General features: G+C 65.6%; 103 protein-coding genes, 2 tRNA genes and 3 pseudogenes (2 of these 108 cut by a window edge). 58 read left to right on the top strand and 50 right to left on the bottom strand.

Going from position 1 to position 115,343, the window contains the following annotated elements; genetic code table 11:
- A protein-coding gene (locus C1A30_RS33100) for a response regulator (protein ID WP_200828494.1) crosses the window boundary here: on the top strand, positions 1–370 show its 3' portion. The gene continues 320 nt to the left of window position 1, outside the view; only the last 370 of its 690 coding nucleotides appear in the window; its start codon lies beyond the left edge, outside the window; it ends in the stop codon at positions 368–370.
- 105 nt (positions 371–475) lie between these two features.
- On the opposite strand, the gene C1A30_RS33095 is transcribed toward C1A30_RS33100, so the two are convergent.
- Positions 476–1,519 carry a YncE family protein gene (locus C1A30_RS33095; protein ID WP_101952415.1) on the bottom strand — a complete coding sequence of 348 codons (1,044 nt, stop codon included), beginning with the start codon at positions 1,517–1,519 and terminating at the stop codon, positions 476–478.
- A gap of 594 nt (positions 1,520–2,113) precedes the next feature.
- Here C1A30_RS33095 and C1A30_RS33090 point away from each other — a divergent pair.
- Genes C1A30_RS33090 through C1A30_RS33080 form a run of 3 tightly spaced genes read left to right on the top strand, consistent with a single transcriptional unit; the run spans position 2,114 to position 5,904 of the window.
- Positions 2,114–4,108: an acetate--CoA ligase family protein gene (locus C1A30_RS33090; protein ID WP_235010315.1), complete on the top strand. Its 1,995-nt coding sequence runs from the start codon at positions 2,114–2,116 to the stop codon at positions 4,106–4,108.
- Complete coding sequence (locus tag C1A30_RS33085; protein ID WP_101952413.1) at positions 4,105–5,274, top strand: acyl-CoA dehydrogenase family protein; 1,170 nt, start codon at positions 4,105–4,107, stop codon at positions 5,272–5,274. Before C1A30_RS33090 ends, C1A30_RS33085 begins: the two co-directional genes overlap by 4 nt.
- Before the next feature lie 33 nt (positions 5,275–5,307).
- Positions 5,308–5,904, top strand: a complete 597-nt coding sequence (locus C1A30_RS33080; RefSeq protein ID WP_101952412.1) for a TetR/AcrR family transcriptional regulator — start codon at positions 5,308–5,310, stop codon at positions 5,902–5,904.
- On the opposite strand, the gene C1A30_RS33075 is transcribed toward C1A30_RS33080, so the two are convergent.
- Complete coding sequence (locus C1A30_RS33075) at positions 5,876–6,778, bottom strand: TetR/AcrR family transcriptional regulator (RefSeq protein ID WP_235010418.1); 903 nt, start codon at positions 6,776–6,778, stop codon at positions 5,876–5,878. The two genes, C1A30_RS33080 and C1A30_RS33075, sit on opposite strands and share 29 nt — an antisense overlap.
- 2 nt (positions 6,779–6,780) lie before the next feature.
- Positions 6,781–8,166 (bottom strand): NAD(P)/FAD-dependent oxidoreductase, encoded by a 1,386-nt coding sequence (locus C1A30_RS33070; RefSeq protein WP_101952410.1) that lies wholly within the window; start codon positions 8,164–8,166, stop codon positions 6,781–6,783.
- A 146-nt stretch (positions 8,167–8,312) separates the two neighbouring features.
- On the opposite strand from C1A30_RS33070, the gene C1A30_RS33065 reads away from it, so the two are divergent.
- Positions 8,313–9,815: an APC family permease gene (locus tag C1A30_RS33065; protein WP_101952409.1), complete on the top strand. Its 1,503-nt coding sequence runs from the start codon at positions 8,313–8,315 to the stop codon at positions 9,813–9,815.
- On the opposite strand, the gene C1A30_RS33060 is transcribed toward C1A30_RS33065, so the two are convergent.
- The 5 genes from C1A30_RS33060 to C1A30_RS33040 form a co-directional block, all read right to left on the bottom strand.
- Complete coding sequence (locus tag C1A30_RS33060) at positions 9,802–10,959, bottom strand: M20 family metallopeptidase (RefSeq protein ID WP_101952408.1); 1,158 nt, start codon at positions 10,957–10,959, stop codon at positions 9,802–9,804. The genes C1A30_RS33065 and C1A30_RS33060 overlap by 14 nt on opposite strands.
- Positions 10,956–11,624 (bottom strand): DUF1028 domain-containing protein, encoded by a 669-nt coding sequence (locus C1A30_RS33055; RefSeq protein ID WP_101952407.1) that lies wholly within the window; start codon positions 11,622–11,624, stop codon positions 10,956–10,958. The genes C1A30_RS33060 and C1A30_RS33055 overlap by 4 nt, the downstream gene beginning before the upstream one ends.
- The gene (locus tag C1A30_RS33050) at positions 11,621–12,049 is read right to left on the bottom strand and encodes a RidA family protein (RefSeq protein WP_101952406.1); all 429 of its coding nucleotides are present in this window, start codon (positions 12,047–12,049) and stop codon (positions 11,621–11,623) included. Before C1A30_RS33050 ends, C1A30_RS33055 begins: the two co-directional genes overlap by 4 nt.
- Positions 12,046–13,320, bottom strand: coding sequence for an NAD(P)/FAD-dependent oxidoreductase (locus tag C1A30_RS33045; protein WP_101952405.1), 1,275 nt, complete (start codon positions 13,318–13,320; stop codon positions 12,046–12,048). Before C1A30_RS33045 ends, C1A30_RS33050 begins: the two co-directional genes overlap by 4 nt.
- Before the next feature lie 72 nt (positions 13,321–13,392).
- On the bottom strand, positions 13,393–14,334 hold the full coding sequence (locus tag C1A30_RS33040) for a LysR family transcriptional regulator (protein WP_101952404.1): 942 nt from the start codon (positions 14,332–14,334) through the stop codon (positions 13,393–13,395).
- Between the two features lie 133 nt (positions 14,335–14,467).
- Here C1A30_RS33040 and C1A30_RS33035 point away from each other — a divergent pair, with 133 nt between their 5' ends.
- Positions 14,468–15,919, top strand: a complete 1,452-nt coding sequence (locus tag C1A30_RS33035) for a cytosine permease (RefSeq protein WP_160112819.1) — start codon at positions 14,468–14,470, stop codon at positions 15,917–15,919.
- Positions 15,920–15,992: 73 nt separating this feature from the next.
- On the opposite strand, the gene C1A30_RS33030 is transcribed toward C1A30_RS33035, so the two are convergent.
- From C1A30_RS33030 to C1A30_RS33015, 4 genes are all read right to left on the bottom strand, one after another.
- On the bottom strand, positions 15,993–16,685 hold the full coding sequence (locus C1A30_RS33030; protein WP_101952402.1) for an MIP/aquaporin family protein: 693 nt from the start codon (positions 16,683–16,685) through the stop codon (positions 15,993–15,995).
- A gap of 92 nt (positions 16,686–16,777) precedes the next feature.
- The gene (locus C1A30_RS33025) at positions 16,778–17,422 is read right to left on the bottom strand and encodes a response regulator (protein ID WP_101952401.1); all 645 of its coding nucleotides are present in this window, start codon (positions 17,420–17,422) and stop codon (positions 16,778–16,780) included.
- Positions 17,419–18,681 (bottom strand): ATP-binding protein, encoded by a 1,263-nt coding sequence (locus C1A30_RS33020; protein ID WP_142392700.1) that lies wholly within the window; start codon positions 18,679–18,681, stop codon positions 17,419–17,421. Before C1A30_RS33020 ends, C1A30_RS33025 begins: the two co-directional genes overlap by 4 nt.
- Before the next feature lie 48 nt (positions 18,682–18,729).
- The gene (locus C1A30_RS33015; RefSeq protein ID WP_101952399.1) at positions 18,730–18,915 is read right to left on the bottom strand and encodes a hypothetical protein; all 186 of its coding nucleotides are present in this window, start codon (positions 18,913–18,915) and stop codon (positions 18,730–18,732) included.
- A gap of 109 nt (positions 18,916–19,024) precedes the next feature.
- Here C1A30_RS33015 and C1A30_RS33010 point away from each other — a divergent pair, with 109 nt between their 5' ends.
- Positions 19,025–19,765, top strand: coding sequence for a DUF427 domain-containing protein (locus tag C1A30_RS33010; protein WP_101953062.1), 741 nt, complete (start codon positions 19,025–19,027; stop codon positions 19,763–19,765).
- Here the strand turns inward: C1A30_RS33010 and C1A30_RS33005 are convergent.
- Together C1A30_RS33005 and C1A30_RS33000 are read right to left on the bottom strand one after the other, a co-directional pair.
- Positions 19,762–20,775, bottom strand: a complete 1,014-nt coding sequence (locus tag C1A30_RS33005; protein WP_369974224.1) for an esterase family protein — start codon at positions 20,773–20,775, stop codon at positions 19,762–19,764. The genes C1A30_RS33010 and C1A30_RS33005 overlap by 4 nt on opposite strands.
- An 87-nt stretch (positions 20,776–20,862) precedes the next feature.
- On the bottom strand, positions 20,863–22,821 hold the full coding sequence (locus C1A30_RS33000; protein ID WP_235010314.1) for a DUF4185 domain-containing protein: 1,959 nt from the start codon (positions 22,819–22,821) through the stop codon (positions 20,863–20,865).
- 276 nt (positions 22,822–23,097) lie between these two features.
- On the opposite strand from C1A30_RS33000, the gene C1A30_RS32995 reads away from it, so the two are divergent.
- Both C1A30_RS32995 and C1A30_RS32990 read left to right on the top strand, forming a co-directional pair.
- Positions 23,098–23,430: a hypothetical protein gene (locus C1A30_RS32995; RefSeq protein ID WP_101952396.1), complete on the top strand. Its 333-nt coding sequence runs from the start codon at positions 23,098–23,100 to the stop codon at positions 23,428–23,430.
- A 123-nt stretch (positions 23,431–23,553) separates the two neighbouring features.
- Positions 23,554–24,075 carry an HPP family protein gene (locus C1A30_RS32990; RefSeq protein ID WP_235010313.1) on the top strand — a complete coding sequence of 174 codons (522 nt, stop codon included), beginning with the start codon at positions 23,554–23,556 and terminating at the stop codon, positions 24,073–24,075.
- A 1-nt stretch (position 24,076) separates the two neighbouring features.
- Here the strand turns inward: C1A30_RS32990 and C1A30_RS32985 are convergent, their stop codons facing one another.
- Entirely contained in the window at positions 24,077–24,943 is an 867-nt protein-coding gene (locus C1A30_RS32985; RefSeq protein WP_101953061.1) for an N-acetylmuramoyl-L-alanine amidase, read from the bottom strand.
- Between the two features lie 394 nt (positions 24,944–25,337).
- Between C1A30_RS32985 and C1A30_RS32980 the strand changes: the two genes are divergently transcribed.
- Both C1A30_RS32980 and C1A30_RS32975 read left to right on the top strand, forming a co-directional pair.
- The gene (locus C1A30_RS32980) at positions 25,338–26,714 is read left to right on the top strand and encodes an alpha/beta hydrolase-fold protein (RefSeq protein WP_101952394.1); all 1,377 of its coding nucleotides are present in this window, start codon (positions 25,338–25,340) and stop codon (positions 26,712–26,714) included.
- A gap of 82 nt (positions 26,715–26,796) precedes the next feature.
- Positions 26,797–27,462 carry a hypothetical protein gene (locus tag C1A30_RS32975; protein ID WP_235010311.1) on the top strand — a complete coding sequence of 222 codons (666 nt, stop codon included), beginning with the start codon at positions 26,797–26,799 and terminating at the stop codon, positions 27,460–27,462.
- A 70-nt stretch (positions 27,463–27,532) separates the two neighbouring features.
- Here the strand turns inward: C1A30_RS32975 and C1A30_RS32970 are convergent, their stop codons facing one another.
- Positions 27,533–27,958, bottom strand: a complete 426-nt coding sequence (locus C1A30_RS32970; RefSeq protein ID WP_101952393.1) for a helix-turn-helix transcriptional regulator — start codon at positions 27,956–27,958, stop codon at positions 27,533–27,535.
- Positions 27,959–28,040: 82 nt separating this feature from the next.
- Positions 28,041–28,493, bottom strand: coding sequence for a hypothetical protein (locus C1A30_RS32965; protein WP_101952392.1), 453 nt, complete (start codon positions 28,491–28,493; stop codon positions 28,041–28,043).
- A gap of 428 nt (positions 28,494–28,921) precedes the next feature.
- On the opposite strand from C1A30_RS32965, the gene C1A30_RS32960 reads away from it, so the two are divergent.
- The 5 genes and pseudogenes from C1A30_RS32960 to C1A30_RS32940 all read left to right on the top strand — a co-directional run bounded on the left by C1A30_RS32960 (position 28,922) and on the right by C1A30_RS32940 (position 32,865).
- A complete protein-coding gene (locus tag C1A30_RS32960) occupies positions 28,922–29,473 on the top strand; it encodes a hypothetical protein (protein WP_101952391.1) in 552 nt (183 codons plus the stop codon).
- Between the two features lie 143 nt (positions 29,474–29,616).
- Positions 29,617–30,117 (top strand): DUF732 domain-containing protein, encoded by a 501-nt coding sequence (locus C1A30_RS32955; protein WP_101952390.1) that lies wholly within the window; start codon positions 29,617–29,619, stop codon positions 30,115–30,117.
- Between the two features lie 69 nt (positions 30,118–30,186).
- A pseudogene (locus C1A30_RS36300) lies at positions 30,187–30,357 on the top strand (5,10-methylene tetrahydromethanopterin reductase); the annotation flags it as partial.
- A gap of 695 nt (positions 30,358–31,052) precedes the next feature.
- The gene (locus C1A30_RS32945; RefSeq protein ID WP_101952389.1) at positions 31,053–31,589 is read left to right on the top strand and encodes a carboxymuconolactone decarboxylase family protein; all 537 of its coding nucleotides are present in this window, start codon (positions 31,053–31,055) and stop codon (positions 31,587–31,589) included.
- A gap of 454 nt (positions 31,590–32,043) precedes the next feature.
- Positions 32,044–32,865: an isocitrate lyase/phosphoenolpyruvate mutase family protein gene (locus C1A30_RS32940; RefSeq protein WP_101952388.1), complete on the top strand. Its 822-nt coding sequence runs from the start codon at positions 32,044–32,046 to the stop codon at positions 32,863–32,865.
- Positions 32,866–32,991: 126 nt separating this feature from the next.
- Here C1A30_RS32940 and C1A30_RS32935 read toward each other — a convergent pair whose 3' ends face one another.
- Positions 32,992–33,603 carry a peptide deformylase gene (locus C1A30_RS32935; protein ID WP_101952387.1) on the bottom strand — a complete coding sequence of 204 codons (612 nt, stop codon included), beginning with the start codon at positions 33,601–33,603 and terminating at the stop codon, positions 32,992–32,994.
- 287 nt (positions 33,604–33,890) lie between these two features.
- Here C1A30_RS32935 and C1A30_RS32930 point away from each other — a divergent pair, with 287 nt between their 5' ends.
- The gene (locus tag C1A30_RS32930) at positions 33,891–34,538 is read left to right on the top strand and encodes a nitroreductase family protein (protein ID WP_101952386.1); all 648 of its coding nucleotides are present in this window, start codon (positions 33,891–33,893) and stop codon (positions 34,536–34,538) included.
- Positions 34,539–34,600: 62 nt separating this feature from the next.
- The gene (locus tag C1A30_RS32925) at positions 34,601–35,005 is read left to right on the top strand and encodes an MmcQ/YjbR family DNA-binding protein (protein ID WP_101952385.1); all 405 of its coding nucleotides are present in this window, start codon (positions 34,601–34,603) and stop codon (positions 35,003–35,005) included.
- Positions 35,006–35,186: 181 nt separating this feature from the next.
- On the opposite strand, the gene C1A30_RS32920 is transcribed toward C1A30_RS32925, so the two are convergent.
- The 3 genes from C1A30_RS32920 to C1A30_RS32910 are packed head-to-tail and all read right to left on the bottom strand — an operon-like array spanning position 35,187 to position 38,672.
- A complete protein-coding gene (locus C1A30_RS32920) occupies positions 35,187–36,161 on the bottom strand; it encodes an SIS domain-containing protein (protein ID WP_101952384.1) in 975 nt (324 codons plus the stop codon).
- The gene (locus tag C1A30_RS32915; RefSeq protein ID WP_235010309.1) at positions 36,158–37,345 is read right to left on the bottom strand and encodes a glucosamine kinase; all 1,188 of its coding nucleotides are present in this window, start codon (positions 37,343–37,345) and stop codon (positions 36,158–36,160) included. Before C1A30_RS32915 ends, C1A30_RS32920 begins: the two co-directional genes overlap by 4 nt.
- Positions 37,338–38,672, bottom strand: coding sequence for a glycosyltransferase (locus C1A30_RS32910; protein ID WP_101952383.1), 1,335 nt, complete (start codon positions 38,670–38,672; stop codon positions 37,338–37,340). Before C1A30_RS32910 ends, C1A30_RS32915 begins: the two co-directional genes overlap by 8 nt.
- Before the next feature lie 374 nt (positions 38,673–39,046).
- On the opposite strand from C1A30_RS32910, the gene C1A30_RS32905 reads away from it, so the two are divergent.
- From C1A30_RS32905 to C1A30_RS32895, 3 genes are read left to right on the top strand one after another with little or no spacing between them, the layout of a single operon-like run.
- Complete coding sequence (locus C1A30_RS32905; protein ID WP_160112818.1) at positions 39,047–41,290, top strand: MMPL family transporter; 2,244 nt, start codon at positions 39,047–39,049, stop codon at positions 41,288–41,290.
- A 31-nt stretch (positions 41,291–41,321) separates the two neighbouring features.
- Entirely contained in the window at positions 41,322–42,317 is a 996-nt protein-coding gene (locus C1A30_RS32900; RefSeq protein WP_160112817.1) for a polyprenyl synthetase family protein, read from the top strand.
- 11 nt (positions 42,318–42,328) lie between these two features.
- Positions 42,329–42,721: a nuclear transport factor 2 family protein gene (locus tag C1A30_RS32895; RefSeq protein WP_101952380.1), complete on the top strand. Its 393-nt coding sequence runs from the start codon at positions 42,329–42,331 to the stop codon at positions 42,719–42,721.
- Here the strand turns inward: C1A30_RS32895 and C1A30_RS32890 are convergent.
- The 5 genes from C1A30_RS32890 to C1A30_RS32870 all read right to left on the bottom strand — a co-directional run bounded on the left by C1A30_RS32890 (position 42,718) and on the right by C1A30_RS32870 (position 48,881).
- Positions 42,718–43,542 carry a hypothetical protein gene (locus tag C1A30_RS32890; protein ID WP_160112816.1) on the bottom strand — a complete coding sequence of 275 codons (825 nt, stop codon included), beginning with the start codon at positions 43,540–43,542 and terminating at the stop codon, positions 42,718–42,720. The genes C1A30_RS32895 and C1A30_RS32890 overlap by 4 nt on opposite strands.
- 65 nt (positions 43,543–43,607) lie before the next feature.
- Positions 43,608–44,792, bottom strand: a complete 1,185-nt coding sequence (locus C1A30_RS32885) for a cytochrome P450 (protein ID WP_101952378.1) — start codon at positions 44,790–44,792, stop codon at positions 43,608–43,610.
- A gap of 4 nt (positions 44,793–44,796) precedes the next feature.
- Positions 44,797–47,457 (bottom strand): PEP/pyruvate-binding domain-containing protein, encoded by a 2,661-nt coding sequence (locus tag C1A30_RS32880; protein ID WP_160112815.1) that lies wholly within the window; start codon positions 47,455–47,457, stop codon positions 44,797–44,799.
- Entirely contained in the window at positions 47,457–48,080 is a 624-nt protein-coding gene (locus C1A30_RS32875) for an isoprenylcysteine carboxylmethyltransferase family protein (protein ID WP_101952376.1), read from the bottom strand. The genes C1A30_RS32880 and C1A30_RS32875 overlap by 1 nt, the downstream gene beginning before the upstream one ends.
- Before the next feature lie 18 nt (positions 48,081–48,098).
- Positions 48,099–48,881 (bottom strand): AfsA-related hotdog domain-containing protein, encoded by a 783-nt coding sequence (locus C1A30_RS32870; RefSeq protein ID WP_160112814.1) that lies wholly within the window; start codon positions 48,879–48,881, stop codon positions 48,099–48,101.
- Positions 48,882–49,236: 355 nt separating this feature from the next.
- Between C1A30_RS32870 and C1A30_RS32865 the strand changes: the two genes are divergently transcribed.
- Both C1A30_RS32865 and C1A30_RS32860 read left to right on the top strand, forming a co-directional pair.
- Positions 49,237–50,259 (top strand): polyprenyl synthetase family protein, encoded by a 1,023-nt coding sequence (locus C1A30_RS32865; RefSeq protein WP_101952374.1) that lies wholly within the window; start codon positions 49,237–49,239, stop codon positions 50,257–50,259.
- Complete coding sequence (locus C1A30_RS32860) at positions 50,256–51,374, top strand: hypothetical protein (protein WP_200828493.1); 1,119 nt, start codon at positions 50,256–50,258, stop codon at positions 51,372–51,374. Before C1A30_RS32865 ends, C1A30_RS32860 begins: the two co-directional genes overlap by 4 nt.
- Positions 51,375–51,880: 506 nt before the next feature.
- On the opposite strand, the gene C1A30_RS32850 is transcribed toward C1A30_RS32860, so the two are convergent.
- From C1A30_RS32850 to C1A30_RS32840, 3 genes are all read right to left on the bottom strand, one after another.
- A complete protein-coding gene (locus C1A30_RS32850) occupies positions 51,881–53,209 on the bottom strand; it encodes an MFS transporter (protein ID WP_101952373.1) in 1,329 nt (442 codons plus the stop codon).
- Positions 53,210–53,224: 15 nt separating this feature from the next.
- Positions 53,225–54,436 (bottom strand): pyridoxal phosphate-dependent aminotransferase, encoded by a 1,212-nt coding sequence (locus C1A30_RS32845; RefSeq protein WP_235010306.1) that lies wholly within the window; start codon positions 54,434–54,436, stop codon positions 53,225–53,227.
- A gap of 554 nt (positions 54,437–54,990) precedes the next feature.
- Positions 54,991–55,063: transfer RNA gene (locus C1A30_RS32840), tRNA-Leu, on the bottom strand.
- A gap of 946 nt (positions 55,064–56,009) precedes the next feature.
- Here C1A30_RS32840 and C1A30_RS32830 point away from each other — a divergent pair.
- Positions 56,010–57,470, top strand: a complete 1,461-nt coding sequence (locus tag C1A30_RS32830) for a nitrous oxide reductase family maturation protein NosD (RefSeq protein WP_101952371.1) — start codon at positions 56,010–56,012, stop codon at positions 57,468–57,470.
- 93 nt (positions 57,471–57,563) lie between these two features.
- On the opposite strand, the gene C1A30_RS32825 is transcribed toward C1A30_RS32830, so the two are convergent.
- From C1A30_RS32825 to C1A30_RS32815, 3 genes are all read right to left on the bottom strand, one after another.
- Positions 57,564–58,415 (bottom strand): alpha/beta fold hydrolase, encoded by an 852-nt coding sequence (locus C1A30_RS32825; RefSeq protein ID WP_255413291.1) that lies wholly within the window; start codon positions 58,413–58,415, stop codon positions 57,564–57,566.
- A 37-nt stretch (positions 58,416–58,452) separates the two neighbouring features.
- Positions 58,453–59,331, bottom strand: coding sequence for an aldo/keto reductase (locus tag C1A30_RS32820; protein WP_255413279.1), 879 nt, complete (start codon positions 59,329–59,331; stop codon positions 58,453–58,455).
- A gap of 140 nt (positions 59,332–59,471) precedes the next feature.
- On the bottom strand, positions 59,472–60,233 hold the full coding sequence (locus C1A30_RS32815) for a LysA protein (RefSeq protein ID WP_160112813.1): 762 nt from the start codon (positions 60,231–60,233) through the stop codon (positions 59,472–59,474).
- 200 nt (positions 60,234–60,433) lie between these two features.
- Between C1A30_RS32815 and C1A30_RS36295 the strand changes: the two genes are divergently transcribed.
- The 8 genes from C1A30_RS36295 (at position 60,434) to C1A30_RS32775 (ending at position 69,928) form a co-directional block, all read left to right on the top strand.
- Positions 60,434–60,532 carry a potassium-transporting ATPase gene (locus C1A30_RS36295; protein ID WP_101952368.1) on the top strand — a complete coding sequence of 33 codons (99 nt, stop codon included), beginning with the start codon at positions 60,434–60,436 and terminating at the stop codon, positions 60,530–60,532.
- The gene (gene kdpF, locus C1A30_RS36290) at positions 60,529–60,615 is read left to right on the top strand and encodes a K(+)-transporting ATPase subunit F (RefSeq protein ID WP_101952367.1); all 87 of its coding nucleotides are present in this window, start codon (positions 60,529–60,531) and stop codon (positions 60,613–60,615) included. Before C1A30_RS36295 ends, kdpF begins: the two co-directional genes overlap by 4 nt.
- Entirely contained in the window at positions 60,615–62,285 is a 1,671-nt protein-coding gene (kdpA, locus tag C1A30_RS32800; protein WP_101952366.1) for a potassium-transporting ATPase subunit KdpA, read from the top strand. The genes kdpF and kdpA overlap by 1 nt, the downstream gene beginning before the upstream one ends.
- Entirely contained in the window at positions 62,285–64,423 is a 2,139-nt protein-coding gene (kdpB, locus tag C1A30_RS32795; protein WP_101952365.1) for a potassium-transporting ATPase subunit KdpB, read from the top strand. Before kdpA ends, kdpB begins: the two co-directional genes overlap by 1 nt.
- Positions 64,424–64,425: 2 nt before the next feature.
- Positions 64,426–65,328, top strand: a complete 903-nt coding sequence (locus C1A30_RS32790; RefSeq protein ID WP_101952364.1) for a potassium-transporting ATPase subunit C — start codon at positions 64,426–64,428, stop codon at positions 65,326–65,328.
- The gene (locus C1A30_RS32785) at positions 65,325–67,874 is read left to right on the top strand and encodes a sensor histidine kinase KdpD (protein WP_235010413.1); all 2,550 of its coding nucleotides are present in this window, start codon (positions 65,325–65,327) and stop codon (positions 67,872–67,874) included. Before C1A30_RS32790 ends, C1A30_RS32785 begins: the two co-directional genes overlap by 4 nt.
- Complete coding sequence (locus C1A30_RS32780; RefSeq protein ID WP_101952362.1) at positions 67,871–68,563, top strand: response regulator; 693 nt, start codon at positions 67,871–67,873, stop codon at positions 68,561–68,563. Before C1A30_RS32785 ends, C1A30_RS32780 begins: the two co-directional genes overlap by 4 nt.
- Positions 68,564–68,731: 168 nt before the next feature.
- On the top strand, positions 68,732–69,928 hold the full coding sequence (locus C1A30_RS32775; protein WP_101952361.1) for a hypothetical protein: 1,197 nt from the start codon (positions 68,732–68,734) through the stop codon (positions 69,926–69,928).
- Here the strand turns inward: C1A30_RS32775 and C1A30_RS32770 are convergent.
- Entirely contained in the window at positions 69,925–70,209 is a 285-nt protein-coding gene (locus C1A30_RS32770) for a DUF732 domain-containing protein (protein WP_142392697.1), read from the bottom strand. The two genes, C1A30_RS32775 and C1A30_RS32770, sit on opposite strands and share 4 nt — an antisense overlap.
- A 202-nt stretch (positions 70,210–70,411) precedes the next feature.
- Between C1A30_RS32770 and C1A30_RS32765 the strand changes: the two genes are divergently transcribed.
- A complete protein-coding gene (locus C1A30_RS32765; protein WP_101952359.1) occupies positions 70,412–70,906 on the top strand; it encodes a MarR family winged helix-turn-helix transcriptional regulator in 495 nt (164 codons plus the stop codon).
- Positions 70,903–71,292: a DUF5313 family protein gene (locus C1A30_RS32760; protein ID WP_101952358.1), complete on the top strand. Its 390-nt coding sequence runs from the start codon at positions 70,903–70,905 to the stop codon at positions 71,290–71,292. Before C1A30_RS32765 ends, C1A30_RS32760 begins: the two co-directional genes overlap by 4 nt.
- An 83-nt stretch (positions 71,293–71,375) precedes the next feature.
- On the opposite strand, the gene C1A30_RS32755 is transcribed toward C1A30_RS32760, so the two are convergent.
- From C1A30_RS32755 to C1A30_RS32740, 4 genes are read right to left on the bottom strand one after another with little or no spacing between them, the layout of a single operon-like run.
- A complete protein-coding gene (locus C1A30_RS32755; protein ID WP_101952357.1) occupies positions 71,376–73,001 on the bottom strand; it encodes an NAD(P)/FAD-dependent oxidoreductase in 1,626 nt (541 codons plus the stop codon).
- Complete coding sequence (locus tag C1A30_RS32750) at positions 72,998–73,468, bottom strand: SRPBCC family protein (protein ID WP_101952356.1); 471 nt, start codon at positions 73,466–73,468, stop codon at positions 72,998–73,000. Before C1A30_RS32750 ends, C1A30_RS32755 begins: the two co-directional genes overlap by 4 nt.
- Positions 73,465–74,259, bottom strand: coding sequence for an SDR family oxidoreductase (locus C1A30_RS32745; RefSeq protein WP_101952355.1), 795 nt, complete (start codon positions 74,257–74,259; stop codon positions 73,465–73,467). The genes C1A30_RS32750 and C1A30_RS32745 overlap by 4 nt, the downstream gene beginning before the upstream one ends.
- A 42-nt stretch (positions 74,260–74,301) precedes the next feature.
- Positions 74,302–75,165, bottom strand: a complete 864-nt coding sequence (locus C1A30_RS32740; RefSeq protein WP_101952354.1) for an alpha/beta fold hydrolase — start codon at positions 75,163–75,165, stop codon at positions 74,302–74,304.
- Positions 75,166–75,207: 42 nt separating this feature from the next.
- On the opposite strand from C1A30_RS32740, the gene C1A30_RS32735 reads away from it, so the two are divergent.
- From C1A30_RS32735 to C1A30_RS32725, 3 genes are all read left to right on the top strand, one after another.
- Positions 75,208–77,079 (top strand): propionyl-CoA synthetase, encoded by a 1,872-nt coding sequence (locus C1A30_RS32735; protein WP_101952353.1) that lies wholly within the window; start codon positions 75,208–75,210, stop codon positions 77,077–77,079.
- A gap of 160 nt (positions 77,080–77,239) precedes the next feature.
- Positions 77,240–78,550, top strand: a complete 1,311-nt coding sequence (locus C1A30_RS32730) for a hemolysin family protein (protein WP_101952352.1) — start codon at positions 77,240–77,242, stop codon at positions 78,548–78,550.
- The gene (locus C1A30_RS32725; RefSeq protein ID WP_101952351.1) at positions 78,543–79,550 is read left to right on the top strand and encodes a hemolysin family protein; all 1,008 of its coding nucleotides are present in this window, start codon (positions 78,543–78,545) and stop codon (positions 79,548–79,550) included. Before C1A30_RS32730 ends, C1A30_RS32725 begins: the two co-directional genes overlap by 8 nt.
- 76 nt (positions 79,551–79,626) lie before the next feature.
- Here C1A30_RS32725 and C1A30_RS32720 read toward each other — a convergent pair whose 3' ends face one another.
- From C1A30_RS32720 to gnd, 3 genes are read right to left on the bottom strand one after another with little or no spacing between them, the layout of a single operon-like run.
- On the bottom strand, positions 79,627–80,421 hold the full coding sequence (locus tag C1A30_RS32720) for a PaaX family transcriptional regulator C-terminal domain-containing protein (RefSeq protein WP_101952350.1): 795 nt from the start codon (positions 80,419–80,421) through the stop codon (positions 79,627–79,629).
- A complete protein-coding gene (zwf, locus tag C1A30_RS32715) occupies positions 80,422–81,813 on the bottom strand; it encodes a glucose-6-phosphate dehydrogenase (protein WP_101952349.1) in 1,392 nt (463 codons plus the stop codon). It abuts the gene before it with no gap.
- Positions 81,810–82,823, bottom strand: coding sequence for a phosphogluconate dehydrogenase (NAD(+)-dependent, decarboxylating) (gene gnd, locus C1A30_RS32710; RefSeq protein WP_200828582.1), 1,014 nt, complete (start codon positions 82,821–82,823; stop codon positions 81,810–81,812). The genes zwf and gnd overlap by 4 nt, the downstream gene beginning before the upstream one ends.
- Positions 82,824–82,932: 109 nt before the next feature.
- Between gnd and C1A30_RS32705 the strand changes: the two genes are divergently transcribed.
- From C1A30_RS32705 to C1A30_RS32655, 10 genes and pseudogenes are all read left to right on the top strand, one after another.
- Entirely contained in the window at positions 82,933–84,096 is a 1,164-nt protein-coding gene (locus tag C1A30_RS32705) for an SRPBCC family protein (RefSeq protein WP_101952347.1), read from the top strand.
- A complete protein-coding gene (locus C1A30_RS32700; RefSeq protein WP_101952346.1) occupies positions 84,093–84,878 on the top strand; it encodes an enoyl-CoA hydratase/isomerase family protein in 786 nt (261 codons plus the stop codon). The genes C1A30_RS32705 and C1A30_RS32700 overlap by 4 nt, the downstream gene beginning before the upstream one ends.
- Positions 84,879–85,184: 306 nt before the next feature.
- Positions 85,185–85,607 (top strand): DUF4383 domain-containing protein, encoded by a 423-nt coding sequence (locus C1A30_RS32690; protein WP_101952344.1) that lies wholly within the window; start codon positions 85,185–85,187, stop codon positions 85,605–85,607.
- Between the two features lie 80 nt (positions 85,608–85,687).
- A complete protein-coding gene (locus tag C1A30_RS32685; protein ID WP_101952343.1) occupies positions 85,688–86,914 on the top strand; it encodes a NarK/NasA family nitrate transporter in 1,227 nt (408 codons plus the stop codon).
- Positions 86,911–90,594 carry a nitrate reductase subunit alpha gene (locus tag C1A30_RS32680; protein WP_101952342.1) on the top strand — a complete coding sequence of 1,228 codons (3,684 nt, stop codon included), beginning with the start codon at positions 86,911–86,913 and terminating at the stop codon, positions 90,592–90,594. The genes C1A30_RS32685 and C1A30_RS32680 overlap by 4 nt, the downstream gene beginning before the upstream one ends.
- Positions 90,594–92,246, top strand: coding sequence for a nitrate reductase subunit beta (gene narH, locus C1A30_RS32675; RefSeq protein WP_101952341.1), 1,653 nt, complete (start codon positions 90,594–90,596; stop codon positions 92,244–92,246). Before C1A30_RS32680 ends, narH begins: the two co-directional genes overlap by 1 nt.
- The gene (gene narJ, locus C1A30_RS32670; RefSeq protein ID WP_101952340.1) at positions 92,243–92,872 is read left to right on the top strand and encodes a nitrate reductase molybdenum cofactor assembly chaperone; all 630 of its coding nucleotides are present in this window, start codon (positions 92,243–92,245) and stop codon (positions 92,870–92,872) included. Before narH ends, narJ begins: the two co-directional genes overlap by 4 nt.
- A 17-nt stretch (positions 92,873–92,889) precedes the next feature.
- A pseudogene (narI, locus tag C1A30_RS32665) lies at positions 92,890–93,591 on the top strand (respiratory nitrate reductase subunit gamma); the annotation flags it as partial.
- 75 nt (positions 93,592–93,666) lie between these two features.
- Positions 93,667–95,019, top strand: coding sequence for a wax ester/triacylglycerol synthase family O-acyltransferase (locus tag C1A30_RS32660; RefSeq protein WP_101952339.1), 1,353 nt, complete (start codon positions 93,667–93,669; stop codon positions 95,017–95,019).
- A gap of 5 nt (positions 95,020–95,024) precedes the next feature.
- Positions 95,025–95,465 carry a pyridoxamine 5'-phosphate oxidase family protein gene (locus C1A30_RS32655; RefSeq protein WP_101952338.1) on the top strand — a complete coding sequence of 147 codons (441 nt, stop codon included), beginning with the start codon at positions 95,025–95,027 and terminating at the stop codon, positions 95,463–95,465.
- Here the strand turns inward: C1A30_RS32655 and C1A30_RS32650 are convergent.
- From C1A30_RS32650 to C1A30_RS32635, 5 genes and pseudogenes are all read right to left on the bottom strand, one after another.
- Positions 95,462–96,403, bottom strand: coding sequence for a Ppx/GppA phosphatase family protein (locus C1A30_RS32650; protein WP_200828489.1), 942 nt, complete (start codon positions 96,401–96,403; stop codon positions 95,462–95,464). The two genes, C1A30_RS32655 and C1A30_RS32650, sit on opposite strands and share 4 nt — an antisense overlap.
- Positions 96,400–96,924 carry a DUF501 domain-containing protein gene (locus C1A30_RS36285; RefSeq protein WP_369974223.1) on the bottom strand — a complete coding sequence of 175 codons (525 nt, stop codon included), beginning with the start codon at positions 96,922–96,924 and terminating at the stop codon, positions 96,400–96,402. The genes C1A30_RS32650 and C1A30_RS36285 overlap by 4 nt, the downstream gene beginning before the upstream one ends.
- Before the next feature lie 111 nt (positions 96,925–97,035).
- Positions 97,036–97,242: pseudogene (locus tag C1A30_RS36555) on the bottom strand (septum formation initiator family protein); the annotation flags it as partial.
- Between the two features lie 228 nt (positions 97,243–97,470).
- Complete coding sequence (gene eno, locus C1A30_RS32640) at positions 97,471–98,766, bottom strand: phosphopyruvate hydratase (protein ID WP_101952336.1); 1,296 nt, start codon at positions 98,764–98,766, stop codon at positions 97,471–97,473.
- Between the two features lie 67 nt (positions 98,767–98,833).
- The gene (locus C1A30_RS32635; RefSeq protein WP_101952334.1) at positions 98,834–99,565 is read right to left on the bottom strand and encodes a lytic transglycosylase domain-containing protein; all 732 of its coding nucleotides are present in this window, start codon (positions 99,563–99,565) and stop codon (positions 98,834–98,836) included.
- Between the two features lie 172 nt (positions 99,566–99,737).
- Between C1A30_RS32635 and efeU the strand changes: the two genes are divergently transcribed.
- The 3 genes from efeU to efeB are packed head-to-tail and all read left to right on the top strand — an operon-like array spanning position 99,738 to position 103,079.
- On the top strand, positions 99,738–100,652 hold the full coding sequence (gene efeU / locus C1A30_RS32630) for an iron uptake transporter permease EfeU (protein WP_101952332.1): 915 nt from the start codon (positions 99,738–99,740) through the stop codon (positions 100,650–100,652).
- Positions 100,649–101,806, top strand: coding sequence for an iron uptake system protein EfeO (gene efeO, locus C1A30_RS32625; RefSeq protein WP_101952331.1), 1,158 nt, complete (start codon positions 100,649–100,651; stop codon positions 101,804–101,806). Before efeU ends, efeO begins: the two co-directional genes overlap by 4 nt.
- Positions 101,787–103,079: an iron uptake transporter deferrochelatase/peroxidase subunit gene (gene efeB, locus C1A30_RS32620; RefSeq protein WP_101952330.1), complete on the top strand. Its 1,293-nt coding sequence runs from the start codon at positions 101,787–101,789 to the stop codon at positions 103,077–103,079. The genes efeO and efeB overlap by 20 nt, the downstream gene beginning before the upstream one ends.
- Positions 103,080–103,149: 70 nt before the next feature.
- On the opposite strand, the gene C1A30_RS32615 is transcribed toward efeB, so the two are convergent.
- The 3 genes from C1A30_RS32615 to C1A30_RS32605 all read right to left on the bottom strand — a co-directional run bounded on the left by C1A30_RS32615 (position 103,150) and on the right by C1A30_RS32605 (position 108,486).
- Positions 103,150–104,124: a nucleoside triphosphate pyrophosphohydrolase gene (locus tag C1A30_RS32615; protein WP_101952329.1), complete on the bottom strand. Its 975-nt coding sequence runs from the start codon at positions 104,122–104,124 to the stop codon at positions 103,150–103,152.
- Positions 104,121–107,786 (bottom strand): transcription-repair coupling factor, encoded by a 3,666-nt coding sequence (gene mfd, locus C1A30_RS32610; protein ID WP_101952328.1) that lies wholly within the window; start codon positions 107,784–107,786, stop codon positions 104,121–104,123. The genes C1A30_RS32615 and mfd overlap by 4 nt, the downstream gene beginning before the upstream one ends.
- Positions 107,787–107,883: 97 nt before the next feature.
- Positions 107,884–108,486 (bottom strand): TetR/AcrR family transcriptional regulator, encoded by a 603-nt coding sequence (locus C1A30_RS32605; protein ID WP_067811775.1) that lies wholly within the window; start codon positions 108,484–108,486, stop codon positions 107,884–107,886.
- An 86-nt stretch (positions 108,487–108,572) separates the two neighbouring features.
- Here C1A30_RS32605 and C1A30_RS32600 point away from each other — a divergent pair.
- The 8 genes from C1A30_RS32600 to pth all read left to right on the top strand — a co-directional run bounded on the left by C1A30_RS32600 (position 108,573) and on the right by pth (position 114,527).
- A tRNA-Gln gene (locus tag C1A30_RS32600) sits at positions 108,573–108,644 on the top strand.
- Between the two features lie 4 nt (positions 108,645–108,648).
- Complete coding sequence (gene glmU, locus C1A30_RS32595; protein WP_101952327.1) at positions 108,649–110,124, top strand: bifunctional UDP-N-acetylglucosamine diphosphorylase/glucosamine-1-phosphate N-acetyltransferase GlmU; 1,476 nt, start codon at positions 108,649–108,651, stop codon at positions 110,122–110,124.
- Positions 110,125–110,206: 82 nt separating this feature from the next.
- Positions 110,207–111,187 carry a ribose-phosphate diphosphokinase gene (locus tag C1A30_RS32590; RefSeq protein WP_101952326.1) on the top strand — a complete coding sequence of 327 codons (981 nt, stop codon included), beginning with the start codon at positions 110,207–110,209 and terminating at the stop codon, positions 111,185–111,187.
- A complete protein-coding gene (gene arsC, locus C1A30_RS32585; protein ID WP_101952325.1) occupies positions 111,187–111,531 on the top strand; it encodes an arsenate reductase (glutaredoxin) in 345 nt (114 codons plus the stop codon). Before C1A30_RS32590 ends, arsC begins: the two co-directional genes overlap by 1 nt.
- Positions 111,532–111,560: 29 nt before the next feature.
- Positions 111,561–112,178: an LpqN/LpqT family lipoprotein gene (locus C1A30_RS32580; protein ID WP_235010303.1), complete on the top strand. Its 618-nt coding sequence runs from the start codon at positions 111,561–111,563 to the stop codon at positions 112,176–112,178.
- A gap of 83 nt (positions 112,179–112,261) precedes the next feature.
- Complete coding sequence (locus tag C1A30_RS32575) at positions 112,262–113,131, top strand: oxidoreductase (protein WP_101952323.1); 870 nt, start codon at positions 112,262–112,264, stop codon at positions 113,129–113,131.
- A 136-nt stretch (positions 113,132–113,267) separates the two neighbouring features.
- On the top strand, positions 113,268–113,936 hold the full coding sequence (locus tag C1A30_RS32570; RefSeq protein ID WP_101952322.1) for a 50S ribosomal protein L25/general stress protein Ctc: 669 nt from the start codon (positions 113,268–113,270) through the stop codon (positions 113,934–113,936).
- Between the two features lie 12 nt (positions 113,937–113,948).
- Positions 113,949–114,527 (top strand): aminoacyl-tRNA hydrolase, encoded by a 579-nt coding sequence (gene pth, locus C1A30_RS32565; RefSeq protein ID WP_101952321.1) that lies wholly within the window; start codon positions 113,949–113,951, stop codon positions 114,525–114,527.
- Here pth and C1A30_RS32560 read toward each other — a convergent pair whose 3' ends face one another.
- Together C1A30_RS32560 and C1A30_RS32555 are read right to left on the bottom strand one after the other, a co-directional pair.
- On the bottom strand, positions 114,528–115,274 hold the full coding sequence (locus C1A30_RS32560) for a cutinase family protein (RefSeq protein WP_101952320.1): 747 nt from the start codon (positions 115,272–115,274) through the stop codon (positions 114,528–114,530).
- 64 nt (positions 115,275–115,338) lie between these two features.
- A protein-coding gene (locus C1A30_RS32555) for a 4Fe-4S binding protein (RefSeq protein ID WP_101952318.1) crosses the window boundary here: on the bottom strand, positions 115,339–115,343 show its 3' portion. The gene runs 1,030 nt beyond the window's last position; the window shows 5 of its 1,035 coding nt (coding positions 1,031–1,035); the start codon falls outside the window, past its right edge; its stop codon occupies positions 115,339–115,341.

The raw sequence follows: 115,343 nt of genomic DNA, 5'->3' as shown, positions 1-115,343 counted from the left end.
GCTGAAGCCGTTCACCTTCGCGGCCTTCCGCGACCGGTTGGAGCGCTACCGGCGCTACCGCGAGGCCCTGCCCGCAGGCACCGACGCGGCCAGCCAGGCCGAGGTCGACCGGGCGCTGGCCGAATTGCGGGTCAGCTCCGACAAATCCGCCGTCCCGAAGGGCGCGGCATCGGGAACGAACGACGAGATCGCCCGCGCTGTGCGGGATTCCGCCGAGGGCATCACCGCGGACGCGGTGGCCAAACAGGTCGGTGTGTCGCGGGTGACCGCGTGGCGTTACCTGGAGCGGCTCGCCGACGAGGGCACCGTCACCCGGCAGACCGACTACGGCAAGGCCGGGCGGCCGAAAACCCGCTACACCTGGCGCTGAGCCTCCGGTTTCGCCGCGACCTTTGCCGCGAGCGACCGTGTCTGCACATCGACACGCCGCATTTCACTGTGCAAATGCGGTCGCTCGCGAAGAAGGTCGCTAGGGCTAGACGGCGGCGGGCAACAGTTGCGCGATCGGCTCGGTGGCCACCAACTGCGAATACAGCTGCGGCAGCGTGGATGCGACGGCGAACACGCTGACGTTGCCCGCGTAGTCGGCGATCACCAGCCGGTCACCGTCGGAATCGACTGCCACACAAGCGGGCCGGGCTCCGACGGTGATGTCGGTGACGATGTCGTGCGACAGCGTGCAGACCACCGCGACGCGGTCGTAGTCGACCACGTAGGCACGAGTCTTGTCCGGTCCCAGCACCATCTGGGTCGGCGCGCCGATGCCCAGTTCGATGGTGTCGGTGACGCGGCTGCTGGTCATGTCGATGACGCTGATCGCACCGCCGCGGGTGCGGTCGGAGGTCAGGACGTACACACTGCCGTCGGCGAACGCGATGTCGCGGATCGGGGCGCCCACCCACACCTTGCGGTCGACGCGGGTGGTCTCGGCGTCGATGACCACCAGTTGGCTGCCGCGGACGTCGGTGGTGGCGACATACAGTCGCTTACCGGTCGGGTCGACCATGACAGCGTCGATACCGATGCCCGCGCCCGTCGCGACGTCGATGGTGCCCACCCGCTCGGCGGTGGTGTCGATGACCGCGACGTCGACGTGGTCATCGGCGGTCCGGCCGGCATACACCCGCTTACCGTCCGGGCTGATGGCCAGCGCCGTGATGCCGAACGCCAACGGGTACGTCGCGATGACCGTCCTGGCGGTCGTGTCGATCACCGAGACGATGTCGTGGTTCTCAGACGAGGCGCTGACGTAGGCGCGGTCATTCGAGACGACGACGCCGAACGGCTCACCGGGGACGCCGATGGTCTGCTCGACGGCCATGGTGTGCGGGTTGAGGAACGAGACGCTGTCGTCGCCGTAGTTGGTGACGACGACGGCGTCGCCCGTCGCGATGCCGCCGATCGGGCCGCGCTGGACCGCGACAGTACCGACAAGTGCGGCGTGCGGATCCTCGGTCGACTCAATATTCACATGCGACTCGCTGATGCCCTTGGGCAACAAAAAGTTAGCCATCTTCATCGGTACCTCCGCCGGTATGGCGTGCACCGGCCCTAGATTTCACGTCTATCAGCGCCTGTTCGGCGCGATCTGAAACGAGTCTAGCGACGAAAATGCGTGTTACGGCCGCGTGACTTCGTCGAGCCGCAGAATCACCGCCGATCCTCTCAGACGGCGCTTAGGAAACTCTTCGTTATGCAGTCGTTATGTTTGACTGGCAACGCAATTTAGCGCGTCAACAAGCTTATTCAGCTTCCTGGCAACCGATTAGAGATCAATTGCCGACAACGTTTCGGTAACGCTTTCTTATGTTTGCGGGCGAAAGTGAGCCCTAGATCACACCCGACACACCAGCAAACTCCTCGCCAACGCTGACCCGGTCCCCACCTACGCATGACCGCTCGACGGTTGACGCCGTGGTAAACAGACCGCGGCCTTCGCGGTGTTAGCTGGATCACAAGCGTTCACATTTCGTTCAGCCGCCACAGTCTGGTCTTGACCTGCCGACCGCGCTCGGCCTATAAATAACTGATCAATCAGTTATTTACCTGTCCCGCTCGAGGAGTCGAAATTTCAGACCTCACGGCCTTCAGGGACCCGGCGTCGGTCGCAGTCGTGGGCGCCAGCGCCGACCCGGCCAAGTGGGGGCACTGGGTGGCGCGCGGCGCGCTGGCCGGACGCCACCGCCGCACCGTGTCCCTCATAAATCGAAGCGGCGCACGCATTCTCGACGCGGGCAGCCACGCCCAACTCGGTGACCTCGACTCTGTTCCCGAGTTGGTCGCCCTGTGCGTACCGCCCCGGCACATCCCCTCGGTCGTCGAAGACGCGCTGGCCCTGGGTGTGCGAGCCTTCCTGGGCATCACCTCCGGCGTAGCAGACGAGCAGGCTCTCGCCACTCGCATCCGCGCCGGCGGAGCACGACTGATCGGCATGAACAGCCTTGGCCTCTACGACGCCTCGACCGACCTGCAGTTGGCATGGGGTTCGTTCACGCCCGGCGCCATCGCGGTCGTCTCGCAAAGTGGTCAACTGGGTTCGGAGATCGCCAATCTGGCCGCCCGCAGCGGACTCGGGATCTCGCGATTCGTCTCGATCGGCAACCAGTCCGACGTCACCGCCGCCGAAACCCTCCTCGACCTCGTCGACCACGGCGCCACCAAAGTCGTCGCCCTGTACCTGGAAAGCTTCACAGATGGCCGGGCGATCGTCGACGCCATTGACATGTTGCGGGCGGCGGGCAAATACACGCTGGCGCTTACTGTGGGAGCGAGCGAAGCCAGCACCCGGTTGGCGCGCTCCCACACAGGCTCGCTAACGTCGTCCACCGACATCGTCGACGCCGCGGTGCGCGCGGCGGGCGCCATCCGGGTGGCAACGCCGACCCAGTTGGTTCACCTTGCGAATCTGATACTGACGACACGTATGCCGTCGGGCAATCGTGTGGCGATTGTCGGCGACAGCGGCGGACAGACCGGTATCGCCGCCGATGTCGCCGACCGTGCCGGGTTGCAGGTGCCTCGGTTCTCCGAAGCGCTGCAATCGGCACTGCGCCGTCATCTGCCAAGCGCCGCGGCGACCAATAACCCCGTCGACCTGGCAGGCGCGGGCGAGGAGGACCTGACCAACTACGCCCGTATCGTCGAAACCCTCGCCGCCTCAACCGAAGTCGACGCGGTCCTGCTGACCGGCTACTTCGGCAGCTACGGCGACGACATACCGTCACTGGCCGCAGCCGAACTCGACGTCGTCAACACGCTGGGAGATGTCCCCGCGATCACCGGCACACCGCTGCTGGTGCACTCGATGGCCGAACCCAATGCCGCCTCGACAGCGATGCGGTCGCGGGGCGTCCCGGTCTACGGCTGCGTCGAGGCGGCGCTGCAGGCACTGGCCGACACCCATCGACTGGTCCGATCCGGTCGCGCACTGCCCTACTGTGACCCGCGCACCGAGCCCATCGAACCCGGTTACCTTGGCGCACAACGAATGCTGGCACAATCCGGCATCGGATTTCCGCGAAACGTTCGAGTGTGCAGCGACAACGACCTGGCCGCGGTGGCCGATCTGATGCCGCCCTACGTCCTGAAGGCCGACTGGATCGAGCACAAGAGCGAAGCGCGTGCGGTACAACTCGGCATCCCGGATGTCGCGCAACTCGCCGCGGCATACGCCGACATGGTGGCCCGCCTCGGCCGTGGCGACTACGTCGTCGAAGAGCAGCACCGCCGACCCCACACCGTCGAGATGATCATCGGCGGCCGACGAGACCCCAGTCTGGGCCCGGTGGTGATGGTCGGAGCCGGCGGCACCGAGGCCGAGTTGCACCGCGACGTCGCAACCGAATTGGCGCCGGTCGACCGCACCACCGCCCACGCCATGCTCGACCGACTGATGTGCGCGCCGCTGCTGCACGGGTGGCGTGGCCGGCCGCCCGTCGACATCGAAGCCGTCACGACGGCGATCGTCGCCGTCTCCGAACTCGTCGCTGCTCTGCAGAACGTCTCGGAGGTCGAAGTCAACCCGGTGCTTGCCGGCCCCGACGGCCTCGTGGCCGTCGACGCGCTGATCATCGCGTCCGACAACACATCAAGAAAGGCACAACCGTGACCACCACCCGCACTGAGCCATGGCCGCTGACCGATGAGCAGCGCGAAATCGTGAAAGTGTGTCGCGATTTCGCGGAGAAGGAGATTCGGCCGCGCGGCCGCGAGATCGACGAAGCAGACGTGCACACCCCGGTGGACATCTTCCACAAGGCCGCCGAGGTGGGGATCACCGATTTCATGATCGACGAGGCCTACGGCGGGGGCGGCATGACCGACGTGTTCACTCAGTGTCTGGTTCAAGAGGAGTTGTGCTTCGGTGATCCGGGTATCGGAAACCTGGTGTGTTCCAACGGGTTTTTCAGCGATCCGTTGATGGCGCTCGGCAGCGACGAGCAGAAGCACAAGTGGCTCTCGCCGTTGACCGGGCCCAAACCGCCGATGACGGCGCTGGCCACCACCGAACCCGGATCAGGTTCCGACGCCGCCTCCATGACCACCACCGCCACCCGCGTCGACGGCGGCTACCGGCTCAACGGGCAGAAGGCCTGGATCTCCAACGGCGGTGCGGCAGAGCAGTATGTCGTGTTCGCGAAGACCGACCGCACCGCAGGCGCCCGCGGCGTCAGCGCCTTCCTGCTCACCAAGGACGCACCGGGCTTCTCGTGGGGAGAGCCGATGCGCAAGATGGGTCAGCGTGCCATCGTGTGCCGCGAACTGTTCTTCGACGACGTCTTCGTGCCCGAGCAGGACCGCCTCGGTGAAGAGGGGCAGGGCTTCTACGGCCTGATGAAGACGTTCGACATCTCCCGCATCGTCCTCGGCGCCGCGGCGGTCGGGGTGGCCCGCGCGGCCTACGAGTACGCGCTGAACTACGCTCGCACGCGAATTCAGTTCGGTAAACCGATCATCGAGCATCAGGCGGTGGGTTTTCGGCTTGCCGACATGGCCACCCGGATCGAGACCGCGCGTCTGATGGTGCTGCACGCCGCACGTGCGATCGATCAGGGCGCCAACGTGACCGGCCTCGCCGCGATGGCGAAACTCACCGCCTCCGAGACGGCGATGTTCGTGACGCACGGTGCCGTACAGACACTCGGGGGCTGGGGCTACTCGCGGGAGTACCCAGTCGAGCAGTGGATGCGCGACGCGAAACTGGAGGAGATCGAGGAAGGTACCTCCGATATCATGCGCATCGTCATCTCCCGCAACCTTTGCGAGGTCTGTTGAACCTGTCCCGGTAGCGGAAGGGGGGCACGATCGATGCCGCGTCCCAACGTCGAGCGCGAGCGCCGCGACCAGATCCTGCAGGCCGCCTGTCAGACGATCGCCGAACGCGGCTTCCGCGACGTGCGTATCGCCGACGTCGCGCGCCGCGCCGGGGTCAGCAGCGGCATGGTGCACTACTACTTCGACACCAAAGACGCGCTGCTGCATGCCGCGTTCGAATACAACTTCCAGGATTCCCTCGCGCGGCGACGATGGATCATGGAAGAGGTCAAGGACCCGTTGCCACGCCTGCTTCAGTTGGTGGAGTCCTATCTGCCCGCCGACCCGGCCACGACGACAGCATGGCGGGTATGGGTCGAACTGTGGGCCGCCGCGCTGAACAACCCCGCCCTGCAACAACTCAACGACACGGTGTACGGAGAATGGCGCGACATCGTTGGAGCCACCGTGCGGGCGGGCATCGCCGGAGGATCGCTGCGCGCAGCGGATCCCGACGACGCGACGGACATGCTCGTGGGACTGCTCGACGGACTCGCCATCCAGGTACTCACCCAGTCCACGCATCTCACGCGTGAACGTATGCGGGCCACCTGCGAGCGGTTCATCGAGACGCTCGCGCCTTCTTCCTAGCCTTCCGGAGGCTGATGTGCGGCTCGAACGCGTCGAGCAGCAGGTCTCGCATCGTCTCGGTGGACACGTCGGCCGTACCCGCGAGCAACTGGATCGCCAGCCCGTCGACCATGCTGGTGAAGCGGCTGACCAATGTCTCGGCGTCAGCCGTCGTACCGATGCCCTCGCGTTGGCAGGACCGCACCAGGTCCAGCACGATTCCGCGCCAGCGGCCGTACACGTTGTGTTGGAAGTCGCGCAGTTCCGAATGCAGGATCGCCTCATTCCACGACTGGATCCAGATCGACCATTCGTCGGCATCCTGCTCGGTGGTGATCAGCTGCACTTCGATGAGGCGGCGCAGCTTGTCCACGGTGTCACCGGCCTTCTCGAACTCGGCCTCCAGGCGCGCGAACAACCGCTCGGCATAGTGGTCGAGGGCGGCGCGCAACGCGTGCCGCTTACTCGGAAAGTAGTGATGGATGGTCGCGCTGCTGGTGCCGCACGCCTCCGCGATGTCGGCCACCCGGACGTTGTGAAACCCGCGCCGGGCGATCAGGCGGGCGGTCGATTCCACGATCTGTGCGCGACGCGCCTGGGCGTTGATCGCTTCACTGCGCTCTCGTAGCTTCGTCACCCCATCGGCGGTGCGGATGCGTGGGCGGCGACCCGTTCCGGTCATCAGATATTTCCTGGAGACGTTGCCGAGGCCGGCGATCGCCGCAACCTCGTCCTCGCTCAGCCTCCTGATGCCTGCCAGAGCCTTCGACAGCGCGGTCGGATCCATCCCGATTCGCTCGGCGAACTCGCGCTGACTGATCTCCAATGACCTGATGACAAGTCGTATCCGGTCACCCAGTGTCTCGCCCGCATCGTCCTTCGAGGTGATAGGCACACTCAATTGTGCTTCTCGGCTACCAACGCCGTGGCACCGAGTGCCCATTGCACTTCCTGCGCAGCCCGGTAGCCCGCCGAGATGGCGCCGTCGATGTACCCGTTCCACTTGGTTGCGGTTTCGCTGCCTGCCCAATGCAGCGCAGCGATGGGCTCTCGCCAGCCGTGGCGCGCATGCGCCGACCACGCGCCCGGCGTGGCGTAGGCCTCGTACCCGCCGCGGACGAATTGGTCTCGGCACCAGTCTTTTTCGGTGTACGCGATCGGTTCCAGCGCCTCTTCCCCGACCACGTCGGCGAAGCACCGCAACGCCGCTTCCCGACGCTCTTCTTGCGTGCGGGCCGACCATTCATCGGCGATGTCGCCGTAGACGAATCCCACCAACGCACCGTGGCAGGCATCGGCAGGCGAGTTGTCGAACATTACCGTCACCGGGCCGCGGCCGTAGAGCGTGGCGATGCCGGACAGGCCAGCGGTCCGCCAGAACGGTGTCGGGTACACCGCGTGCAGTTTGACCACCCGCCCCATCGGATTGGCCTCGGCCCAACCCACTCGGTGCGCAGGCAACGGCGGGTCGAATTCGATGGCCTTCAGCGCGGGTGGTGGCACCGCGACGATCGCCCGGCGTGCGCGCACGACGGCCGTAGCGGCGTCGACACGCACGCCGGAGGCCTGGTAATGCACCGCGTCGACGCGGTCACCAAGGCGCACCCGGTCGCCGAGGATGTCGGCCACCGCGAGCGCGACCGCATCGGCGCCGTCACAGAAACGGCTGTCCTGGGCCGCTCCACGGGTCTCCATCAACTGGTCATATCCGCCGGCCGCGGCGAGATAGAACAGCACATGAAACAGCGAGATGTCGCGGGGTTCAGCACACCACAAGCCCTGTACGAACAGGTCCAGACGCATGCGGGCGTCCCGATCCTGGGTTTGGCTGCAGAAGAAGTCCTGGGCGGACTGGGCGTCCCAGTCGAGGAAGTTCGCCGTCTGCCACGGCTCTTCGACGTCGACCGTGCGCGCCATGCCGTCGAGCAAACCGGTGACTCTGTCGTATTCAGCCCCGCCGGGGCCGGAAGAGTCGAAACAGCCGCCGTCGGACCAGATCTCGAGCTGCCGACCCGTTTCCCAGGTCTGAAACGTCATGCACCCGAAACGGTCGGCCAACTCGAGAAGCGCGGTCTGCGTCGGGCCCACCCACTGCCCGCCATGGTCGAGTCGAATGCCGGCAACCTGCTCGGAGTGAACGCGGCCGCCCACCCGTGACGCTGCCTCGCACACCTGAACATCGACACCGGCGTCGTGCAGCTGCAGCGCTGCCGCCAGACCGGAGTAACCGGCTCCGATGACGACGACGTCGGTTTCGATGATTGGCTTGTCGCTCTGCTGCATTCACACACAGTGACGCAAGACTGATTAGCAAGTCAACTGTTGCGATAAGTGGCCCCGCGGTCTTGACACTGAGCCACCCGTGCGCAAGATTGATTCTCCAGTCAACGTTGCGAATATCACAGCAGGGCCCGACTGAGAGAGGCACCATGGCGACAACCCAAGAGCCCACGGCCGAAGTAGGCCAACAGCCACAACTGCGGTCCGGCGCGTTGAGCATGGTGACTAGCACCATCCTCGCCGTGGCCTCCGCAGCGCCTGCCTACGCGTTGGCCGCCACCCTTGCCCTGATCGTCGGATATGTCGGCGTACAGGCCCCGGCCATCGTGATCGTCGCGTTCATCCCCATCCTGTTCGTTTCGTTCGGCTACGCCGCGTTGAATCGACGCGACCCCGACTGCGGCACGATCTTCACCTGGGCCAGCCGCATTCTCGGGCCGCGCATCGGGTTCATGGGTGGCTGGGCGATCATCGCGTCGTTCGTTCTGGTGATGGGCAGCCTGGCGCAGGTCACCGCCCAGTACTGCTTCCTGCTGGTGGGAGCCGACGGCATCGGCTCCGATCCGTCGAGTCCGTGGGTGCTGTTGGTCGGACTCTGCTGGATCGCCGTCATGACCTTCGTCTGCTACCGCGGCATCGAAGTGGCAGCCGCCGTGCAACGCGCACTGCTATCGCTGGAAGTCGCGATGCTGGTGCTGTTTTCGATCGTCGCGCTGGTGAAGGCGTACGCGTCGGGCTCGATGCACCCCTCACTGTCCTGGGTCAATCCCTTTGCGATCGACTCCCCGAGCGCATTCGTCAACGGCTTCATCCTGATGCTGTTCCTGTACTGGGGATGGGAAACCTCGTTGACCGTCACCGAGGAGACAACCGACCCCGCACGCACGCCCGGGCGCTCGGCCGCGATCTCCACGGTGCTGCTGCTCGGTCTGTTCCTGGTCGCCACGGTCTCGGCGATCGCCTTCGCAGGTACCGGCGACACCGGCATGGGGCTGACCAACCCGGACAACGCGGGCGACATCTTCTACGCGCTGGGGCAGGGAGTCTTCGGGTCCAGCGGCATCGGATCGGTGCTCTGGCACCTGCTGATCCTCATGGTCCTGACGTCGGCGGCGGCGTCAACGGAAACGACGGTGCTAACCCTGGGCCGGACCATGTTATCGATGGGGCGGCAGGGCGCGTTGCCGCCAGCGTTCGGTTCGATCTCGCGAAAGTATCTGTCTCCCAAGCTCGGGACGGTCGCCACTGGCGTGGCAGGCGCGCTGGTCTACATCGTGCTGAACTTCGCCAGCCACGGCAACGTCATCCTGGACGCGGTGTCGTCGTGCGCCCTGATGATCTCCTTCTATTACGGTCTGACCGGCGTCACCGCGGCGTGGGCCTATCGCCACGACTGGCGGCGCAGCCCGACCGACCTGTGGCTGCGGGTGGTCTTCCCGGCGATCGGCGGCATCGTGCTCCTCGCCGCGGGCGTCTGGTTCCTGCGTAGCCACTGGAGCCCGGCCAACAGCACCACCTCGTGGACGCTGCCGTTCGCCCCGCACTGGCAGATCGGTGGCGTGTTCCTGATCGGCGTCGGCGCCATGCTCGTCGGTGTGCTGGTGATGGCAGGCTACAGCCGCGTCGCGCCCGCGTTCTTCACGCAGCGATGAGCCGGCTTCGGGTGCCGGGGTCGGATGCCGCATCGAGCAGCGTGAGCGCAAGCGCACAGGCGCCATCCACCGTCGCGCGATCAGCGGCCGGTGTGACGGCAGCCGCCGCGAACTCGGGCTGGTGATTGACCGCGGGCAGGGAGCCGATGCCGATATACGGATGAATGGCCGGAATCTGTTGGGAGACATTGCCCATGTCGGTGGAAGCGCGATTCATCAGCGAGTCAGGCCCGGTGGTGAAACGCCTGCCCAGTTGTTCGGCCCTGCAGACGTAAGTGGCTAGTAGGCCGTCGTCGGTGCGGAACTCGGCGTACGGCTTGCTCTCCGGCGTGACGGTCAGTTCGCATCCGGTGGCCAACGCGCCTGCCGCGAAACAGCGGTTCACCCGCTCCTCGAGTTCGGTCAGTTCGGCCAGCGAGGAGGCCCGCACATACCAGCGGCCCTCCGTGCGTTGGGGAATCGCGTTGGGCGCCTCCCCTCCGTTCGTCATCACCCCGTGCACCCGGGCATCGCCGGGGAGTTGCTGACGCAGCAGTCCGATCGCGACCTGGGCGATGGTGAAGGCGTCGGCGGCGTTGACACCCCGTTCGGGATAGGCCGCAGCGTGCGCGGCCTTTCCGTCATAGCGAATATGGTTGTGCGCCACCGCGTACGGCTCGGCGCGCGCGACGTCGACCGGACCGGGATGAACCATCGCGGCGGCGTGCACCCCGGTGAAGCCGCCGCGATCGAGCATCTCGATCTTGCCACCGCCACCTTCCTCCGCCGGTGTGCCGAAGACGGTCAGCGTGATGCCGAGGTCATCGACATACGGTCCGAGCGTTATCGCAGTTCCGGCCGAGATGGCCGCGATGATGTTGTGGCCGCACGCATGCCCGAGACCGGGTAGCGCGTCGTACTCGGCGCACACGGCAAGGTGCAGCGGTCCGGAGCCACGGCGCGCGGCGAACGCGGTCGGCAACCCGGTGTAATCGGCTTCCACCGTGAAGCCGGCCCGTTCGAGGTCGTCGGCGACCCGCGCGCACGATCGCACTTCCTCCCAAGCGATTTCGGGGTGTGCGTGCAGCTCGTGCGACAGCGCGAGGATGCGCTCGGTCGCTCTGCCGCATGCCGCACGGACGGCGTCCTCGAGGGTGGCGGTCACAGGTCACCCGGCACGCCGTACGACGGTGCGACAGTGGGATCGAGGCCGCGGGTGCGGTAATCGCTCTTTTGGGGTTCCCAGATGGTCCACAACCGCTGCAGTTCGCCGATCGGGTCGTCGTGCCAATCCACCCGCAGGTCGGTGACCGGCCACGGCACATCCTCGGTGACCTGCAGACCCGCCGAGTGCACCGGGCCCGCCTCACCGCCAGTGGCACTCGCGGCCGCCAGGCCGTCGAGCAGTCGTCGCTCCAACGTCGGGGCGGTCGAACCGAGGTAAGCGGCCAGCATCTCCTCGATCACGTTCTCGCTGCAGAGCATATTGCCCGCCGCGGCAGCGTCTTTCGCAATAGCCGCGTGATGTGTACCGAGCGCTTTCGCGCCGGTGTACACGCCTGCGCCACCGGTTCGACCGACGACAACCAACTGGCGGTGCGCGTGGTGCGGGTCGGCGGCTACCGCGGCGACCAGAGCCGATTGTGCGTTCGCGCGGCTGGCCAGCGCGTCGAGCGCGACGACACCCAGGTGTGGATTGGTGACGTTCTGGCTGGCGACGGCGCCGACCCCGGCACGCAGATGCGCGCAGCGAGAAGCGACAGCAGGACTGGACGAACAGATGACCATGCCGAATGCGGAGCCGTCGCGGACGACGAGTGAGAACGTCATGATGCGTTGCCCCGCTGGCTGATCACAGCCGTGGCATCGATTTCCACCAGCCATTCGGGGCGGGCGAGCGCGTCGACGACTATGCCGGTCGACACCGGATACACACCCTTGAGCCAGCGTCCCATGACGCGGTACACCGGTTCGCGGTAACGGATGTCGACGAGATACACCGTGACCTTGACGATGTCCTGCAGCCGGCTGCCTGCCTCGTCGAGCAGCATCGCGATGTTGCTCATCGCTTTCTCGGTCTGCGCCTCGACGTCGCCGATGCCGACCGATTCCCGCGTGTCGAGATCCTGGCCGATCTGCCCGCGCAGGTAGACCACGCCTCCTGCCACGACGGCTTGGCACAGGTCGTTGTCGAGGTTCTGTTCCGGGTAGGTGTCTTTGGTGTTGAACGGCCGGATCCGGGTGTGCGTGGTCACTTGTCTGCCGCCTGACCCACCAGTTCGGCGCCGGTGTAGCGAAGATAGCTGCGCTGTATGGCGATCTGATCGGCGAGATATCTGGCGTCGTGCCACACGCCCCAGATGAAACTGGATCCGCGCCGGGACAGCCACGGTAGCCCGAGGAAATAGACCCCGGGTTCGGACGACACCCCGCGTTGGTGCCGTGGTCTGCCGTTCTCGTCGAATGCGTCGACCTGGAGCCAGCTGTAGTCGCATTCGAAACCGACTGCCCACACGATGGATTGCACGTCGGCGGCGGAGAGGTCGAGTTCGAGAACCGGATTGGTCATGCAGTCCGGGTCCGGTCCCAGCACGCGAGCCTGCGGTTCCTCAGGGAGATCGAGGCCGTTCCGGGCGATGTAGGCGTCGGCCTCGGCGAGAATGTTCAGGTAGTTCGCATCGCCCTTTTCGATGTTGGCTCGTAGGTCCGGTGCGAAATGCATGATCCCGTCGGTGTATTCGCCGGCAAGCCCGAGCAACGTGATGCCGCTGGACGCAAGAGCACGGAAGTCGACGGTGTGTCCGCCGCGCGCGCCGCTCACGGCGATGGTGACGTGCTCCGCGCCGCGCGGCGGCGCCGATGCGTCCCATTTGCCGAGTACGCCCAGCCACCAACAGAAGTCGCGACCGCGATAACTTCGCGGCGGCCGGTCGTGCGGCCCGACCGCGAGGTACACCTTGCGGCCCGCATTGTGGAGTTCGTCGGCGATCTGCACCCCCGACGAGCCCGCTCCGACGACCAGCACGGCGCCGTTCGGCAGTTGCCGCGGATTGCGGTACTCGCTGGAGTGAATCTGACGCACTGGCGCGGTGTCGGGGACGACGTTCGGGATGACCGGCCTCTGAAATGCTCCGGTTGCTGCCACCACATAGCGCGCCTCGATGACCCCATCGGAGGTTTCGGCGCGAAACCCCATGCAGCCCGCTGCTTTTCGCACTGACGCCACTTCCACCCCGGTGCGGATCGGCGCGTCGATCTTCTCTGCGTAGGCGACGAAGTAGTCGGCGACCTGCTCTTTGGTGGCGAACGCGTCGGGTTCGATGTTGAACTCCTGACCGGGGAACCGGTCGTGCCATGCGGGGCCGTTCGCCACCAGCGAGTCCCACCGCGAGGTACGCCACCGCTCGGCGATGCGGTCGCGTTCGACGACCAGGTGCGGTATGCCCTGTGCACTGAGATGCTCGCTCATCGCGATTCCGGCCTGCCCGGCGCCGACGACGAGCACCTCTATCTCCTGGCTCGACATTGCTCCATGATTCAGTCGCCATCTGCATCTGTACAGCGCATAGATTCGATGCATGACATCTGCAAAATCGATCTAGCGACGTCTGGTCGATGCGTTGCCTTGCGCTCGCCACCTGCCGACGTGTTTCTGGCAGATCGCAACCATCGCCCGCGCTCGCGCCGTCAACCGGACCCCGCGCATGTACACGGCCACCATGCTGAGCGCAGGGACCTCGTCGCGAATCTTCAGTGCCACGACCTGGCCACCGTCGTAGGTCACGTCGTGCGTCGGAAGCTGATTGAGGATCGCAAATCCATGCCCGTGCGCGACCATCGCCCGCACCGTTTCGAAACCGGTCGTCCTGTGTTTGATGCGCGGAGCCAGCCCGGTCGAGGACACGATCGAGCTCATGTAGTCCGCGGTGCTCGGCAGGTCCAGGATCACCATCGGTTCGTCGGCCAACTCTTTCAACGACACTTCCCGACGGCGCGCGAGTCGATGTTGGGCTCCCACCAGAACGTAGGGCCGGACCTCGTTGACGACTTCGTAGTCGAGATCCTCGTCGAGGTCGTAGCCGTACATCAGTGCGACCTCACATCGCCCCTGCCGAAGCAACTGGATCAACTTCGCGTGCTCCGCTTCCACCACCTGCACATCGACTGCCGGATGCTGCTCCTGGTAGGCGGCCAGCAAGCGCGGCAATTCGAACGGGCCGAGCGTGCTGAAGCAGCCGAAGCTCAAGGCTCCTGTCAGCGACTCCCCAGCGGAGCGGGCGGCTTCGGCGAGATCGTGGGTGTGTGCCAATAATCCGCGAACTTCGCGATGAAAAGCCTCACCGGCCGCGGTCAGCGTGAGGCCACGGGCGTGATGGCGAATCAGGAGTTGAACGCCCAACTCCTTCTCGAGTTGCGCGACCGCGGTCGAGACTGCCGACTGCGAGACGATCAACGCCTTCGCCGCCGCCGTCATGCTCTGATGCTCGGCGGCGGCCGCGAAATATCGCAGCTGGGTGAACGTGAACGCGGGCTCTGTCATGGTGTCCCCGGCATTCCACTCATCATCTGATTTTCGCATGCAGATGATCGAAAACATGCGTTTGACCAATGGTATGACGAGGCGCACGCTGTCCACCACGGTGCAGCGATGCCAGATGGATTGGAGACCGACGATGAGTGGCACTGTCCCCGCCGGCGCGCCAGACGCCACCTCGCCTCGTCCACTCCTCGAATCGCGCAGTGTCGACTTCATTCCGCACGATGAGCGCTACGGCCACCCCCGCAGCCTCGCCAGTCTCTGGTTCGGCGCCAACGCCATGGGCGTCACGCTGCTCACCGGTTCGCTGGCCATCCTCACTGACCTGAGCCTGCTCTGGTGCGTCGTGGCCATCGCGATCGGCACGCTGATCGGTGCGGTTTTCGTCGCGTACCACTCAGCCCAGGGACCCGTTCTCGGCCTCCCTCAGATGATTCAAAGCCGCGCCCAGTTCGGCTTTTTCGGCGCCAACATCCCGATGCTGGTCGTCGTGGCGATGTATCTCGGCTTCTTCGGCGGGGGTGCCGTGTTGGCCGCCCAGGCGATGTCCGAATTACTGGGTGTGAGCACAAGATTCGGAATTTTCACCACGTCGGTGGCGTCTGTCGTCCTGGTCATCTTCGGCTACGACGTGCTGCACAAGGTCGCCAAGGTGATCACACCGGTGTTCATCGTGACGTTCGGCGTTCTGACGATCGTATTGGCCACGCACTGGCCGGGCAGCGGCACGCGCGCAGTGGCCCACGGCGGGTTCTCGGTCACCGGCTTCTTCTTCATCCTCGGCGTCGTGGCCGCGTATCACATCACGTACGGCCCATACGTCGCCGACTATTCGCGCTACCTGCCTGCGGGCACGAGTCATCGGGCCACCTTCTGGTACACGTACATCGGCATCGCCGCCGCCGGAATCTGGATCATGACGTTGGGCGCCGCGCTCCAAATCGCGTACAGCAACCTATCCATCGTGGCGGCCCTGTCCGCGTCGGCGGACACCGCAGGCGGGTGGCTCCGAATCCTCGCGCTGGTGGTGCTGATCGTCGGGGTGGTCAACATCGACGCGCTGAACATCTACGGCGCCGCCATGTCCACCTTGACGATCCTCACCAGCTTCATGCGCACCTTGCGCGTCACCCGCGGATTCCGCGTCGGTTTCATGCTGATACTCGGGATGATCGGCACCGTGGGTGCGACGCTCGTCGCCGGCGATCTGATCTCCTCCTACGAGGACTTCATCTTCTTCCTGATCACGTTCCTGGTGCCGTGGTCGGCGATCAACTTGGCCGACTTCTACCTGGTCAGCCGCGGTCAATACGACATCGCCGACCTGTTCGAACCAGAGGGCCGCTACGGGAAGTTCAACGGGCCCGGATTGATCGCCTACGGCGTCGGTTGCCTGGCCCTGGCGCCCTTCATATCCACCACATTCTGGACGGGACCGATAGCCAAGGCGATCGGATTCGACCTGTCGTGGTTGGTGGGTTTGATTGTTCCGGCCCTGCTCTACGTAATCCTGTGCCGGTCACGGTATTTCAGTGTGCGCGCGGTTCCAGCCGTCGGCGCCGCTGCCGTCGTCGAGGCCACCAACTAGCCGCAGTCGGAATTCAAGAAGGCTCCCCCTTCGTCGTCGTTGACGAAGAGGGAGCACGTGAATCGTTGGCTACTTACCTGTCGGACGGGTTGATGGCACGGAACGCGAGGCCGGCGGCCACGGCGGCGATCGCCTGGGCGGCGACGAACATCAAGAGCATCGATGGCGAGAACATGCCCATCGCGATGCCAGCGATGGCGACCGCCGGGTTGAAGGCACCGCCCGAGATCGGCCCGACGGCCACGGCGCCTGCTGCCACGGTGAAGCCGATCGCCAAGCCGTAGAACGAGTTGTCCGGGTGATCCTTGCTCGTCGCGACGTTCAGCACGACATAGCACAGCGCGAACGTGACGAGCAGTTCCGCGATGAAGGCCACCACGGTGGCGTGCCCGGACAGCGTCATCGGCGTCGTCTGGGCCGGGGCGACCGCGGTGACGAGCGCCGCCGCCAGACCGCCGACGAACTGTGACGCCCAGTATCCGAGGGCTTCGCGGATCTCGATGCGGCGGCGGATCAGCACGGCGAGGGTGACCGCCGGGTTGTAGTGGGCACCGGAGATGTGCCCGCCCGCGTAGACCATCGCCATCAGCACGGCACCAATGGCCAGCGGTGCCAGCGGATTACCGCTGCGTACCGCCGTGCCGATCGTGAACACCAGGAACAGCGTTCCGATCATTTCGACGGCGTACTTCACGGTGCTGTTCGTGGTCGTGCGGCCACGCGAAACGGGTTTGGTTGAGGGGTAGACCGGAGTCGTTGTTGTCATGCGAACAAGGCTGCGGCCCAGCACTGTCGAGCGGCAGCGACCGTTCGCATGAGCGGCCGGATGAACCGCGTGTCATCCAAAAGGATGAACGGTCACTCCAGGAGGTGGTTGCGCATCGCCTGGGCCACCGCGGCGCCGCGATCCGAAACGCCGAGCTTCTCGTAGAGCCTGCGGATGTGGGTCTTGATGGTGGTCTGCGCCAGATAGAGCTCCGCCGCCATGTCGGGAACCGACTTTCCATCCGCGATCATCCGCAGGATCTGGCGCTCGCGGTCGCTGAGCAGCGGCGCCTGTCCGTGCGCGTGCTGACGCACCTGCGCGGTCAACCCGGCGATCAGTTCGGGCGGCAGCACGTCCTCCCCGCGCGCGCAGGCGACGACGGCAGCGACGATGTCGTCGCGGTCGGCCTCCTTCGACAGGAAGCCGGCTGCGCCGTCCTGAATCGCGCGGTAGACGACAGAGCCTTCGGTGGTCGCCGAGACCAGCAGCACGCGGGTGGGCAGTCTGTCGCGATTCACCGCATGCGCCACGGCGATTCCGTCCAGTCCGGGCATCTTGTAGTCGAGCAGCGCGACGTCGGGAGTGTGTTCGCGGATGGCGTCGAGTGCGGCGCTGCCGTCACCGACGGCGGCGACCACCTCCGTGCGGCCGTTGTTGTCCAGCGCGCGCACCAGGCCGTCCCGGTAGACCGGGTGATCGTCGCCCACCACCACCCGCACCCGTTCGGTTTTCGTCATCGGACCTCCTGCGCGACCCGCGCCGGCAGCTGCACGCGCACCCAGGTGCCACGCTCGACCGGCTCGAATTCCACTGTTCCACCGAGCGTTTCGACTCGCGCCCGGTGCGAGGCGACACCGATGTGCCCTTCGCTCACCCGTTTCGGAAGCACGGAAGGGTCCATGCCGACGCCGTCGTCCCTCACGTCGAGCGTCACGGCGTCGCCTTCGTCGAGCAGTTCGAGTCGCACCTGTTTGGCTTGCGCGTGACGGGCCACGTTGTTGAGTAACTCGCGCGCCACGCCGTAGAGAGTCGCATCGTCCGGATGACGGCGCGGGTAGTCGATGGTGGCCTCCACCGGCACGCCGGTGCGCTCGGAGAAGTTGTCCGCCAATGCCTGTACCGCCACCGCCAGACCTGCTTCGTCGAGCACCGACGGATGCAGTTCTCGGGTCACCTGCCGCAAGTCGTGCGAGACGTCGACGAGGAGTTCGCTGGCGCGTTCGACGCTCGACGAGTCGCCGTTGGCCCGAATCGCCTCGCGCAGATCCTGTTTGGCGGCAAGCACAGTCTGCAGGGCGCCGTCGTGCAACGCTTCGGCGATCCTGCGCCGCTCCCGCTCCTCGGCCGACATCACATCGGCCAGCAGCACTGACCGGCTCGCCGTCAGCTCGGCGATGCTCGCCAAACGGCGCTGCTGCGTGCGCGACACCGTGTACGAACACACGCACAGCAGGGCCAGCATCGCCAGGATGGTCAGGATCGTCATCGCCGACAGTTCGCGCCGAAACACCGCGTCTGTCAACACGCCGACCGCACCCCCGACGATCGCCGCCACCGACAGCACCGCCGCGCGGTGCCCGGCCTGCGTCGCGATGAAGAACGGCAGGAACGCCAGCAGACCAAGCATCAGATAGCTACCCGTCGACAGGAACGGCAGCACGCAGATGGCGGCGATGTCGACGGGCACCATCGGCTCGAGTGCACGTAATCGACGGGCCCGGTGGGGATGTCGCAGCACCAACCACGCCGCGATGATCGCCAGCACGCTGTAGACGGCGACCACCGCGAACTGAACTGGCCACTCCGCCCGCGAGGTGCCGCTGAAAACGGCCAGCACCATGATGGCCGCCAAGGCGAGTCGCAGAATGCTGCGCTGCCGTTGGGCTCGCTGATCGAACTGCAGGAAGATCGCGCGGACGGCCTCGCTGCCGCTGGGGCCCACCGCGGCCGGTGGCATCAGCAAGCTCGACCAGGTTCGGCTCGGGGACCGCGGCACACCGGCAGTGTAACGCCCAATCCCCGGTTTTATCGCAGGTCAGGCAGGCTATTTACGGCGGCGCAGCGCACCTACGACCAGCGCGATGCCGATCAGTGCGACGATCGGCCCGATGATCGACCATGTCGTGGTATTGCTCATCGGGCTGCCGCCGACGACGCCGAAACCCTGCAACGCCCACAGCGTGCCGAACAGGAAGACGACGACGCCGATCACGGCGGTGGCAATGCGCATACCCCTACTGTAGGTGCGCGGGCGGCGACGATTCGCTGAGTGAATGCTGTGAACTCCGACATCCCACCATGATGGAGGGGTGAGCAACACATCCACCGACTATCCGCAGATGGCCGCGACCCGCGGACGCGTCGAACCGGCACCGCGACGGGTCCGCGGTTTCCTCGACAACCAGCTGGTCTTCGATACGACGTCAGCGCGCTATGTCTGGGAGTTCCCGTACTACCCGCAGTACTACATCCCGCTCGCCGACGTGCGCGGCGAGTTCCTGCGCGACGAAAACCACCCGCAACGGGTGCAACTCGGGGCGTCGCGCACGTTCTCGTTGGTCGGCGACGGCCAGACCCACGAATCCGCGGCCCGCGTGTTCGACGAAGGCGACGGACCGGTCGCTGGACTGGTGCGCTTCGAGTGGGACCGACTGACCTGGTACGAGGAGGACGAGCCGATCTGGGGGCATCCCCGCAATCCGTACGTTCGGGTGGACGCGCTGCGGTCCCACCGTCATGTCACGGTCGCGCTGGACGGCGTGCTGCTCGCCGAGACGGACAGTCCGGTGCTGCTGTTCGAAACAGGTTTGCCGACAAGGTATTACATCGACCGCACCGACGTCGCGTTCGAGCATCTGGAGCCGTCGGACACCCAGACGCTGTGCCCGTACAAGGGCGTGACGTCGGGCTACTGGTCGGTGCGGGTGGCCGACGAGGTTCATCGCGACCTCGCGTGGACCTACCACTACCCGCTGCCCGCGGTCGCGCCGATCACGAACATGGTCGCCTTCTACAACGAAAAGCTCGACATCACCGTCGACGGTGTGCAACTCGCGCGTCCGAAGACGCACTTCGGCTAGCCCGCCGGAGCCACCGCCACTGCCGGCGCCGGAACGGGTGCCGGAGCCACAACCGGGGGCGGAGGGGGCGGTGGCGCGCTGATGATGCGCACCAGATCCGGCTTCATGGCCTGCAGTTGTGAACCCCAGTAGCCCCAGCTGTGGGTGCCGTCCGTCGGGAAGTGGAACACCGCGTTGCGGCCGCCCGCCGCGAGGTACTTCTGCTGGAATTCCTTGTTGGTCGACAACGTGATGTTCTCCAGCACCTGGGCGCTGTATTGGTTGCCGAAGTTCGCGCCATCGTCGAGTTCCGAGGTGACACCGTTGCCGCAATAGATCCACAACGCGGTGTTGTTGGCCACCAGCGTGTTGATGTTGACCATCGGATCGTTGCGGCGCCAAGCGATGTCGGATGTCGGCCCCCACATGTTCGCGGCGCTGTAGCCACCCGCATCCTTCATCGCGAAGCCGATCAGCGTGGGCCACAACCCCATCGACGGGTTCAGATAACCCGACAACGAACTGGCGAAGATGAACTGCGCCGGATGCCAGATCGCCAGCGTCAACGCGGCGCTGCCCGACATCGAAAGCCCCACCACCGCGTTACCCGTCGGCGCCTGCGCCTTGTTGGCCGCGAGCCAGGCAGGCAGTTCCTGGGTCAGGAACGTCTCCCACTTGTACGTCACCGTGCCCGAAGTCCCGGTGGCGGGCTGATACCAGTCCGAATAGAAGCTGGACTGCCCGCCGACGGGCATGATCACCGAGACACCGGACTGGTAGAACCACTCGAACGCCGCGGTGTTGATGTCCCAGCCGTTGGCGTCGTCCTGGGCTCGAAGCCCGTCGAGCAGCAGGACGGAATGCGGTCCGCCGCCCTGGAATTGCACCTTGATGTTGCGGCCCATCGACGGCGACGGCACCTCGAGATCCTCGACGGGCAGCCCCTGGCGTGAATAGGCCGCGGCCGTCGGTGTGCCAACTGCGATCGAGGCGAATACCGGCAGCAGTGCCGCCAGGAGCACGCCGCAGATTCTGCCGAGCCGTAACGTCACGTCGGCAAGCTAGCAGCGCGGTACTACCGTCACGCCACCGACGCGCGTCGCTTGACCGGCTTGTTATCAAACCTTGGTCAGGTCCGTACGCATCAGCCTCACTTGGTAGTCCCCCCACGTCGACAGGTTCCAGTACAGGTATTGGCTTTCCGACTGCGGGAGGTTTTCGGTGCCCGACCACGGATGGATCATCGGCGCGTACAAGCCCGGCACCTTTGTCGACGTCACCAGTGTCGTGGGGGCCGACCATGTCCCTTGTGGCGTGTTGGATGTCCGCATCACGACGTTGTTGTTCTTGTCGGCGTAGAGCATCACGTACTTCTTCAGGTACGGGTTGTACTGCACCGACATTTCACCGGCGCTGGGATATGTCGTCGACTTGAAGAAGCCGAGGAAGCTGGTGGTAGTTCCCGGCAAGATCGGCTTGGCCGCCGAAGGCTTGTTCGCCACCCACGACGACCCGTTCCAGTACTGGTACTTCGTCTGGTCCATGATCTGGTACTGGTTCACCCGCGACACGTACACCGTGCCGTTGCGGCCCGACGGCGTGCCGTACATGTAGACCCAGCCCTCGGCGGCTTCCTGCGAGCCCGCGGGCGGTTTGACGAACGCGTTTTGCTGGAAGTTCTGGTTACCGGAGACGTACGGCACCGTCGAGCGACCGGATGCGGCCGTGCGGATCGACGACGACGGCACCAGTTCGGACCGCCAATTCTGGCCGTTGTCATCGGAATACGCGATCCCCGAGTAGTTCGTCGTCCAGCTTCCCGGGGTGTCCCAGGACCGCACGGACATGAAGCTGATGTACTGCCGCGTCGCGCCGTTGGCACCCGCACCGGGAACCGAGATCGCCGCGGTCGGAATGATCGTCACCTCCGGTCCGATGGCATACCGGGGATGCCCGATGATCTCCCGTGAGAAATTCGGATCAGACATCGGTGAGCCGCTGTACATCCCCGGGTCATGCTGGATGCCGTCAGGGATGTACATGCCGTTGGACAGCGTGGTATCCGTGCTGCGGAACAGCGTGTTCATCCGCCAGATGCCGGAGCGCACCGGGAAGCTGTTGCTGAACGTGTCACCGAATGCGATCAACACCTGGTGCTCGTTGACCGCGGTGGTCGGATTGTCCGTGATTCCGTTGTCCCACATGATGCCCAGGTCGGTGCCGCCGATGCCGAACCTCCGCTGTGTATCGTTCAAATTGCCTGCGCCGGTGACGAACTCGATGAACTGGGTGTTGCCACTGACTGCCACGGGTGTCCGCGTGGTCGCGGGTTCCGATGCCACCGCCGCGGTCGGGACGAGCGCCAGCGCGGCCACCGGCGTTCCGGTGCTCGTCGTCCGCGCGGCCGTGAGCGTCTGTTCCGTTTCGCGGCGCGCGCCCAGTGCGAGCAGCGCCAGCCCCAGTGGCGACCAACTCGGACCGCCAGGGATGTTGGACGCCAGCGAGCCGAGACCGACCGCGGACAACACCTGAGAGACGACGTTGGACACCGTGCGCTGCACGAAAGACGGCCGCGGGGCGGTCGCGACCTTGGGCCGGACTTCGTGAAGCGCGACCACCGCGACGTCGGTGAACGTGACGGGCTCGGGAGCCGCCACGGTTCGCTGCACGACAGGCGGCTCATCGCTGGTGTCGCCGGACGTGGCAGTGGTGGCGACCGCCGATCTGGGCGGCGCCTCGCTGACCGTCGACTTCTTCGTGAGGCCGGCTGACGGCTTCTTCGCGATGCGTATTTGGACGTTCTTGGGTTTGTGCGGTTTGCGCGTCGGTGGCGCAACATTCGCGTCGTCGGCGTCGTCCGCCTCGGACCCCGCCGCCTTGGTTTCAGGTTCGGCGGCGGGCGTCGGCTCCACCTCCACCTTCGCTTCGGCGCCGTCGGTGTCGACCTTGGTGCCCGATTCCGTAGTCGACGTCTTGGCAGGCGCCGAGCTGTCGGCGGACGTCGATGTCTCCGACGCCGACGAACCCTTCTCAGCCGGGCTGGCCGAAGCAACGCCATTACCAGTAGCTATGGCCATGCCCACCCCCAGGGCCACGGCCAGCCCGCCAACGCGGCCTACATACGCGGATGCACCCATTTCTCCCCTAATTACCTCTGATGCATCCCCGACCCAGCGCCACTCTCGCATCCGTGGGGAACGAATGTGCGAAAACCGCAGAAATTTAACGCAGAAGATGTTTTGCGATCCGCATCTTCAGCAAATGATCTTGGCGATTGCCAAGGATCTGCCAAGGAGCCGGTTCCACACTGGGCAGCACGAGGCCAGACCGGCCGCGACCAAGGAGCCCGAAGAGTGACCCACACAGTTCTGTACAGCTACGTGATCGGCTGGGCCGTCACGTCGATCGGCCTGACGCTGACCGCGCAGGGCCGCGCCGGTCGGGTCGGCATGGTCGTGGCGGCGGGCGCGGTGTGGCCGCTGCTGGCGTTGGGGGCCGCGCAGTTCGCGGCCGTCGCGCTGATCGCCGAAGTCGCCCGGGTTTGCAAGCGGAACCGGAAATCCCTCGACGACGAGTTCGAAGAGTTGCTCGCCGAGTGGGCTATCGGCGCCGCGCACGCACAAGATCACCGGTTTGTCGCCACGACGAGCGGCGATAACTCCCGTGGATCAACGGCCGGACGGTAGCGGCAAACGCTGTCGATATCCGTTGCGCCACTTGATAACTAGCGTGAATCGCGGGAATGTTGCGGACAGGTAAACCGGCACCCTAACTTTCTCGGGGATGGCTTGACCATTCGGGAGGTTTCCGTGACGCAGGCCGAGGCGCCAGCCCCGACCAGTTCGCCCTGGTATGTGAGTTCAGCACCGCCCAGGCAGAAATTCGTCGTCATCGTTGTCGAGACGGTCGTGAGTCTGGTGGCGCTCGGCATCGTGGCGGCTCTGACCGCGTTGACCCGCGAGCCGTGGCTGATTCCACCCTTGGCGGCCAGCATGGCGTTGGTCATCGGTGGTGCGCACTTCCCGCTCTCCCAGCCGCGCAATGTCATCGGCGGTCACATGGCGTCCGCGATCGTCGGCGTGCTCGTCGGTGCGGTCGGCGTCAACGCGCTGTGGGGTGGAGCGCTTGCCGGTGCACTGGCGCTGGGTGTCATGAAGCTGATCCGGATGCCGCACTCCCCCGCTGCGGCGACCGCGATGATCGGCGTCGCACCCGCCATACCGCGTTGGGAATTCGTGCTCCTCATCGGTACGGCCGCAACCATTCTGGTCGCCGTGGGTGTCATCGGTAACAAGATCAACCGGGCGAAGTACCCGCACTACTGGTGGTGAGTCAGGCCGCCTGCACGGGCGGCACCAGCCGCAGCTTCATGGCGGCCGCGGTGAGCGGACCGACGACGCCGTCGACTTTCAAGCCACGGGTGCGGCGCTGGAACTCCCTGACCGCAGCCTCGGTCTGCGGACCGTAGATACCGTCGACGACGAGGTGTCCGGCGTACGCCGCGTAGTCCTGTCTGAGTTGACGCTGCAACTGCGCGACTTGCGGACCCTCGGAACCACGGAACAGCAGGACGTGGGCGTACACACCGACCGGCACCGGGGGTCGGGGTGTGGGCGCCGGTTTGTCGATCGCACCGATCTGTTCTTGAATATCGGCGCGCAGCACGTCCATGTCGATCGCGCCGGGATCCCACTTGCCCTGTGAACGGCCGGCGTACTCCTTGTGCCCGATGGTCCGACTGGAGTTCTGCGCCAGCCGACGATTGATGGCGGCGCAGCAACGGACCAAGGCGTCGTACTGTGCGTCCGGCCAATTGGTGCGGTGCGGCGCGGTCGGGCTGGTTCCGCTGTTGGCGCACTCGATGCCGATCATGTGCCAGTTGCCCATGTTGGTCGGCAGCCACGGATACATGCCGACGCCGGCGTGCCATGCGACACCGACCGCGACGACGGTCACCGTGCCGTCACGCGCGAGATGCAGTTGCGACAACGGGCCGGGCAGGTCCGGCCTGCCGTTGGCGATGGACGCCGCGCTCGCGGTGTCTGATCCGGTGTGATGCACCATGACACCGCGGATGTCCTTGAAGTCGCCGTGGCCACGATCGCGCCACCCGGGATACTCGACGAGCCGGACATTTTCGGCGCGCAGCACGTCGGCGAGCCACACCGGGTCGCCGGTCCACGGTCCTGTCTGAGCCAACCAATTTCCCTTCGTCGACGACACACCGGTCTCAACGGCGAGCGTATCGGACTGGCACCGCGCGCAGGAGTACCCGAGAAAGATGCTGTGCCTCAATCATTTCGACAGCACGGCGATGATTAGCTGTCGCAGGCGAGGCAAACGCCGCCAAGACAGCCGCAGTCGTGGCAGCCGCCCTTGTTCCCGAAAGTTGCTGTGTCAGCGAAACATTGCCGAAGGTCGCTCCAGATACGCGAATTCAAGATCAAGACAACGGCGTAACCGCCGAATCGCCGACGGTGTCGTAGTTTCCGGATAGGATTTCGATCAGTTCGAATGCCACGGATTGCTTCACAGCGAATCGCGACAGCACCACCTCGAGTGCCGAGCCAGTTGCCACAGGGAGAGCGAATCAATGGTCAGAACACATACGGTTGTCGCGGGGGAAACGTTGTCGTCCTTGGCATTGCGCTATTACGGCGACGCGAATCTGTACCGGCTGATCGCCACCGCCAGCGGCATCCCGAATCCGAATTTGATCAACGTGGGGCAACGACTCGTGATGCCCGACTTCATCAGGTACTCGGTGGCCGCAGGGGACACGCTGCCGGAGTTGGCGTCGAGGTTCTATGGTGACGCCGAACTGGACAAGCTGATCGCGGACGCCACCGGCATCGCCGAGTCGGGCCCGCTGAACGCCGGCCAGCAACTCATCATCCCGGACATCACCAGGTATACCGTTGCCCCCGGCGACACGTTGTCCGCCTTGGCGTTGCGGTTCTACGGGGACACCGCGTTCTATCCGGTGATCGCCGCTGTCAACGGGATCGCCGACCCCGCCGTCATCAACGTCGGGCACAAGCTGGTGATCTTCGTCGGCCGCAGCGACGGGTTCGGGCTACGCATCGTCGACCGCAACGAGAACGATCCCCGGCTGTGGTACTACCGGTTCCAGACGGCGGCGATCGGCTGGAACCCCGGCGTCAACGTTCTGCTGCCGGACGACTACCGCACCAGCGGACGCACCTACCCGGTCCTCTACATGTTCCACGGCGGCGCGGCCGACTTCCGCCAGTTCGACTTCCTCGGAATCCGCGAGCTGACAGCCGGTAAGCCGATCATCGTCGTGATGCCCGACGGTGGGCAGGCGGGTTGGTACTCCAATCCGGTCACCTCGTTCGTCGGCCCGCGGAACTGGGAGACGTTCCACATCGCCCAGCTGCTGCCGTGGATCGAGGCAAACTTCCGGACGTACGCCGAGTACGACGGCCGCGCGGTGGGCGGGTTCTCGATGGGCGGCTTCGGCGCGCTGAAGTACGCGGCCAAGTATTACGGCCACTTCGCGTCGGTCAGCGCGCACTCCGGCCCGGCGAGCCTGCGGCGCGACTTCGGCCTGGTGGTGCACTGGGCCAACATCACCTCGGCGGTCTTGGACCTGGCGGGCGGCACGGTCTACGGTGCGCCACTGTGGGACCAGGCGCGGGTCAGCGCCGACAACCCGATCGAGCGCATCGAGAGCTATCGGAACAAGCGGATCTTCCTGGTCGCAGGCACCAGTCCGGATCCGCTCAACTGGTTCGACAGCGTCAACGAGACGCAGGTGCTCGCCGGTCAGCGGGAGTTCCGCGACCGGCTGAGGGCGGCCGGCATTCCACATGAGCCGCACGAGGTGCCCGGCGGCCACATCTTCCGGCCGGACATGTTCCGCCTCGATCTCGACGGCATCATCGCCCGCCTGCGACCTGCGGCCGCGGGCGTGGCGCCAGGCCCCCCTGCGGCGATACAACCCTGAGTAGCCACCCGAATCAGGTTGAGCCACTGGACATTTGACAGAACCGGTGAGAGCCGTGGCGCCCGTCGACTACGTTCGCCTTGTGGAACCACCCCACACCTATCTGCGGGAAACCTCGTCGTCGGTAGTGCACCACCAGGACTATCTGAACCGCCGCGATGACCAGGCGCTCTGCGGGGCCGCGGTCGGGAATCCGCTGGATCCGGCAGCCGGGCCGCCGGCCTCGGTCTGCGCTGCCTGTGAGTCGAAGTTGGTCGAGTACCACCTCAAATGGTGGCGCGAGCGAGCCGAGGCGGCCACGGCGGAACTCGAAGAACTGCGCATCAAATATCGCGCGTTGGCAGGACCCGAAGACAGCCCGCCCGCCGATGTGCCGGTCCAGGTGCACGACGACGCCGACGAGACACCGCTGACGCCTTTCCTTGCGCAGGCTCACAAGGAACTGCTGGATCTGTGTCGGCAGTTCGACGGCGCCGTCCCGTACTGGCGGGTGAAGAACTGTATGGACGCCTTCAGCGACAAGTTGGGGTCCGACGAGCGGGTGCTGCTGGCGCAGGAGATCGGCGCGGACGGCTCGTTGATCCGGTGGTGCACGGCGCAGATCGAGAGCCTCGGTTGGCAGGTGACGAACAACCCCGTCAGCGGTGAGGCCGAGGACATGATGGAGGCCTGGACGCATGACCTCTACCAAACGCCGAAGAAGACCAAATGGCGGCTGGGCCGGTCTCGGTCGCACGGTGGTGCGTGAGAAACGCCACCAAGTTCATGTGCAATGGCCCAGTCGGCCAGCATGATTCGTGGTCCGCGGCCCGGAGCCGCTAACCCTCCTGAGGCCAATCTCCATGCGAGTCGAGGCCGTCGTCGTCGTCCCACATCTCGCGGCGTCTATCGCGGGGGCGGATGATGCGGCGGCGCAACTCCAACAGCAACTCTTCGGTAGAGGCTCGCGATAGCGCGTCGACGACGAACGAGTCGTATCGACGCTCAGAACTGTCGCGGTGAAGTTTGACAACCATTTCTTTGGGCTCACCGCCAGCCAGGATGGTGTCGATACTCCCCGGCGCCCAACCCAACTTGTTCTCCAGCATCGCGTAGGTGCCTGGGCTGGCCCTGCGTACCCCGTTTTCGATGTCGGCGAGGGTACGCACGGTGAGCTGAAGGCTGTTGGCCAAGTCGGTGCGGGTGCGATAGCCCAGCGCGACGCGCCGACTCACGATCTGGTGGCCCAGGCGTTCCAGGTCCATTGATGGATCATGACCCGCCAGGGGCGGAAATGTCGAGTCGCCGCGCGCATTTTTTTCCGTCTGACGCGGACAAGATCGGAAGTTACTTCCAGGAGACTCCAGCCAGATCCGCTCTGACCTGGGTGATCGTCTCCCAGAACAGCTCCTCCACCCTCTCCTTCGACTGACCCACCACCTCGACCTTCGGCACCCCCGCCAGTTCGCGCCGCACCACTGTGGCATCGGGCAGTGCGTCACCGGTCCACCATTCCTGGCGGATCTCAAAGTCGTCGAAACGCTCTCCCTCACGGGTGCGGCGCAGTTCGCCGCGCCGCTTACTCACCGGCACCCGCGCCCACCACTGCGCCCGCCAGTAAGGGCCGTCGTAGGCCGCCGGCGGCGCACCGGACGCCCATTCCTCGACTTGAACAGGCTCAATGGGGGCCATTCCGTTGTATGCCTCGGTAAATCCGTATGCCTCGTCGCGGTCGAGGTAGACCCGTTCGACGCGATAGGTGTCGCCACTGCCCGCCGTCACCACATACACCGTGGCCATCGCGGTCCTCCTCGCGCTGATGAGTGTCTTCAGTCTCTCACCATCGGCTTGCCACGCGTCGTAGAAATCGGCGCGGACGTCAGGATCTCGACAGCTGCTAGCTCGGACGACCCCTGGCCGTCGCTTGCCATCAGAACAAATGTTCCGGATTTTTTCTCCGTTTTATTGACATTGTTGCTGTTTCTTTCCTATTCTTGCTAGCACCTGACCCGCCGGCTCGTGGCGGCACGAGGCCCGTCGAGACGTTTGCGGGGTTGGCTCGGCGGGCCGCGGGTCAGGTTCAAGCGTCGCGGCCCTCAATGCAATGCCCCACAAGCGGATACGAACGACTGAAGCTGTCGTGAGCCAGAAAGCGCCGGGATGTCGAGGCCGGGTGGTCCGGTCGCGAGGCCCCGACGAACGGGGTCGCCAACAGAAAGAGAAGAAGTATGAGTATTCGGAAGTTCACCGCTGGTGCCGTGTTCGCCGGTGCCGTCGCAGCCGCAATGGTCGGTGCCGGCACGGCTTCGGCAGCCCCTGGCATCTCCCTCGATCCCGGCACCGACGGCGCCGGGACAATCGGGTTCGGAGATCAAACAGAGGATGGCGCTTACGCACGGGCCACCCAGGACAACGCGGCCTTGGCAATCAGCTTCCTGAGTCCGTCCGCGGCAATCTCCACGGGCAAGGGCACGGGAAACACTGCCATCGCCTTCAACGGCAAGTCCACTGTCGGACAGGATCCGCAGACCACCGACAGCGGCGCCCTTTCGATTTTCGCCGAGACCGAGGTGGACGGTACGAGCAACAACGTCCTCACCCTCGCCGGCAAGACCACTACCGCCAAACACAGCAGCGGCAACACCGTGGTCAACCTCGCAGGCGTCGTCGAGGCAGGCAAGCAGAAGAAGGACGAGGCCGGTGTGCTGAGCCTCAACGTCTGCGGTACACAGGTCGCAGGCCAGGCCGACCACATCACTGTCAGCCAGAACGCTTGCTAAACAACAGAATTCACGGGATGGGTGCCCTTCTCGAGCGGCACCCACTCGTCAACGGGGCGAGACGTCGATGACTCGCCTGCGAGTAACTCGTCACACCTACCCAAGAGAAGCATCATGAGTTCGACGAACGCGGACCGGTCCCGATGAAAAGGGAAGCCGTCAAGAAGCTGGCTGCACGCCTGGTGTTGGCCGTTGCGCCGTTGGCAGGGCTGCTCGTTTTGCCTGCCGCCCACGCCGACGATCGGGGCGGCGCAGGGTACTCCAACGTCCCCGAGGTAGAGACCCATCCGGTGAACAACACTTCCGACGCTCGCTTCTACTGGCTGCTGACGCGGCCCGATCAGGAGCGCGCGCTGGTGGTATGGAACTTCCCACTCGTGCGATCCCAGGCGATAACAACGTGTCAGCGGCGCGACACCGGCCAATCGCCAATGCAAGCGCTATATGCGCTGGATCAGCGCTACGGCGGGCCGTACTCCTTCGACGATGCGAACAGCATCACGTCCGCCGCCGAGACCATCTACTGCCCATGGCACAACGCTCCGATGCCCGCTGGAAACTGGGCGAACACGTCGGCTCCCATGTATCCGATGCCTGTCTACCCACCGCTGGCGTGGTCTCCGACAGCCGCGCCGTGCATGTGACGAAGAATCCGGTCCGCCCCGAGACCGCCGGCAAGCGATAACGCTGCAAGGCGTCACGCTGGCACCGCGATGGACGGCGCCCCGCCGTTCGTCTGGCACGGTTCCCTCCGAACACCCGAGGCGGCCGAATTGGCGGCGTTCTACGGCGATGGTTTCTTCGCCAACCACATCTTCTGGCCTCCGTTTCGCACCAACCGGATGGTGCAGTTGTATCGGCAGCCGTTCGAGCACTATGGACATTTGTGCCCACACCCACAGACCGTGCGTCTCCCGATCAGGCGCCGTCGTCGTCGCCGCGGTCAACTGCTCGCACGCTGCCGTGCAAACATCGGCGGTCGCGCCACCAGCAACGACGATTCCGATGTTCGGCTTATCCCCGATATTCCTCTCGCACACTAGGATTCGAGCAACCCCGTGCCGATTCGCCGAAATGCCAACTCGAAGCGTTGGTCGTCGGACGGGGGCGAGATTTAGTGGACTATATGGTCCGTACGGGTTTAGACTTGGAGTCCAGACGCCCCGATAGCCACATCGTGTGGCGTTGATCATCAGGTGCAGCGCGGCCACTCGATGGGTCCGCAGATGGGCGTCAGGGGCATCACCATCGACCGTAATTGCGACGACATGCTGCAGGTTATTCACGCCAAGCCTCAGTTGGTGAGGGTCGGCGCCTCAGCGAAAGTCAGGCTCAGAACGAAGGATTCACGTGTGCACGCGAACTGCCCGCTACCCCGGCGCAGTGGCATTCGTCGCGCTATACAGGAACGGCTTCCAGTGTCGGCGAAGTTGGTCATCGTGGAATCCGCTACTCGCCGAGGAATCCGAACTTGCCCACCTACTGCAGAAGCGCGGGAATGAAGAGCTCCCGAGCATGCAGGCGAATCGATTTGTCCGTCAAGCCCATTAGACGTCGATCCCTACGAGAGGAACCCGCAATGACCTACTTCACCCCCATCGAGCCCGGTGCGGCGCACGGCCAAGCCGCCGACCTCTTGAAGCAGGTAAAGAAGACGTTGGGTTCCATCCCGGACATGACGAAAGTGATGGCAAACAGCCCCGCTCTACTCAAGAGTTACCTCGCCTTATTCACCGCAGTAGCCGGTGGGACCATTCCAGCGGGCACTCGTGCGCGTCTGGCCATCGCCTCCGCTGAATTCAACGGATGCGAGTACTGCCTGTCGTCGCACACCTACGTTGGTGCAACCACAAACAAGGTTGATGCGGCCGAACTGGCGAAGGCTCGCAGGTGCGAATCTGACGATCCACACGTAGCCGCTCTGCTGAAATTGTCGAACACCATCGCTGCCAACTTCGGCGACGTCGACGAATCCGACATCAGCGCCGCGCGTCAGGCCGGCGTAACCGAGGAAGAGATCGGAGAACTCGTGGCCAACCTGGCGCTCAACACACTGACCAACTACTTCAACATCATGGCTCGCGTCGACAACGAATGGCCGGTAGTCCCACTGTGACCCGTCGACCTGCCCCACAATCGATCGCAAAGACAGTCGGCCGCGCAGGAGTCACCCGGGTGAACATGTGCTGGGGGTGATGACTATTCACCCTGCTCGCGAGAAGCTCTGGTGAAGAGCAAGAACAACTTCCAGCCAGTCCAGCCCGGCGGTACAACAACCGCCCGACCGCCGAAGACCACGGCGATTGGTTCGAGGTCGAGCGATATCAAGTATCTGAAAGACGTGGAACGATGACGGCATCTACGGCAGCCCCACAGACCGGCCCGGTCGTCATGGCCCGCGCCAGTTCCAGCCGGATCTACGCGGCACTCTCCATATTCAGCGCGGCGATGTGTAGCGAACTGCTGCGTACGTGTGGCCGCCCACATCCGCGGCGTGGGTCATCTTCGTCTCTCGCACTTCCCATCCCACTGGATAGAACTTCGCGGATCATTGAAAGGACAGCTCCGCCATGAACGACGCAGCAGCCCGGGCACGTTACGAAGAGTTCACCGAACTCCACCGTGGTCCCGCAACATTCATCATGCCCAACGCATGGGATGGACCGTCGGCTCTGCTCTTCAAGGAAACCGGATTCAAATCCATCGCCACCTCATCCGCGGTTCTCGCCGCGACGCTTGGCCGGATCGACGGCATCCACGCCGTCAGCCGTGACGAGCATCTCGATCACGCCGCCTTACTCACCTCCGTGAGTGGACTTCCGATCAACGGCGACTTCGAGGACGGCTACGGCGAGACGCCCCAAGACGTCCGTGCCACTGTCGAGGCATCAATCGCTTACGGTCTGGCTGGCATCGGAGTCGAGGACACCACCGGTGACCCCACCAAGCCGATTCGTGAATTCGATGATGCGGTTCGCCGCATCGAGGCTGCCGCCGCAGCTGCGCGCGGACGGATCGTCTTGACCGGCCGTACGGACAACTTCTTGTGGGGCATTTCCGACCTCGACGACACCATCCGCCGCCTTGCCGCATTCGCGGAGGCAGGAGCTGACGTCCTTTACGCACCGAATCTGCCTGATCGCGCCTCGATTAGCGCAGTCATCAACGCTGTCGCCCCCAAGCCGGTCAATGTCCTAGTCAGCCCGCACGATGCCGCTACACTCGCAGAACTGCAGACGATCGGTGTGCGTCGAATCAGCCTTGGCGTCGACCCTTATACCTACGCTCTCGGAGCCACCCGAGAGGCGGCCACGAGGCTAGTCGAGGGAGACCTCAAGGCGCTCGGATCAAACCTGGACTTCGGCCACATCGTCGAGCTGATCAATGGCTGACAAAGGCTCGTCATGGTGGACCGCTCGGTCGACTCCTAAACCTGCGGTAAAGCGATCATGACGCCCGCGCACAGCCGGATGGGGTCAACGCAACTGTCTTGGTGGCGATTGCCTCTGTTCGGAAATCTACTTTCGCGTGTTGCCGCTATCAGCGAATGGATTCGGATCGACACCGGGCGTCCAGGAAAGCCCCGGGACCCCCCAGCCATGTGCGGTAACAGCGTCGGAGGCGCGGACGGCGTAGGGCGGTGCCAGGCGATCGATGTATAGCTCACCGTCGAGGTGCCCGACTTCGTGTTGCAGCATTCGTGCGATCAGTCCAGTGCCCTCCACCGTGACTGGCTCACCGTCCGCATCCAATCCGGTGACCCGTGCCCAGTTCGCGCGGGCGATCGGAAATTTCTCCCCCGGCACTGATAGGCAGCCCTCCTCGTCGCTGACCGGATCGGGTGGACCCGCAGGCCAATCGGCAGTCTCCAGCACCGGGTTGACAACGCAACCCCGGATGCGTGCGGATTCCACACGCGCTCGCGGGCAGTCGTAGACGAAGATGCGAAGGTCGGCTCCGATCTGGTTGGCCGACAGGCCAACTCCCTTCGATGCCGCGAGCGTGTCGTACAGATCTCCGATGAGATGCGCAAGATCGAGCGGTAACGACCCGTCGGCGCTGACGGATACCAGACGGGTGGGAGTATGCAGAGCGGGATCTCCGACAATGCGGATCGGTATGACACCCATAAGGGCCGAGGATACGCCAACAGTTACGAATCATCCTGTGTGCCTTGGATATCGGCGATTGCAAGGCCCGGTTGCGCATCTGAACAGGTGGCAGTTCAGACGCCAGAGACGCCGCGAATGAACGCATTTAAAGGACTTTTTAGTCCATTGCGTGATACTCTCGCTGGGCCGCCAGCGGCATGCCGCCCTGTTATGTCGGCGATCACGCTCGCACCCGTCGATGAACTGACGATCTCGACCCGCCGATAACCCAAACCCGTTTCACGAAGAAAGAAAGTAGGAAGCCCATGGACCTCGCAAAGCTGATGGACAAGCACCTCACGCGGTATTTCGACCCGACGAGAACCATCCCGGAAGAGACGTTGCAGCAGCTGTTGTGTTTTCTGCGGTCGGCTCCGACGTCGGTCAACGTGCAGCCCAACCATTTCTACGTTCTCGCAACGCCGGAGGCCAAGGAGAAGCTCGCGAACAACTTGGGCGAACGCTTCAGCGACAACGGGGAGAAAGTCCAGAACGCGTCGCACGACATCATCGTTACTACGCTGACCGACCTGCCCGACGAGCACATGGATGCAGTTTTTGCCAAAGAACGGGCCGACGGCCGCTTCCCGGATCTGTCGAAGCAGGAGCTGTGGGAGTTCATGACCCGAGACTTCCTCAACATTCGATCCTCGAAGTTCAAGGATTTGGACCACTGGATGGAGAAGCAGACCTACATGGCTGTCGGAATGACGATGATGGCCGCCGCCGCCCTCGGTGTCGAGGCGACACCTTTCGAGGGCTTCGACCGGGACAGCGTTGATGAGGCGTTCGGAATTGTCGGGACTGGTTACACGACAACGCTTCTCATGGGGTTGGGCTACCCGCATCAGGAGAAGGCCTATACGACTCGGATCTCAAGATTGAACCCCGACCGTCTGTTCACCTTCCTTTAGACCCGGAGCCGTGTCGGCTCGGCGTCGTGAGCCACCGCGGCGCGACCACCAGGAGCATCACAATGGAACATGACACGCGGCTGCAGGCGCGATCGGCTACCCATGCTGACGAGCTCCCCGGCGCGGAGCGGACTCATCAGGCCTCCGGCGACTGGGACCTGTGGAAGGTTGGCGGCAAGGTGTTCATGCTGCATACCGCGATGCCCGGAGAACCAGTCGTCATCCTGAAGGCTGATCCCGCCGATGCGAAGTTCCTGCGCGAAGCTCATGAGCAGATCACCGCGGGGTACCACATGAACAAGGAGCACTGGATCACGCTTCATCCCGGTGGCGGCATCGAACCACGACTCGTCGACAATCTGGTGACCGAGTCGTACCTGCTTGTCGTCGAAGGGCTTCCAAAGAAGAAGCGCCCGGTAGATCCCGACGAATTCCGACACTCGCGGCCGCGACGGCCGTACTCGTGACCTTGAAGTGCCCGTGGTCTGTACCGGCCGCGGGGCAAAGGTCGGGCGCCGCTGGCAATGGAATTCACCGATATGGTGGCCGGCTACACGATCGGCTACCGGCCGCTGCCGATGCAAATTGATGCCTCGGGTGCGGACATCCTGAGTTCCGTGATCCCACAGCAGAACTCAGGGGCGTCGGCTAACTCTCGTCGAGGGTCGACTGCCATGCAGCGGCCGCGACCAGTTCGGGCACCAGAACCTCGGTGAGCAATCTGACGTCGTCATCGGTGTCACCGGCGTAGCGGACGTCGTACTGTGCGCCGGGCACAGCGCCGCCAACCCCGACGACAGTGCTGCCACGCGCCTGCGTCCATTCGGCCAGTTGCGGCTCCCACTTGGAACCCGCGAAGACGAGTAGTCGGTAATCCGTGGTCTTGGTGAGATAGACGTCGACATGGCTCCAATCGCCGGTTTCGCAGGCGACAGCGGGGCGGCGAGGTCCTTCCCGCAGCATCAGCGCACCTTGTTGGGCGGAGCACAGCCGGTGGGCCGGAGCGGCCAAATGCGTACCGTGCGGGCCGAGCAACAGGCCGGAAACAGCTGGGCACCATTCGGATTCGGTGGCAATGAGTTGTGCGGACGCCTCTGCCGCCGCCGCGACCACGTTCGCTAGATGTCCGGTACTCGCGCCGCGCAGCTGACACTCCAACGCCATGAGCAACGCGAGCGTGTGCTGATAGCTCCGGCACGCTACGCCACCGACTTCGGGTTCGGCTTCCAGCATGACGGTCGAGCCGCAATCCTCGGTGATCGGTGACCCCGGCGTGTTCGTCAGGGCGACGGCATGAGCTCCTGCGGGTAACCGGCCCAGCGCATTCAGGGTTTCGGCGGATCGGCCGCTGGCGGAGGTGGCAACGACCAACGTGCGGGCGTCCCACGCCGGAAGCAGTTGCGACGACGCCAGTTCGGACGTGGCGACGAGCCCGGCCGCCCGCATCCGCGCCGCAGCTACCCCACCGGCGTAGGCCGACGACCCCATCCCGATCAGCACCACCCGTTCGACGTCGCGCGGAACAACCTGCGCCCACGGGTTGCCCGCCTCCAGCGTCGTGGCGAGTCGCCGCAACACCTCGGGCTTGCGGTAGAGGTCGGCGGCGAACCCTTCTTGCTTCATATGGCGGTCCCCAACAGTGCGGGCAAGGCGGCATCGGGCACATACATCCAGCGGGGTAGATGGCGTGCGGCATAGATGATCTCACGCAGTACCTGCTGCAGCCGGAAGGGCATGAGCAGATCCTGGTCGTACAACTCGGAATGCTGCAGGGTCGAGGCGTAAGCGTCCAGGAACGTGTCCCGCACCATCGCCTCGACTTCGGCGAGCGCCGCGGGTTCGAGCTCAGTGTGTTTGGCCGCGACGATCGTTGCGTGCGTCAGCGACTGGGTCATGCCAGCCACGTCGAGAGCTGCGGGGATCGGTAGCGCCCGTTGCGAAGCCGGGAGTACGGGGTTGCCGTCGAAGTCGGTGACCAACAGGCGATCGCCGCTGCGCAGGATCTGACCGACGTGCAGGTCACCGTGGCCCTCGATGACCGGGGTGCCCGCGAATTCGCCGAGGCTCTCGAATGCGGACGCGAAGTCGTCGCGGCGGCGCCGCGTCAATTCGACGCACGCTGAATCGCCGAGTGCACAAACGGTTTCGAGGGTGTAGTTCGCGGACTCACGCCACCGGGTCGCGTCCTGAGCGGAGGCGGTGGTGATGGTCGCGCTCAGGTGGTCGTGCATGTCGGCGATCAGACGCCCGAGTTGCCGGATCATATCGGTGGCCGTTTCGGGGCGGTGTTCGCGAGCCGCTTCGGTGAGCAGATCGACAGCCCAGGTCCAGCCGTCGACGGCGCCGGGGACGTACTCGTCCACGTTGGCGACCAACGTCTCCGTACCATCCGGCGCTCGCCACGTGACCACTCCCCACGGTGCGGGCATCCCGCCGAATCCGGCGTCGCGCAGCACGCTGATCCGATGCGGCGCAGGATGCGGCCCCTGCTGCAAGTGGGTCGCCCACTTGACCACGGCGGCGCCGCCGACGATGACGGACTCGTTGGTCTGGTCCACACCGACGGGGCGCTCGCCGACGGCCGTGCGCCGCAGCCACGAACGCACGGCGAAGTTACCGATGCGACTCTCGTCGACAGTGGCCAGCAGGGTCAACAACGCCTCCGCGGCACCGTCGCCGGGATGAGCACGCCGCCACGGCCCCGCGCCATCGCGAACCATCGGGACGGCAGCCTGATTTGAGAGCACCGAAAGCCGTGAGCCCTCAGCGAGTTCCAACGCGTCGATGACGTCGCAGGCGTCAGTCAAGCGACGCCCGGTACTTCGCACCGACCTGCTCGATGACGTCGGCGCCGACACGCAGGCCGTCGCGGGCGCGGATCGCGTCGCCCTGCTCGGCCAACCGGGCGCGCAGCGCGGTATCGCCCAGCAGCCGCTCGACGGCGTCGGTCAATTCGGCGTCGGCGAACCCGTAGGTGTTCAATCGCACGCCGAAGCCGAGTTCGTCGATCCGCTGCGCGTTCTCGTACTGGTCCCAGAACAACGGCAGCACGATCAACGGCTTGCCGAAGTGCAGTGTCTCCGTCACGGTGTTGTTGCCGCCGTGCGAGATCACCAGGTCGACCTGCGGGATGATCTTCGTCTGCGGCACCATCTGTGCGCCAATCATGTTGTCCGTCAGGGTGATCCGATCCGCCTGCGGGCCCTTGCTGACGATGAAGCGGTGCCGGGTGGTGCCGAGGATGTCGACCAGGCGCTGCATGAGTTCGACGTCGGCGCCGCCGAGCGACCCCAGCGACAGGTAGATCAGGGCACTGTCGTCAGGTCGGTCGGCCAGCGATGGCGGGATGACGTAGTCCTCGTCGGTCTCGCGCACGCTGGAATCCATTCTCACCCAGCTGTCGTCGAGCGGACGCGCCTCGAGATAGTCGGCCTCGGCCGGATACACGTAGAGGTTGGCGGCGGGATTCGATGCTCCACCGCGGGGCATGAACTCGAGATCGGGCAGCGCCGCGGCGCCCTGTGCCTGCACCCACGAGTTGAAGTCGCTCCACATCGCGCGGTGGGTGCGCTCGAATTCGGTTCGGTAGGCATCCCATTGCGACCGATCGGCGCTGGGCAGTCCCGAGAACGGCGGCGGCACGCCCGGCCCTCTGATCTCCAACGGACTGCAGGACACAATGCGCACGAACGGCGCACCCGAAGTTGCGAGCGCCGGGAAGAGCACCACGTTGTCCTCGACGAGGACAACGGGTCGGTGCGTGGCGATGATCTCGCGCAGGCGGGGTTCGCAATATTTGGCGCCGTCGATGAGCGCCTGATACGTCGGCTGGATGAACGACCCGAGTTGTTCGATGGTTGGCTTGCGGAACTCCGGCGCGGTCTCGGTGATGAAGTCGGTCCAGAATGCGCCCGCGTCCTGCTCGTCCGCATCCGCCGGCGGTTCGGCCAGGTCGACGAGTTCCTCGATGAAGCCGAACGGGGCCAGCTTGCCTGCCCACGAACTCTCGGCGGCGAACACGATGGTGTGCCCGCGATCGCGAAGGATCGCGGCCAGTCCGATGCACTGGTTCGTCGGCCCGTACGCCGATTCGGGCCAGAACATGATCGTCAGGGGTGTCGGCGATGCGGCCATGCAGCGGAAGATACCTCGTTGACCGACCGTGCTCGAACCGATCGAGAAGGACGATCCGCTGACCGTGGCCTGCGCGGTGTCACGCTACCGGTGTGGGCAACGGTAGCGATGCACCTGCGTCGCGCTGGTGCTTCTGCTTCCCGGATGGCGCGACAACAATGAACGGGCTCGAAGTCGCGGCTAAGTAGTGCCGGGCCGGAACCGGGCGAGATTGCAGTGGGGTACTACTGCGTTCTTGGCGCCAACCGCGACTGATGATTTTTCGGTCAAGACACCCAGTCATGGCGGAAGGATGGCGCGGCGCTATGGCGACGATCTCCCCACCCGCAACCGGCCACAATCGCCGTACCCATCGACGCCAAGAGAAGACAACGATGTTGGACCGGCTTGCGCGGATGGCCGTGGCCCGGCCGAAGGCGGTTCTCGCCGCAACCTTGGTCATCATGGTCGCCGCATTTGCCTACGGTTCAGGAATCACCGACCGGCTGTCAGGGGGCGGCTTCTACAGCGTTTCTTCCGAATCGCAGCGCGCCGCTGCCATGCTCGAGCAGCGGTTTCACGTCGGCAAACCGAACTTCGTGATTCTCGCGACCGCCACCGACAGCGGGTCTGTCGACGACCCCGTCGCGGTTGCCGCCGGCCAGGCTCTCACTAGAGAGCTTGCCGCCACGCCCGGTGTCACAACGGTCAGCTCGTACTGGGGGCCGGGCCCGTCCGAATTGCTCCGCAGCAAAGACGGGACGAAGGCACTGATCGTGGCGCACGTCGAAGGCGATGAGCGCGAGTTCGCGGCGGCGGCCCAACGTCTCATCGCCACCTACCGCGGCACCGAGCGCGGTCCGCTGAAGCTCGAACTCGGCGGTGAGGCGGTCAGCTACAACGACGTGACCGATCAGCTCAACCACGACTTGGCGATCAGTGAAGCAGTCGCGATGCCGATAATCCTGGTGCTGATGACACTGGTGTTCGGCAGTCTCGTGGCAGCCGGCTTGCCGCTCATCATCGGTGCGCTTTCGATCGTGGGCTCACTCGGCCTTCTCGCGTTGTTGTCGGATTTCACTCCGGTGTCCAACTATGCGCTCAACGTGACGACGATCGTCGGTCTGGCTCTGGCCATCGACTACAGCCTTCTGGTGCTGACCAGGTTCCGTGAAGAACGGACCCGGGCTCAGTCCCTCGACGATGCGATCATCGAGTCGGTTCGAACCGCGGGGCGCACGGTAGCGTTCTCTGCCACCACGGTGACGCTGTCGGTGCTGGCGCTGCTTGCGTTTCCGATGATGTTCCTGCGTTCGATCGCCTATGCGTGTGTCGGTGTGGTACTGCTCGCGACGGTGTGCGCGCTTGTCGTCATGCCCGCCCTGTTACGACTTCTGGGCTCCCGAATCGACTCGCTCAATGTGCGCCGGGAGATTCCGCAGCTGTTTGGGCGTCGCGCACCGACCGAAGCGCGGGCGGAGGAAGACGGATTCTGGTTCCGCAGTTCACGGTTGGTCATGCGGAGGCCGGTCGTGATGGGGGGCGCGGTTCTGGTCCTGGCCCTGCTTCTTGCGGCACCGTTCGGTGCCATCCGCTTGAACTTTCCGGATGACCGGTCGCTGCCTGCGACGATCGAAAGCCGAAGTGTCGGAGACGTGATCCGCTCCGAATTCCCGGCGCAAGCGACTGCTGCGATGGATGTGCTCCTCGAAGGCTCTGGGGGTGCCGATCAGCTGGACGGGTACGCCGCGACGCTGTCAAAGTTGCCGCACGTCGTGGCCGTCAAACTGGGAATGACGAGCTATGTCGACGGGCAACGAATTGGCGAAATGCCGGTGCCCGACGCGAATGGCGCCTATCTACGGCTGATTCCAGACGTTGATCCCTACAGCGACGCGGCCAACCTGCTCCTTGATCAGGTACGCGGAACACCCGCTCCGGGCACCGTGCATGTCGGCGGACTCACCGCGGAGAACGCTGATACCAAAGACGCTCTGTTTGAGCGCGTTCCATTGGCTCTGGCACTGATGGTGCTGGCGATGTTCGGCGTGCTGTTCGCGTTCACGCGAAGCGTGGTACTGCCGATCAAGGCGTTGCTGCTCAACGTAGTCAGTCTGTCTGCGACTCTCGGCGCGATGGTGTTCATCTTTCAGGAGGGTCACCTCAAGTGGCTGGTTGGAGATTTCGCTGTAACTGGGACACTGCCTGCACCGGTGCCCATCCTGATCATTTGCCTCACATTCGGGCTGTCCATGGACTACGAAGTGTTCCTGTTGTCGCGCATCACTGAGGAGTACCGCACGCACGGCGACACCAACCTCGCCGTGATGCGCGGGCTGCAACGCGTTGGCCCCGTCGTCACTGCGGCGGCACTGATCATGTCAGTCGTGTTCATCGCGATGGCCACCTCTTCGGTGTCGTTCGTCAAGTTGCTAGGCGTCGGGTTGACGCTAGCGATCCTGTTCGACGCCACATTGATTCGCGCGATCCTCATGCCCGCCGCGATGAGGCTGATGGGTCGGGCGAACTGGTGGGCACCTCATTGGCGACGGCCTCCCGCGCATCTGCTCGTGAGTGACGCCCATCGTCGGCATCAATTGACCGTGCGGCAACTGACAGCGCAATTGGCGGCGAACTGACATGCAGTCGTTGCAACACGATGCGTTCGAAATGACTACACAGCAACGGGTGCTGGCGGAGGTCGCAACACAAGCTTCGGCGATGACCGAGCGGCTGTTGGCCAGTGATTCAACCGGTGATCGCGCGATGGGGACGTTCATCGAAGCGTTCTTCGGCATGATTCCGTTGGACGGCTCTGCGCGCAGCATCAACGGCATCGTCATGCTGCCCGTGCTCGTGTTCGGCGCCGAGACCGCTGCGCCGATGCGTGCGACACCCGTAGCGCTTGTTCACACACTCTGGTGGGCGGCGGCGCGGTATCTGGACGACATGATCGACAATCCGGAACTCACGCGGACCGCTCCCGCGGATTTCAACCGCGGCGTGATGACCGCAATTGCGGTGGGGAATTATCTGCCGCTCAACATTTTCGGCGATCTCGCTATCTCCGATGCGGTTCGGTTGCGTCTGCTCACCGAGTACAGCAACGGATGCATCGACGCGTTGAGCGGGCAGCTGACCGACCTCGTTCTCGACGTCGAGACCGCAACTCTCGACGATGTGCTGCGCAACTACGAGGGCAAGACGGGCGCACCCTACGGGATGTCCGCCGCGCTCGCCGCGCAGCTCGCAGAGTGCGACGACGACCGAGTCGATGCCTGGCGCTCGTTCGGCAGGAGACTCGGAGTTCTTCGTCAACTGGTCAACGACCAGCGCGACCTGGTCACCGAACGCGACGAGGATCTGCGAAACGGCACTGCGACCTATCTGCTCGTTCATCTTCTCGGCACTGTGTCGACTGCCCGACGGGCGGAACTGATCGGCCTTCACCGGCAAGCGCGAACTTCGGAGGAGGCGCGGGCTGAACTGAAGCGAGCAATGTTGGCGCAGGACATCGTTTCCAGCTACACAGAGACAATCCAGCCCATCGTCCGTGCCGCTCGCGACACGCTTGCGTCGCTCAGTGGTGACCCGCAGTGTGTCAGCGAGCTAGCCGGGCTCATCGACGAGACGATTACCTACTTTCCGCAGTTTCAACTCCAGTGACCAAAGAACCTATGAGCGTCGACGAATGGATCAGCGCTCTCGAGTCGGGGTGGCGACAACGGGATCCAACTGCGATCGCCGGCCTCTTCACCGACGATGCGCACTACCACCGCGGCCCGTTCGGTGCTCCACATCGCGGACGCGACGCAATTCGCGCACATTGGGTCGAAACGCTGTCCAGACAAGTCGACCCGCGAATCTGGTTCGGCAGTGCGATCGAGTCCGCGGGCCGCGCCGCGGTGGAATTCTGGTGCGTTCTTCACGATCCCGCGACACGCGAACCGCGGACCGCATCCGGTTGCCTCACACTCCGATTCGAATCTGACGGACGCTGCTCCGTCCTGCACGAGTATTGGCACGCCGAGTTCAATGCGGCAATCGATCCGGCACAGGATTGGTTCTAGCCGACCACTCCGACGACGGCGAAGGCGATCAGCGTACCTAGTAGGCCAAGGGTTGACAGCGCTGCTGGCCATCGATCGCCCTTATGGCTGAGGTACATGATGCCGAATCCGGCAACACCGATCGCAGGCAACACGACGAATGCCTTGGACAGCGGCGAAACAGGCGCAGCGATGGCGAACAGCACAGCGGCGAGCGGCCCGGTGCCGATCGCGAGCAGCGACGTTGCATGGTAGCCAATCGAATTGACGTAGCTTCGTTCGTCTGGCGCGGGCTGGCGGACAAGTTTCTTTCCGAACTCGACCTGGCCGGCGCACAGCGTCAGGATCAGAATTCCAAGCCCACCGACGACTGGGGTCAGCGCATCGGGGCGGATCCTGGCGAATGCCGCGAGCAGGTACACATACAGCAGCAGTTGAACCGGAAGACTGAAAAGCAAGTTCAGAACGAGGTTGTCGCCGCGAGTGGCCGGGAATCGCTGCCCGACAGCCACCAGCGCTCCGGTGTAGAGGAGCTGTACGACGAGGACGAACAATCCGCTGGGGAAGGACAGATTCGCGACGACGATGACCGTCACGCATAGGGCGCACAGAGCGGACAGGTCCCGATTCGTCACTGCGCCGGACGCCACCGGGCGCTCTGGGTTGGCAATCCGGTCGTAATCGCTGTCACGGATGTCGTCGAGGACACGCATGATCAGCAAGTCGGCGAACAGGGTCAAGGCAACTATCCCCAACATCGGTATCGCGCTGGCAGGAATCCGTTCCCCAGCGAGCGCGGCGAACAGACCGATCCCTCCGGCGCCGAACGCCAACGCATACACGCTGGTGAGGACCGGTGGATACCTGGTGAGAATGAAGTTCGAGATACCAACGGCAGCAGTCATTGTCAGCCTCCTTGCCACATCACCGGCAGGCCCCATACCCCCCGGGTGAACATCTGCGTGCGCCAATCGATCTCGGACGCAGCAAGAGTTAGTCCGCTGAGCCGTGACAGCACCGTTTGCAGGCCGACTTGCAGTTCGAGGCGAGCGAAGGCCATTCCGATGCACTGGTGCCGCCCGTGCCCGAATCCGAGGTGGGGGTTCGGACTCCGCTGAGGGCAGAACTTGTCAGCGTCTGGGAACACATCGCGATCGCGGTTGGCGACATCAAGTACGGGCACGACGATTTCCCCCTTCAAGATCAGACGGTCGCGCAGCTTCACGTCAGCGGTTGCGACGTGCGGACGACCCGCCGTACCCCCGATCGTGCCGCCGAACCAAACCCAGCGCAGCAGCTCTTCGACCGCGGATGGAATCTGCTCGGGATCTCGGCGAAGCGAATCCACCAGTCCGGGGTGCTGAAGTACCTCGATGAGACTCAGTGCGAGGTGACTGGCGGTCGTCTCGGCGCCCGACATGAGCAGCCCCATGGCGAGCATGACGATTTCTGCGTGGGTCAGCTTGTTTGAGGATTCGTCCCGTACCAGGGCATCGATCAGCCCGCGCGTTGTCGTCTGACTACCCGATCGACTGACTCGACTTTCGAAGTAGTCGTGCAGGTCGCGGTTTGCTTTCGTGACCTCGTCAGGTTGGTAGTGACCAGCTGACCATGCGACCGTTATTCGCGGCACGAGAAATGGCAGATCGGCGGTGTCCAGCCCGAGCAGCGTCATGTGCACGAGGTTCGGAAAAGGCTGGCAGAACTGCGTGAAGATGTCGGCTGGTGGCCCCGCCGCGAGCAGATCGTCGAGAAGTTGATCGGCGACGCGGCCGATGAGCGGTCGAGCCATCTGCGCCCGCCGCTTGGTGAACCATCCTTGAACGGCCTGGCGCCGACGGGTATGGGTTGGTGGATCCGAGGTGACCAGCGCCAGAGGCAGATCGGAGCCCGCGCCAACGGTAGGTGCCCGAAGTTGTGCCCGACTGAAGCGGTTGTCACTCAACACGGTTCGTACGTCGCACTGACGAGTCACCGCGATCGCCGCCGTGCCGTCAGCCAACGTGATGTCGGCGGTCGGTGTTTCACGAAAGGTATCGACATGATGTTGCGGGAGCGAAGTACGCGGGCAGCTCGCTAGCGGCAGTTGCATGATGTCACCGCGGCTTCTGTGAGTGGGGGCAGAGGATGCGGACGCTGCCCGATCTACCGTCGATCTCGACCTCGTCGCCGTCGGATATCTTGGCGGTCGCGCCAGCAACCGCTACCACAGTCGGGATGCCGAGCATCCGTCCCGTTATTGCGGTGTGGGAGACCATGCTGCCGCGCTCGACGACGAGTCCCGTTGCGTTGAGCATCAGTGGTAGCCATCCAGGATCGGTTTCGCGGGCGACCAGGATCCGCCCAGCGCAGTCGCTCGGCGGAACATCCGGTCGCAGCACCAATTTCGCGCGACCACAGGCAATCCCGGCGCTGGATGGAAGACCGATCAGTTCGGTGCTGGAACCTGCGGTCGCCGATGTGGCAGCCCCGCGACGAAGGTCGGCGGCAGCGATCGGCGGCGGGGCAGTTGTGAGTTTGGCTGCAAGGGCGGGCCGATTCCTCGATCGTAGATAGGCGTCTTTTCGGGTCCGTGCCAGGACGCGCAGGTCGGGGTGTGTGGAGGTGCCGTCGAAGGCTGCCAACAATTCGTCGGCCTCCAGATGGACATAGTCATCGGGTGAATCCAGACACCCTGCAGCGGCTAGCTCAGACCCAAGGCGACGCATGACTTCCCTTGAGAATCCGTATAGCTGGGTGCGGCAGAACCGGGTGTCCTCGCGAGCTCTCACCAGGAACCTACCCACCCGCAGCGCGGCGCGAAGAAGGGCGCGTCTCCACCGTGACGGGCAGATGCGGTGTAGTTCATCAAGTGCGGCTATGGCCGCGGTCGATTCCTGAAGCCGCGTCTGCTGCATTGTCGCTCCCGCTGCAACAAACGGCCGCAGGGCGTCGATGACCATCTCAGGTCTCTGGCGTGGCGTCAGCTCCTCGATCTTGAGGTCGTGCATGGCGCGGTCGCCGAATTTCCTGAGATGCGTAAGGGCATCGGACTCCAGTTTGCCGCCGTAGGCGCCTCGTGCGATGCGGTCCCAGGTATCGCGTGCGTCGCCAGTCAGCACTCGCGCCGCCAACGCGGGGTTCGCGTTTATCTGCTCGGCGAGCGCCACCGTGGAGTGCACCGACTGCAGCGTTCGGTTCGGTGGCCCTCCCGGCAAGAGTACGGTGAGGTCCACGTCGAGGGAGTGGGTCCACCGCTGGACCAGGGCGCTCGCCACGACATAGCTAGCTAGGCATAGGTATCCGGCCAGAATCGGTATACCCCAGCGTGATTCGGCTTCCGACCACATTCGGCGGTAGGTCTCGATTAGTTCATCAACCGGCTTTTGCGACAGTCCCTCCCCGAGGCTGTGCTGGGCATCCCACCAGGTCAAGAATCTCCGCAATTTGCGGGGAAAACTGATGGCCGCCCATATCAGTCGCGGTGAACGCCCGATAATGCGTGTGATGGCACGGCGGCCGAGCACGTGGCTTGGGTTGGGATTTCGCTCTGCGAGGCCCAACGACCGCTCCCACATCGGACGAAGCAGGTCCCACCCGGGGAGCTGGCTGTGCAGTGCGTACCACGCGTCCAGGCGGTAGTAGGCCCGCCCGTCGAGGTATCCGATCATGCGACGAAGTTGGTAGTCCCGACTCCGCAGTTGGCTCTCAGAGACTCCGACGATGCGATAGAAGCTGCGGAAACTCATGCGGTAGAAGACTCGTGCGTGCGAGTAGGTCATCGCGGTGGTCACGCCCGGAAAGCTCTCAGTCAGATTGTGATTGGTCCATTCGACTGTGGTCGCCGGCGCTTGGGGCGACGTGGCCGGCCGTGCCTGCACCAGGTGAATCGCTGAGTCGGCCGTGACGACGCCCTCTATGTCTTGGGGTCCGGACAACAACCGCTCGGTGGTCTCCGCCAGCGCTGCGATCTGACTGATTTCCGCATCGGAGAACACCGGTAGGTCGGCGAGTCCAGCCGGCACCCGATACTCAGTAACGCCACCGCCCGGTGCCCGGCGGAGCATTCTCTCCTTGTGCGAGATGAGCCGCCCGATCCCGTCCGCGCGTACGAAAAAGTGGTCGATGTCGGCGCGTTCGGCTACCGCACCTTCTCCGATGCCGTAGACGCCGGCGACCACAGTCTCTCTGGCTCCGGTAGCAGGATCGTGGGTGAACACGACGAACGAGCGCTCGCCATCGATCATCTGCTGAATTCCGACGCAGATGCTGAGGACTCGGGGGTCGATCCCCCGCCGCGCGCGGTAGAGTACCGATCTGACACTGAAAAGCGATGCGGTACAAGCTGAAACGGCATCGATGAGCGTGTCCGCGCCAACGTACAGGTAACTATCTGTGAGGCCCGCGAACGGGTCCGCGGCATCATCTTCGCCGGGCTGTGCGTGACGGCCGACCACGCATGCACGGACTGCGACGTCGGCTGAGCCGAGGGCGGCGTACCTCTCCCAGATCTCGGCTTCTGTCTCCGGCATGAGGCGCATGTGCTCGACAGCGCTGCGAGCCGCCTCGGCCCAGGCAGTCAACTTCTCGACGCTGGCGCCGACACCGGGAAAGGTGCCGACGACATCGGCGACGGCTGACCACGGAGTTTCCCTGACGACGCAGAAGAACGGCGGGACGGAAACCCCGGCATCGCGTAACTGTTGCTGGCGCGCGAACTTGTGCCCAACCACGCTGGCGTCAGCCAGTTCCGCGGGCGCGTCAATGATCTTGATCATCACCACACCCCCGGTACGATCCGGCATCGTGTCTTGGCGAAAGCGCGGTACTGCGGCGATTCAGCGAGGATGTCCTCTTCGATTCTGATGCGCCAGAGGACCGCGGCGACAAGGAGAGTCAGTGCCGCGATACTCGCAGGACTCGCGAAGTAGCCGACTAAACCGATGTTGGCGAGCAACATTCCGGCATAGGCGGGATGGCGCAGCGTCCGGTACGGCCCGGACGAAACGAGGCCGCCCTCGGAGAGCCGTACCACTCGATGCGAATACTGGCGGCCCAGTTCGTGAATCGCCCACGCGCGCAACATCACACCCGCACCGAAAATCCCGGCGAGCACGATACCGAACTTGTCGGGGACCGCGGGCGCGGAGTACGCAGCCGTCAGTGCCGTCGCGACTCGCGCTACCGCGTATGGAACGAGGGTACGAGTCTCCGCGGCTGATTGTGTCGGTGTCCCAACCGTGATTCGTGCCTCGGAAAGCAGCCACACCAGGTATGCGGCGACGAAAGCCGCTGCAGCGAGGCGCCCGCCGGCAAGGTGTGCCGCGACCGCAATCGCAAGACCAATGGTGGTCAGTACCAGGAGATTACGAAGAATGTACGTGGCGAGTCGATCAGTCATTTACCAGCCTTCCATCGTCTAGCCCGCGCGCAATTGCGCGTACTCGATTTCGTCGGCGCAGCGGGCCGCGATGACAATCGAGCCGACTTTGATGGCTCGATCGCCTACCGCGTGCACGTCGATGTGGATTTTGCGTGTCTGTTCTGGCGGAGTGGGCTGCCACGACAGGGCCCGCGTGACGTGACCCTGCGGCAGCGCAGTGGGCACGTCTGCGGTGAGGCCGACGAATATCATCTTCGTCCCCAGTGGCTGGCGGCCCCACAAGTGAAGAATCGCGATGACGAACTGCCGGGCGGCCTCGATGATGGAGGCGACCGCGCTGGCCTTCGGTGGTATTCCGCCGAGGGCGGCCTCCTCGAGTACGCGAACCCAGACGCGTCCGGCGTCGATTGTCAGCGGGCCGACCGCGATATTTCCGGGGTCGGCCCGGTGCACCAGTTCACCCGGGATCGAACCGTTGCCAAATGCTGGCACCGGGGCAAGCTCCGCCGGCAGCGCGGTCTCGCGTCGGCCCAGCAGTCCCCTCGCTATGCTGCGGCCTAATTGGACGAATTCGAACGGGTTCCCACCGGTTTCGCGGGTCGCACTCACGTCAACCGGGGCGTCGAGCTCGCAGAATTTTTTGAACGTGAGACGGAAATTCACGTGGGCCGGCCGCAGCATCGCTGCGTGCTCGGCCAACTCAAGACCGGCGACCACCAGCAGCATTCCCGGCACGTGGTCGAGCGGATGGTCGAAGAACACAGGGTCTTGACGATCCACGCGGATCGAGCCGCGACAAACACCGCCGCTTGGCGCCAAGTCCAGGTTGTCAAGGGTGCGGCCGGGGATCAGCCGAGGCGTACTTGGTGCAAGTGCATACAACGTTGCCTCCTGCGCTCGTTTGCGCCGTCTGGAGATCCGACGCAGAGGACCACTGCAATAGGGATCGTCACTCGGATTCGGGGGGTGGCTCTCAGTGGAGCCCTACTGCAATCGAGGCTGGTCTCGGCGCGGTACTACTGAGTCGCAGGATTCAAGAGCGGGTTAAGTAGTACCGCGCCGAAACCGGGCGAGATCGCAGTGGCGCACTACTGCTCGCAGTGCCCCACACGGCAGCGACGATTTCTGTGGTGAGCGGAACGCGTGTTTCGAAGACATCGCAGAAGGAATGAGGATGGTTGACGCAAGCATTTTGGTCGCTTCCGGTGGTCTGGGCGCCGACCGCCCCTTGCTGAGTTGCCCATCCGATCACATGCCGCTGGTGGCCGAGAGGTTGCGCGAAATCCTGGTTGACGGTGGCGGTTTCGAAGAAATTTACCGCCACGTCCTTGCCGTCCCCGGTAAACGGATACGATCCGCGATGGTGCTGGGCTGTGCCGGTCTGCTGCCCTCGGCTGCCGCGGTGCCGCTACGCGACGCCGTCGATGTGGCGTGCGCGATCGAGATGATCCACGAGGCGTCGCTCGTTCACGACGACATCTGCGACGGATCGCTCTTGCGGCGCAATGCGCCGTCAGTACCGGCTGCGTTCGGCGTCCGCACAGCCGCCCGGGCAGGATTTCATCTGGTCGGCACGGCGTTACAGGTACTCGCACGAGTACTGGCCGACCACCCGGCGGTGTTCGCAGGGCTCGGTGCAGACCTCGACGTCACCTACCTCGACCGCATCTCGGACCTGTCGTTCGGGCAGCTCATCGAGACCCTGCCACCTGCCGTCGACGACGCCGCCATGCGCAGGCACTACGAACTCGTGGCCGGGGCCAAGACTGGCACGCTGTTCCGCCTGGCCTGCTCGTACGGCGGCACGGCGGGCGGCCTCGACAACACTCAGTTGTGCGCCCTGATGCGATACGCCGACCAACTCGCCCTCGCGTTCCAGATCATGGATGACGTCCGCGACGTGGAGGGCGGCCCCGCACTGGGCAAAGACGCGGGCGGTGACCTCGACCGCCGGGTGCCGACCTGGCCGGTGATCGAATGGCTGGCCATGCGGCCCGGGTCCCATGAAATGTGGGTCTCCAGGCTGACGTCCAGTGCCGACCTGCGAGCCGACCTGGTGCGTAGCGGGGCGACCCGAGCTGCTCGTGCGGTCGCCGTCCGCGCCGCCCGGACGGCCTGCCGGGCCATCGATGCATTCCCGCCATCTCCGGCGCGTGAGCAGTTGCGCGAACTGTCGGTGCGGGTGGTGTCCCGGTGAGCGGGGTGCGAAATCTCGGCATCGCGGCCGCTTTCCTTCCCGCGGACGTGCGGTGCGAGGCGACCGCCGCCCTGCTGGCCTTCCGGGTGCTCGCCGCCTACGAAGACATGAGCGCCCGCCCGCTGGCGGCCTGCGCCGTCGTCGCCGCCGTGGACTACCTGAACGGCGACACCGATACACCGCCACCGCCGGTCGGCCTGGTGTTGGCCGAGCGCATCCGCGACGCGCGAGAGCTGCTGTCGGAACTGCCCTTCGAACGCCGCAAACGGATCGGTCGAATGTTGACCGATGTCGGTCAGGTGATGGCGCTGAACCTGGATCGCCCGCTGCGGCGGACCGTCTACGGCGAGCGTGTGCTCGGACGGGTGGTGCTCTACGTATGCTCACTGGTCGCCGAAGATGCCTGCGCCGAAGCCGATTTGAGCGAGCTGGCAGGCTGCCTCGGCGTCACAGCCCAGTTGGCCAGCGACTTGCGGAACGGCGAACTGGCGCTGTACGGCGCCTGCGACGGCGAGGAACTGACCCGGGCGGTAATGCAACACGTGCTGGCCCCAGCGCTGGGCAGCATCGCCCTGCTCGCCCGGCTCGGCCCGTGCATCCATAGTCGCGGCGCTCGGGTGGCGGTGGCCTATATGGCCATCACGACGGCCGCGTTCTTGTGCGCGGCCGTCGGAGCGCCCGCACCGTACCGGCGACCGGTGCGGTTGGCCGCCGCAGTGTTGGCCTCCATCTCACCTGCTGGTTGGACCGCGATGCTGGAGCGCGCGCGCTGGTCCGTCGATGGGGCGATTCATCACCTGCTGGATGCGTCGCCCTACCACTCGGGGAAGGCCGACCTTGCTGCTCGATCGGGCGCGGCAGACCTCCTTGTCCTTGGTGATCGGCGCTCGATGCCGCCCTCGGTGTGCCCGCTCATCGTCGGCGCCACCTTTGCGCTCGTCGATACCCTGCCGGGGGAACCGCTGGCCGATGAACTGCCGGAGATCTCAGTGCGTCGCATGATGATCGCCGACCATCTGGCCTTCAGCGCCCTGGAACGGCTACGACCCAGCGACGCCGACGCTATGCGGGCCCTTGCAACGCAATTCCAGCTCACCGCGCTCGCATCGTCTTAGCTGCACAGCGGTTTCAACCACCTCCCGACGGGTACCTGAGCGGCACCTGAAGAATGCTGGAAGAATTGAGAGTCTCGCACAAGCCGGTGCGAATCACGCCGCCGAGATGCACCGGGAACGGAGCCACGAGTTGAACGCCCGATTCTGCCTATCACTTTTCGCCCCCCTGCTTGCCGCGGCGCTCCTGTTCGCACCGAACGCCCGAGCTGACACGCTTCCCGGGGCGGAAGCCGCGATCGCCAAGGCCGAAAGCGCGCTCGGGACAGACCAGTTCGGCCCATATGGGTGCGAGGCTTTCGTGGCCTGGGCCTACGGCGTGTCGCAGGCCAAATACGGCTGGGACGGCGCCGCTGAGACCATGTACCAAACCCTCCTTCAACAGGGCCAGATACACACCGACACGAATCCCCCGCGGGGCGCGCTCGTCTTCAGCAAGAGCCCCTACGGCGCTCACATCGATATCGCTCGTGGCGATGGGACATATGTCTCCGGCGGCGTCCAAGGGCTCAAGCGCGGGTACGGCGACGGGCACAACATCCAGATTCTGCCGACTCCCCATGTGGGGTCTGGCTGGATCTACCGCGGCTGGGCTCTGGGCTTTCCGCAATAATGCCGCGCCGGACAGTACTGAACAAGAGCACTACGAGGACTGCGCCGACCCCGATATACAACCAACCGAGCGGGGCCTGGGACTCCTCAGGTAAGTAGGCCATCAACGCCATCGCCGCGCTCACGATCAAGTAACAGCAAGTGTTCACCAGGCCGGCGATCAGACCGACGTTCCGTGAAAACACCCCCATCGCCAATCCCTTGCTCTGCGGGTCGAGTACACCGATCCCGACGAACGCCAGCGCCGCCGCGACGGCGATCGCCCATGCGTTCACGCCCACCACCGCGGCCGTCACCACGAGAACGACCGCGCCGACGAAGAACGGGACCCACGCGCCGAAGCCGAGCCGCCAGCTGGAGAGTCGGCGAGCAAGCACGCCGCAGGCTAATTCGCCGGTCAGATTAGCGACACCGACACCCAACGCCACCAGGCCGTATACCGCCGGAGCGAATCCGAGTTTCACCTCGAACAAGAACGGGGCGACGACGCCGAAGACCATCTGCGCCGCTCCGACGAGGCCGAACATCAGCACGAACGCCACAAAAATCCGGTGCCGCAGGGCCGCACCAAGCACCCCTGCGGCCGCACGCAGGTTGACCGTCGATCGCCGTTCGGTAGGCAGCGTCTCGGGAAGGAACTTCGCGACCACAATTCCCACTGACGCGACGAAGAGAGCGAACAATCCGAACACCACTCGCCAAGAGCCGATTTGCACCAGCAGACCGCCAACAGCCGGAGCCAACACCGGCGCCGATCCCCAAGCCGCCCCCAGTATGCCCATGACCGAGACCAGCTTTGCGCCCCGGAAACAATCGGCTGCGATGGTCGCCGCCAGCAGCAGGCACACACTCGCACCGATGCCTTCTACGAATCGAATACACAGCAGCGCCGGCAGAGTCGGTGCCAGTGCGCATCCGACACTCGCCGTCGTGAGCAACGCCAGCCCGGCAAGAAGAACACGCCTGCGGCCCACGGCATCGGCAATCAGGCCGGCCGGGATGAAGGCCAGCGCCATCCCAAGCATGTAGGCAGTCACCGTGTTCTGGATGACGTCGTTCGAGGCGGCGAATTCCGCCGCCATCTTCGGCAGCGCCGGGGTGTACACGTCGAGCGCGATCTGGCTCAGCGGAATGACGAACAGCAGAATTGCGATGATCGCTCGCGACGAAAAAGGATTGTGCGGAGTGGAATTCGCATTTCCACCGCGGTCGAGTGTCGTAGTCATTTGTCCTCCTTGGGTTTACTGTCGGTAACCGTCGAGAAAGTTCGCGAGCCGATCGATCGCACTCGACAGGTCCGAGGCACACGGCAGCGTCACGATTCGGAAATGGTCAGAAGCCGGCCAATTGAAACCGGTTCCCTGGGTTACCAGGATCTTCTCGCTCACCAGCAGATCGAGCGCGAACTTCTCGTCGTCGACGATGGGATAGATCTCGGGGTCAAGTCGAGGAAACGCATACAGCGCTCCTTGCGGTTTGACACACGAGACACCAGGAATCGCATTGAGTTTCGACCACGCGACGTCTCGCTGTTCCCGTAGGCGCCCGCCGGGCAGGACAAGGTCATCGATGCTCTGATAGCCACCGAGTGCCACCTGAACCGCGTGCTGTGCGGGCACGTTCGGGCACAACCGCATGTTCGTGAGAAGGCTGATGCCGTCGAGGAAGCTGCGGGCGTGCTCCTTGGGTCCGGTAATCACCAGCCAGCCGGCCCGGTAGCCGGCCACCCGGTACGCCTTGGAAAGGCCATTGAACGTGAGACACAACAGGTCTGGCGCTACCGCGGCCATGGGGACGTGCTTGGCGTCGTCGTACAGGATCCTGTCGTAGATTTCGTCCGACAACAGCAACAACCGATGCTGACGAGCCAATTCCGCTATCTGCAACAGAGTTTCGCGGGAGTACACCGCCCCTGTCGGGTTGTTGGGGTTGATCACCACGATCGCTTTCGTGCGTGGGGTGATCTTGGCTTCGATGTCTGCGATATCGGGCTGCCATCCCTGCGTCTCATCGCAGAGGTAGTGCACTGGGGTGCCCCCGGCCAGCGCCGTCGACGCGGTCCACAACGGGTAGTTCGGGGCGGGAAGCAATACCTGATCGCCGTCACTGAGCAGCGCCTGCATCGTCATCGTGATGAGCTCGGATGCGCCGTTACCCAGGTAAACGTCGTCGACGTCGAACCGCGGAAAGCCGTCGACCAGTTCATAGCGCGCCACCACCGCGCGGCGGGCGGACAGGATGCCCTTCGAATCCGAATAGCCCTGGGCGGTGGGCAGAGCCCGGACGATGTCATCGAGGATCTCGATCGGCGCCTCGAAACCAAATGGCGCGGGATTGCCGATGTTCAACTTCAGGATGCGGTGCCCGAGCGCCTCCAACCGTGCCGCTTCGTCGTTTACCGGTCCCCTGATCTCATAGCGGACGTTCGCCAGCTTGGTGGATTGTGCCAACACACGGTGGTTCGCGCGGTTGTCAGTGTTGAGGTGCCGCGGCGACCGGTGCCCGACGCGAAGAGGGATCACTTTTGCTAGTTGACGAGTCGTCGCCGTTACCGACTCACTGCGGCTGACCCGCGATATGACCGGCAACGGGTCGATAGGCAACCTGTCCGGCAGCAATGACGCGGCGAAGTTTCTGAGCATGCGACGACTATCCCGGCGCTGCGCCCGGGAGCCCGTCCCCTGATCAGGCCTATTTGCGGTGGAACGTCTGTGGGCCGATTAGGGGACATGCGACGGCCGGTTGGGCCCGGTACCGTGCGCCCAGTCGGTCTCGAACGACACTTCTGGCGGGTCCTACGTCCGGGAGCGAAGTCCTGGACGGCAGGGCGGCGCAACGTCACGTAGAGAGGATTCGCCTCCGCAGCGCTCGCCCGCCCAAAGCGGGCGTCCTCTCAACATGAGAGCCTGTTTGCACAAAATCAAGGCGCTCAGACCTCCGGGCTACGCCGCAACGAAGCGCCCCCGCCCCACGAGAACGCAATTCGCTATAACTCGGCAACTCGGCGTGCCCCAGGCGAGAGTCGAACTCGCAACTCAAGGATTTTAAGTCCTTCGCCTCTGCCGTTGGGCTACTGGGGCGCGACTGAGAAGTCTACGTCCTCGTCTTCCAGTCAAGCTGCACGCCTGTCCTAATCATATGGCAGTTGGCGCACCTGACCTCGCACTTCTCAAGCTCAGCGAGCAGCTTATTGCGGGTCCCTATCAATCTGGAAATCCTCCGGATTTCGGGTCCACGCTCGACGTGATCAAATTGTAAGACGCGTATATCTGCGATGCCGCAATCCACACAGGGATGACACTCCAAATATTGCCTAATCAACAACCGCTGTTCAATGCGCTGTTTTGCGCGAGACGCGACGGCCCTAGTCTTATACAACTCCTTATGTCGTTCATAGTGGAGGCGTTGATACGTGCGTTCATCTTCGGGATTGACGTACGGCATGAGTCCTCCAAAGTCTTTGTGGTTCTTATATTGCGGCAGTATTGGATCGGCTTTTCGTACTGTCGACCAGTGTTCCACCGGCCTGTGACACCGATGGTCTGAAGCTGTTCGGAATTCCTCGATTGCTGGCGGATTTTAAGTCCGTATATTTGGCCGTTTGTAGTGTTGACGCACTAGGGCGTCGTTGTTGAAACGGGCTGTGAGCTGGGAGTTGCATCTTCTTTCGTTGGCTGTCGTTGAGAACATTCGGTGACATGTGTTGACATTCTGCTTACAAGCCAAGGCTCAATCAGTTGGTGGCCGCAATCGGGGTCGCTTCTTGGCTCGCTCCAGAGAGGGCTGCACCGCCTCGATTCGGCTACGACACGGTCACGGAACCGTGTCGCTTCAGCGGCATCAGCGATAACGCTGCCCACTTCAGTCACTATCGTCACAGGAAGCTCTCAGCACCCTGGCTGCCGTCATGAAGAAAGGACCGAGCCGCACCCACTCGCGGTGCCGACGCCGTCACGCGTGCCGCGAATGTCGCCGTGATTGCCAGCGCGTCACTTCACCAGCGATCGCCCCAGCCAACGAGTAGAGATGACGATGAACGCGAAGATTCGACTCACGGCCCTTGCCTGCGCACTGACCCTTACATTCGCGGCCGCGCCGATGGTGGCGCCGCCGCACGCCGCCGCGGCCATCGACGCCGGCTTGTCCGACACATTCGAGAACCCCGCGCCTCCCACCGGGAAGACGCTCAATGTCCTCAATTACGGTGCCACGCCGAATAATTCGTCCAACAACGACGTGACCGCTATCCAGAAGGCAATCAACGCCGCTGTGGCAGGCGACGAAGTCTTCATTCCCGACGGCACATACGACCTGCGCGGCAAGGCCAGTATCGACTTGAAGAGCGGTGTGTCGCTGCGCTGCCAATCACAAAACGCTGTGCTGGCAGGACGATACAGCTGGGCGCCCCACGCCGTGCTCTACGCGCCCCCTGGCGTCACCAACCTCACCTTGTCCAACTGCCGAATCATTTACTCCTCAGGGTTCAAGTACCAAGCCGGTGTCCGCCTCGGGAAACAAGGCAGCGGTCCGCTGACGTCACGCATCGCCGTCACCGGCATGCTCATCGAGAAGCACCAACGCTTTGGCATCCTGCTGCAGAATGCGTATCACGTTCTGGTGGACGGCAATACGATCAAGAACGCCAGCGCACTCGGCGGAGGCGGCTCAGGCTACGGCGTCATCATCGACCAGAGTCGGTCCACCAACAACTGGGTGCGCAACAACACCCTCGGCCCGGTCATCCGCCACGGCCTCTTCATCCAGTACAGCGCCAACCACAATCTGCTCGAGAAGAACACGGTCACCGGCGCGGTGTCGGGCGCCATCGACATTCACGGCGAGGACGAATACAGCAACGAGATACGCTACAACACCGTCAAAGACTGCGTCCGGAACGGCACCTACGTCAGCCCCAACGGCGGCGGCATCGAACTAGGCGAATACAGCGGCCGCATTGGCACGACCACCGCACACGACAACTCCGGACCCAACAACTGGGTGCACCACAACGAGGTCTACAACTGCACGTACGGCCTGCGAATCATGAACAACACCAACAACACCTACATCCAGGACAACTACTTCCACCACAACGTCTACACCGGGATCCAAGCTGATCTGGCACCGCTGAAGAACCTGTTCGTCGAACGAAACAGGCTGCAGGACAACACCAGAGACGGCATTCGGCTATACCGCGTCGATTCCGCCACCATCCGCGACAACACCATCACCGGCAACAAGCGCTATGGCATCTGGACCGACGCCAAGACCGTGAACTACACCATCGTCGGCAACACGATCACCGACAACAAGACGAACGTGGTCCTCGGCAGCACCAACGGCACCTATACCGAAGGCCCCGTAGCGGCCGGGGCGCCAGCCATTGCGGCGGCGACCCCCGACGAGCCCGAGACCCAACTGGGGCATACGATCAATCCGCGGGCACAACGCAAACGCCGACGCCCAGCACCCCGGCAGCACCGATGAACCCGGCGCTGCGCAACTTCCTGTGCGCCCTTGGGCTGTGCTAGGACGCGTTGTCGCTCGCTACGTGGGCAACTTCGCACATACCCCCGGCCGTCAGCAAGCTTGCGTCGTGTCAACGAAATCGGTGACCGCGAGGGTGAACGCCTCAGGTTCTTCGACGTGGCCGAAGTGACCGCTCTTCTCCAGGATTTCGAGCCGGGAACGCGCAATGAGATTGTGCAGTTCTTCGGCCCAGCGCACGCCACAGATCACGTCGTAGCGGCCAGCGATCACCAACGTGGGCGTGCTCAGCGTGGGCAGGGCGGCACGGTCGTCGATGACGTCAGGAACGAGGTTGCCATCCAGACTCGAGATGTAAGTGACTTGTGCTTGATCTCGTAGGTACGCGAATTCGGCCTCTCGTGCCCAATAGTCAGCGAAATAGGCGGGCGTCAGGGCGCGCAGAGCGCGAGTGAGCTCGACGTCGTCGGTAATGGATCCCACCGACTGCAGCGCGGCGAGGACGGTTGGCAGTTCAGGATTGTCGGCATTGCGCGCAGCGAACGCCTGGACCTGGCGACTGGCCTCCTCGCCATGCTCGTCACCGGTGACCGGAGCGCTCTCGTACAGTATCAGCCCGGTGAGCCGATCCGGGTGGTCCAGCGCAAAGCGCTGCGCCACAAAGCCGCCGTACGAATGCCCGAGCAGATAGACCTCGTCTTGGCCGAGGTGGTCGATCAGCGCTCCGATGACCTTGGCGTAGTAACTACGGGTGTAACCGTTCGGGTGCGTGGCGAGCCGGCCGGACGCGCCAGTGCCCATCGCCTCGACATAGACCATCGTCAGGTGTTGTTCGATGGCAGGCATCCGCAGGTACTCCCAGAACACACCGGGCCCGCCAGGGTGGACAAGGCATACCGGTCCGCTGCCGTACACGTGATAGCGCTGAGCCAAGCCGCCGACCATCAGAGTGTGGGTTCCCGTGCTCAAGGAATTCGTCATTTCACTCCGAGACGAGGTGGGTGATCGCGGCAGCTTCCTCGGCGCTGAGTTCCAGTGCCGCCGCTTCGAGGTTCTCTTCCAGGTGACTGATGCTGGTCGTGCCCGGTATCGGCAATGACACGGGTGAGCGCTGCAACTGCCAAGCCAACGCGATCTGTGCGATCGTCGCGTCGTGGCGCTCCGCGATCGGCGCCAGCGCAGCTTCGATGCGTGCCGCCTCCTCGGGCCCCGCATCGAGAATGGTCAGCGGATGCCAAGGAGAAAACACCGCGCCGTATGCCTCCGCGGCAGCCACCAGAGCAGACTCGGCGCGCACAGCAACGTTGTATATCGCTGTGACGGCACTGATGTCGACGATCGCGGTGGCCGCTTTGAACTGTTCGACCGTCACGTTCGACAATCCGATGTGCTTGATGACTCCCTGTTGACGTAGGTCGGCGAGCACAGCGACCTGATCCTCGAACGGCGCATCTTTGGCACGGCCGCTGTGCAGGTAGTACAGATCGATCTGCTCCACACCAAGCCGACGGGCACTCATGTGCGCAGATTGGCGCAGATACTGCGCGTTCCCCACCGCATCCAACGTCGAGTAATCGAAGCCGCCGCGAACGAAACCACCCTTCGTTGCGATCACCAGGTCCTCCGGATACGGGTACAACGCATCGCGGATCAGCAGTTCGTTGAAATGCGGGCCGTAGACATCGGCGGTGTCGATGAACGTGACACCACGCTCGATTACCTCACGCAGCAACGCAATACCGGCGTCCCGGTCAGGGTAATCGCCCCACACTTGCGACCCGGTCAACTTCATCGCGCCGTACCCAATGCGGCCCACCGTCAACTCGCCACCGATTGTCACCACCGGCAAAGATGCAGGCACGCAGCTTCTCCTCAGTTGTCTCCTGGCCTAACCGCCTCGGATGATAGTCGGTTCTGCGAAAAGCGTTTCCCGAGAATCAAGTCTGCTAGAACTCGTTGTCGCTCAGTACGTGGGCAATTTCACAAATGCCCCGCGCGCCGTCACGCCGCGTTCTGACCCGTGATCGCCAACCCCGGCGTCAGCACCACCAGCGGCCGAGGGAACCGCAACGTCGCGCACGCGTCGTCGACGGACTGTTCGATCTGCATCGACAACTCAGGCAACGCGCGCGACCAATCCCCCTGCGGCACAGTCCGACCGCCACCGAGACCAACGCGGGTCAGCACCATCCGGTGGTGCCTACGCACCTGATCCATCGTCGTGATCATGTCCCCGACGGCCGCCGGATAACTGATGAACTCGTGCAGCTGTGCACCGACATCACAATGCAGCCCAACAAGATTGAACCGGTTGCCCGCCACCACAGCGCCGATCGCGTGGTCCAGTTCCAGCGAGTCGAACCGGAAACCGCGCGCCGTACCGTCGGACAGACACACGACAATCTCGTGCCGGCGATAGTCGACCGCCGACAACGCTTCTATCTGCTCCATCGACCCGACGCGGATCAATCCGATGCCCAACCGGGCCGCCACCCGCAGATCATGTTCGGCCATCCACTCAGCGTCCAAGCTCAACCGCGACGGGTGGATGCCCGCCGCAATCGCGATCGCGAGATCCTCGCCCGAGCGCAGATCCACCGCCACGCGATGGTCGCGCACCCACTTCGCGACCAACCGATTCCTCAACGCGAACGCCGGAAAAACCACCTCCGCCGTCGCAAACGACTTGCGGTACAGCTCGCAGCGCAGCAGATCCTCATCGGCGCACACCCGTCCACGGCCAAGAAACTCAGAGATCGTCACCCCGTCGACGATCCGCGCCCGCCCACTCACACGCCATAGCGCTAGCGATCTCTTGACGGGTCCCGACCGAACTTTGACGCCCCGTTGACATGAATCCGTAAAGGAATGCAGCGGGGCCGTCAAGAAACCGTCAACGCCGGCATCAACGCTCTGAACTGGGCCGATTCTCTATCAGGACGCCGAAATCCGGCGCCCCGTAAATGTTGGAGACCGGCATGTCCTTGCTGATATTCATCGTGCTGACCGTGGCGATCTTCGCCCTGCTCGGCCTGGTCCAGAAGTTGGTCGAGAACCTGTGATTCCAAACATCGTGGGCCTGGTCCTCGCGGTCCTGATGGCCCTGTTCCTCTTCGCCGCATTGCTCTTCCCCGAGAGGTTCTAGTGAATAGCACAACAGCGGGAATCCTCTTCCTCGTATCGCTGATCATCGCGCTGGTCGCCGTGCATGTGCCGCTGGGCGACTACATGTACCGGGTCTACACGACCACGAAGGACTCTCGTTCCGAACGACTCATCTACCGGCTCATCGGCGCCGACTCGAAGGCCGAGCAGACCTGGGGTGCCTACGCGCGCAGCGTGCTCGCCTTCTCGGCGGTCAGCATCCTGTTCCTGTTCCTCCTCCAGCTGGTCCAGGGCAAGCTGCCGTTGCACCTCAACGACCCCGGCACCCCGATGACCCCGGCGCTGGCGTGGAACACCGCGGTCAGCTTCGTGACCAACACCAACTGGCAGGCCTATTCAGGTGAATCCACACAGGGCCACCTGGTGCAGATGGCCGGCCTCGCGGTGCAGAACTTCGTCTCCGCCGCCGTCGGCATGGCCGTCGCCATCGCGTTCGTCCGAGGGCTGGCCCGACGCAACACGGGCGACCTGGGCAACTTCTGGGTGGACCTGGTTCGCGGCACCGTCCGAATTCTGTTGCCGCTCTCCGTCATTGCCGCGATCATCCTGGTCGCCGGCGGCGCGATCCAGAACTTCCACCTGCACGACCAGGTCGTCAACACCCTGGCCGGTGGTCAGCAGACCATCACCGGCGGGCCGGTCGCCAGCCAGGAGGTCATCAAGGAACTCGGCACCAACGGTGGCGGCTTCTACAACGCGAACTCCGCGCACCCGTTCGAGAACCCGACGTCGTGGACGAACTGGATCGAGATCTTCCTGCTGTCCTGCATCGCGTTCTCGCTGCCCCGCACGTTCGGCCGGATGGTCGAAAGCAAGAAGCAGGGCTACGCGATCGCCGCGGTGATGGGCGTGATCGCCACCATCAGCGTCACCTTCATGCTGTGGTTCCAGATTCAAGCCCACGGCACCGTCCCGACGGCGGTCGGGTCGGCGATGGAAGGTGTGGAACAACGCTTCGGCGTACCCGACTCCGCGGTCTTCGCCGACCTCACCACGCTGACATCCACTGGTGCTGTCGACTCGTTCCACGATTCGTACACCAGCCTCGGCGGCATGATCACGTTGTTCAACATGCAACTCGGCGAAGTCGCCCCCGGCGGCGTGGGCTCCGGCCTGTACGGCATGCTCATCCTGGCGATCATCACCGTGTTCGTCGCGGGCCTGATGGTCGGGCGCACCCCGGAGTATCTCGGCAAGAAGATCACGCCACGTGAGATCAAGCTCGCGGCAACGTATTTCCTGATCACTCCGCTGATCGTGCTGACCGGCACGGCCGTCGCGATGGCACTGCCGGGGCAGCGGGCGGGCATGCTCAACACCGGTCCGCACGGCCTGTCCGAGGTGCTCTACGCGTTCACCTCGGCGACCAACAACAACGGATCGGCGTTCGCAGGCATCACCGTCAACACCAACTGGTACAACACCGCGTTGGGCCTGGCGATGGTGTTCGGCCGCTTCCTCCCGATCATCTTCGTGCTGGCACTCGCCGGATCCCTCGCCAAGCAGGGCAAGGCACCGGAGTCCGTCGGCACCCTACCCACCCATCGACCGCAGTTCGTCGGCATGGTCACCGGCGTGACGCTGATCGTCGTCGCGCTGACCTTCCTGCCGATGCTCGCACTCGGCCCGCTCGCTGAAGGAGTCCACTGATGTCCGTCGCCACCCTCGAACCCACTCGGCCGCAAGCCGATAACCCGAAACGCATGCGGGGCGGCCTGCTCGACCCCAAGATGCTGTGGACGTCGCTGCCCGACGCGCTGCGCAAGCTCGACCCACGCACGCTGTGGCGCAACCCGGTCATGTTCATCGTCGAGATCGGTGCCGTGTGGAGCACCATCCTTGCGGTCGCCGAACCGTCCTGGTTCGGCTGGCTGACCGTGATATGGCTCTGGCTGACAGTCGTTTTCGCCAACCTCGCCGAAGCCGTCGCCGAGGGCCGCGGTAAGGCGCAAGCCGAGTCGCTGCGCAAAACCAAAACCGCGACCATGGCGCGCCGCCTGATCGGCTGGCGGCCGGGCGCCCCCGGTCGCGAGGACGAAGTCGCCGCTCCCCTGCTGCAGCAGGGCGACATCGTGGTCGTCGAAGCCGGCCAGACCATCCCCGGCGACGGTGACGTCGTCGAAGGCATTGCCTCGGTGGACGAATCAGCGATCACCGGCGAATCCGCGCCCGTCATCCGCGAATCGGGCGGCGACCGCTCCGCGGTCACCGGCGGCACCACCGTGCTGTCCGACCGCATCGTCGTCAGGATCACGCAGAAGCCCGGCGAGAGCTTCATCGACCGGATGATCGCCCTCGTCGAGGGCGCCAACCGGCAGAAGACACCCAACGAGATCGCGCTCAACATCCTGCTCGCGTCGCTGACGATCATCTTCGTGTTCGCCGTCGCGACCCTGCAGCCGCTGGCGATCTTCTCCAAGGCCAACAACCCCGGCGTGCCGGATTCGCTGGCGCTCACCGGCAACGGCGTCTCCGGCATCGTGATGGTCTCACTGCTGGTTTGTCTGATCCCGACGACGATCGGCGCGCTGCTGTCGGCCATCGGCATCGCAGGCATGGACCGCCTGGTGCAACGCAACGTGCTGGCCATGTCCGGTCGCGCCGTCGAGGCCGCCGGTGACGTCAACACGCTGCTGCTCGACAAGACCGGCACGATCACGCTGGGCAACCGGCAGGCCGCCGCGTTCGTTCCGCTGACCGGGGTGACGCCGCACGAGTTGGCCGACGCCGCCCAGCTGTCCAGCCTCGCCGACGAGACGCCTGAAGGTCGCTCCATCGTCGTGTTCGCCAAGCAGGAATACGGGTTGCGTGCCCGCACACCAGGCGAACTCGACAAGGCGCAGTGGGTCGAGTTCAGCGCGCAGACCCGAATGTCCGGCGTCGACCTCGAGAACGGGCACTCGCTGCGCAAGGGCGCGGCCAGTTCGGTTGCCGAGTGGGTGCGCTCCCAAGGCGGCCGGGTGACAACGGAACTGGGCGATATCGTCGACGGCATCTCCGCGGCGGGCGGCACCCCGCTGGTCGTCGGGCGGGTCGTCGAAGGGACCGCGTCGGTGCTCGGCGTCATCCACCTCAAGGACGTCGTCAAGCAGGGCATGCGGGAGCGGTTCGACGAGATGCGCCGGATGGGTATCCGCACGGTGATGATCACCGGCGACAACCCGTTGACCGCCAAGGCCATTGCCGACGAGGCCGGTGTCGACGACTTCCTCGCCGAGGCCACGCCCGAGGACAAGATGGCGTTGATCAAGAAGGAGCAGGCGGGCGGCAAGTTGGTCGCGATGACCGGTGACGGCACCAACGACGCGCCCGCACTGGCGCAGGCCGATGTCGGCGTCGCGATGAACACCGGCACGTCGGCGGCCAAAGAAGCCGGCAATATGGTCGATCTCGACTCCGATCCGACCAAGCTGATCGAGATCGTGGAGATCGGCAAGCAACTGCTCATCACGCGCGGCGCCTTGACGACGTTCTCCATCGCCAACGACATCGCCAAGTACTTCGCCATCATCCCGGCGATGTTCGTGGCGCTGTTCCCCGGACTGGATCTGCTCAACATCATGCGGTTGCACAGCCCGCAGTCGGCGATCCTGTCCGCGGTGATCTTCAACGCGATCATCATCGTCGCGCTGATCCCCCTGTCGCTGCGTGGTGTGCGCTACACACCGAGCAGTGCGTCAAAGCTGTTGAGCCGCAACCTCTACATCTACGGGCTCGGCGGCATCATCGCGCCGTTCATCGGGATCAAACTGATCGACCTCGTCATCCAATTCTTGCCAGGAATGTGAACATGAAAATCTCGAATTTGGCTCGCCAACACTGGGCCGCGCTACGCGCCCTGCTCGTCCTCACGGTCATCGTCGGCCTTGCGTACCCGGTGTTCATCTGGCTGGTCGGCCAGCTCCCCGGGCTGCGCGACCAGGCCAACGGCTCGATCATCGAGGTAAACGGAAAGGAGGTGGGCAGCAGCCTCATTGGGCAGTCGTTCACCGACAAGGACGGCAACGCGCTGCCCAAGTACTTCCAGAGCAGGCCGTCGTCAGCGGGTACCGGCTACGACCCGCTGTCCACCAGTGCGAGCAACCTCGGCCCGGAAAGCGTCGTCGACACGCCCGTCGGCGGTGCCGACAATCCAGCCGAAGACAAGCCGAGCCTGCTGACGCAGATCTGCACGCGCAGCAAGGCCATCGGCACGCTGGAAGGTGTCAACGGCGCGCGCCCATTCTGCACCGGCGGAGGCGTGGGTGCGGTGTTGTCGGTGATCGGGGCCCGCGACGCGCAGGGCAACGTCGTGCACCCGACGCGCGTCGTCAGCGTCAACGAACCGTGTGAGACGACGAAGGCGCCCTTCCTCAACACCTATGAAGGCGTCCACGTCGAGTGCGCGAAGTCCGGTGAGGACTACAGCATCGGTCAGATCGTGCCCATCCGCGGCGCCGCCTCAGCGGACCCGAAGGTGCCCGCCGACGCCGTCACCGCCAGCGGTAGCGGCCTGGACCCGGACATCTCGATCGCCTACGCAGATCTGCAGGTGAACCGCGTGGCCCAGGCCCGCGGCATCAGCGCCGACCTGGTCAAAGACGCCATCGCGGACAACACCGACGGCCGCTGGCTCGGCTTCTTCGGTGAACCCGCGGTCAACGTGCTGAAGCTCAACCTCGAACTGGACCAGAAGTATCCGGCAAAGAGCTGACGCGTCCGGTGGATGATGATCGGGTGAGCCCGTCGCGGTACGCCACCAAACGCGGGGAGCTGCGCATTTACCTCGGCGCAGCTCCCGGCGTCGGTAAGACATACGCGATGCTCGGGGAGGCACACCGACGGCTCGAGCGCGGCACCGACCTGGTCGCCGCGGTCGTCGAGACCCATGGCCGCAAGAAGACCGCTGATCTGCTCAGTGGTATCGAGACCGTCCCGCCGAAGTACATCGAGTACCGCGGCAAGCTGTTCGGTGAGCTCGATGTCGAGGCGGTCCTGCGGCGCCAGCCGCACGTGGTGCTCGTCGACGAACTCGCGCACACCAACACCCCCGGCAGCAAGAACCCCAAACGCTGGCAGGACGTCGAGGAACTGCTCGACGCGGGCATCACCGTCATCTCGACGGTCAACGTGCAGCACCTGGAGAGCCTCAACGACGTCGTCACCCAGATCACCGGCATCGAGCAACAGGAGAAGGTGCCCGACGAGGTGGTCCGTGCCGCCGACCAGATCGAGTTGGTCGACATCACCCCGGAGGCGTTGCGACGCAGGCTCGCTCATGGCAACGTCTACGCCCCCGCACGCGTGGATGCCGCGCTGTCCAACTACTTCCGGCCCGGAAACCTCACGGCGCTACGGGAATTGGCGTTGCTGTGGCTGGCCGATCAGGTCGACGCCGCCCTCGAGAAGTACCGTCAGGAGAACCAGATCACCGACACCTGGGAGGCCCGCGAACGTGTCGTCGTGGCTGTCACCGGTGGTCCGGAGTCAGAAACATTGGTGCGCAGGGCGTCCCGGATCGCATCGAAGTCCAGCGCGGAACTGATGGTGGTGCACGTCGTTCGCGGTGACGGCCTCTCCGGGGTGTCTGCGCCTCACATGGGCAGAGTACGCGAACTCGCGATCAGCCTGGGCGCCACACTGCACACCGTCGTCGGCGACGACGTGCCAAGCGCGCTACTGGATTTCGCCCGCGACGAGAACGCCACCCAATTGGTGATCGGCACCTCGCGGCGGTCGCGGTGGGCTCGCATCTTCGACGAGGGCATCGGCGCCGCGGTGGTGCAACAGTCCGGCAAGATCGACGTACACATGGTCACCCACGACCAGGCCGTCCGCGGCTCGGCCTGGTCGCGGATGACGCCGCGCCAGCACCATGCGATGTCTTGGCTTGCCGCCGTTGTGGTTCCGTCCGCGATCTGCGCGGTGATCGTCTACCTGATCGACCCCTATCTGGGCATCGGAGGCGAAAGCGCCATCTTCTTCATCGGCGTGTTGATCGTCGCGCTGCTCGGTGGGGTGGCACCGGCGGCGTTGTCGGCGTTGCTATCTGGGCTGCTGCTGAACTATTTCCTTGTCGCGCCGCGGTACACGTTCACCATCGCCGAGCCCGACAGCGCGGTGACCGTGGTGGTGCTGCTGCTCGTCGCCGTGGCGGTCGCCGCGTTGGTCGACGGGGCGGCAAGTCGCGCGCGAGAAGCGCGACGGGCGTCGCAGGAAGCCGAACTGCTCGCGCTGTTCGCTGGGTCGGTGCTGCGCGGTGCGGATTTGAATGCGCTGCTCGAGCGGGTACGCGAAACCTACTCACAGCGCGCGGTCAGCCTGCTCCGGGAAGGCGCTGGCATCGTCGGATGCGTGGGTACGGACCCGTGCGTAGACGTCGACACCGCTGACACCGCAATCGAGGTCGGCGACGACGAGTTCTGGCTGTTGATGGCCGGGCGCAAACTACCCGCCCGCGATCGGCGGGTGCTGGGCGCGGTCGCGAAACAGGCGGCCGGCCTTGTCAAGCAGAGGGAACTGACCGAAGAGGCGGGTAAGGCCGAGGCCATCGCACAGGCCGACGAACTGCGCCGCTCGCTGCTGTCGGCGGTCAGCCACGATCTGCGCACCCCATTGGCCGCCGCCAAGGCCGCGGTGTCCAGCCTGCGCAGCAACGACATCGACTTCTCCGCCGAGGACACCGCCGAATTGCTGGCTACCATCGAGGAATCCGTCGACCAGCTCACGGCGCTGGTCGGCAACCTGTTGGATTCGTCGCGGCTGGCGGCCGGTGTGCTGCGGCCCGAACTGCGTCGGGTGTATCTGGAGGAAACGGTCCAGCGGGCACTGCTCGGAATCAGCAAGGGCGTCACCGGTTTCCGGCGCCAAGGCGTCGACCGGGTCAAGGTCGAAGTCAGCGATGCGGTGGTGCTGGCGGACAGCGGCCTGCTGGAGCGGGTGCTGGCCAACCTGATCGACAACGCGCTGCGCTATGCGCCGGACAGCCCCGTGCGCGTCACGGCCGGACAGGTCGGCGAGCGCGTGCTGATCGCGGTCGTCGACGAAGGACCCGGAATCCCCCGTGGCGCCGAAGCCGAGGTGTTCGCCCCGTTCCAGCGACTCGGTGACCACGACACGAGTATCGGTGTCGGACTTGGCATGTCGGTGGCGCGCGGGTTCGTCGAAGCGATGGGCGGCACGATCTCGGTGACCGATACCCCCGGCGGAGGACTCACCGTCGAGATCGACCTTGCCGCGCCCAGGGACGGCTCGGTATGACACCACAGAAGACCCGGGTACTCGTCATCGACGACGAACCGCAGATCCTGCGCGCGTTGCGGATCAACCTGTCGGTGCGCGGCTACGAAGTCACCACCGCCGCGACCGGGGCGGAGGCGCTGCGGTCGGCGGCCGATCACCGACCCGACGTGATCGTGCTGGACCTCGGCCTGCCCGATATGTCGGGTATCGAGGTGCTCGGCGGGCTGAGGGGTTGGCTGACGGCGCCGGTGATCGTGCTGTCGGCGCGGACGGATTCCGCCGACAAGGTCGAAGCACTCGACGCCGGCGCCGACGACTACGTGACGAAACCCTTTGGGATGGACGAGTTTCTGGCCCGACTGCGGGCGGCGGTACGCAGGGGCGCGACGTCCTCGGAGACCGACGAACCGGTCATCGAGACGTCGTCGTTCACCGTCGACCTGGCCGCGAAGAAGGTGACGAAGAACGGCGCGGAGGTCCATCTGACGCCGACCGAGTGGGGCATGCTCGAGATGCTGGTGCGCAACCGCGGCAAGCTGGTGGGCCGCGAAGAGTTGCTCAAGGAAGTCTGGGGACCGGCATACGCCAAGGAGACCCATTATCTGCGGGTGTATCTGGCGCAGTTGCGCCGCAAACTCGAAGACGACCCGTCGCGGCCGGTGCATCTGTTGACCGAGGCGGGCATGGGCTACCGCTTCCAGCAATAGCTTTCCGTTGCTCTTCATCGCGCGAGCAGACGCAAAGTGTTCGAAATCGTCGGCGTGTCGGGACATTTTGCGTCTGCTCGCGGGAGAGGGCGACCCCGGGATTTGAACGATTTCGCGTTCCGCGGTCGTTAAGCGGAATGACCTCGACCTCGACCCGGGAGCCATCCGATGTCTGCTGCGCTGCAGAGTTTTCCGTTACAGTCACCGCGAACCGCCGAGCAGGTGCTCGCGCAGGTGAATGCGTTGGTGGATCGACTGCGTGCTCGCGCGTCGGAGACCGAGACACTTCGCCGTATGCATCCCGACAACCTGCGCGATCTGACCGAGGCCGGCGTCTTCGGGCTGTGTATGCCCATAGATCGCGGCGGGTATCAAGCCGACGAAGGCATCGTCGCCGAGGTTCTCGCACAGATCGCACGCGGGTGCCCGTCCACCGGCTGGATGTGCACGATCATGACGCTGTCGGCCATCCTGCCTGCCCTGCTGCCCGAGGAGGCGGCCGACGAGGTCTATGCGACGCCCAATCTGAAGATCGCCGCCGCGCTCGCACCCACCGCAGAGGCCGTACGGGTCGACGGCGGCTACCGCGTCACCGGAAGCTGGCTCTGGAACACCGCGGGCGTCCATAGCAATTGGCTGGCGGGGGCCGCCGTCGTACTCGGCGAGAAGGACTCGGGGCCACGCGCGATGCTGATACCCACCAAGGAGGTGGACCAACAGGACAACTGGCGGGCGGCTGGGATGGCCGGAACGGCGACCAACATCGCCACGGTCAGCGACGTGTTCGTTCCCGCGGCGCGCAGCGTTCTTTTCCAAGACCTCGCAGAGGGCCGCTATCCCGGCCGGCGGTACTCCGGGTTGGTGTATTTCAACCGTCCGTGGGTGATGTGGATCAACGCCGCGAGCGCACCGTCGCTGCTCGGAATCGCCCGCGGAGCGATGGATTGCTTCATGCAGACTCTGCCCACGCGTGGCCCGATCACGAACACCGCATGGCCGAAAGCCGCCGAGGCGCCGCTACTGCATCATCAACTGGCCAAGGCGCAGTTGGACCTCGAAACCGCCGAAATGTTCACCAGCAAGCTGGCCACGCTGTTCCGCGGGGTGCTCCGCAGACCGCCGACAATGCTGGAGCGCACGCAGGCCCGCGCCTACATCGGCCAGATCGCAAGGCTCAGCCGGTCGTGCGTCAATCAACTCTTCGAAGCCAGCAGTAGCTCGCAGGCGCTGCTGTCCGCCGACCTTCAGCGGTACTGGCGCGATATCAACGTGCTGCACCAACACGCGGCCATCCAGCCGAACAGCGGCGACGAAGCGTATGGGCGAGTGCTGGCGGGACTGTCCCCCAACAACGACATCGTCTAGCAGCCGAGGTGGACCACGGCGGCCGAGACGATGTCACCGGCCGCGGGCACCGATACGCCGATCTCGTGCTGCACCTGGAGTATGGCGTCAGTGGAGTTCATCCCGCCGCGGATCGAACTGCAGGCGTTGTACCCCGCGGTCAGCAACTGCTGCGGCGTCACATTGTTGTAGGTGGGCACCACGGCGTGCAGGAAGCCTGCGCTGTCCGCGGCCGCGGAGGGGGCGAACGCCAGCGACATCGCCGCACCGACGATCACGACCCGAACAGCTTTCGACCACACTTCGACTCCTCGACATTTGCTTGCAAATACAAAGGCCAGCTTACTGAACTGATATTAACGGCTACGACAGTTACCCGCAGTCCTCCGTTCGGCAGGCAGTGACGCATATCTCCTTGGCGACGGACTAGTTCTGACGTGCGCGGACGTTCACTATGATTAGGACGCTAACTATTAGGCCCCTAGCCATAGGAAGGAGTGAGCCGTGCCCAGTGGAGTCGCTGCGGAGGTCGATCCGCTCGCATTGGAGCGCCAGGTGTGTTTCGCGCTCGCCGTCACCAACCGTGCGGTGCTCGCGGTGTATCGGCCGCTGCTCGAACCGCTGGGTCTGACTCATCCGCAGTACCTCGTGATGCTGTCGCTGTGGGACAACGCGAAAGCCGGCGGCGAACCGCTGTCGGTCAAAGACATCGCGCGCTTGCTGCAGATGGACTCGGCGACCCTGTCGCCGATGCTCAAGCGGCTGCAGGCCCAGGGTCTGATCACCCGGTCACGCAGCGAGGTCGATGAGCGCACCACCCACGTCGAGCTGACGCCGAAAGGCCGCAACTTGCGTAAGCAGGCGCTGAAGGTTCCGCCGGCGGTGGTCGCGCGATTAGGCGTCGAACTGTCCGAGCTCGAGCACCTCCATCAGGTCCTCACTGGTATCAACACCGCGGCGCTGGCCGCCGGTGCGCTCGATGCGGAATTGGACCGATGATCCGCAGACCCAACCCAATTCGCTGGATCTGGTACACATTCGGCGGGACACTCGGACCCCGCTACCGCGAGTGGGTGCTGCGCGATCTCACTGGCCGCACCCGGTGGGAACGCCAGATCGTGCGGGCGGTCGTGCAGGTGGTGCCGCTCGCCGCCGTGCTACTGCCCGCGCTGGGATTCGGATGGATCGCGTGGGTGGGTGTCGGCTGCGGACTGGTGTTGGCGCTGATCTACTCCGCCGCCTACTTCGACCCCTCGGTTGAGCACCGGCTGGCCAGGCATGGTTACCCGGCAGGCACCGCGCAACGAATCCTCGGCGAACGTGAGAACGCCAAGCATCCGGACCGGATGCGCCGCTATCTGCAGAACTACCGCGACACCGCCTGAGCAAACACTCTGGCCGGTTCCGGCTCAACGGCACTCCATCGGCGCGGCACGGCGGGGCGGCGCCGAGCAGACGTAAAACTGCCCTATTTCGCGGATTTTTGTGCAGGTTTGCGTCTGCTCGCGGTGAGAAGTGACATCACTGCGCGGGTGAGCTGGCGCCGTGGCCAACCCCGTGCGCCGTCGCCCGCCAGCGCGGCGCGCGCCGCGTTGCGTCCGCAGACCCCGTGGACGCCGCCGCCGGGATGGGCACCTGCGCTGCCCAAATAGACGTTCTGCACCGGAGTTTCAGCGCGGCCGAAGCCGGGGGTCGGGCGGAAGATCAACTGCTGGTACAGCTGTGACGTGCCGCCGTTGACCGCGCCGCCGTGCAGATTGGCGTCGCTGCCCTCCAGGTCCGACGGCCGCTGGATCGTCTTGCCGACGACGTGGCCGGTGAAGCCGGGAGCATGCTCTTCGAGCACCCGGTCGACGGCCTGCGCGACCTGTTCGGCGGAGTCGTCGTCAGCCACCCCAGGCGGCAGATGCGTGTACGCCCAAGCACTTTCGGTGCCAGCCGGCGATCGGGTGGGGTCGGCCGTCGTCATCTGCCCGAACAACATGAACGGGTGTTCGGGCAGCGTCGCGGTGTTCAGGTCGGCCATCCAGCGGATCAAGCCGTCGTGGTCGGCCCCCAGATGCACCGTGCCGGCCTCGTTGAGGCTCTTCGAACGCCACGGGATCGGGCTGTCGAGCGCGTAGTTGACCTTGAGAACCGGTGTGTCCCAGACGAAATGCTCCATATCACGCAGCACCGCATCGGGAACAGCGTGCGGGGGTAACAGTGAGCCGTACAGCCGCGGCGCGGACGTGTCGGCGATGACCGCACGCCTGACGCGCACCGTCGCACCGTCGGCGGTGTGGACGGCGACGGCGCGCCCGCCGCGGACCTCGATACCGTCCACCGGCCGAGAACACTCGATGTGCGCACCGGCCGATCGCGCCCGGTTGACCAGAGCCGCCGCCAGTTGGCCGGCGCCGCCGACCGGCACCGGCCATCCGCCGTCCTGCGCCATCATGATCAGCAGGTATCCCATCACCCCGCTGCCCGGCGCGTCGATCGGCACGTCTGCGTGCATTGCATTGCCCAACAACAGAAGTCGCGCCGCATCGCCGTCAAACAACTGTTCGGCCATCACGCCGGCGGGCAGCAACAGACGATGCGCGAGTCGCAACGCGTCCGCGGTGCCGAGCTTGCGCAGCAACCCGACCAATCCCCGCACCGGTGGGAACGGCGAGAACAGCGCCGACAGCAGCGGCTCCTTGATGCGAAGCCACTGCTCGTGGAGCTCACACCACCGGTCGCCGTCTCCGCGCTGACGTCGCCCCAGATCATCTACGGTGCGGTCGATTTCGTGGTAGATGACCGCGGCGTCGTCATCGTCGGCCGACCGCGCGTGCCCCACCACCGCAGGTGCGTGCGACCACCGCAGACCGTGGTCCTCCAGGTGCAGCGCCCGCAGCGCAGGGGAAGCGACCGACAGCGGATAGAACGCGCTGTACAGGTCGCTGACGTAGCCGGGGAACAGTTCGGCGCTCTTCACCGCGCCGCCCGGTTCGGCCTGCGCCTCCAGCACCAACACATCCCACCCGGCGTCGGCCAGAGTGGCCGCGGCGACCAAACCGTTGTGGCCGGCGCCGATCACGACGGCGTCGACGGTGTGCGTACTCACTCGGGCTCGTGCCGCCGTTCCGCCAGCGCCGCCAACCGCGCCAGGCATTCCCGGTTCCTGGGATAGGCCAGCGCCAGTGCGAGTCGGCGCGGCAGCAGATTCAGCGGCCCACCGACCGGCACCTCGGCCATCTCGATGCGGCAGCCGCCAGGAATGTCGTGCAACCGCAACACTATTCGAGCGCCGCCGAACGGACGGCCCTTGGCGAGCAGGACGAGTTCCTCCAGCGGTGTCGACGATTCGACCTCTGTCTCGTCGTTGAGCACGACGGGCCAGATCCCGATGGTGTGGTGGATCTTGCTCCCAGGCTCAGGCCAGCGCGGGTCAACCGCCCGCATCCTGGTGTTGCCCACCACCCACTGCGAATACGTCCAGCCGTCCGCCATCACGTCCCACACCTGCTGGCGGGTCGCGGTGGTGTCACGCTTGACGGTCAGAGAACTGTCGATTGCTGCTGGCCCTGTCATCTGTCGTGTCCTATCCGCATCGAGATCATCCGGCTGCCAATTGCTTTGACGGAGTCGGGTAACACCCGATTGACCATTCCGATCGATTTCGACAGCAGTGATGACGCGACCACCTTGCGGTCACCGCGCATCAACGCGTCGTAGCCCTGTTTGGCGACTGCGGCCGGATCGTCCTTGGGCATCCGACCGATGACGGTGTCGAGCATGCCCCCGCGCCGGAAGAAGTCCGTCTGCGTCGGGCCCGGCATCAGCGAGGTGACGGTCACGCCGCTGTCGCGCAGTTCGTCGTGAAGCGCCTCGGCGAACGACTGGACGAACGACTTCGAGGCGTTGTAGATGGTCTGCAGCGAACCCGGCATGGTCGAACTGATCGACGACGTGAACAACACCTTGCCGGTTCGGGCGGCGGTCATGTCGGTCAGGACGAGCTTGGCCAGGTGCACCGTCGATCGGACGTTGAGGTCGATGATGCTCAGGTCGTCGTCGAGATCGCCGCCGACGAACGGACCCGCCCGCCCGATGCCCGCGTTGAGCGCCGCGGCCGCAAGTCGTGTGCCGCCTTCGGTGGCGCTGCGATAGAGGCGCTCGACCTCATCTGCCCGGCGCAGGTCGACCTGGAACGGCCGGACCTGCACGCCGCTGCCTGCGAGTTTGTCGGCGCTGGCGTGGATGGCACCGTCGTCGGCCGCGATGACGAGGTCATAGCCGTCGTCGGCGAACAGCTTCGCCAGCTCGAAGCCGATACCGCTCGAGGCGCCGGTGACCAGCGCGAGCCCGTTCGGATTTGCCATACCCGCGGGCTACCCGAGACCCGCGCGGCCAAACCCTGATGATCAGCGCGCGGTCTCGTCGGCCAGCGCCACCAGCCGCGCGCGAATCAGGTCGGGGCGCTCGTCGATGATGAAGTGCGTGGCGTCGACCTTCTCCAGGGTGTAGTCGTCGGCCAGCGCGTTCTCCGGCGAGACCATCGACTCGTGGACGACGGTGTCCTTGACGCCGAAGATGGCGCGGATGGGCACAGTCGCCCGCCGCTTCTCGGGATGCCGTGCGCCTCTGGGGATCTCACGCAGCAGAAAGGTGCGGTAGGTGTCCGCGCCCGCGCGCGCCACCACCGGATCGCGGAACCGGTCCACATAGACGCGCACCTGCTCACGGTCCAGCGCGGAGCCGACCTTGTACGCCAGATAGAGAAAGTCGGTGTAGCGCTGAACGGGCACGCCCAAGAACGCGATCAGCGGCTGGTACTTCAGCAGGTCGTGGAAATGCGGCAGCAGTACCCGCGCCGTCACCCAGGGATAGCCCATGTTCAGCGCGAGATACCCGTCGAAGCGTTCGGGGGCCCGCAGGACCATCAGGTAACCGACATAGCCGCCCCAGTCGTGCGCGACGAGCAGCACCCGGTCGAGTCCGAGCGCGTCGAGCAGCGCCAGCACGTCGCTGGCGACGTCCTCCTTGGCCCACTTGTGCGGCGCGGGCCCCGACCAGCCGTAGCCGGGCAGATCGGGCGCGATGATGCGCAGCCCCGGCGGCGGGTCGGCGAGCAGCTCGCGGTAGGCCCAGTGATGCTGCGGCCAGCCGTGCAACGCGAGGACGGGCCGGCCGTCCGGCGGACCGGATTCCGTGACGTGGAAACGCACCCCGCGCGCCTCGACGAATGACCGGCGGACGCCTTCGATGGGCGGCGGTTCGGATGGCATGAATCGGACTTTACGTATCGCCTGCCGCGCTACGGTGCCGGTATGGGTGGATACCGCGACCTGTTCGACGCCAGCATCGCCGATCCGACGGCCTTCTGGGCCGAGGCCGCCAAGGCGGTGACGTGGACCCGTGAGCCGACCCGCGTGCTGGACGACTCGAACCCGCCGTTCTACCGCTGGTTTCCCGACGGTGAGCTGAACACCTGCGCCAACGCCCTGGACCGTCACGTCGACGGCGGGCGCGCCGACCAACCCGCGTTGATCTACGACTCCCCGGTGACCGGATCGCAGCGCACGTACACCTACCGCGAGCTGTTGGACGAGACCGCCCGCTTCGCCGGGGTGCTGCGCGGGCTGGGTGTCGGCAAGGGCGACCGCGTCGTCATCTACATGCCGATGGTGCCGGAGGCGGTGATCGCGATGCTGGCGTGCGCGCGACTGGGCGCGGTGCATTCGGTGGTGTTCGGCGGTTTCGCCGCGCACGAACTGGCGACGCGCATCGACGACGCCAAGCCGGCGGTGATCGTCACCGCCTCATGCGGGGTCGAGCCGACGCGGACCGTCGACTACAAGCCGATGGTCGACAGCGCGCTGGAGATGGCCGAACACGCCCCACCCGCATGCGTGATCCTGCAGCGGGAGCAGCGACCCTGCGAGCCACTGGCGGGACGCGACCACGACTGGCGCGAGTTGATGGCTTCTGCCGAACCCGTCGACCCGGTGCCCGTCGCGGCGACCGATCCGCTGTACGTGCTGTACACCTCCGGCACCACCGGCAAGCCGAAAGGCATCGTGCGCGACAACGGCGGACATGCAGTGGCGCTGCTGTGGAGCATGCGCCATATCTACGACACCCATCCCGGCGAAGTCTATTGGGCGGCAAGCGATGTCGGCTGGGTGGTGGGCCACTCCTACATCGTGTACGGGCCGCTGTTGCTCGGCGCGACGACCGTGCTTTACGAAGGTAAGCCGGTCGGCACCCCGGACGCCGGCGCGTTCTGGCGGGTGGCGTCCGAGCACGGCGTCAAGGCGCTGTTCACCGCGCCGACGGCGATCCGCGCGATCAAGAAGGAAGACCCGGAGGCGTTGCACCTGGCCAAGTACGACCTGTCGGCGCTGAAGTATCTGTTCCAGGCCGGCGAGCGACTCGACCCCGCCACCTACGGCTGGGCGTCGGACATCCTCGGCATCCCCGTCGTCGATCACTGGTGGCAGACCGAAACAGGCTGGGCCATCGCGGCCAATCCCATGGGCGTCGAAGCGCTGCCGATCAAACCCGGTTCGCCGACCGTGCCCATGCCGGGATACGACGTCCGGATCCTGCGGATCGACGGTTCGCCGTGTGAACCCGGCGAAGAGGGCGCGATCTGTATCAGGTTGCCGCTGCCGCCGGGCACTCTGCCGACGCTGTGGGGTGACGACGACCGTTACGAGGCGTCGTATCTGTGCGAGCATCCCGGCTACTACCTCACCGGCGATGGCGGCTACTTCGACGAGGAGGGCTACCTGTTTGTGATGGGCCGCATCGACGACGTCATCAACGTTGCGGGACACCGACTTTCGACCGGTTCGATCGAAGCCGTGCTGGCGAAGCACCCCGCGGTGGCCGAGTGTGCGGTGATCGGCGTTCACGATCAGGTCAAAGGCCAGGTGCCCCGCGGGCTGGTCGTGCTGAAGGCCGGCGCGTCTGCGGCCGGGATCGCAGACGAACTGGTTCAGTTGGTGCGCGACGAGATCGGCGCGGTGGCGTGCTTGAAAGTTGTTGATGTCGTTGCCGCCCTGCCGAAGACGCGGTCGGGCAAGATCCTGCGCAAGACGATGCGGGGTATCGCCCATGGTAAGGACGAACCGGTGCCGTCGACCATTGAGGACCCGGCAGTGCTCGACGCTTTGAAGCCCGTACTCAAGCCTTAACCGGCGCGAGCAGACGCAGAAGTAGCCGTCTGGGGCCTGATTCGCACGTTTCTGCGTCTGCTCACCGGAAGAGCATTAGGTATGGTCGAAGGGACGGCCTGATCCGACGACCAAAGGGAGTGATGAGCGCCTCGAGCGCACCCCGAAGACCTGGCCCGCCATGCTGAGGGCCTTGCTCGACATCGGCCTCGGAATCGCTGTCGTCGTTCTGATCACCGCGTTCACGGCGTACTTCGTCGCGCAGGAGTTCGCCTACACGGCGGTCAACCGGTCGAGACTGACTGCGCGGGCGCAGGCGGGCGACGCGTCTGCCCAGCGAGCGCTTGGCGTCACCCGGCGCACGTCGTTCATGCTGTCGGGCGCACAACTGGGCATCACCGTGACAGGCCTGTTGGCCGGATATGTCGCCGAGCCACTGATCGGCACCGGGTTCGCGGCGCTGGTCGGCGGCGGCGTCGCGAGCACCGCGGGCATCGCCGTCGGCGCCGCGGTGTCACTGTTGTTCTGCACGTTGATTCAGATGTTGTTCGGCGAACTGGTGCCCAAGAACCTCGCGATCGCGATGCCCGAAGCGGTCGCCCGCACGCTGGCCACCTCGACGCACTGGTATCTGCGGCTGTTCGGGTGGCTCATCGCGCTGTTCGACCGCTCGTCGAATCTGCTGCTGCGAGTGCTGCGAATGGAGCCCGTGCACGACATCGAACAGGCGGCCACCGCGCGGGATCTCGAGCACATCGTCGCCAGCTCACGCTCGGCCGGCCAGCTGCCTGCCGAGCTCTCTGTGCTGCTCGACCGGATCCTGGACTTTCCAACCAGCACCGCCGAACACGCCATGATCCCGCGCACCCACGTCGACACCGTGCGCGCCGACGAGTCCGTCGACGCGGTGCTGACCCGGATGGCGACCGGGCACACGCGTTACCCCGTCGTCGGCGACTCCACCGACGACCTCCTGGGGGTGCTGGACCTCGACGCCGTTCTCGACGCGAACCCGCAAGCCGTCGCAGGGACTCGGTGCAGACCCGCCGTCCGGGTGCCCGGCTCGCTGCCGCTGCCCGAGGTGCTCAACCAGCTGCGTGCGGCCAATGACCAAATGGCGTTCGTGATCGACGAATACGGTGGCTTCGCCGGCATCGTCACGATCGAGGACATCGCCGAGGAAGTGGTCGGCGAGATCGCCGACGAGCACGACGGTGACGACAGCGGAGTGGTGCGACGCCGCGACGGCTGGCTGCTGCCCGGCGATATGCATGTCGACGAGGCCCAGCGGGTCCTCGACCACCGCCTTCCCGACGGTGACTACGAGACATTGGCCGGACTGCTGATAGAGCACTTGGGCAGGTTGCCCGCCGTGGGTGACAAGGTCGAGATCTGGCTGCCACAGCGAAAGCTGTTGGCCGCGACGGTGAAAGCGGTCGAGCGCCGCGTTCCTGCCTCCGTCTTGGTCAGCGTGGAGGACGGCGATGAATGACCCATGGGTGATCGCCGCGTTGACTGTCGGCCTGATCGCGGTCAGCGCATTCTTCGTGGCGGTCGAGTTCGCATTGCTGGCCGCCCGGCGGCATCGCCTGGAGGAGGCAGCCGAGAAGAGCGTTCCGGCGCGGTATGCGCTTCGCAGCACCAGGGAACTGTCGGTTCTGCTGGCCGGTTCGCAACTAGGTATCACCGCGTGCACGTTGGCGCTCGGCGCGACAACTAAACCCGCAGTGCACTATTGGCTCACCCCATTGATTCATGCATGGGGCGCGCCGCTGTGGGCGGCCGACGTGGCGGGGTTCGTGCTCGCGCTCGTCGTCGTCACGTTCCTGCACCTGGTGATCGGTGAGATGGCGCCGAAGTCATGGGCGATCGCGCATCCCGAGCGGGTGGCGACGGTGCTCGCGATACCGATGCGCGCATTCATGACCGTGACCCGTCCGCTGCTGCTCGCCCTCAATCAGGCCGCCAACTGGTGCCTGCGCCGCGTTGGCGTCACACCGGTCGACGACGTCGACAGCGGCCAGGATCCGGAAGCGTTGCGCCACCTCGTCGAGCATTCCGCGAAAGTGGGCACGTTGGACCAGGAGCACTATCGGTCGCTGGCCACCGCGTTGGAACTCGAGCGTCTCACGGTAGGTGACATCGTCTCGCGCACAGCGCGTTTGACGACCGTTCCCGCGGATGCCGACCCAGCGGGCATACAGGCGCAGTCGCGGGCGACACGACACCAGCGGATACTGGTTCGCGGTGACGACGGCGCCGTCGTCGGAGTGGTGCACGTTCGTGACAGCTTGCGAGCCCCGCGCGGTGTGACGGCCCGCGACTTGATACGACCGGTGCTGAGCCTGCCGGTCGACACCAAGGTGTATCGGGCCGTTCAGATCATGCAGCAGGGGCGCAACCACCTCGCTCTCGTCGTCGAGGACGGTGAGACGGTCGGCTTGATTACGCTGACCGATTTGCTGCAGCGTCTGCTCCCGGACGCCGCCTAAGATTCCGCGAGCAGACGCAAAAGGCCCCGACACGCCGCGATTTCGGAACACTTTGCGTCTGCTCGCCGGGAGAAAGTCAGCGGAACGCTGTGCTGAGGCGCTGCTGGAATACGCCGTTGAAGCGCAGGTACGCCTCGCGCAGATCCTGACCGGGCCACTCGTCGGGAGTCAACTCGTCGGGCAACAGCGGGTCGAGTTGCAGATGCCGCACGACGGTCACCGACAGCCCGAACCAGTAGGCGAAGTCGGCGACCACGACCGCCTCGGCGTCGACCTCGTCGCGTAGCGCGCGGGTCAGCCGCCGCGCGTCGGTGGCCCAATCGTCAAGGCTGAACAGGGATCTGATGGTGTCCGCGGGGATGTTGGTGGCGGCGTCGTGAAAGTGCACACATTGCCGGTCCAGCACGGCGCGCTGTGTCGGCAGCCGGTCGGGGTCGAGATTGTCGGGACGAATCCACACGCCTTCCCGCAGTTCGGCGAGATGCAACGCCGTCGCCGCCTTACGCAACGCGAGTCGGTCGGCGGCCGACCGGCGATCCAACGACACGACCGCCAACTCCCACGTACCGTCCCACGGTCGGGTGGCCGCGGTCCGCGAGGCGTCGTCGACGCGTTGCCGCCGTTCCAGCAGATCCCCGGCGAGCGCGTACGTGCCGTCGCCGCTGGTGAGTTCGCCGTTGGAGACCATCCGCCACAAGCACGTGCGGGCGGCGCCGTCGCTGATGCCGAACAGCGAGGCCATCGCGACCAGTTCGCCGACAGTCAAATGGGGTTCCGGAGCGCCGAGCAGCGCCGTCGCGAGCACGGAACGCGCGCTCAACGTGCGGTCGCCGATCAGGTCGGCGACGTCACTGCGCGACGCTGTCGGCATCTACGACTCCAGCCAGGGTTCACGCCATTTAGGATGCCCGACAACCAGTTTCGCCGCGTCGGCGGGACCCCACGAGCCGACCTCGTACGGCTGCACCGGCGGCGGCGAGTCGAGCAGCGGTTGCACGATGCGCCAAGTCTCCTCGACGCCGTCCTCCCTGGCGAATTGCGCTGAGTCACCGCGCATCGCGTCGCTCAGCAGCCGCTCGTAGGGTTCCGGCGCCTCGCCCAGTTCCTTGGCGAAGGTCAACGACAGGTCGACGCATCGCGTGCTGTTCACGCCGGGCTCCTTGGCCTGGATCACCATATCGGTGCCCGGGTTGGGATCGATGCGCAGCACGAGTTCGTTGGGATCCGGCCTGTCCTTCATGATCGCCAGCTTGGGCGGACGTTTGAAGATGACGCGAATCTCGGTGGCCCGCACCGGAAGTGCCTTGCCTGCCCGCAGGAAAAACGGCACCCCCGACCAGCGCCAGTTGTCGATCTCCAGCCGGAGCGCGGCGAACGTCTCGGTCTGCGAGTCCGGTTGCACGCCCTTGACGGACCGGTATCCGTCGTACTGTCCTCGTACATAGTGGGCGGGGTCGATCGACGGAATGGCACGGAACACCTCGACACGCTTGTCGCGCAACCCGTCGGCGTCGGCGACGCTGGGCGGTTCGGCGGCGAACAAGCCGATCAACTGCAGCAGGTGGTTCTGCACCACGTCACGCAGCGCGCCGACCGGATCGTAGAAGCTGCCGCGGTCCTCCACACCGAAATTCTCGGCCATGGTGATCTGCACGCACTGGATCCGGTCCCGGTTCCACAACGGCTCGAAGACGGAGTTGGCGAACCGCAGGAACATGATGTCCATCGCCGGTTCCTTGCCGAGAAAGTGGTCGATGCGGAAGATCTGCCACTCGTCGAGCACGCTGCGCAACTGTGCGTTGAGCGCCCGCGCCGACTCCAGGTCATGGCCGAACGGCTTCTCCACCACCACCCGGGCGTGCGAGGTCAGGTTGGCGTGTGCCAAACCCTCGACGACGCGGCCGAACAGCGAAGGCGGTATCTCGAGATAGAACACCGGCGTGTGCTTGCCCTCGATCGCGCGGGCCACTCGCTCATAGGTTTTCGCGTCACCGAAGTCACCGGACACCATCGACAACCGCGCAGCGAATCGAGCGAAGACATCCTCGTCAATGGTTTCGCCTGCGGTCTCGATCGCGCTGCGCGCGTGATCGTGCAGCGCGGCTTCCGACCAATCGTCGCGTGCCACACCGACGATCGGGCAGTCGAGCAGCTTGCGGCGCTCCAGCCGGTACAGCGACCGGAACGTCATCTTCCTGGCCAGATCGCCTGTGATGCCGAAGATCACGAGGACATCGGCGGGCGCTGTCGCGGGTGTGGTCATGACTTCTTCTCGGCGTGCCCGCCGAATTCGCTGCGCATCGCCGAGAGCACCTTGTCGGTGAACTCGCCGAGTTGTCGCGACTGGAATCGTTCGAACAACGACGTGGTGATCACCGGTGCCGGCACACCCTCGTCGACCGCTGCGAGCACCGTCCACCGGCCCTCGCCGGAATCCGAAACGCGGCCGGTGAAGTCGTCGAGTTCCGGTGACCGCGCCATCGCGTCGGCGATCAGGTCCACCAGCCACGAGGACACCACGGATCCGCGCCGCCACACTTCGGCCACTTCTGCGACATCGATGTCGTACTGGTAAGCCCACGGATCGCGCAATGGCGTGGTCTCCGCGTCGACCGTGCGGTTGACCGTTCCCGCGTTGGCGTGCTTGATGATGCTCAGCCCCTCGGCGATGGCGGCCATCATCCCGTACTCCACCCCGTTATGTACCATCTTGACGAAATGCCCTGCGCCGCTTGGCCCGCAGTGCAGATACCCGTTCTGGGCGGTGCCGTCGGTGCGGGTGCGGTTTGGGGTGGGTTCGGCACTACCCTCGCCCGGTGCGATCGTCTTGAAGATCGGGTCGAGTCGTCCGACGACCTCGGTCTCGCCGCCGATCATCAGGCTGTAGCCGCGCTCCAGTCCCCACACGCCGCCGCTGGTTCCGCAGTCCACGTAGTGGATGTTCTTGGCCACCAGGCGCTTGGCGCGGACGATGTCGTCGCGGTAGTAGGAGTTACCGCCGTCGATCACGGTGTCGCCGGGTGACAACAGGTCCACCAATTGGTCGAGCGTCTCGTCCACCACCGCGGCAGGCAGCATCAACCAGACCGCCCGCGGCTGCTCGAGTTTCTGCACGAAGTCACTCAACGAGTCCGCGCCGGTGGCGCCTTCACCTGCCAGGCCCGCGACGGCTTCGGCGTTCATGTCGTAGACCACGCAGCGATGCCCGTCGCGCATCAGACGCCGAACCAGATTCGCGCCCATCCGCCCGAGTCCCACCATTCCCAGTTGCATCGGTGTATCGGTTGCCATGGCTCCAGCTTTCCATGAACTCGCTGTATCCAACCAGAGTGTCTCACGAAATCGTTGACACGCGATTATCACAGTGTGATACTTCCACGGTATGAGCACTCCGACAAGGGCGTCGGTCGCCGACGATGTGGAGATCGTCCGCCGCATCTTCGCGCACATCGACGCGGGCACCACCGACGAAGGTGCCGCCTGGCGCGAGCCGGTCGAAAATTACCTGAGCGCAAGCAGATTCGCCGCCGAGCTGCAGACGCTGCGCGCTCATCCGAGCGTGTTCCTGCCCGCGGCGGTCATCCCGAATCCCGGCGACCACGCCGAACGCACCACGTTCGGGGTGCCGCTGTTCGCCGTCCGCGGCCGCGACGGCCGGGCCCGCGTCTTCCGCAACTCGTGTCGGCACCGCGGCATGGCCCTGGTGGAGGGTCCGGGCTGCGCCCACGCCCTGACCTGCCGCTACCACGGCTGGACCTACCGCCTCGACGGCACGCTCGCCCACGTGCCGCACGCCGACGCCTTCCCCGATCTCGACATGAACAGCCGCGGACTGGTGGAGGTGGACAGCCAGGAAGTGGACGGCCTCATCGTCATCGGCCCGCTGCAGTCGCCTGCGCGGGGCGCCGACGCCGCGATGTCGGCGCTGACCGACGGCAGCCCGTGGCGCGACAAGCTGCTACCCGCGCAGCGCCTGTTCGCGGTTCGCCCGGCCCTGCGGGCGATGAACTGGAAGGTGCTCGTCGAGCAATTCCTCGAGGGCTACCACATTCGCACCACGCACAAGAACACCTTCTATCCGCTCCAGTACGACGACCTCAACGTCGTCGAGACGTTCGGGCCCAACAGCCGAATCACGTTCCCGTTCCGCAACATCGAACGCCTGCGGGAGCGTCCCGAATCGTCATGGGTGATCAACCACCGGGTGACCTACGTGTACCACCTGTTCCCGAATGTGATGGTGGCGACGTTCCCCAATCAGATGCTGGTCATCACCATCGACCCGGTCGACCTCGACCACACGACCGTCACCATCTACGCCATGGTCGCCCCCGAGGTGGCCGAGCACCTGTCGGCCAACCCCTCGGTCGCCGAAGGGTCGCGCAACCTGCTCAACGAGGGCGGGGTGGAGGACAACGAGATGTCCGAAGGCGTCCAGCGCGGACTGCACGCAGGTGCCAACGCGTTCGTCGAGTTCGGCACGCACGAGAGCGCGATCGGCCACTTCCACGCCAACCTCGACGACCGGTTGGCGGGCGCGCGGTGACCGACTACGAACACCTACAATACGACCAGCGCGGCCCCGTCACGGTCATCACGATCAACCGGCCGGAGCGCATGAACGCCATTGGGCCGCAGACACATTCGGAGCTGGTCGATGCCTGGGGCCGGTTTCGCGACGACGACGACGCCCTGGTCGGCGTGCTCACCGGCGCGGGCGAGCGGGCGTTCTCGGCGGGCGGTGACCTGAAGGCGGCGCGTGCCGGCGAGTTGGACGTCGACGCCAGTCCCGGCGACGGCGTGCTGGGCCCGTCGCGGTGGACCGACGTCTACAAGCCCACCATCGCGGCCGTCAACGGTGTCGCGTATGCGGGCGGCCTGGAGTGGGCCTGCTGGACCGACATGGCCATCGCCGACGAACACGCCACCTTCGGCGTGACCTGTCGCCGGTGGAACATCGGGCTGGCCGACGGTGGCACGCAACGGCTTACCCGCATCCTCGGATACCGGCGCGCGATCGAACTGATCATCACCGGCCGGGTCATCGACGCCCGGGAAGCCGAACGCATCGGCCTTGTCAACGAAGTCGTGCCGACGGGGACGTGCCTGCAGCGGGCAATCGCGTTGGCCGAGACCGTCGCCAAGCTGCCGCAGCCCGCGTTGCGCACCGATCTGGAGGCCGCCCGCACCGGTCTGGGCCGCCCCCTGGACGAAGGTCTGCGCATCGAGGCCGAGTGCTTCGGCCGCTCCATCGGCGCACCCGAGACCCTTGAAGGGCTACGCCGGTTCAACGAGCGCGACCATCCCGACCTGGCCCGTTCACGCTGACTTTTCTTTATTTCCAAAGTGATGCGAACCATTGTCACCTCGTCATATGTTGATATGCGTCCGCGAGAATGAACTCTGCTCCCACCTTTTGGAGTGGTCAGAGCGACAGAGGGGTTGATCGACGATGCGAGCACCAGAAGTCAAGGCCGGTTCCGGCTGCAACTGTCATTGCAACGCCTGCGAGGGCGGTCATCACTGCGGCAACCCGCCGAACTGCAACATCAGGCGGTAGCCGCCTGGAGTTCCCGGGTTAACCCGGCGTCGGCCGGGGTATTTCTGCTGCGTAAATAACCGCAGGAGAACGTGATGACCGCGACCACCCCTAAGTACATGGCCGTGCAGGCCGCAGCGGTGTTGGTTGCTGCCGGGTTCGTGGTGATCGGCGTGCTGGGCTTCATTCCTGGCGTGACGACCGACGGCAAACTCTTCGGTTTGTTTGCGGTTTCGGGCCTCGACAACGTCCTGCATCTGGTGTCGGGTTTCGTCGGGTTTGCTCTGGCGCGTACGTATGCGGCGTCGCGGGCGTATTTCCTCGGCGGCGGCCTGGTGTACCTGGCGCTGTGGTTGCACGGCGTGCTCGTGGGCAGCGGCCTGCTACCAGTGAACGGCCCCGACAATTGGCTGCATTTCGGCCTCGGCGTCGGCATGGTGCTGCTCGGTTTGACGCTGGCAGGACAGCGCGACCCGACGAAGCGTCGACGTTTGCCGAAATCCGCATCGGGGCGGTAATTCTCACCCGGCTGTATTGCGGCGCAGCACTTTCGGTAAAACTCACCCCGGCGTCAAATCCGCGTGGTTTTCTTACAATTGTGAAAACGGCGACGCCGCCGGACACGAGCGCTCGGCGCAGTTTGAACCTGGCATTGGCGACCTGGGTGTCAGCCATCAACTTCTGGGCCTGGAACATGATCGGCCCGCTGTCGACCACCTATGCCGGCGACCTGACGCTGAGCAGTTCCGAAGCCTCGATTTTGGTCGCGACCCCGATCCTGGTCGGTTCGATCGGCAGGGTGGTCGTCGGCGCACTCACCGATCGGTACGGCGGTCGGGTCATGTTCATCGCGATATCACTCGCGTCGATCGTGCCGGTGCTGGCCGTCGGTGCCGCGGGATCGGCGGGGTCCTATCCGCTGCTGGTGGTGTTCGGTTTCTTCCTCGGCATCGCGGGCACGATCTTCGCCGTCGGCATTCCGTTCGCCAACAACTGGTACGACCCGGCCCGGCGCGGATTCGCGACCGGCGTGTTCGGGATGGGCATGGTCGGTACCGCGCTGTCGGCGTTCTTCACACCGCGATTCGTCCGGTGGTTCGGCCTGTTCACCACGCACGTCGTCATCGCGGTCGCCCTCGCGGCGACGGCGGTGCTGTGCATCGTGGTGATGCGCAATGCGCCGCGGTTCGAACCGAACACCGATCCGGTGTTACCGAAACTGAAGGCTGCGGCCAAACTTCCGGTGACGTGGGAGATGTCGTTCCTCTACGCGGTGGTGTTCGGCGGCTTCGTCGCATTCGCCAACTACCTGCCCACCTACATCAAGACGATCTACGGGTTCCCGCCGGTCGAGGCGGGTGCGCGCACCGCGGCGTTCGCACTCGCGGCGGTGCTCGCCCGTCCGGTCGGCGGTGCCTTGTCGGATCGGATCGCACCCAAATACGTGGTGCTGGTTTCGTTCGCAGGTACGGCGCTGATGGCGTTCATCGCGGTATTCCAACCACCGCCGGACGTTTGGTCGGCCGCCACGTTCATCACGCTCGCGATCTTCCTCGGCATCGGGACGGGCGGCGTGTTCGCATGGGTGGCCCGTCGCGCGCCCGCCAAATCGGTCGGTTCGGTCACCGGAATCGTCGCCGCCGCAGGCGGATTGGGCGGCTACTTCCCGCCGCTGGTGATGGGCGCCACCTACGACCAGGCCGACAACGACTACACCGTCGGCCTGCTGTTGCTCGTGCTGACCGCACTGGTCGCGTTGGGGTACACAGCTTTTCGGCTGCACGCGCACGAACCCGCGCCGGCCGCTAGAGAGTCGACGGCGTGACCACCGGCCCGCGGGTCGGAAGCCCGGTCGAGGAACTACTGGAGCGCAGTGGTCGATTCTTCACCACCGGCGAGTACTCGGCGGACCTTCGAACGGTCACCCACCGCGGCGGTCGGCAGGGCGACGTGTTCTACCGCGACCGATGGAGCCACGACAAGGTGGTCCGCTCCACCCACGGCGTCAACTGCACCGGATCGTGCTCGTGGAAGATCTACGTCAAGGACGGCATCATCACCTGGGAAACCCAGGAAACCGACTATCCGTCCGTCGGCCCGGACCGCCCGGAGTACGAACCGCGCGGCTGTCCACGCGGCGCGGCATTCTCCTGGTACACCTACTCCCCCACCCGGGTTCGCCACCCGTACGCGCGCGGCGTGCTCGTCGAAATGTACAGGGAGGCAAAGGCCAAGACGGCGGACCCGGTTCAGGCGTGGGCCGACATCCAGGCCGACCCGCAGCGCAGGCGCCGCTACCAACGCGCCCGCGGCAAGGGCGGACTGGTCCGGGTGAGCTGGGCCGAAGCCACCGAGATGATCGCCGCCGCACACGTGCACACCATCAAGACCTACGGTCCGGACCGGATCGCCGGCTTCTCGCCCATTCCGGCGATGTCGATGGTCAGCCACGCCGCAGGCTCGCGGTTCGTGGAACTGATCGGCGGGGTGATGACGTCGTTCTACGACTGGTACGCCGACCTGCCGGTCGCCTCGCCGCAGGTGTTCGGGGATCAGACGGATGTACCGGAATCCGGTGACTGGTGGGACGCGTCCTACCTCGTCATGTGGGGATCCAATGTGCCCGTCACGCGTACCCCTGACGCACACTGGATGGCCGAGGTCCGCTACCGCGGCACCAAAGTCGTCACCGTCAGCCCCGACTACGCCGACAACACCAAGTTCGCCGACGAGTGGATGCCGTGCGCGGCGGGCACCGACGGCGCACTGGCGATGGCGATGGGTCACGTCGTCCTCTCGGAATACTTTGTCCACCAACGTGTCCCCTTCTTCGTCGACTATGTCCGCCGCTACACCGACCTGCCGTTCCTGATCAAACTCGAGGAACGCGACGGGATGCTCGTCGCAGGCAAGAACCTCACCGCGGCCGACCTCGGCCACGACGTCGAAAACGCCGCCTTCAAACCGGTTTTCGTCGACGGCGCCACCGATACCGTCGCGGTGGCACCCGGATCGCTTGGCTTCCGCTACGGCGACGACGGCGTCGGCAAGTGGAATCTGGACCTCGGGGACCTGGTGCCCGCGCTCACCGTGGCACGCCCCGACGGTTCGGGCGAAACCGCACTTGTCCACCTGCCGCGCTTCGACACCGTCGACGGGCACGGCGAGACCTTCGCCCGCGGCGTGCCGGTGCGCCGGGTCGGCGAGCATGTGGTGTGCACGGTGTTCGACCTGATGCTCGCCCAATACGGCGTGCGGCGACCCGGCCTGCCCGGCGACTGGCCCACCGGCTACGACGACGCGAGTCAGCCCTACACCCCGGCGTGGCAGGAGCCGATCACCGGGGTGTCGGCGGCGCAGGTCATCAGAATCGCCAAGGAGTTCGCCCGCAACGCGGACGAATCCGGGGGCCGGTCGATGATCATCATGGGCGCCGGCATCTGCCAGTGGTTCCACGGCGACGCCACCTACCGCGCGGTGCTGGCGCTGCTGCTGCTGACCGGTTCGATGGGACGCAACGGTGGCGGCTGGGCGCACTATGTCGGCCAGGAGAAATGCAGGCCGGTCACCGGGTGGGCGACGATGGCGATGGCCACCGACTGGTCGCGGCCGCCGCGGCAGATGGCGGGCACGTCGTACTGGTACGCGCACACCGACCAGTGGCGTTACGACGGCTACCGCGCCGACGCGCTGGCCAGTCCGCTCGGCAGGGGCCGGTTCCGCGATAAACACACGATGGATGTGCTCACCTCGGCGGTGTCGATGGGCTGGAGCCCGTTCTATCCTCAGTTCGACCGGTCCAGCCTGGACGTCGCCGACGAGGCGAAGGCCGCAGGCCAAGAAGTACCGGTCTATGTCGCCGGGCAATTGGCGTCGGGCGGCCTGAGGCTCGCCGTCACCGATCCCGACAACCCGGCGAACTGGCCGCGCGTGCTGAACGTCTGGCGGGCCAACCTGCTCGGCTCGTCGAGCAAGGGCAACGAGTACTTCCTGCGTCACCTGCTCGGTACGTCGTCGAACCTGCAGGCCGATCCTGCCCCAGAAGCGTTGCGGCCCAACGACGTCGCATGGCGCGACGAGATCCCGGAAGGCAAGCTCGACCTTCTGATGTGCATCGACTTCCGGATGACGTCCACCACCATGCTCTCCGACGTGGTGCTACCGGCGGCCACCTGGTACGAGAAGGCCGACCTGTCCAGTACCGACATGCACCCCTTCGTGCACGCGTTCAGCCCCGCGATCGACCCACCGTGGGAAACCCGGTCGGACTACGAGGCTTTCGGCGCGATCGCGCGCGCATTCAGCACGCTGGCCAAGACGCACCTCGGCACCCGCACGGACGTCGTGGTCGGCGCCCTGCTGCACGACACGCCGGCGGCGATGGCCTATCCCGGCGGCACCGAGAACGACTGGCGCGTCACGGGCGACGTGCCGGTCCCCGGTAAGACGATGGGGCCGGTGGCTGTGGTGGAACGTGACTACGCCGCGATCGCCGACAAGTGGGCCGCCCTCGGGCCGCTGGTGGAACGTCTCGGCCTGACGACGAAAGGCGTCACCACCCACCCGGACGCCGAGGTCGACTACCTCGCAGGCAAGTTCGGTGTGATGGATTCCGGTCCCGCGCAAGGCCGTCCGGCCATCACCTCGGCCGAGAGCATGGCCGACGTCATCCTGGCGCTGTCCGGGACGTCCAATGGGCGCCTGGCCGTGCAGGGCTTCGCCGAACTCGAGAAGCGCACGGGCGTGCGCTTGACCCACCTGGCCGAGGGCAGCGAGGAACGCCGCATCACCTACGCCGACACCCAGGCCAGGCCGGTTCCGGTGATCACCAGCCCGGAGTGGTCGGGCAGCGAGACCGGTGGCCGCCGATACGCCCCGTTCACCGTGAACATCGAACAGCTCAAACCGTTTCACACGTTGACCGGGCGGATGCACTTCTACGTCGACCACGACTGGCTCGAGGAACTCGGCGAGCAGCTGCCCACCTATCGGCCGCCGCTCGACATGTCACGCCTGTTCGGCGAGCCGGCCCTCGGGGAGCAGGGCATCGCACTGGCCGTCCGCTACCTCACCCCGCATTCGAAATGGTCGATCCACTCGGAGTATCAGGACAACCTGCTGATGTTGTCGCTGTCACGCGGCGGTCCGACGATGTGGATGAGCCCGCAGGACGCCGCCAAAATAGAAGCGCACGACAATGATTGGGTCGAGGCCGTCAACCGCAACGGTGTGCTGGTGTGCCGGGCCATCGTGTCGCACCGGATGCCGGAGGGCGTGGTGTTCGTCTATCACGCGCAGGAGCGCACCATCGACGTGCCGCTCACCGAGACGACCGGGCAGCGTGGCGGGATCCACAACTCGCTGACCCGGCTGCTGATCAAGCCGAGCCACCTCGCAGGCGGCTACGCGCAGAACGCGTTCGCGTTCAACTACCTCGGCCCGACGGGCAACCAGCGCGACGAGGTGACCGTGGTGCGGCGTCGGTCGCAGGAGGTGACGTACTGATGCGGGTGATGGCACAGATGGCGATGGTGATGAACCTCGACAAGTGCATCGGCTGTCACACCTGTTCGGTGACATGCAAACAGGCGTGGACCAATCGGGCGGGCACCGAGTACGTGTGGTTCAACAACGTGGAAACCCGTCCAGGACAAGGCTATCCGCGAACCTACGAGGACCAGGACCGCTGGCGCGGCGGCTGGATGCGCGACCGTAGGGGTCGGCTGCGGCTGCGTGACGGTGGCCGTCTGCACAAGCTGACCCGCATCTTTTCCAACCCGAAACTGCCCAGCATCGACGACTACTACGAGCCGTGGACGTATGACTACGAGAACCTGACCAGGGCGCCGCTCAGTGAGCAGATGCCGGTCGCGCCGCCGCGCAGCCTGATCAGCGGCGAACCGATGAAGATCTCGTGGTCGGCGAACTGGGACGACGATCTTGGCGGCTCGCCGGAGATCGTGCCGGGAGATCCTGTCCTGCAGAAGGTCAGTGAGCAGGTCCGGCTCGAACTCGAGCAGACGTTCATGTTCTATCTGCCGCGCATCTGCGAGCACTGCCTGAACCCGTCCTGCGTGGCGTCGTGCCCGTCGGGCGCGATGTACAAGCGGACCGAGGACGGCATCGTGCTCGTGGACCAGGACCGCTGCCGCGGCTGGCGGATGTGCGTGTCCGGATGCCCGTACAAGAAGGTGTATTTCAACCACAAGACCGGCAAGGCCGAGAAGTGCACGCTGTGCTATCCCCGCATCGAGGTCGGCCTGCCGACGGTGTGTTCGGAAACGTGTGTGGGCCGGTTGCGCTACCTCGGTCTGGTGCTCTACGACGTCGACGCGGTGCTGGCGGCGGCGTCGGTGGCCGACGACACCGAACTCTACGAGGCGCAGCGGCAGATCCTGCTCGACCCGACCGATCCTCAAGTGATCGCCGGGGCCCGCGCCGAGGGCATCTCCGACGAGTGGATCGAGGCCGCGCAGCGCTCGCCGGTGTATGCGCTGATCAACACGTATCGCGTTGCGCTGCCGTTGCATCCGGAGTTCCGGACGATGCCGATGGTCTGGTACATCCCACCGCTGTCGCCTGTCGTCGACGCGGTCAGCAGGGACGGACACGACGGCGAGGACATCGGGAACCTGTTCGGTGCGCTGGAGGCGCTGCGCATCCCGATCGAGTATCTGGCCGGGCTGTTCACCGCAGGCGACACCGAGGCGGTGCAGAACGTGTTGCGCAGGCTGGCAGCGATGCGCTCGTACATGCGCGACGTGAACCTGGGCCGCGAAACCCAGCCGCACATCGCCGAGTCGGTCGGCATGACCGAGGAGCAGATCTACCAGATGTACCGGCTGCTCGCATTGGCCAAATACGAAGAGCGGTACGTGATTCCGACCGCGTATGCCGTCGAAGGGGAACAGCCAGAAGAGGCAGGCTGCTCGTTGTCATTCGACGGTGGACCCGGGATGTACGAGTCGGGTCCCTTCGGTGAGGCCAGCGGCGGGCCGGTACCCATCGCCGTCGAGACCTTCCACGCGCTGAAGCAGAGGCAGACCACCGACGGCATGGCGGCCAACGCCGACCACCCGTCGCGGGTCAACCTGCTCAACTGGGACGGCCGCGGCGTGCCCGCGGGGCTGTTCCCGTCCGGGAGGCCACCACGATGAGGCTGCGAACGAAGCCGGACACGTTGCGCGACAGGCTGGTGTGGCAGTGCGCGTCACTGCTGCTCTGCTATCCGGATCCCGCGCGACTCGGCACCGTCGACGACCTGCTCGCACACCTCGACGGCGACGTCGCCGATCTGCTGGGCCACACCGTCGCCGCCCTGCGCACCGGTGATCCGATGCGGATCGCCGCTTATTACGTCGAGACGTTCGATCTGCGACGGCAGGCCACGATGTACCTGACGTACTGGACGGCGGGGGACACCCGAAACCGCGGCGCCGCAATGCTGGAGTTCGTGGCCGCCTACCGGGCCGCCGGGCTCGAGCCGCCGCGCGCCGAGGCTCCCGACTACCTGCCGGTGGTTCTCGAGTTCGCCGCGACCGTCGATCCGGTGGCAGGTCGACGGCTGCTCGTCGCGCATCGGGTGTCGATCGACGTCCTGCACGGCGCGCTGATCGACGCCAAGTCGCCCTACGCGCACACCGTCGACGCGGTGCGCCGGACGCTGCCGGCCGCCACCGACGACGACGTACAGCGGGCACGGTTGACGGCGACGACCGGCCCGCCGGCGGAAGCGGTTGGGCTGCAACCCTTCACGTTGACCGTGCCGCCACGGCGGGGGTGATCGAGGTGTGGGTGGACGAGATGTTCTGGAACGTCGCGCCGTACGTCACGCTCGCGATCGTGGTGATCGGGTCGTGGTGGCGTTACCGCTATGACAAGTTCGGCTGGACCACACGGTCGTCGCAACTCTACGAGGCGCGGATCCTGCGGATCGCCAGTCCGATGTTCCACTTCGGCATCCTGGTCGTGATCGTCGGCCACGTCATCGGGCTGGTGATCCCCGAATCCTGGACGGACGCCGTCGGTCTCAGCCATGAGGCGTACCACGTGCAGGCCGTCGTGCTCGGCTCCATCGCAGGCGTGACGACGCTGGCTGGTATCGCGCTGCTCATCTACCGGCGCCGCACCCGCGGCCCGGTGTTCCTGGCGACGACGTCCAACGACAAGCTGATGTACGTCGTGCTGGTGTTGGCGATCGTCGCGGGCCTGTGCGCCACGCTGCTCGGCTCCGGCGTGGTCGGGGAGGCCTACAACTACCGCGAGACGGTGTCGGTGTGGTTCCGGTCGATCTGGCTCCTGCAACCGCGCGGGGACCTGATGGCCGAGGCGCCGCTGTACTTCCAGATACACGTGATGATCGGTCTGGCGTTGTTCGCGCTGTGGCCGTTCACCCGCCTCGTGCACGCGTTCAGCGCGCCGATCGGCTACCTGTTCCGGCCCTACATCGTCTACCGCAGCCGCGACCTGGTCGGCTCGCAACCACAGCGGCGGGGCTGGTGACGAATGTCCGTTGCCCTTGCAATTAGGGACCAACGCCCCTGCCGCGACCCCGCCGGCAGGCCGCACAGTGGCGGTATGGAGCAGTTGACAACGCTCGACGCCGGGTTCCTGCAGGCCGAGGATTCCGACCGTCACGTCAGCCTGGCCATCGGCGCCGTGGCTGTTCTCGCGGGTCCGATGCCCGATTTCGACAGGCTGGCCGCGAACCTGGCCGAGCGCATCACAGCGGTGCCGCGCTTTCGGCAGATTCTGCGCACCCAGCCGCTGGATCTCGGCGCTCCGCGGTTCCAGGACTGTCGGGTCGACGTCTCCCACCATGTGCGGCGCGCCGCGCTGCCCCGCCCCGGCGACGACGCCGCGCTGTGCCGGTGGGTCGCGCAGGTGATGGAGCGGCGCCTGGACCGCGACCGCCCGCTCTGGGAATGCTGGGTCGTCGACGGGCTGGCCCACAACCGGTGGGCGATCCTGATGAAGATCCACCACTGCATGGCCGACGGCATCGCGGCCACTCACATGCTGGCCCGGCTCTGCGACGACGGTGGCACCTTCCCGACGGAGATCCGCGCTGCCGAGCCGGCGCGGCGGCCGGGGCTGAGCCTCAATCCGTTCGACTGGGTAACCGGCATGCTGCGCGCCGCACAAGGCGCGGTCGAGATCGCGGGCGGATTGCTGCGCCCGTCCGCGTCGTCGCTGACGGGCCCCGTCACCGATATGCGCCGCTACGCCTGCGCCGAGGTGTCGATGGAAGACGTGACGCGGGTGTGCGAGCGGTTCAGCGTCACGGTCAACGACGTTGCGCTGGCGGCGATCACCGACAGTTTCCGCACCATGCTGATGCGTCGCGGCCAGCGGCCGCAATACAATTCGCTGCGCACCCTGGTGCCGGTGTCTGTGCGGTCCGACGACGCGGCCGACGAAACCGACAACCGCGTGTCGGTCATGCTGCCGTATCTTCCCGTCGACAAGGCCGATCCGATCCAACAGTTGCAAACGGTCCACAGGCGGATGGCTCGGGCGAAGGCAGGCGGGCAACGTCAAGCCGGGAACATCTTCCTCGCCGCCGCCAACGCGATCCCGTTCCCGGTGACCGCATGGGCGGTGCGGGCGTTGACCCGACTGCCGCAACGCGGTGTCGTCACGCTTGCGACGAACGTGCCCGGCCCGCGCAAGCGGCTACGTCTGATGGGCCGAGAGGTGCTGCGGCTGTTGCCGATTCCGCCGCTGGCGCTGCATCTTCAGACGGGCATCGCGATCATGAGCTACGCCGACCATCTGGTGTTCGGTGTGATCGGCGACTACGATGCCGCACCGGACATCGACGAACTCGCGAACGGCATCGAGACAGCCGTCGCACGGTTGACCGCCCTGAGCGCGGGCCACTGGCGCTCCACCCCTGTCGGGACACTCGCGTTGGTACAAGGAGGTTGATCGCCATGCCCAAGGGACTAGAGCTGGACGAGCTGAACCGCAGGCAGTGCCTGGATCTGCTGCAGGAAGTTCGGGTCGGCAGGCTGGTGTTCACCGAGGACGGACTGCCCGCGGTGCAGCCGGTGAACTTCCGGTTGTGGCACGACGACGTGGTGATCCGCGTCGCGGGCGGCGGGAAACTCGCCGCGGCCGCCGAGAACCAGATGGTGGCGTTCGAAGCCGACGAACTGGATCCCGACCTGCGCACCGGGTGGAGTGTCGTTGTCGTCGGGCACGCGCAGGAGATCACCGGGGTCGACGAATTGGTGGAAGTGGCGGGAACTTTCGTACAGCCGTGGGTGGACGGCAAACGCGACCACTTCCTGCGCATCAAGTCGGAGAAGATGACCGGGCGCCGATTCCGCGAACGCGGCGTGCCGCACTATGTGGGGACGGCGGCGGGCTAGGCGATCGACAGCGCGATGCCGTCGAGGATGTCGTGCTCGCTGACCACCAGTTCGTCGATGCCGGCCCTGGCGCCCAACGCGGCGGCGAGTTCCTCGACGATGATCGCGCCGCCGCCGATCACGTCGACGCGGCCCTCGTGCATGGGGCCTAGCGCCGCGCGCTGTTTCCGCGTCATCGCGATCAACTCGTCGCACACCGGCAGCAGGTCGCTGAATTTGACCCGGGACAAGTGGATCGCCTCGGAGTCGTAACTCGTCATCCGCTGCGCCAGCGCCGACAGCGTCGTCATGGTGCCTGCCACACCGACCCAGGTGCGGGCCCGCTCGACAGGCACCGCGCGCAACGCCTCGCCCATGGTCTCGCGGACCACCTCACGCGCGGCGGCGATCTCGGTGGCGGTGGGCGGATCGGAGTGCAGGCATCGCTCCGTCAGTCGCACACAGCCGATGTCGGCCGAGTAGCTGGCCTCGACGTCGCAGGAGCCGAGCACCACTTCGGTCGAGCCGCCGCCGAGGTCGACCACCACGAACGGCGCTGAGTCCGAATCCAATTCGCCGACCGCGCCGTGGAAGGACAACGCGGCCTCCTCGGTGCCGGTGATCACCTCCGCGACGGCGCCGGGGACCGCGGTGCCGAGCACGTCGGCTGTCATCGCGAAGAACTCGTCGCGGTTGGCGACGTCGCGGGCCGCCGACGTCGCGACCATCCGCACCTTCGGGACATCGAACCTGCGCAACAACTCGGCATAGTCGACCAGCGCCGCCTTGGTCCGCGCCAGCGCTTCCGGCGCGAATTGTCCTGTGGCGTCTACCCCTTGGCCGAGCCGCACGATCCGCATCTCACGGTGCACGTCGGCCAGCCGGCCATCCGTCTTGTCGGCGATCAACAACCGGATCGAGTTGGTGCCGCAGTCGATCGCCGCCACCCGGGAACTCACGTCCACGTCTCCTTCTCCAGGATGCCCGCCATGCCCGGTTCGGTGGCCAACACCGCCAGGGCCTCGTCGCCGAACGGATTCACGCCGGGGCCTTTTGCGAGCGAATGCGCGATCACCACATGCAGACACTTGACCCGGTCCGGCATGCCGCCACCGGAGAACGTCGTGCCGAGCGGTTCGATGGCGTCACGCTCCGCCAGATACGACTCGTGTGCCCTGCGGTACGCGTCCGCCAGCAGCGGATTCTGTTGCAGCCGTTGTGTCATCTCCCGCATCATGCCCGACGATTCGAGTCGGCTGGCCGCGGCGGTCAGCACCGGGTGCGTCAGGTAGTACAGCGTCGGAAACGGCGTGCCGTCAGGCAGTCTCGGCGCGGTCTTCACCACGCCGGGCTCGCCGTTGGGGCACCGGTAGGCGATCTCGAGCACGCCGCGGGGCTCGCGGCCGAGTTGCCGCGCGACGGCCTCGAGCGGGGGCGGAGGGGCCGGTGCAGGTGAAACCCCGTGCGGCGCATCGGCGATGGTGTGCCACAGCGACGTGTACCACGGGTCGCCGCTCTTCACCCCCGTCGGGGCGTCGCCACCCGGCGCGCCGGGCGTGACGGCGCTTTCGGGCAACTGCACCTGATACGGGATGTCACCGGGCATCACGAAGCCGAGCCGTTCGCGGGCCTGCGCAGCGATGAACACCGGGTCGGCGAGCTTGACCTTCTGCTCCTCGAGATCGGCGATCTGCGAACGCAATTGCTGCTCGGTAGCTTTCAACTGCTTCATCTCGGTGCGCTGCGCGAAGTATGTGCGCACCGGACCCGCAATGGTCAGCGTCAACACGCAGACCACCGCGGCCAGGATCGCCGCGCGACGGGCCGCCGACCCGAACCGCTGCTCGGACTGCTGTTCGGCGGCCGCGACGATCGACTCGCGGACCGTTTCCTTCGGCTTCTCGACCGGTGCGGGCGCAGGCGCCTTCTCGTTGCTGCGCGGCGGGCGGCGGCCAGGCGCGGTCCCCTTCGGACGGCCCGCGGGGGACCGTCGTTTCGGGTCTGGCCGTTTCGCCTCGGGCACGGGTTATTTGACCCCTGCCTCTACCGAGAAGCGCGGGAACGCCAAGTCGCCTGCGTAACGCGCGGCGTCGCCGAGCGTCTCCTCGATGCGCAGCAACTGGTTGTATTTGGCGACCCGCTCGCTGCGGGCGGGGGCACCGGTCTTGATCTGGCCGCTGCCGACCGCGACGGCCAGGTCGGCGATCGTGGTGTCCTCGGTCTCGCCGCTGCGGTGGCTCATCATCGTGCGGTATCCGCTGTTGTGCGCCAGCGCGACGGCGTCCAGCGTCTCGGTCAGCGTGCCGATCTGGTTCACCTTCACCAGAAGCGCGTTCGCGGCGCCCTTTTCGATGCCGTCTTCGAGTCGCTCGGGGTTGGTGACGAACAGGTCGTCGCCGACCAACTGGACGCGATCACCGATCGCGGTGGTCAGCGCCACCCAGCCGTCCCAGTCGTCCTCGGACAGCGGGTCCTCGATCGACACCAGCGGATAGGAGTCGATCAGTCCGGCGTAGAACTCCGACATCTGCTCGGCGGTGCGGGTCTCCTTCTCGAAGCTGTAACCCGTTCCGGCGGTGAAGAATTCGGTAGCCGCAACATCAAGTGCGAGCGCCACATCCGCGCCGGGCTTCAGGCCCGTCGCCTCGATGGCGCTCAGGATCAGGTCCAGCGCCGCCTTGGTGCCCGCGACGTCGGGCGCGAACCCACCCTCGTCGCCGAGACCTGTGGCCAGGCCCTGCTTCTTGAGCACCGCCTTCAGCGAGTGGTACACCTCGGCGCCCCAGCGCAGCGATTCCTTGAAGCTGGGTGCACCGATCGGCGCGACCATGAACTCCTGGACATCGACGCCGGTGTCGGCGTGCGCGCCACCGTTGAGGATGTTCATCATCGGCACCGGCAGGATGTGCGCGTTGGGTCCGCCGACGTAGCGGAACAGCGGTAGCCCGGCCGACTCCGCCGCGCCCTTGGCCACCGCGAGCGACACCCCCAGCATCGCGTTGGCGCCGAGGCGGGACTTGTCCGGCGTGCCGTCGAGGTCGACCAGCGCCTGGTCGACGAGTCGCTGGTCGTCGGCGGACAGTCCGATGACGGCGGGCGCGATCTCGTCGAGCACCGCCTGCACCGCCTTCTCGACGCCCTTGCCGCCGTAGCGGGAACCGCCGTCGCGCAGTTCCACGGCCTCGTGTTCACCGGTCGACGCGCCCGACGGCACCGCGGCACGGGCGAACGTGCCGTCCAGCAGGGCCACTTCGACCTCGACCGTCGGGTTGCCGCGGGAGTCGAGGATCTCGCGGGCTCCGACCTGCTCGATGATGGGCACTAGGTTCTCCTTGATGTTTGGGCTGGACTCGCAATGAGCCTAGAGCGTGCGTCGGCCCGCGGCGTGCTCAGAGGGGGTGTCCGTTGGCGTAGGCGGTCGCCCAGTCCCGGACGGTACGGGCGTACTGGTCGGAGTGGTTGTAGGCGTGCAACGCGTCCATCCAGCCCCGGGGCTTGGCCAGGTCCTTACCGCGCCAGCACAGGTAGCCCGCCGCGGACAGCGCGGCGTCGTCGAAATTGTCAGGGCTGACGATGCCGTCGTTGTTGGCGTCGACGCCGTAGAGCTTCCAGGTTTCGGGGATAAACTGCATCGGCCCCATGGCCCTGGCGTACGGCGCGTCGCCGTCGTGGCTGACGCCGTCGTTGTCGAGGATCTCCAGGTTGCCGTTGGTGCCGTCCAACCGGACCCCGCGGATCGGCGGCGTGACGTCGCCGTTCGGCGCGATCACCGCGCCGTGGTAGGTGCCGTGGTGACTTTCCACCTGGCCGATGCCCGCCAGCGTGGTCCAGGTCATGTGGCAGTCCGGGTTCTCCACGTCGGCCACCCGCGCGGCGTAGGCGTAGGCCTCCAGCGCCTGCACGGGCATGCCCAGCGCGGGCGCGCGCTGCGCCGCCCAATCATGCAGCTGGTCGGCGGGTCGGCCTTTGGCGTGGGTGTCGATCTTGGGCACCGGGTCGCCCGGCGGCGGCGGCACGCCTTCGGGGATCGGTGTGCCCACCTGCCAAGAGCAGCTGGAGGCCATCAGCAGCACTGTCGCGCCGATCACCGCGACAGTCCGCAGCCAACGCACTGGCGACACCGGACTCCCTCAAACCCACTCTCGTCATTGCCATGGTCGCACGCGCTCGGACCAGATCGGCAACGCTCACCGGACGTGTACTCTGCCGTGTCTCACCCTGCTAAGGTGAGCCACACCTTGCTTTGGTGAGCCAAAGCTTGGTACGCGATTACGGCGTAGCGAGGACAAGTTGATGACTGCTGGTACGGACTTCCATGTCAGTATTCAGGCCGCCACACCCAACATCACGTCGCAGCTGTTCGGGAGCGGTTTGATCGGTCTCCGCGAAGGGCTGGAAGCGGCGATCGTCGTCAGCATCCTGGTGGCATTCCTGGTCAAGGCGCAGCGCCGCGACGCGCTCAAATGGGTCTGGCTGGGCGTCGGGGCGGCGATCGTGATGACCGTCGCGGTGTTTCTGGTGATCCAGTTCGGCGAGAACACGATCTCGGGGTTGGCGGCCGAGGCGATCGCAGGCATCGCGTCGCTGGTGGCCGTGGCCATCGTCACGACGATGGTGCTGTGGATGAAGCGGGCGGCCGCCTCGATATCCGGCGAACTGCGCAGCGATATGCAGCGCGCGCTCGAAACCGGGTCGCTGGCGGTGCTTGCGCTGGCGTTCCTGGCGGTGGGCCGCGAGGGCGTCGAGACCGCGCTGTTCATGGTGGGCTACGCCGAGGCGCAGACGTCGTGGCCGCTGATCGGTCTGGTGATCGGGGTGCTGGCCGCAGCGGCGATCGCATACGGCATGTACGCAGGCGCCATCCGCATCGACCTCGCTCGGTTCTTCCGCTACACCGGCGTCTTCCTGATCCTGGTGGCCGCGGGCATCCTGTCGTACGGCGTCGGAGCGCTGCAGACCGTCGGCTGGCTGCCGGGATTGAGCGCCAAGGCTTTTGACATCAGCACCTGGTTCAACTGGTCGTCGTGGTACGGCGAGATCGTGCAGGGCGTCTTCAACATCACGCCGACGCCGACCGTCCTGCAGCTCCTCGCGTGGCTGGCCTACCTGGTCCTCGTGCTGTCGATCTTCCTGCGGCCAACCGGGTCGCCGGCGAAACCCGATCCATCTGACCAACCCCTTCCCGAACCCGAAAGGTCCACCACGTGAAGCTTCATTCGTCCCTTGCTGTCGCAACGGCTGCGCTGGCGGGTCTGGCACTGACGAGCTGCCAGGCGAAAGAAGAGGCGGCCCCGGCCGAGCCGGGTAAGAGCGCGCCGTCGGAGATCACGGTCACCGCGTCGGACACCGCATGCGAGTTGTCGGGCACCGAAGCTTCCACCGGGCCAAGCACATTCGTCATCTCCAACAACGGCAACAAGGTCACCGAGTTCTACGTCTACGGCGAGGGCGAGCGGGTGATGGGCGAGGTCGAGAACATCTCCCCCGGCCTGCAGCGCAAGCTGATCGTCCAGCTGGCCGAGCCAGGCACCTATCAGACGGCCTGCAAGCCGGGCATGGTCGGCGACGGCATCCGCGCCGACTTCAAGGTCACAGGTGACGCGGTCAAGGTCGACGAAGCGGGCAAGTTCAAGGAGGCGTCGGACGGCTACAAGCGGTATGTGAACAGCCAGACCGATGCGCTGATCGCCGCCACGCAGGTGTTCGTCGACGCGGTGAAGAAGCGCGACGTCAACGCGGCCAAGGCGCAATACCCCGTCGCGCGTACCTATTACGAGCGCATCGAGCCGGTCGCCGAGTCCTTCCCCGATGATCTCGACCCGCGCATCGACCTCCGCGAGGCCGACCTGGAGCCGGGTCAGAAGTGGACCGGCTTCCACCGGTTGGAGAAGGACTTGTGGGTCACCGGGCTGCAACCGGACAGCAACGCGATGGCCGACCAGTTGATGGCCGACGTCAAGGAACTCGACAACGGCGTGAAGGCACCCACGTACAAGATCGACTCGACCCAGATCGCCGGTGGCGCACAGGGTCTGCTCGACGAGGTTTCCTCGAGCAAGATCACCGGTGAAGAGGACATCTTCAGCCACACCGACCTGTGGGACTTCAAGGCCAACGTCGAAGGCTCGCAGACCGCGGTCGCCTCGGTGCGGCCGATCCTCGACGAGCGCAACGCCGATCTCGGAAAGAAGGTCGACCGACGGTTCGCCGAAGTCGAGGCGCTGCTCGAAAACTACCGGCAGGGCGACGGATTCATCTCCTACGACAAGGTGACCGAACCGCAGCGCCAGGAGTTGTCGCGGGCGATCGACGCGTTGTCGAAGGAAGTGAGCCAGGTGCAGGGTGTCGTCGCTCCCCAGTGACCCCGAACCCCGACAGGGGCTATCCCGACGGAAGTTGTTCGGCGCGGCGGGAGTGACCGCCGCGGTGGTGGGCGCCGCCGGTGCCGGTGCGCTCGCAGGCCGGGCGTCGGCGGCGAGTGCCGATTTCGGCCTGGACAAGCCGATTCCGTTCCGCGGTGCGCGCCAGGCCGGCATCGTCACGCCGCAGCAGGATCGCATGCACTTCTGCGCCTTCGACGTAACGACGGACAGCCGTGAGGACGTCGTCGCGCTGCTGAAGCAGTGGACACAGATGGCCGAGCGGATGACGCAGGGCCAGGACGCCGTGCCCAACGGTGCCGTCGGCGGCAATCCCTATGCGCCGCCGGACGATACGGGCGAGGCGCTGGGACTGCCCGCGTCGGGGCTGACGTTGACCATCGGGTTCGGACCCTCGTTCTTCACCAAGGATGGCAAGGACCGGTTCGGCATCGCGTCGCAACGCCCCGCGGCGCTGGCCGACCTGCCGAAGTTCACCAACGAGATCATGGATCCGGCCAAGTGTGGCGGCGACATCTGCATCCAGGCGTGCGCGCACGACCCACAGGTCGCGGTGCACGCGGTGCGCAACCTGGCGCGCGTCGGCTTCGGCACGGTCGCGGTGAAGTATTCGCAGTTGGGCTTCGGCCGGACGTCGTCGACGACGCGGGAGCAGGCTACCCCGCGAAACATGTTGGGGTTCAAGGACGGAACCAACAACATCAAGGCCGAGGACCACGACGCGCTCGACAAGAACGTCTGGGTGGCCAAGGGAGACGGCCCCGACTGGCTGACCGGCGGTACCTATCTGGTGACGCGACGCATCCGCAACCGCATCGAGGCCTGGGACCGCACCACGCTCAAGGAGCAGGAGCGGGTGATCGGTCGCCAGAAGGGCACCGGCGCGCCGAACGGTTACACCGACGAGTTCGCGCCGGTGGACTTCAACATCAAGGACGCCGACGGGAACCCGTTGGTCGACGTCGACGCCCACATCCGGTTGGTGTCACCTGACCATCTGGGCGGCATCAAGATGTTGCGCCGCGGATACAACTTCACCGACGGCTCCGACGGATTCGGCCACCTCGATGCCGGGCTGTTCTTCATCGCGTTCGTGCGCAGTCCCGCGACGAACTTCATTCCGGTGCTGGCACAGATGTCGAGCGACGCGTTGAACGAATACATCTTCCACACCGGCACAGCCGTTTTCGCATGCCCGCCGGGTATCCCGGAGGGTGACGCGTCGGCGTATTGGGGTTCGACGCTGTTCGCCTGACGGTTTCGCCCAGACTGCAACTACGCACGAAAAGTACGAGAATCAGCGTGCTGGAATGCCGTTTCGGCGGTTACGCGGGGACATCCGCGGGCTCCGGCTCGTCGGCCGTGGACCAATACGTCCGCCACTCCTCCTCGGAGACGTCCCCGAGCGTCGCCACGTCCAATTCCTCAGGGACATCCTCACCACGGCGTCCGGCGGCGATCGCGTGCTCCACCACCCGCACCGTGTCCATGAACTCCAAAACCGCTGAGCGCAAAACGTTTTCAGCGTCAGAACCAGCCGCCACCGTCACCGACGTGATCGACTCCGGTATCAGGTCGGCGGGCAGTCCCGCGGCGGAAACCCGCTCGAGCACCTTCTGCGCCAACGCCAATGCCGGCTGCCCGGTGGGCACATCGTCCATCGACGAATTGCGCGACTTCTCCAGCTTCTTGCGTTCCTCCCACTGGGCGAGCTGCTCGTCCAGCGAAATCGACTCCCCCGCCAGCACCGCGGGCACCCGGTTGCCCAGCTTGCGCACCAGCGAATCCGCCACATCGTCGATGGTGAACGGGTGCTGCGGCGCATCCTCGGCGATACGCGCGTGGAACAGCACCTGCAGCAACACGTCGCCGAGTTCCTCGCGCAGTTCGTCGGCGTTACCGCCACGCACCGCGTCGAACACCTCGTAGGTCTCCTCGAGCAGGTAGCGCCGCAGCGAATCGTGCGTTTGCTCGCTCTCCCACGGGCCCGCTGTGCGCAGCTTGTCCATCATCGCCACCGCGTCGACCAACCGCTCCCCCGCGGCGGGTTCCGGCGCCGCGATCAGCTTGTCGCCCGCCGCGAGGCGGGCCTTCACCGCGGGATGCTCCGGATCCGACGACAGCAACACCGGGGCGTCCTCGTCGTCCGACACACCGGCAATGCACGGCCGTGCGGACGGCAACGACCACGGCACCCTGACGGGCATCTCCTCGGTGTACTGCACATCGCCGCCCAGCAAGCCAACGGCCTCGATCGGAATGAGCGAAGGTCGGCGAGGGTCGACGAGGACGACGGTCATGTCGCCTTTCGCTTCTCACTCATCGGCCTACCTCCGAACTTCGTTATATCAACACCTTCCTGGGGTTTTCCATCGAGGGCCAGCACCAAACCAGCCACGAACGCGACGAGTTCAAGATCACGAATCCGTGGCGCGCCAACGCCGGAACCCGCCCGCGGGATCGGCACCTGCACGGTCGTCGTGGTCGCCCGATAGTTCGCTCCCGGATACAACCGCTTGAGCCGCAGTTGCTGAGAATCGGCCAGCTCCAGCGGAGACAGTCGCAGCGTCGACTCCGACATCGCACTCAGTTCGGTGATCCCGTAGCCACGGAGCAGCAGTCGCAGCCGCGCCACAGCAACCAGTCTCTGCGCGGCCTCCGGCAGCGGACCGTATCGGTCGATCAACTCCTCGACCACGGCGTCCACGCCCGCGTCGTCGCCGGCCGCCGCCAACCGCCGGTACGCCTCCAACCGCAACCGGTCGCTGGGGATGTAGTCCGGCGCCAGATGCGCGTCGACGGGAAGGTCGATCCGGACGTCCTTGGGTTCCTCAGGCGCCACAACGGTTTTCCCGTCCGCCGCCGCGCGGTACGCCTCGACCGCCTCACCGACCAGTCGCACGTAGAGGTCGAACCCGACGCCGGCCACGTGCCCGGACTGCTCAGCCCCGAGAACGTTTCCGGCGCCGCGGATTTCGAGGTCTTTCATCGCCACCGCCATACCGGCGCCCAGCTCGTTGTTCTGCGCGATCGTCGCGAGCCGGTCGTAGGCCGTCTCGGTCAGCGGCACCTCCGGCGGATACAGGAAGTACGCGTAACCCCGCTCGCGGCTGCGGCCGACCCGGCCACGCAGCTGGTGCAGCTGCGAAAGGCCGAACGTGTCGGCGCGGTCCACGATCAACGTGTTCGCATTCGAAATGTCAAGGCCCGTCTCGACAATCGTCGTACACACCAGGATGTCGAACTCGCGGTTCCAGAAGCCCTCGACGGTGCGCTCCAGCAGATCCTCGGGCATCTGCCCGTGCGCGATCGCGACGCGGGCCTCCGGCACCAGCGCGCGCACCTGGGCTGCGGCCTGCTCGATCGAGCGCACCCGGTTGTGGATGTAGAACGCCTGCCCGTCGCGCAACATCTCGCGTCGCAGCGCCGCCGCGATCTGCTTGTCGTCGTGCGGGCCGACGTAGGTCAGCACCGGGTAGCGCTCCTCGGGCGGGGTCAGGATCGTCGACATCTCACGGATGCCTGCCAGGCTCATCTCCAGCGTGCGCGGGATCGGCGTCGCGCTCATGGTCAGCACGTCGACGTGGGTACGCATCGACTTGATGTGCTCCTTGTGCTCGACGCCGAAGCGCTGCTCCTCGTCGACCACGACCAGGCCGAGGTCCTTCCAGGTCACGCCGGTCTGCAGCAACCGGTGCGTGCCGATCACGATGTCGACCGAGCCGTCCTTCATGCCTTCCAGCACCGCCCGTGACTCCGCCGGGTCGGTGAACCGCGACAACCCCTTCACGGTGACCGGGAAGCCGGCCATCCGCTCGGTGAACGTCTGCAGATGCTGGTCGGCGAGCAGCGTCGTCGGCACCAACACCGCGACCTGCTTACCGTCCTGCACCGCCTTGAACGCCGCGCGCACCGCGATCTCGGTCTTGCCGTAGCCGACGTCGCCGCAGATCACCCGGTCCATCGGCACCGGCTTCTCCATATCGGCCTTGACCTCGGTGATCGCGGTCAGCTGGTCGACGGTCTCGGTGAAGCCGAACGCGTCCTCCATCTCCGCCTGCCACGGGGTGTCTGGTCCGAACGCGTGTCCCGGCGACGCCTGCCGCTTCGCATACAGCGACACCAGTTCAGCCGCGATCTCGCGAACCGCCCTGCGCGCCTTGGTCTTTGTGTTGGCCCAGTCGCTGCCGCCGAGCCGGCTCAGTGTCGGCGCCTCGCCGCCGACGTAACGGGACAGCTGATCCAGTGAGTCCATCGGGACATACAACCGATCGGATCCACCACCGCGTTTGGCCGACGCGTACTCCAGCACCAGATACTCGCGGCGGGCGCCGCCGACCACCCGCTCGGTCATCTCGACGAACCGCCCGATGCCGTGCTGGTCGTGCACCACCAGGTCGCCCGCGGTCAACGCCAGCGGGTCAACGACGTTGCGGCGCTTGGCCGCCAGCTTCTTACCCTCCGTCGCGGTGGCCCGGTTGCCGGTCAGGTCCGTCTCGGTGATCACCACCAGGTTGGCGCCTTCGATCACCACCCCGTCGTGCAGCGGGCCCTTGAGCACTCCGACGACGCCTTCTTTCGGCGCGGCGCCGCCTTCCAAAAGACTTGCGGGCGTATCGGATTCGGCCAACTGCTCACACACCCGCTGCGCGGTGCCCGTGCCGGGGGTGACGACCGCTGCGTAGCCACCGGTGGCGACGTGGGCGCGCAGCATCGCGAAGATCTCGGCTTGAAAGTCTGGGTTGGGCTGCGCCCTACGCGCCGACGGCGCAGGCCGGACGTTCAGTTCGAACGCCGACTCGTCGGACAGCTGGCTGAGCGTCCACCACGGGTGCCCGCCGTCGCGGGCCGCTGCGCGGGCGTCGTCGAGTTCGACGAACCCGGATGCGCCGAGCGCTTCGATGTCGATCGGCACGTCGCCGCCGACAGCAGCCGTCGACCACGACGCCTCGAGGAACTCGCGGCCGGTCTTGATCAGGTCGGCCGCCCGGCTGCGCACCTTCTCCGGATCGCAGATCAGCAGCGGCGTGCCCTCGGGCAGGTGCGCCGACAGCGTGGTCAGTTCGGTCGGCCGCAGCAGCGGCAGCAGCGCCTCCATGCCGTCGACCGGGATGCCCTCGGCCAGCTTGGCCAGCATGTCGGGCACGCTGCCGGGAACGCTGTTCTCGGCCACCGGGTGCTCGGCGGACAACCGCGCGGCACGGTCGCGGACGTCGTCGGTCAGCAGCACCTCGCGGCATGGCACCGCGACCACGTAGTCGACGGCGATCTCGGGGATCGAGCGTTGGTCGGCGACGGAGAACATCCGCATCTCCGACACCTCGTCGCCCCAGAACTCCACCCGCACCGGGTGCTCGGCGGTGGGCGGGAACAGGTCGAGGATGCCGCCGCGGACCGCGAATTCACCGCGCTTGCCGACCATGTCGACACGCTCATAGGCCAGCTGCACCAGCCTGGCGATTACGGCATCGAACTCGGCCTCCGCCCCGAGGGCCAGCGTCACCGGTTCGATGTCGGCGACGTCGGGCGCCATCGGCTGCAGCAGCGATCGCGTCGTGGTGACGACGATGCGCAGCGGCTCACCGAGCCGCGAGTCGTCGGGGTGGGCCAGCCGACGCAGCAGCATCATCCGCGCACCGACCGTGTCGACGCCGGGCGACAGCCGCTCGTGCGGCAGCGTCTCCCAGGACGGGAACATCGCCACCGCGTCGCCGAAGACGCCGCGCAGTTCGGCGGTCAGGTCGTCGGCCTCGCGGCCGGTGGCGGTGACGACGAGCAGCGGTCCGGCCTGTGCCAGTGCGCTCGCCGCGAACAGCCGCGCGCTGGCGGGTCCGACGAGGGTGAGATCGCTGGGTTTCTCGGCGGCCCGGCGGGCGACGTCCGCCAGCGACGGATCCCTCAACGCCAGGTCAACGAGCCCCGCGATCGGGGTTTGAACATGGGTGTGCCCCGATGCGGTCATGATGGTTCCATCCTAGTGCGCCGCCCAAACGGACATTTGGGCGCGAAAGTGCGAGTAGTGAGCACCATTTCGTCGATCTCGGCGGACGCCGACGCGATCACTCGTCGATGAGTTGCGGATCGTCCTCGAGATGCATCAGCCCGTTCCAGCACAGGTTGACTAAATGCGCGGCCACCACTTCCTTCTTCGGCTCACGCACGTCGAGCCACCACTGCGCCGTCATCGACACCGAGCCCACCAACGCCTGCGCGTACAGCGGCGCCATGTCCGGATCGAGCCCGCGCCGGGAGAAGTCGCCTGCCAGGATCGACGACACCTGGTTCACGGCCTCGTTGAGCAGCGTCGAGTAGGTGCCCGCGGTGATGGCGGCCGGCGAATCGCGGATCAGGATGCGGAAGCCGTCGGTGCGCTCGTCGACGTAGGTCAGCAGCGCCAGCGCCACCCGCTCGATGCGCAGCCGGGACCGGTTGTTGGTCATCCTGGTCAGCGACGAGGTGATCCCGTCGAGCAGCGCCGACATCTCGCGGTCGACGACCACCGCGTACAGACCCTCCTTGCCGCCGAAGTGTTCGTAGACGACGGGTTTGGAGACGTTGGCCCGCAGCGCGATCTCTTCGATCGACGTGCCCTCGTAGCCGCGTTCGGCGAACAACGTCCGGGCGACGTCGATCAGCTGATGACGCCGCTCGGCGCCGGTCATCCTGGCGCGGGGCGCACGCACCTCCTTGTCGAGTGCTGCCACGCCTTTCAGGGTAAGGCCATCCACTACCATCACGAGTTGATCAGTCCGTCGTGGTGTAATCGGCAGCACCTCTGATTTTGGTTCAGATAGTTCAGGTTCGAGTCCTGGCGACGGAGCTTTATGGCGAACGTGCACGGCGAGGCCGCTGTCCTGGTTCTAGCGGCCGGGGCAGGTACCCGCATGCGGTCGGACACCCCGAAGGTCCTGCACACGCTGGCCGGGCGCAGCATGCTGGCGCACGCGCTGCATTCGGTGGCCAAGGCGGCGCCGGGTCATCTCGTGGTGCTGCTCGGCCACGACCGTGACCGCATCGAACCCGCGGTGGCCGCGCTGGCCGACGAGCTGGGCAGGCCGATCCACATCGCCGTTCAGGAGGAGCAACTCGGCACCGGCCACGCCGTCCGCTGCGCGCTCGCGGCGCTGCCCGACGACTATGCAGGCGTCGTCGTCGTGACCTACGGCGACGTGCCGCTGCTGGACGCCGACACCCTCGCCGGGCTGATCGCCGCACACAGTGCAGGCGACGCCGCGGTGACCATGCTGACCACGACGCTGGCCGACCCGACCGGCTACGGGCGGGTTGTACGCACTGCCGACGGCGAGGTGATCAGCATCGTCGAGCAGAAGGACGCGGGGCCCTCGGAGCTGACCATCCGGGAGATCAACGCGGGCGTCTACGCCTTCGACGCCGCGGTGCTGCGCTCGGCGCTGGACAAGCTGCAGCCCCACAACGCGCAGCAGGAGCTGTATCTGACCGACGTGATCTCGATCGCGCGCTCGGATGGGCTGCGTGTGCGCGCGGTGCACGTCGACGATTCGGCGTTGGTGGCAGGCGTCAACGACCGCGTGCAGCTCTCGGAGCTGGCGGCCGAACTCAACCGGCGCATCGTCGCGGCCCATCAGCGCGCGGGCGTCACGATCGTCGATCCGGCCACCACGTGGATCGACGTCGACGTGACGATCGGCAGGGACACCGCGATCCAGCCGGGCACGCAACTGCTCGGCGCCACCCGCATCGGCGCGCAGTGCATCGTCGGCCCGGACACCACGCTGACCGACGTCACCGTCGGCGACCGCGTCTCGGTGGTGCGCACCCACGGCGGCCAGTCGGTCATCGGCGACGGCGCGGTGGTGGGGCCGTTCGCGTATCTGCGGCCGGGCACGGTGCTTGGCGCCGACGGCAAGCTCGGCGCGTTCGTCGAAACCAAGAACGCGACCATCGGCACCGGCACCAAGGTGCCGCACCTGACCTACGTGGGTGACGCCGACATCGGCGAGCACAGCAACATCGGGTGTTCCAGCGTCTTCGTCAACTACGACGGCGAGAACAAGAGCCGCACCACGATCGGCTCACACGTGCGCGCAGGCTCCGACACGATGTTCGTCGCCCCGGTGACCGTCGGCGACGGCGCCTACACCGGCGCGGGCACGGTGGTCCGTGAGGACGTGCCGCCTGGCGCGCTGGCCGTGTCGGCGGGTCCGCAGCGAAACATCGAGGGCTGGGTCGCGCGGAAGCGGCCGGGGTCGAAGGCCGCGGAGGCCGCCCGCCGCGCTACCGGCGAAGACCAGAACCCGGACGACGCCGCAAAGCCGTGAGCCGGTTGCCAGTTGTTGGGGATGCGGCAACCCGTACGATTAGGCCGTAACGATCCCGATCTCGAGGGCGGCGAAAGACACCGTGGGTACCGAGTGGACCGATAACCGCAAGAATCTGATGCTCTTCTCGGGTCGTGCGCACCCCGAACTGGCCGAGCAGGTGGCCAAGGAGCTCGACGTTCCGGTCACCGCGCAGACCGCACGGGACTTCGCCAACGGCGAGATCTTCGTTCGCTTCGACGAATCGGTTCGCGGCTGTGACGCGTTCGTGCTGCAGAGCCATCCGTGGCCGCTGAACCAGTGGCTGATGGAACAGCTGATCATGATCGATGCGCTCAAGCGCGGCAGCGCCAAGCGGATCACCGCGATCCTGCCGTTCTATCCGTACGCCCGCCAGGACAAGAAGCACCGCGGCCGCGAGCCCATCTCCGCGCGCCTGGTCGCAGACCTGCTCAAGACGGCGGGGGCCGACCGGATCGTGTCGGTCGACCTGCACACCGACCAGATCCAGGGGTTCTTCGATGGTCCTGTCGACCACATGCGGGCGCAGAAGCTGCTGACCGGCTACATCGCCGAGAACTACTCCGGCCACGACATGGTCGTGGTCTCCCCCGACTCGGGGCGGGTGCGCGTCGCCGAGAAGTGGGCCGACTCGCTCGGCGGTGTGCCGCTGGCCTTCATCCACAAGACGCGCGATCCGCTGGTGCCCAACCAGGTGGTGTCCAATCGCGTGGTCGGCGACGTGCGCGGCAAGACCTGCGTGCTGACCGACGACATGATCGACACTGGCGGCACTATCGCGGGCGCGGTCAACCTGCTCAAGAAGGACGGCGCGGGCGACGTCATCATCGCCGCGACGCACGGGGTGCTGTCCGATCCCGCGCCGCAGCGACTGGCCGACTGCGGAGCGTGTGAGGTGATCGTCACCAACACGCTGCCGATCGGTGAGGAGAAGCGTTTCCCGCAGTTGACCGTGCTGTCGATCGCACCGCTGCTGGCCAACACGATCCGCGCCGTGTTCGACAACGGTTCGGTGACAAGCCTTTTCGACGGGTCCGCGTAGTGGCTGACTCTGTCATCTATCACAACCCCAAGTGTTCGACCTCGCGCAAGACCCTGGAGTTGCTGCGCGACAACGGTATTGAACCCGAAGTGGTGCAGTATCTGAAGACACCGCCGACGCGCGCCGAGTTGGCCCAGATGATCAAGGACGCGGGCATCGACGTGCGGACCGCGGTGCGCAAACGTGAAGCGCTGTACTCCGAACTGGGCCTGGCCGACGCGTCGGACGACGAGTTGCTCGATGCGATGGCCGAGCACCCGATCCTGATCGAGCGCCCGTTCGTCGTCACGCCGAAGGGCACCAGGCTGGCCCGGCCGATCGACGCGGTCCGAGAGATTTTGTGACCTTTCGACACTGGGCCGCAATCGGTCTCGTGGCGTTCGCCGTAACGGGCTGCGGCGCGGAAAAGGTTGACTACCAATCGGTCTGGTCGACGTCGCCGACCACGACGACGACAACGACCACCGCGTCGGGGGCGCCGGTGCCCATCGCGAAGTATCTGGAGGATTCCGGGGTCACCGGGGAACCGGTCGCGCCGCAGCAGCTCACCGATCTGACGGTGACGATGCCGCAGCCGAAGGGCTGGCAGCAGTACAACAACCCGAACATGGCGCCGGGAACGCAGATGATCGCCAAGAACGACACCTACCCCACCGCGACCCTGATCGTGTTCAAACTCAAGGGCGACTTCGACGTCACCGAGGCCATCAAGCACGGTTACGTCGACGCGGAGTTGTCGCAGAACTTCCACCGGCTCAACGCGTCGACCGACAACTGGCACGGCTTCCCGTCGGCGATGATCGAGGGCAGCTACGACCTCAACGGCGCCCGCATGCACAGCTACAACCGCATCGTCATCCCGACCACTGCACCGCCGGCCAATCAGCGCTATCTCATCCAGTTCACCGTGACGGGCTATGCGGAGAAGGCGGCCGAGCAGGCGCCCGACATCGAGGCCGTCATCAAAGGCTTCGACGTCAAGCTCAAGTAGCGCGCCGAAATGCACTTTTGTACAGAAAGTGCGAGAAGACGTGAACAAAACGTGCATTTCACGGGGCGCATTAGGGTTAGCCCATGACTGAGTGGACCGCCGCCGAGCTACCGTCCTTCGCAGGCCGAACGGTGATCGTCACCGGAGCCAACAGCGGCCTTGGCCTGGTCACCGCCCGCGAGTTGGCCCGTGTCGGGGCGAAAACGATTCTGGCCGTGCGCAACACCGCCAAGGGCGACGCCGCCGCCGCGACCATGACCGGCGACGTCGAGGTGCGCAAGCTCGACCTGCAGGACCTGGCGTCGGTGCGGGCGTTCGCCGACGGGATCGACGGCGTCGACGTGCTGATCAACAACGCGGGCATCATGGCGGTGCCCTACGCGCAGACCGTCGACGGCTTCGAAAGCCAGATCGGCACCAACCACCTCGGCCACTTCGCGCTGACCAACCTGCTGCTGCCCCGGATCATCGACCGGGTGGTGACGGTGGCGTCGATGATGCACGTGTTCGGGCGGATCAACCTCAAGGACCTCAACTGGAAGGCCCGGCCGTACCTGGCGTGGCCGGCCTACGGGCAGTCCAAGCTGGCCAACCTGCTGTTCACCTCCGAGTTGCAGCGCCGCCTCGACGCCGTCGGGTCGACGGTGCGGGCGCTGGCCGCGCATCCGGGATATTCGGCCACGGAACTGCAGTCGCACTCGGCGGGACCGTTCGGCAAGGTGTTCCAGGCTGGGAACTCGCTGGTCGCGACGTCCGCCGAGTTCGGGGCCCGCCAGACGCTGTACGCGACGTCGCAGGATCTGCCGGGCAACACCTACGTCGGCCCGCGGTTCGCCATGTGGGGGCCGACCGGCCCGACGCCGTTGCGCAGCCCGCTGGCCCGCGACGCCAAGAAGGCAGGCGCGCTCTGGGAGCTGTCCGAGCAGCTCACGGGCACCAAATTTCCTTTGTGATTTGGGCGTGAGCCGCCCGTCGCGCTACCCTCGTTGACGATCACGGCGAGGGTGGCCCGGCCACCGTTATCGACGCGAGCCTCATCTAGTGGTGCGCCCTTGCTGTGCTGAGCACACGACACAGGAGCAACACCACATGGCCAAGACCGCGACCAACAAGCTGACGGCTGCCGTCCGCACCGAGACGGGCAAGGGCGCCTCGCGTCGCGCCCGCCGTTTGGGCAAGGTGCCCGCCGTTCTCTACGGCCACGGCAGCGATCCGCAGCACCTGGAACTCGACGGCCACGACTTCGCGGCCGTGCTGCGGCACTCCGGCACCAACGCAGTGCTCACCCTCGACATCGAGGGCAAGGAGCAGCTCGCCCTGACCAAGGCGCTCGATGTGCATCCGATCCGCCGCTCCATTCAGCACGTCGACCTGCTCGTGGTGCGGCGCGGCGAGAAGGTGACCGTCGAGGTCAACGTGGTGGTCGAGGGCGAGGCGGCGTCCGGCTCGCTGGTCACCCAGGACGCCAACACCATCACCGTCGAGGCCGATGTGCAGTCGATTCCCGAGCACCTCACGCTGTCGATCGAGGGCGCCGAGATCGGCACGCAGTTCACCGCCGGTTCGATCGCGCTGCCGTCGGGCGTCAGCCTGGTTTCGGATCCCGAGACGCTGGTGGTCAACGTCGTCGCCGCGCCGACGGCGGAGGACCTCGAGGCCGAGGGCGCCGGCGAGGCCGCCGAGGGCGCCGAGGGTGAGCCGGCGACCGAGGCCGGCGAGGGCGCAGGCGAAGAGGCACCCGCCGAAGAGTCCGAGTAAGCGGGTTCCGGTATGGCCGAACCCATCTTGGTGGTCGGCCTGGGCAACCCCGGACCGCAGTACGCGACGACGCGGCACAACCTGGGTTTCCTTGTCGCCGACATCCTTTCGGACCGCCTCGGTTCTGGATTCAAGGTGCACAAGAAGTCCGGGGCCGAGGTGGCGACCGGCCGCCTCGGTGGCCGGTCGGTCGTGCTGGCCAAGCCGCGCTGCTACATGAACGAGTCGGGGCGTCAGGTCGGGCCGCTGGCCAAGTTCTACTCGGTGCCGCCCGCCGACATCGTGGTGATCCACGACGAACTCGATATCGACTTCGGCCGGATCAGGTTGAAGTTCGGGGGCGGCGTCGCAGGGCACAACGGCCTGCGGTCGGTGTCATCGGCGTTGGGGACCAACGACTTTCAGCGGGTGCGCATCGGAATCGGCCGCCCGCCCGGTCGGATGGAAGGCGCGGCATTCGTGTTGGGCAACTTCACCAACGTCGAATGGCGCGAGGTTCCCACCATCTGTGAGCAGGCGGCCGATGCCACCGAACTTCTGGTCTCGCAAGGGTTGGAGCCGGCGCAGAACACCGTGCACGCCTGGGGCTGATCAGCCCTCGGCTGACAGCGTGCTGATCGGCGCCTGCGGTGCGTTGATCCGGTCGGCCACGAATTGTGCTGCCTGCGTTGCCATCCCGGCCTGCACGTAGAGGCTGTGGGCTGGGATGTCGTCGCCGTTGGAGCACACCGGGTCGGCGCCGTTGCACAGATCGATCGTCTTGGGCCCGTACACCGGGCTCAGCACGGTCAGCGGGTTGCCGAGCAGTCGGATCGACGGGTTGCCGAACACCGCGACGCCTGCGACGTGGTCGGCGACGTTGGCGGGCATGATCTGCGTGAAGCCGAGGGTCGGCTGGTCGGCCACCGTGATCGCGTCGACGACGGCAGCACCCTGCGAGTAGCCGCCCAGCACGATCTTCGTGTCGGGGCAGGTGTTGGCGATGTTCTGCACGAAATTGCTGGCGTCGTTGGCGCCGTCGGCGGCACGCAGGAAGTCACGTGACGCGGGGTAGTTCACCGCATAGACGGCGACCGACTTGCCTTTGACGAGTGGCTTCAGGGCGTCGACGAACGCCTGGCCGACCCGACCGATTCCGTCCGGTTCGCCGGTGCCGCGCGCGAACACCACCTGGACGGCCGGACACGAATCCTGCGCTGCCGAGGCCACTGCCGTCGTGACCGGTGCGACCAGCGTCACACCCGAAAACAAAACCGCCGCAACACACATCACCAGCCGACGCAGCGGCGGGACGGTACCTGACTTGGCGCGAAACGCCGCTACCTCGTTGATCTTCATGATTTGGCAAACGCAGCGCGGTCGCAGAAGCTTCCCGATCCGCCCAACCGGACAAATGGACGCTTTAGC

The sequence above is a fragment of the Mycobacterium sp. 3519A genome, from assembly GCF_900240945.1.
Classification (GTDB): domain Bacteria; phylum Actinomycetota; class Actinomycetes; order Mycobacteriales; family Mycobacteriaceae; genus Mycobacterium.
The sequence above is the reverse complement of the archived record's forward strand: the minus strand, read 5'-3'. Positions and strand labels throughout refer to the sequence as shown.

Excerpts from the sequence above, each read along its gene's own strand:
- C1A30_RS32930 (WP_101952386.1), top strand. The coding sequence starts at position 33,891 with ATGGACCTCGCAAAGCTGATGGACAAGCACCTCACGCGGTATTTCGAC.
- pth (WP_101952321.1), top strand. The coding sequence starts at position 113,949 with ATGGCCGAACCCATCTTGGTGGTCGGCCTGGGCAACCCCGGACCGCAG.
- C1A30_RS32615 (WP_101952329.1), bottom strand. The coding sequence starts at position 104,124 with ATGACCGTCGTCCTCGTCGACCCTCGCCGACCTTCGCTCATTCCGATC.
- C1A30_RS32575 (WP_101952323.1), top strand. The coding sequence starts at position 112,262 with ATGACTGAGTGGACCGCCGCCGAGCTACCGTCCTTCGCAGGCCGAACG.
- C1A30_RS32760 (WP_101952358.1), top strand. The coding sequence starts at position 70,903 with ATGATCCGCAGACCCAACCCAATTCGCTGGATCTGGTACACATTCGGC.
- efeU (WP_101952332.1), top strand. The coding sequence starts at position 99,738 with ATGACTGCTGGTACGGACTTCCATGTCAGTATTCAGGCCGCCACACCC.
- C1A30_RS36295 (WP_101952368.1), top strand. The coding sequence starts at position 60,434 with ATGTTGGAGACCGGCATGTCCTTGCTGATATTCATCGTGCTGACCGTG.
- C1A30_RS32875 (WP_101952376.1), bottom strand. The coding sequence starts at position 48,080 with ATGACTGATCGACTCGCCACGTACATTCTTCGTAATCTCCTGGTACTG.
- C1A30_RS33010 (WP_101953062.1), top strand. The coding sequence starts at position 19,025 with ATGGCCGCGACCCGCGGACGCGTCGAACCGGCACCGCGACGGGTCCGC.
- C1A30_RS32925 (WP_101952385.1), top strand. The coding sequence starts at position 34,601 with ATGGAACATGACACGCGGCTGCAGGCGCGATCGGCTACCCATGCTGAC.
- mfd (WP_101952328.1), bottom strand. The coding sequence starts at position 107,786 with ATGACCGCATCGGGGCACACCCATGTTCAAACCCCGATCGCGGGGCTC.
- C1A30_RS33045 (WP_101952405.1), bottom strand. The coding sequence starts at position 13,320 with ATGTCGAGCCAGGAGATAGAGGTGCTCGTCGTCGGCGCCGGGCAGGCC.
- C1A30_RS32885 (WP_101952378.1), bottom strand. The coding sequence starts at position 44,792 with ATGCAACTGCCGCTAGCGAGCTGCCCGCGTACTTCGCTCCCGCAACAT.
- gnd (WP_200828582.1), bottom strand. The coding sequence starts at position 82,823 with ATGCAACTGGGAATGGTGGGACTCGGGCGGATGGGCGCGAATCTGGTT.
- C1A30_RS32655 (WP_101952338.1), top strand. The coding sequence starts at position 95,025 with ATGCCCAAGGGACTAGAGCTGGACGAGCTGAACCGCAGGCAGTGCCTG.
- C1A30_RS32945 (WP_101952389.1), top strand. The coding sequence starts at position 31,053 with ATGACCTACTTCACCCCCATCGAGCCCGGTGCGGCGCACGGCCAAGCC.
- C1A30_RS32790 (WP_101952364.1), top strand. The coding sequence starts at position 64,426 with ATGAAAATCTCGAATTTGGCTCGCCAACACTGGGCCGCGCTACGCGCC.
- C1A30_RS32775 (WP_101952361.1), top strand. The coding sequence starts at position 68,732 with ATGTCTGCTGCGCTGCAGAGTTTTCCGTTACAGTCACCGCGAACCGCC.
- narH (WP_101952341.1), top strand. The coding sequence starts at position 90,594 with ATGCGGGTGATGGCACAGATGGCGATGGTGATGAACCTCGACAAGTGC.
- C1A30_RS32605 (WP_067811775.1), bottom strand. The coding sequence starts at position 108,486 with ATGACCGGCGCCGAGCGGCGTCATCAGCTGATCGACGTCGCCCGGACG.
- kdpB (WP_101952365.1), top strand. The coding sequence starts at position 62,285 with ATGTCCGTCGCCACCCTCGAACCCACTCGGCCGCAAGCCGATAACCCG.
- C1A30_RS32740 (WP_101952354.1), bottom strand. The coding sequence starts at position 75,165 with ATGCCATCCGAACCGCCGCCCATCGAAGGCGTCCGCCGGTCATTCGTC.
- C1A30_RS32905 (WP_160112818.1), top strand. The coding sequence starts at position 39,047 with ATGTTGGACCGGCTTGCGCGGATGGCCGTGGCCCGGCCGAAGGCGGTT.
- C1A30_RS32850 (WP_101952373.1), bottom strand. The coding sequence starts at position 53,209 with ATGACTACGACACTCGACCGCGGTGGAAATGCGAATTCCACTCCGCAC.
- C1A30_RS33040 (WP_101952404.1), bottom strand. The coding sequence starts at position 14,334 with ATGACAGAGCCCGCGTTCACGTTCACCCAGCTGCGATATTTCGCGGCC.
- C1A30_RS32935 (WP_101952387.1), bottom strand. The coding sequence starts at position 33,603 with ATGGGTGTCATACCGATCCGCATTGTCGGAGATCCCGCTCTGCATACT.
- C1A30_RS32955 (WP_101952390.1), top strand. The coding sequence starts at position 29,617 with ATGAAAAGGGAAGCCGTCAAGAAGCTGGCTGCACGCCTGGTGTTGGCC.
- C1A30_RS33025 (WP_101952401.1), bottom strand. The coding sequence starts at position 17,422 with ATGACGAAAACCGAACGGGTGCGGGTGGTGGTGGGCGACGATCACCCG.
- C1A30_RS32570 (WP_101952322.1), top strand. The coding sequence starts at position 113,268 with ATGGCCAAGACCGCGACCAACAAGCTGACGGCTGCCGTCCGCACCGAG.
- C1A30_RS32910 (WP_101952383.1), bottom strand. The coding sequence starts at position 38,672 with ATGGCCGCATCGCCGACACCCCTGACGATCATGTTCTGGCCCGAATCG.
- C1A30_RS33070 (WP_101952410.1), bottom strand. The coding sequence starts at position 8,166 with ATGCAGCAGAGCGACAAGCCAATCATCGAAACCGACGTCGTCGTCATC.
- zwf (WP_101952349.1), bottom strand. The coding sequence starts at position 81,813 with ATGACCACACCCGCGACAGCGCCCGCCGATGTCCTCGTGATCTTCGGC.
- C1A30_RS32735 (WP_101952353.1), top strand. The coding sequence starts at position 75,208 with ATGGGTGGATACCGCGACCTGTTCGACGCCAGCATCGCCGATCCGACG.
- narJ (WP_101952340.1), top strand. The coding sequence starts at position 92,243 with ATGAGGCTGCGAACGAAGCCGGACACGTTGCGCGACAGGCTGGTGTGG.
- C1A30_RS32705 (WP_101952347.1), top strand. The coding sequence starts at position 82,933 with ATGAGCACTCCGACAAGGGCGTCGGTCGCCGACGATGTGGAGATCGTC.
- C1A30_RS32920 (WP_101952384.1), bottom strand. The coding sequence starts at position 36,161 with ATGAAGCAAGAAGGGTTCGCCGCCGACCTCTACCGCAAGCCCGAGGTG.
- C1A30_RS32825 (WP_255413291.1), bottom strand. The coding sequence starts at position 58,415 with ATGGTCGGCGGCTTGGCTCAGCGCTATCACGTGTACGGCAGCGGACCG.
- C1A30_RS32830 (WP_101952371.1), top strand. The coding sequence starts at position 56,010 with ATGACGATGAACGCGAAGATTCGACTCACGGCCCTTGCCTGCGCACTG.
- C1A30_RS33015 (WP_101952399.1), bottom strand. The coding sequence starts at position 18,915 with ATGCGCATTGCCACCGCCGTGATCGGCGTCGTCGTCTTCCTGTTCGGC.
- C1A30_RS32690 (WP_101952344.1), top strand. The coding sequence starts at position 85,185 with ATGACCGCGACCACCCCTAAGTACATGGCCGTGCAGGCCGCAGCGGTG.
- C1A30_RS33055 (WP_101952407.1), bottom strand. The coding sequence starts at position 11,624 with ATGACGTTCTCACTCGTCGTCCGCGACGGCTCCGCATTCGGCATGGTC.
- C1A30_RS32560 (WP_101952320.1), bottom strand. The coding sequence starts at position 115,274 with ATGAAGATCAACGAGGTAGCGGCGTTTCGCGCCAAGTCAGGTACCGTC.
- C1A30_RS33035 (WP_160112819.1), top strand. The coding sequence starts at position 14,468 with ATGAGTGGCACTGTCCCCGCCGGCGCGCCAGACGCCACCTCGCCTCGT.
- C1A30_RS32780 (WP_101952362.1), top strand. The coding sequence starts at position 67,871 with ATGACACCACAGAAGACCCGGGTACTCGTCATCGACGACGAACCGCAG.
- glmU (WP_101952327.1), top strand. The coding sequence starts at position 108,649 with ATGGCGAACGTGCACGGCGAGGCCGCTGTCCTGGTTCTAGCGGCCGGG.
- C1A30_RS32880 (WP_160112815.1), bottom strand. The coding sequence starts at position 47,457 with ATGATCAAGATCATTGACGCGCCCGCGGAACTGGCTGACGCCAGCGTG.
- C1A30_RS32900 (WP_160112817.1), top strand. The coding sequence starts at position 41,322 with ATGACTACACAGCAACGGGTGCTGGCGGAGGTCGCAACACAAGCTTCG.
- C1A30_RS32725 (WP_101952351.1), top strand. The coding sequence starts at position 78,543 with ATGAATGACCCATGGGTGATCGCCGCGTTGACTGTCGGCCTGATCGCG.
- C1A30_RS33080 (WP_101952412.1), top strand. The coding sequence starts at position 5,308 with ATGCCGCGTCCCAACGTCGAGCGCGAGCGCCGCGACCAGATCCTGCAG.
- C1A30_RS32940 (WP_101952388.1), top strand. The coding sequence starts at position 32,044 with ATGAACGACGCAGCAGCCCGGGCACGTTACGAAGAGTTCACCGAACTC.
- C1A30_RS32750 (WP_101952356.1), bottom strand. The coding sequence starts at position 73,468 with ATGACAGGGCCAGCAGCAATCGACAGTTCTCTGACCGTCAAGCGTGAC.
- C1A30_RS32970 (WP_101952393.1), bottom strand. The coding sequence starts at position 27,958 with ATGGACCTGGAACGCCTGGGCCACCAGATCGTGAGTCGGCGCGTCGCG.
- C1A30_RS33065 (WP_101952409.1), top strand. The coding sequence starts at position 8,313 with ATGGCGACAACCCAAGAGCCCACGGCCGAAGTAGGCCAACAGCCACAA.
- C1A30_RS32980 (WP_101952394.1), top strand. The coding sequence starts at position 25,338 with ATGGTCAGAACACATACGGTTGTCGCGGGGGAAACGTTGTCGTCCTTG.
- C1A30_RS32895 (WP_101952380.1), top strand. The coding sequence starts at position 42,329 with ATGAGCGTCGACGAATGGATCAGCGCTCTCGAGTCGGGGTGGCGACAA.
- C1A30_RS32745 (WP_101952355.1), bottom strand. The coding sequence starts at position 74,259 with ATGGCAAATCCGAACGGGCTCGCGCTGGTCACCGGCGCCTCGAGCGGT.
- C1A30_RS32865 (WP_101952374.1), top strand. The coding sequence starts at position 49,237 with ATGGTTGACGCAAGCATTTTGGTCGCTTCCGGTGGTCTGGGCGCCGAC.
- C1A30_RS33000 (WP_235010314.1), bottom strand. The coding sequence starts at position 22,821 with ATGGCCATAGCTACTGGTAATGGCGTTGCTTCGGCCAGCCCGGCTGAG.
- C1A30_RS32960 (WP_101952391.1), top strand. The coding sequence starts at position 28,922 with ATGAGTATTCGGAAGTTCACCGCTGGTGCCGTGTTCGCCGGTGCCGTC.
- C1A30_RS33030 (WP_101952402.1), bottom strand. The coding sequence starts at position 16,685 with ATGACAACAACGACTCCGGTCTACCCCTCAACCAAACCCGTTTCGCGT.
- C1A30_RS33095 (WP_101952415.1), bottom strand. The coding sequence starts at position 1,519 with ATGAAGATGGCTAACTTTTTGTTGCCCAAGGGCATCAGCGAGTCGCAT.
- C1A30_RS32965 (WP_101952392.1), bottom strand. The coding sequence starts at position 28,493 with ATGGCCACGGTGTATGTGGTGACGGCGGGCAGTGGCGACACCTATCGC.
- C1A30_RS32660 (WP_101952339.1), top strand. The coding sequence starts at position 93,667 with ATGGAGCAGTTGACAACGCTCGACGCCGGGTTCCTGCAGGCCGAGGAT.
- C1A30_RS32720 (WP_101952350.1), bottom strand. The coding sequence starts at position 80,421 with ATGCCGACAGCGTCGCGCAGTGACGTCGCCGACCTGATCGGCGACCGC.
- C1A30_RS32730 (WP_101952352.1), top strand. The coding sequence starts at position 77,240 with ATGCTGAGGGCCTTGCTCGACATCGGCCTCGGAATCGCTGTCGTCGTT.